The 113942-nt window shown below is 62.4% G+C and carries 103 protein-coding genes and 1 tRNA gene (2 of these 104 cut by a window edge); 53 read left to right on the top strand and 51 right to left on the bottom strand.

Features of this window, described 5'->3' with window-relative positions; translation table 11 throughout:
• The 14 genes from JAO73_RS10440 to JAO73_RS10375 all read left to right on the top strand — a co-directional run.
• On the top strand, positions 1-743 hold the 3' portion of the coding sequence (locus JAO73_RS10440) for an amidoligase family protein (RefSeq protein WP_198976987.1). 241 nt of this gene lie to the left of the window's left edge; the window shows 743 of its 984 coding nt (coding positions 242-984); the start codon falls outside the window, past its left edge; it ends in the stop codon at positions 741-743.
• Positions 744-752: 9 nt separating this feature from the next.
• Complete coding sequence (locus JAO73_RS10435) at positions 753-986, top strand: hypothetical protein (RefSeq protein WP_198976986.1); 234 nt, start codon at positions 753-755, stop codon at positions 984-986.
• A 225-nt stretch (positions 987-1211) separates the two neighbouring features.
• A complete protein-coding gene (locus JAO73_RS10430; protein WP_198976985.1) occupies positions 1212-2042 on the top strand; it encodes a hypothetical protein in 831 nt (276 codons plus the stop codon).
• 12 nt (positions 2043-2054) lie between these two features.
• On the top strand, positions 2055-2237 hold the full coding sequence (locus tag JAO73_RS10425; RefSeq protein WP_198976984.1) for a hypothetical protein: 183 nt from the start codon (positions 2055-2057) through the stop codon (positions 2235-2237).
• Positions 2237-2770, top strand: a complete 534-nt coding sequence (locus tag JAO73_RS10420) for a hypothetical protein (protein WP_198976983.1) — start codon at positions 2237-2239, stop codon at positions 2768-2770. The genes JAO73_RS10425 and JAO73_RS10420 overlap by 1 nt, the downstream gene beginning before the upstream one ends.
• The gene (locus JAO73_RS10415) at positions 2770-4878 is read left to right on the top strand and encodes a hypothetical protein (RefSeq protein WP_198976982.1); all 2109 of its coding nucleotides are present in this window, start codon (positions 2770-2772) and stop codon (positions 4876-4878) included. The genes JAO73_RS10420 and JAO73_RS10415 overlap by 1 nt, the downstream gene beginning before the upstream one ends.
• A gap of 8 nt (positions 4879-4886) precedes the next feature.
• The gene (locus tag JAO73_RS10410; RefSeq protein WP_198976981.1) at positions 4887-6341 is read left to right on the top strand and encodes a hypothetical protein; all 1455 of its coding nucleotides are present in this window, start codon (positions 4887-4889) and stop codon (positions 6339-6341) included.
• Positions 6338-6823, top strand: a complete 486-nt coding sequence (locus tag JAO73_RS10405) for a hypothetical protein (protein WP_198976980.1) — start codon at positions 6338-6340, stop codon at positions 6821-6823. Before JAO73_RS10410 ends, JAO73_RS10405 begins: the two co-directional genes overlap by 4 nt.
• A gap of 436 nt (positions 6824-7259) precedes the next feature.
• Complete coding sequence (locus JAO73_RS10400; RefSeq protein WP_198976979.1) at positions 7260-8675, top strand: SEL1-like repeat protein; 1416 nt, start codon at positions 7260-7262, stop codon at positions 8673-8675.
• 211 nt (positions 8676-8886) lie between these two features.
• Entirely contained in the window at positions 8887-11778 is a 2892-nt protein-coding gene (locus JAO73_RS10395) for a hypothetical protein (RefSeq protein ID WP_198976978.1), read from the top strand.
• A 189-nt stretch (positions 11779-11967) separates the two neighbouring features.
• On the top strand, positions 11968-12774 hold the full coding sequence (locus JAO73_RS10390; RefSeq protein WP_198976977.1) for a hypothetical protein: 807 nt from the start codon (positions 11968-11970) through the stop codon (positions 12772-12774).
• Positions 12775-12776: 2 nt separating this feature from the next.
• Positions 12777-13367, top strand: coding sequence for a recombinase family protein (locus JAO73_RS10385; protein WP_198976976.1), 591 nt, complete (start codon positions 12777-12779; stop codon positions 13365-13367).
• 28 nt (positions 13368-13395) lie between these two features.
• The gene (locus JAO73_RS10380; protein WP_198976975.1) at positions 13396-13620 is read left to right on the top strand and encodes a hypothetical protein; all 225 of its coding nucleotides are present in this window, start codon (positions 13396-13398) and stop codon (positions 13618-13620) included.
• 104 nt (positions 13621-13724) lie between these two features.
• Positions 13725-14084 carry a hypothetical protein gene (locus JAO73_RS10375; protein ID WP_198976974.1) on the top strand — a complete coding sequence of 120 codons (360 nt, stop codon included), beginning with the start codon at positions 13725-13727 and terminating at the stop codon, positions 14082-14084.
• Between the two features lie 116 nt (positions 14085-14200).
• Here the strand turns inward: JAO73_RS10375 and JAO73_RS10370 are convergent, their stop codons facing one another.
• Both JAO73_RS10370 and JAO73_RS10365 read right to left on the bottom strand, forming a co-directional pair.
• Positions 14201-15337, bottom strand: a complete 1137-nt coding sequence (locus JAO73_RS10370; RefSeq protein ID WP_317191217.1) for a DNA/RNA non-specific endonuclease — start codon at positions 15335-15337, stop codon at positions 14201-14203.
• A 154-nt stretch (positions 15338-15491) separates the two neighbouring features.
• A tRNA-Asp gene (locus JAO73_RS10365) sits at positions 15492-15565 on the bottom strand.
• A 299-nt stretch (positions 15566-15864) separates the two neighbouring features.
• Between JAO73_RS10365 and JAO73_RS10360 the strand changes: the two genes are divergently transcribed.
• The 5 genes from JAO73_RS10360 (at position 15865) to JAO73_RS10340 (ending at position 19948) form a co-directional block, all read left to right on the top strand.
• The gene (locus JAO73_RS10360) at positions 15865-16812 is read left to right on the top strand and encodes an acetyl-CoA carboxylase carboxyltransferase subunit alpha (protein ID WP_190922187.1); all 948 of its coding nucleotides are present in this window, start codon (positions 15865-15867) and stop codon (positions 16810-16812) included.
• Between the two features lie 95 nt (positions 16813-16907).
• Positions 16908-17756: an MBL fold metallo-hydrolase gene (locus JAO73_RS10355; protein ID WP_198976973.1), complete on the top strand. Its 849-nt coding sequence runs from the start codon at positions 16908-16910 to the stop codon at positions 17754-17756.
• A gap of 67 nt (positions 17757-17823) precedes the next feature.
• A complete protein-coding gene (locus JAO73_RS10350; RefSeq protein WP_233169096.1) occupies positions 17824-18669 on the top strand; it encodes a patatin-like phospholipase family protein in 846 nt (281 codons plus the stop codon).
• Between the two features lie 145 nt (positions 18670-18814).
• Entirely contained in the window at positions 18815-19351 is a 537-nt protein-coding gene (locus JAO73_RS10345; RefSeq protein ID WP_190922189.1) for a 1-acyl-sn-glycerol-3-phosphate acyltransferase, read from the top strand.
• Positions 19352-19390: 39 nt separating this feature from the next.
• On the top strand, positions 19391-19948 hold the full coding sequence (locus JAO73_RS10340; protein WP_198976972.1) for a flagellar biosynthesis protein FlhF: 558 nt from the start codon (positions 19391-19393) through the stop codon (positions 19946-19948).
• A gap of 80 nt (positions 19949-20028) precedes the next feature.
• Here JAO73_RS10340 and JAO73_RS10335 read toward each other — a convergent pair whose 3' ends face one another.
• Positions 20029-20694: a DUF4159 domain-containing protein gene (locus JAO73_RS10335; protein ID WP_190922191.1), complete on the bottom strand. Its 666-nt coding sequence runs from the start codon at positions 20692-20694 to the stop codon at positions 20029-20031.
• Positions 20695-21005: 311 nt separating this feature from the next.
• On the opposite strand from JAO73_RS10335, the gene JAO73_RS10330 reads away from it, so the two are divergent.
• From JAO73_RS10330 to JAO73_RS10320, 3 genes are all read left to right on the top strand, one after another.
• A complete protein-coding gene (locus JAO73_RS10330; RefSeq protein ID WP_198976971.1) occupies positions 21006-21425 on the top strand; it encodes a hypothetical protein in 420 nt (139 codons plus the stop codon).
• 72 nt (positions 21426-21497) lie between these two features.
• Positions 21498-22367, top strand: coding sequence for a cation diffusion facilitator family transporter (locus JAO73_RS10325; protein ID WP_198976970.1), 870 nt, complete (start codon positions 21498-21500; stop codon positions 22365-22367).
• A 189-nt stretch (positions 22368-22556) separates the two neighbouring features.
• On the top strand, positions 22557-23669 hold the full coding sequence (locus JAO73_RS10320; protein ID WP_198976969.1) for a zinc ribbon domain-containing protein: 1113 nt from the start codon (positions 22557-22559) through the stop codon (positions 23667-23669).
• Between the two features lie 39 nt (positions 23670-23708).
• Here JAO73_RS10320 and JAO73_RS10315 read toward each other — a convergent pair whose 3' ends face one another.
• Positions 23709-24413 (bottom strand): 16S rRNA (uracil(1498)-N(3))-methyltransferase, encoded by a 705-nt coding sequence (locus tag JAO73_RS10315; protein ID WP_198976968.1) that lies wholly within the window; start codon positions 24411-24413, stop codon positions 23709-23711.
• Positions 24414-24536: 123 nt separating this feature from the next.
• Between JAO73_RS10315 and JAO73_RS10310 the strand changes: the two genes are divergently transcribed.
• Together JAO73_RS10310 and JAO73_RS10305 are read left to right on the top strand one after the other, a co-directional pair.
• A complete protein-coding gene (locus JAO73_RS10310) occupies positions 24537-24926 on the top strand; it encodes an SPW repeat domain-containing protein (RefSeq protein ID WP_198976967.1) in 390 nt (129 codons plus the stop codon).
• A gap of 142 nt (positions 24927-25068) precedes the next feature.
• The gene (locus tag JAO73_RS10305) at positions 25069-26109 is read left to right on the top strand and encodes an SDR family oxidoreductase (protein ID WP_198976966.1); all 1041 of its coding nucleotides are present in this window, start codon (positions 25069-25071) and stop codon (positions 26107-26109) included.
• A 116-nt stretch (positions 26110-26225) separates the two neighbouring features.
• On the opposite strand, the gene pckA is transcribed toward JAO73_RS10305, so the two are convergent.
• Positions 26226-27851, bottom strand: a complete 1626-nt coding sequence (gene pckA, locus JAO73_RS10300) for a phosphoenolpyruvate carboxykinase (ATP) (RefSeq protein ID WP_198976965.1) — start codon at positions 27849-27851, stop codon at positions 26226-26228.
• 228 nt (positions 27852-28079) lie between these two features.
• Between pckA and JAO73_RS10295 the strand changes: the two genes are divergently transcribed.
• The 3 genes from JAO73_RS10295 (at position 28080) to JAO73_RS10285 (ending at position 33940) form a co-directional block, all read left to right on the top strand.
• Entirely contained in the window at positions 28080-28997 is a 918-nt protein-coding gene (locus JAO73_RS10295; RefSeq protein WP_190922200.1) for an AraC family transcriptional regulator, read from the top strand.
• 150 nt (positions 28998-29147) lie between these two features.
• Complete coding sequence (locus JAO73_RS10290) at positions 29148-30716, top strand: peptide MFS transporter (RefSeq protein ID WP_190922201.1); 1569 nt, start codon at positions 29148-29150, stop codon at positions 30714-30716.
• 188 nt (positions 30717-30904) lie between these two features.
• Complete coding sequence (locus tag JAO73_RS10285) at positions 30905-33940, top strand: DUF8693 domain-containing protein (RefSeq protein WP_198976964.1); 3036 nt, start codon at positions 30905-30907, stop codon at positions 33938-33940.
• 131 nt (positions 33941-34071) lie between these two features.
• Here JAO73_RS10285 and groL read toward each other — a convergent pair whose 3' ends face one another.
• The 13 genes from groL to JAO73_RS10220 form a co-directional block, all read right to left on the bottom strand.
• Positions 34072-35718: a chaperonin GroEL gene (gene groL / locus JAO73_RS10280; protein WP_198976963.1), complete on the bottom strand. Its 1647-nt coding sequence runs from the start codon at positions 35716-35718 to the stop codon at positions 34072-34074.
• Positions 35719-35784: 66 nt separating this feature from the next.
• On the bottom strand, positions 35785-36075 hold the full coding sequence (groES, locus tag JAO73_RS10275; RefSeq protein WP_068195400.1) for a co-chaperone GroES: 291 nt from the start codon (positions 36073-36075) through the stop codon (positions 35785-35787).
• 254 nt (positions 36076-36329) lie between these two features.
• Entirely contained in the window at positions 36330-36740 is a 411-nt protein-coding gene (gene secG / locus JAO73_RS10270) for a preprotein translocase subunit SecG (RefSeq protein ID WP_198976962.1), read from the bottom strand.
• A 26-nt stretch (positions 36741-36766) separates the two neighbouring features.
• Positions 36767-38284, bottom strand: a complete 1518-nt coding sequence (locus tag JAO73_RS10265; protein ID WP_198976961.1) for a DUF8458 domain-containing protein — start codon at positions 38282-38284, stop codon at positions 36767-36769.
• Between the two features lie 204 nt (positions 38285-38488).
• Complete coding sequence (locus JAO73_RS10260; protein ID WP_317191216.1) at positions 38489-38965, bottom strand: LptE family protein; 477 nt, start codon at positions 38963-38965, stop codon at positions 38489-38491.
• 100 nt (positions 38966-39065) lie between these two features.
• Complete coding sequence (locus JAO73_RS10255; protein ID WP_198976960.1) at positions 39066-40358, bottom strand: sigma-54 interaction domain-containing protein; 1293 nt, start codon at positions 40356-40358, stop codon at positions 39066-39068.
• On the bottom strand, positions 40345-40803 hold the full coding sequence (locus JAO73_RS10250) for a four helix bundle protein (protein WP_198976959.1): 459 nt from the start codon (positions 40801-40803) through the stop codon (positions 40345-40347). Before JAO73_RS10250 ends, JAO73_RS10255 begins: the two co-directional genes overlap by 14 nt.
• Positions 40804-40844: 41 nt before the next feature.
• On the bottom strand, positions 40845-42281 hold the full coding sequence (gene miaB, locus JAO73_RS10245) for a tRNA (N6-isopentenyl adenosine(37)-C2)-methylthiotransferase MiaB (protein WP_198976958.1): 1437 nt from the start codon (positions 42279-42281) through the stop codon (positions 40845-40847).
• 129 nt (positions 42282-42410) lie between these two features.
• Entirely contained in the window at positions 42411-43682 is a 1272-nt protein-coding gene (pabB, locus tag JAO73_RS10240) for an aminodeoxychorismate synthase component I (protein ID WP_198976957.1), read from the bottom strand.
• A gap of 89 nt (positions 43683-43771) precedes the next feature.
• Complete coding sequence (locus JAO73_RS10235) at positions 43772-45340, bottom strand: tetratricopeptide repeat protein (protein ID WP_198976956.1); 1569 nt, start codon at positions 45338-45340, stop codon at positions 43772-43774.
• Between the two features lie 94 nt (positions 45341-45434).
• A complete protein-coding gene (locus JAO73_RS10230) occupies positions 45435-46196 on the bottom strand; it encodes a zinc ribbon domain-containing protein (RefSeq protein WP_190922211.1) in 762 nt (253 codons plus the stop codon).
• Positions 46186-47307 (bottom strand): Nif3-like dinuclear metal center hexameric protein, encoded by a 1122-nt coding sequence (locus JAO73_RS10225; RefSeq protein WP_198976955.1) that lies wholly within the window; start codon positions 47305-47307, stop codon positions 46186-46188. Before JAO73_RS10225 ends, JAO73_RS10230 begins: the two co-directional genes overlap by 11 nt.
• A 60-nt stretch (positions 47308-47367) precedes the next feature.
• Positions 47368-48057, bottom strand: coding sequence for a uracil-DNA glycosylase family protein (locus JAO73_RS10220; protein ID WP_198976954.1), 690 nt, complete (start codon positions 48055-48057; stop codon positions 47368-47370).
• Between the two features lie 54 nt (positions 48058-48111).
• Between JAO73_RS10220 and lpxK the strand changes: the two genes are divergently transcribed.
• The 3 genes from lpxK to JAO73_RS10205 are packed head-to-tail and all read left to right on the top strand — an operon-like array spanning position 48112 to position 51896.
• A complete protein-coding gene (gene lpxK / locus JAO73_RS10215) occupies positions 48112-49179 on the top strand; it encodes a tetraacyldisaccharide 4'-kinase (RefSeq protein WP_198976953.1) in 1068 nt (355 codons plus the stop codon).
• A 1-nt stretch (position 49180) separates the two neighbouring features.
• Positions 49181-51289 carry a putative porin gene (locus JAO73_RS10210; RefSeq protein ID WP_198976952.1) on the top strand — a complete coding sequence of 703 codons (2109 nt, stop codon included), beginning with the start codon at positions 49181-49183 and terminating at the stop codon, positions 51287-51289.
• Between the two features lie 10 nt (positions 51290-51299).
• Positions 51300-51896: a MiaE family protein gene (locus JAO73_RS10205; protein WP_198976951.1), complete on the top strand. Its 597-nt coding sequence runs from the start codon at positions 51300-51302 to the stop codon at positions 51894-51896.
• Positions 51897-52459: 563 nt separating this feature from the next.
• Here JAO73_RS10205 and fahA read toward each other — a convergent pair.
• A complete protein-coding gene (gene fahA, locus JAO73_RS10200) occupies positions 52460-53746 on the bottom strand; it encodes a fumarylacetoacetase (RefSeq protein ID WP_198976950.1) in 1287 nt (428 codons plus the stop codon).
• Between the two features lie 118 nt (positions 53747-53864).
• Here fahA and JAO73_RS10195 point away from each other — a divergent pair, with 118 nt between their 5' ends.
• Positions 53865-54470, top strand: coding sequence for an SET domain-containing protein (locus JAO73_RS10195; RefSeq protein WP_198976949.1), 606 nt, complete (start codon positions 53865-53867; stop codon positions 54468-54470).
• 71 nt (positions 54471-54541) lie between these two features.
• On the opposite strand, the gene JAO73_RS10190 is transcribed toward JAO73_RS10195, so the two are convergent.
• Both JAO73_RS10190 and JAO73_RS10185 read right to left on the bottom strand, forming a co-directional pair.
• Positions 54542-54793 carry a NifU family protein gene (locus JAO73_RS10190; protein WP_198976948.1) on the bottom strand — a complete coding sequence of 84 codons (252 nt, stop codon included), beginning with the start codon at positions 54791-54793 and terminating at the stop codon, positions 54542-54544.
• Positions 54794-54807: 14 nt separating this feature from the next.
• Complete coding sequence (locus tag JAO73_RS10185) at positions 54808-55911, bottom strand: Mrp/NBP35 family ATP-binding protein (protein WP_198976947.1); 1104 nt, start codon at positions 55909-55911, stop codon at positions 54808-54810.
• A 200-nt stretch (positions 55912-56111) separates the two neighbouring features.
• Between JAO73_RS10185 and JAO73_RS10180 the strand changes: the two genes are divergently transcribed.
• Positions 56112-56411, top strand: coding sequence for a hypothetical protein (locus tag JAO73_RS10180; RefSeq protein WP_198976946.1), 300 nt, complete (start codon positions 56112-56114; stop codon positions 56409-56411).
• Positions 56412-56434: 23 nt separating this feature from the next.
• On the opposite strand, the gene JAO73_RS10175 is transcribed toward JAO73_RS10180, so the two are convergent.
• The 3 genes from JAO73_RS10175 to JAO73_RS10165 form a co-directional block, all read right to left on the bottom strand.
• On the bottom strand, positions 56435-58285 hold the full coding sequence (locus tag JAO73_RS10175; protein ID WP_198976945.1) for a glycoside hydrolase family 2 protein: 1851 nt from the start codon (positions 58283-58285) through the stop codon (positions 56435-56437).
• A gap of 147 nt (positions 58286-58432) precedes the next feature.
• Entirely contained in the window at positions 58433-59221 is a 789-nt protein-coding gene (locus JAO73_RS10170) for a phosphatase PAP2 family protein (RefSeq protein WP_198976944.1), read from the bottom strand.
• Between the two features lie 177 nt (positions 59222-59398).
• Positions 59399-60676 carry an asparagine synthetase B gene (locus JAO73_RS10165; protein WP_410504990.1) on the bottom strand — a complete coding sequence of 426 codons (1278 nt, stop codon included), beginning with the start codon at positions 60674-60676 and terminating at the stop codon, positions 59399-59401.
• Between the two features lie 155 nt (positions 60677-60831).
• Between JAO73_RS10165 and JAO73_RS10160 the strand changes: the two genes are divergently transcribed.
• From JAO73_RS10160 to JAO73_RS10150, 3 genes are read left to right on the top strand one after another with little or no spacing between them, the layout of a single operon-like run.
• Positions 60832-62070, top strand: a complete 1239-nt coding sequence (locus JAO73_RS10160; protein ID WP_198976943.1) for an ABC transporter permease — start codon at positions 60832-60834, stop codon at positions 62068-62070.
• Between the two features lie 12 nt (positions 62071-62082).
• Complete coding sequence (locus JAO73_RS10155) at positions 62083-62937, top strand: hypothetical protein (RefSeq protein WP_198976942.1); 855 nt, start codon at positions 62083-62085, stop codon at positions 62935-62937.
• 45 nt (positions 62938-62982) lie between these two features.
• Entirely contained in the window at positions 62983-63771 is a 789-nt protein-coding gene (locus JAO73_RS10150) for a helix-turn-helix transcriptional regulator (RefSeq protein ID WP_198976941.1), read from the top strand.
• Between the two features lie 175 nt (positions 63772-63946).
• Here the strand turns inward: JAO73_RS10150 and mtaB are convergent, their stop codons facing one another.
• On the bottom strand, positions 63947-65281 hold the full coding sequence (gene mtaB / locus JAO73_RS10145; protein WP_198976940.1) for a tRNA (N(6)-L-threonylcarbamoyladenosine(37)-C(2))-methylthiotransferase MtaB: 1335 nt from the start codon (positions 65279-65281) through the stop codon (positions 63947-63949).
• Positions 65282-65329: 48 nt separating this feature from the next.
• Entirely contained in the window at positions 65330-67192 is a 1863-nt protein-coding gene (locus tag JAO73_RS23375; RefSeq protein WP_198976939.1) for an LTA synthase family protein, read from the bottom strand.
• A gap of 244 nt (positions 67193-67436) precedes the next feature.
• On the opposite strand from JAO73_RS23375, the gene JAO73_RS10135 reads away from it, so the two are divergent.
• A complete protein-coding gene (locus JAO73_RS10135) occupies positions 67437-69626 on the top strand; it encodes a glutamine synthetase III family protein (RefSeq protein WP_190922229.1) in 2190 nt (729 codons plus the stop codon).
• Between the two features lie 123 nt (positions 69627-69749).
• Here the strand turns inward: JAO73_RS10135 and JAO73_RS10130 are convergent, their stop codons facing one another.
• Entirely contained in the window at positions 69750-70328 is a 579-nt protein-coding gene (locus tag JAO73_RS10130) for a hypothetical protein (protein ID WP_198976938.1), read from the bottom strand.
• Between the two features lie 193 nt (positions 70329-70521).
• Here JAO73_RS10130 and JAO73_RS10125 point away from each other — a divergent pair, with 193 nt between their 5' ends.
• The 3 genes from JAO73_RS10125 (at position 70522) to JAO73_RS10115 (ending at position 72527) form a co-directional block, all read left to right on the top strand.
• Positions 70522-70887 (top strand): hypothetical protein, encoded by a 366-nt coding sequence (locus tag JAO73_RS10125; protein WP_190922231.1) that lies wholly within the window; start codon positions 70522-70524, stop codon positions 70885-70887.
• Between the two features lie 35 nt (positions 70888-70922).
• Entirely contained in the window at positions 70923-71450 is a 528-nt protein-coding gene (locus JAO73_RS10120) for a PAS domain-containing protein (RefSeq protein ID WP_198976937.1), read from the top strand.
• Positions 71451-71552: 102 nt separating this feature from the next.
• Positions 71553-72527, top strand: a complete 975-nt coding sequence (locus JAO73_RS10115; RefSeq protein WP_198977058.1) for an NAD(P)H-quinone oxidoreductase — start codon at positions 71553-71555, stop codon at positions 72525-72527.
• 66 nt (positions 72528-72593) lie between these two features.
• On the opposite strand, the gene JAO73_RS10110 is transcribed toward JAO73_RS10115, so the two are convergent.
• Positions 72594-73202, bottom strand: coding sequence for a thioredoxin family protein (locus tag JAO73_RS10110; protein ID WP_198976936.1), 609 nt, complete (start codon positions 73200-73202; stop codon positions 72594-72596).
• Positions 73203-73240: 38 nt separating this feature from the next.
• Positions 73241-73720 (bottom strand): TlpA disulfide reductase family protein, encoded by a 480-nt coding sequence (locus tag JAO73_RS10105; protein ID WP_198976935.1) that lies wholly within the window; start codon positions 73718-73720, stop codon positions 73241-73243.
• A 142-nt stretch (positions 73721-73862) separates the two neighbouring features.
• Between JAO73_RS10105 and ispG the strand changes: the two genes are divergently transcribed.
• Together ispG and JAO73_RS10095 are read left to right on the top strand one after the other, a co-directional pair.
• A complete protein-coding gene (gene ispG / locus JAO73_RS10100; RefSeq protein WP_198976934.1) occupies positions 73863-75851 on the top strand; it encodes a (E)-4-hydroxy-3-methylbut-2-enyl-diphosphate synthase in 1989 nt (662 codons plus the stop codon).
• Between the two features lie 24 nt (positions 75852-75875).
• A complete protein-coding gene (locus JAO73_RS10095) occupies positions 75876-76232 on the top strand; it encodes a hypothetical protein (protein ID WP_198976933.1) in 357 nt (118 codons plus the stop codon).
• Between the two features lie 3 nt (positions 76233-76235).
• On the opposite strand, the gene JAO73_RS10090 is transcribed toward JAO73_RS10095, so the two are convergent.
• Positions 76236-76709, bottom strand: a complete 474-nt coding sequence (locus JAO73_RS10090) for a nuclear transport factor 2 family protein (RefSeq protein WP_198976932.1) — start codon at positions 76707-76709, stop codon at positions 76236-76238.
• A 161-nt stretch (positions 76710-76870) separates the two neighbouring features.
• Between JAO73_RS10090 and JAO73_RS10085 the strand changes: the two genes are divergently transcribed.
• Positions 76871-77044, top strand: a complete 174-nt coding sequence (locus JAO73_RS10085; protein WP_190922237.1) for a DUF6728 family protein — start codon at positions 76871-76873, stop codon at positions 77042-77044.
• A gap of 15 nt (positions 77045-77059) precedes the next feature.
• Positions 77060-77410, top strand: a complete 351-nt coding sequence (locus tag JAO73_RS10080; protein WP_198976931.1) for an MmcQ/YjbR family DNA-binding protein — start codon at positions 77060-77062, stop codon at positions 77408-77410.
• Positions 77411-77487: 77 nt separating this feature from the next.
• Here the strand turns inward: JAO73_RS10080 and JAO73_RS10075 are convergent, their stop codons facing one another.
• Together JAO73_RS10075 and JAO73_RS10070 are read right to left on the bottom strand one after the other, a co-directional pair.
• On the bottom strand, positions 77488-80082 hold the full coding sequence (locus JAO73_RS10075) for a M14 family metallopeptidase (RefSeq protein ID WP_198976930.1): 2595 nt from the start codon (positions 80080-80082) through the stop codon (positions 77488-77490).
• 98 nt (positions 80083-80180) lie between these two features.
• Complete coding sequence (locus tag JAO73_RS10070) at positions 80181-83183, bottom strand: leucine--tRNA ligase (RefSeq protein WP_198976929.1); 3003 nt, start codon at positions 83181-83183, stop codon at positions 80181-80183.
• 210 nt (positions 83184-83393) lie between these two features.
• On the opposite strand from JAO73_RS10070, the gene dnaG reads away from it, so the two are divergent.
• The 6 genes from dnaG to JAO73_RS10040 all read left to right on the top strand — a co-directional run bounded on the left by dnaG (position 83394) and on the right by JAO73_RS10040 (position 92258).
• Positions 83394-85487, top strand: a complete 2094-nt coding sequence (gene dnaG / locus JAO73_RS10065) for a DNA primase (protein ID WP_198976928.1) — start codon at positions 83394-83396, stop codon at positions 85485-85487.
• An 86-nt stretch (positions 85488-85573) separates the two neighbouring features.
• Positions 85574-86629 (top strand): potassium channel family protein, encoded by a 1056-nt coding sequence (locus tag JAO73_RS10060; protein WP_198976927.1) that lies wholly within the window; start codon positions 85574-85576, stop codon positions 86627-86629.
• A 56-nt stretch (positions 86630-86685) separates the two neighbouring features.
• Positions 86686-87939 carry a glycosyltransferase family 4 protein gene (locus JAO73_RS10055; RefSeq protein WP_198976926.1) on the top strand — a complete coding sequence of 418 codons (1254 nt, stop codon included), beginning with the start codon at positions 86686-86688 and terminating at the stop codon, positions 87937-87939.
• On the top strand, positions 87936-89105 hold the full coding sequence (locus tag JAO73_RS10050; RefSeq protein WP_198976925.1) for a glycosyltransferase: 1170 nt from the start codon (positions 87936-87938) through the stop codon (positions 89103-89105). Before JAO73_RS10055 ends, JAO73_RS10050 begins: the two co-directional genes overlap by 4 nt.
• A gap of 64 nt (positions 89106-89169) precedes the next feature.
• Positions 89170-90396 carry a bifunctional 3,4-dihydroxy-2-butanone-4-phosphate synthase/GTP cyclohydrolase II gene (locus JAO73_RS10045; RefSeq protein ID WP_198976924.1) on the top strand — a complete coding sequence of 409 codons (1227 nt, stop codon included), beginning with the start codon at positions 89170-89172 and terminating at the stop codon, positions 90394-90396.
• Positions 90397-90608: 212 nt separating this feature from the next.
• Positions 90609-92258 carry a T9SS type A sorting domain-containing protein gene (locus tag JAO73_RS10040; RefSeq protein WP_198976923.1) on the top strand — a complete coding sequence of 550 codons (1650 nt, stop codon included), beginning with the start codon at positions 90609-90611 and terminating at the stop codon, positions 92256-92258.
• Between the two features lie 231 nt (positions 92259-92489).
• On the opposite strand, the gene JAO73_RS10035 is transcribed toward JAO73_RS10040, so the two are convergent.
• Positions 92490-93791, bottom strand: a complete 1302-nt coding sequence (locus JAO73_RS10035) for a competence/damage-inducible protein A (protein WP_198976922.1) — start codon at positions 93789-93791, stop codon at positions 92490-92492.
• A 113-nt stretch (positions 93792-93904) separates the two neighbouring features.
• Here JAO73_RS10035 and JAO73_RS10030 point away from each other — a divergent pair, with 113 nt between their 5' ends.
• Positions 93905-94774, top strand: coding sequence for a DUF4197 domain-containing protein (locus tag JAO73_RS10030; RefSeq protein ID WP_198976921.1), 870 nt, complete (start codon positions 93905-93907; stop codon positions 94772-94774).
• 95 nt (positions 94775-94869) lie between these two features.
• On the opposite strand, the gene JAO73_RS10025 is transcribed toward JAO73_RS10030, so the two are convergent.
• The 3 genes from JAO73_RS10025 to JAO73_RS10015 form a co-directional block, all read right to left on the bottom strand.
• A complete protein-coding gene (locus tag JAO73_RS10025; RefSeq protein ID WP_198976920.1) occupies positions 94870-95235 on the bottom strand; it encodes a hypothetical protein in 366 nt (121 codons plus the stop codon).
• A 187-nt stretch (positions 95236-95422) separates the two neighbouring features.
• Entirely contained in the window at positions 95423-96631 is a 1209-nt protein-coding gene (locus JAO73_RS10020; protein ID WP_198976919.1) for an N-acetyl sugar amidotransferase, read from the bottom strand.
• 130 nt (positions 96632-96761) lie between these two features.
• A complete protein-coding gene (locus JAO73_RS10015; RefSeq protein WP_198976918.1) occupies positions 96762-97694 on the bottom strand; it encodes a carbon-nitrogen hydrolase family protein in 933 nt (310 codons plus the stop codon).
• A gap of 340 nt (positions 97695-98034) precedes the next feature.
• On the opposite strand from JAO73_RS10015, the gene JAO73_RS10010 reads away from it, so the two are divergent.
• The 3 genes from JAO73_RS10010 to JAO73_RS10000 all read left to right on the top strand — a co-directional run bounded on the left by JAO73_RS10010 (position 98035) and on the right by JAO73_RS10000 (position 101714).
• A complete protein-coding gene (locus JAO73_RS10010; RefSeq protein ID WP_198976917.1) occupies positions 98035-100665 on the top strand; it encodes a valine--tRNA ligase in 2631 nt (876 codons plus the stop codon).
• A 158-nt stretch (positions 100666-100823) separates the two neighbouring features.
• Positions 100824-101252, top strand: coding sequence for an Xre family toxin-antitoxin system antitoxin (locus JAO73_RS10005; protein ID WP_190922253.1), 429 nt, complete (start codon positions 100824-100826; stop codon positions 101250-101252).
• Between the two features lie 3 nt (positions 101253-101255).
• On the top strand, positions 101256-101714 hold the full coding sequence (locus tag JAO73_RS10000; RefSeq protein WP_198976916.1) for an RES family NAD+ phosphorylase: 459 nt from the start codon (positions 101256-101258) through the stop codon (positions 101712-101714).
• 11 nt (positions 101715-101725) lie between these two features.
• Here JAO73_RS10000 and JAO73_RS09995 read toward each other — a convergent pair whose 3' ends face one another.
• The 15 genes from JAO73_RS09995 to JAO73_RS09925 form a co-directional block, all read right to left on the bottom strand.
• The gene (locus JAO73_RS09995) at positions 101726-101923 is read right to left on the bottom strand and encodes a hypothetical protein (RefSeq protein WP_190922255.1); all 198 of its coding nucleotides are present in this window, start codon (positions 101921-101923) and stop codon (positions 101726-101728) included.
• 108 nt (positions 101924-102031) lie between these two features.
• Positions 102032-103423 (bottom strand): dihydrolipoamide acetyltransferase family protein, encoded by a 1392-nt coding sequence (locus tag JAO73_RS09990; RefSeq protein WP_198976915.1) that lies wholly within the window; start codon positions 103421-103423, stop codon positions 102032-102034.
• A 163-nt stretch (positions 103424-103586) separates the two neighbouring features.
• Complete coding sequence (locus JAO73_RS09985; RefSeq protein WP_198976914.1) at positions 103587-103805, bottom strand: hypothetical protein; 219 nt, start codon at positions 103803-103805, stop codon at positions 103587-103589.
• Between the two features lie 265 nt (positions 103806-104070).
• Positions 104071-104478 (bottom strand): hypothetical protein, encoded by a 408-nt coding sequence (locus tag JAO73_RS09980; protein ID WP_198976913.1) that lies wholly within the window; start codon positions 104476-104478, stop codon positions 104071-104073.
• 48 nt (positions 104479-104526) lie between these two features.
• Positions 104527-104847 (bottom strand): hypothetical protein, encoded by a 321-nt coding sequence (locus tag JAO73_RS09975; protein WP_198976912.1) that lies wholly within the window; start codon positions 104845-104847, stop codon positions 104527-104529.
• A 138-nt stretch (positions 104848-104985) separates the two neighbouring features.
• Positions 104986-105591, bottom strand: coding sequence for a hypothetical protein (locus JAO73_RS09970; protein WP_198976911.1), 606 nt, complete (start codon positions 105589-105591; stop codon positions 104986-104988).
• A gap of 74 nt (positions 105592-105665) precedes the next feature.
• Complete coding sequence (gene accC, locus JAO73_RS09965) at positions 105666-107009, bottom strand: acetyl-CoA carboxylase biotin carboxylase subunit (RefSeq protein ID WP_190922260.1); 1344 nt, start codon at positions 107007-107009, stop codon at positions 105666-105668.
• 126 nt (positions 107010-107135) lie between these two features.
• The gene (gene accB, locus JAO73_RS09960; RefSeq protein ID WP_198976910.1) at positions 107136-107615 is read right to left on the bottom strand and encodes an acetyl-CoA carboxylase biotin carboxyl carrier protein; all 480 of its coding nucleotides are present in this window, start codon (positions 107613-107615) and stop codon (positions 107136-107138) included.
• 120 nt (positions 107616-107735) lie between these two features.
• Positions 107736-108299: an elongation factor P gene (gene efp / locus JAO73_RS09955; RefSeq protein ID WP_198976909.1), complete on the bottom strand. Its 564-nt coding sequence runs from the start codon at positions 108297-108299 to the stop codon at positions 107736-107738.
• A gap of 143 nt (positions 108300-108442) precedes the next feature.
• Positions 108443-109456, bottom strand: coding sequence for a beta-ketoacyl-ACP synthase III (locus JAO73_RS09950; protein WP_198976908.1), 1014 nt, complete (start codon positions 109454-109456; stop codon positions 108443-108445).
• A gap of 150 nt (positions 109457-109606) precedes the next feature.
• Positions 109607-110548, bottom strand: coding sequence for a phosphate acyltransferase PlsX (plsX, locus tag JAO73_RS09945; RefSeq protein WP_198976907.1), 942 nt, complete (start codon positions 110546-110548; stop codon positions 109607-109609).
• A 113-nt stretch (positions 110549-110661) separates the two neighbouring features.
• Positions 110662-110892 carry a 50S ribosomal protein L32 gene (gene rpmF / locus JAO73_RS09940; RefSeq protein WP_198976906.1) on the bottom strand — a complete coding sequence of 77 codons (231 nt, stop codon included), beginning with the start codon at positions 110890-110892 and terminating at the stop codon, positions 110662-110664.
• Between the two features lie 70 nt (positions 110893-110962).
• Positions 110963-111520 carry a YceD family protein gene (locus JAO73_RS09935; protein WP_233169094.1) on the bottom strand — a complete coding sequence of 186 codons (558 nt, stop codon included), beginning with the start codon at positions 111518-111520 and terminating at the stop codon, positions 110963-110965.
• Between the two features lie 68 nt (positions 111521-111588).
• A complete protein-coding gene (gene pdxA, locus JAO73_RS09930) occupies positions 111589-112623 on the bottom strand; it encodes a 4-hydroxythreonine-4-phosphate dehydrogenase PdxA (RefSeq protein WP_198976905.1) in 1035 nt (344 codons plus the stop codon).
• Positions 112624-112737: 114 nt separating this feature from the next.
• A protein-coding gene (locus JAO73_RS09925; protein WP_198976904.1) for a leucyl aminopeptidase family protein crosses the window boundary here: on the bottom strand, positions 112738-113942 show its 3' portion. Its footprint extends 256 nt past the window's final position; only the last 1205 of its 1461 coding nucleotides appear in the window; the start codon falls outside the window, past its right edge; its stop codon occupies positions 112738-112740.

Genomic DNA, 113942 nt, shown 5'->3' with positions numbered 1-113942 from the left:
CCTTCGGCGTAGAAATCGAAGCCTTCGGCGTAACCCGCGACGCCCTGCTGGCCGAGCTGCGGGCCCAGGGCCTCGAAGCCCAAAGCGAAGGCTACAACCACGACACCCGCCCCCACTGGAAAATCACCAGCGACGCCAGCATCAGCGGCGCCAATGCCTTCGAACTGGTAAGCCCGGTGCTGCAAGGCCTCGAAGGCCTGGCCGACCTGGAGCGCGCCTGCCGGGCCCTGCGGATGTGCGGCGCGCAGGTCAATAGCAGCTGCGGCCTGCACGTACACCTGGGCGCCGCCGACCTGAGCATCGAAAACATGCGCCAGCTGGTGCGCAACTACCTGGTGCTGGAACCCACCATCGACCAGCTGGTGCCCGCCGCCCGCCGCGGCGACGTCGCTACCTACTGCAAGAGCCTGCGCCGCGGCCGCACCCAAGCCCAGGCCGAGCAGGAAATACTGGCCGCCACCACCGCCCAGGCCTTGGGCGCCGCCGCCAACGGCAGCAGCCGCTACTACAAGGTGAACATGCAGAGCTACTTTCGCCAGCGCACCATCGAATTTCGCCAGCACAGCGGCAGCACGGACTTCGAAAAAATCAGCATGTGGGTAAAATTTCTGGCCAACCTGGTGGACTTTTCCAAAACCCGCCTCGTCACCCCGGCGCTGCCCGTAGCCGAATTTGCTACCTTTAACCAGCGCGACATTGCCACCTACTACCAGCGCCGGCGCACGGCGCTGGCCACCCGCTAAACTACCCGCATGAAATACGAAATACTAGGTGGCGGCCGCGTCGAGGCCGCCACCCCTTTGGAAATAGTGGAAGCCCTGCGCGAAATCGACCTGCAATGGATTCACTCCGTGGGCGTCGAGGACTTCATGGAAAACATGGCGGAAGGGTGCAAAATGCAAACCGGCGCCATCGTGCGTACCGACTCGCTGGTGAATTTCCTGCACGATTTGCAAGCCGGCGGGTTCATCACGCCCGTGTCATGAGCTACCGCGAGGATGACGCGAAAATGGGCCTGGTGCTGATTGGGCTGGGCCTGGTGGGCTACGGCCTGTGGATGGGGGTGAAATGGCTGCTGCATTTCTTTTGAGCCGGCCAGCACGATACAAGCTGATAAATTGACGAAAGGCCCGCCCCACCGGCGGACTTTTTCTTGTCCTTTTTTCGCCTGAGGCAGGGGGGGAATTTTGTGTAAACAACTGCCCGGCCCCTTGCACGACGTACTCATCAACGGCCGCCACCGCCCGGTGGCCAGCACCTGGAACGAGCTCACCCGCCCGCTGCTGCTGCAGGTGCTCGACGCGCTTTACCAGCCCAACGACAACGAAACCCAGCTGCGCCTGCGCCTGCTGGCCGTGCTGCTGCAAGTGCCGCTGCTCACCGTGCTGGTGGACTTTACCCCTGAGCAGATAATTCAGATACAGTGGCTCACCGACTTCGTGCTGGCCGACCTCACCCTCACGGCGCAGCGCCTGCCCTGGGTGCGGCGGCCGCGCGCCTGGTCCCACCCGCTGCCGCGGCGGTACTGGGGACCGCGCGAAAACTTCCGCAACCTGCGCTTTCTGGAGTTCATTTTCGCCGATTCCTATTTCGTGGCCTACGCCCAGGACCCCACCGCCACCCGGTGGCTCGACCAGCTGGTGGCCGTGCTCTACCGCCCGCAGCGCCGCCCCTACCGCCCAAAATCGCCGGGCTACGGCGGCGACCGCCGCGAGGACTTCAACCCGGTGCACGTGGCCGCCCGTGTCGCGCAGCTGCGCCACCTGCCGCCGGCCGAGAAGCTGGCCGTGGCAACCTGGTACCGCGGCTGCCGGCAGCAGCTCGAGCGGGACTACCCGCTGGTGTTCACGCCGGCCAACGAGGACGCGGCCGCCCAGGCCAGCGACGGCTGGGCCCACGTGGCCCGCGAAATGAGCGGCGGCATTTTCGGCACGCTGGAGCAAACCGAGCAGCAGCTGCTGCGCGATGTGCTGGCCCGCATGCAGGACGACGCCCGCCGGGCCCAGGAGCTCAAGCGCCTGGCCGAACAGAACCGCCCCTAATTCCTCCTGTCCATGTTGCAAAGAATCGTCAAACCCGTTGCCCTGAAAATCGCCCAACTCGCCGATGGGCACCCAGTGCGCGTGCTGGAGTGGAACCAAACCACTGACAAGATGAAGGTGAAAAGCCTGCGCACCGGCCTCACGTTTTCCAAGAACCCGCTCGAAGTGTTCGAGCTGGATAAGCCCGCCGCCTGATGCGCCTGCAAGCCTACACCGACCTTTTCAAAACCGCCGCCGCGCAGCACGTGGCCATCGGCTACACGCCCGACAACGGCCGTTTTCTGCGCATCCTGGTTTCGTCCGACCCGATTGCCAAGCAGCTCGACCTGACGAACTTTTACGACGCGCTGCGCTCCCGGCTCAAAGCCAAGGAGGGCCAGCCGTTTCTCGTGCTCCAGAACTACGACCTGGACTACGACGACAACGGCGGCGACCACCTCAGCCGCGCGCCCCATGGGGCGTACTACGTGCTGCAGAAAGTGAAGCCCGGCGACTACGACGCCCGCGACGCCGCCGTCGACGCCTGCGAGGAAATTGCCGAAGACCTGCTGGCCTACGTGGTGCACCACCACCGCGAGAACTATAAAATCCGCATGAGCGTGCGCGACTGCTTTGCCGAGCACGTGGGCCCCATCGGCGATAACCACGTGGGCGTGCGCATGAACTTCACCTGGAGCGAAACCGCCACCCAGGACCTGACCTTCAACCCCACCAAATTTACTTCCTGATGGCCGGTGAACGTTTAGCAAGTCAAACCGTCTTCATCCGCCAGTCGGCGCTGGTCGACGGCCACTGGATTGACCTCTGGCTCGACGGCGCGTACCGCCGCATCGTGGGCGTCTTCGGCTCGGGCACGGCCGTGCCCCCGAACACGCCCAACCAGTACACCATCGTGACGACGGCCAACGCCGCGCCGGGCGACCTGCAGCGGCTGACGGTGGCCAACTTCATCTACGGCGTGGAGCAGCTGCTGCTGGGGCTGGGCGTGGGCCCCCGCTACACCGTGGCGCCGCTGCTGGGCACCGGGCTGGCGGCCGCCGAAACGGTGGGCTGCGTGATTCAGGCGACGGAATACGACGCCTACCTGAACTTTCGCGAGCCGGCGCAGCAAAACATCTTCGTGGGCGGCTTCACGGGCTACAGTTGGCCGCTCACCCAGACCGATACCATCCGGCCGGTGCGCGTGGCCGAAACCCACGCCAACACCGGCGCCTTTGGCACGGCCACGGGCACCATCGCCCTGGTGGCCAGCAACGGCACGGTGGGCACCTACACCTATTTGTGGACCGACCCGGGCGCGCCGTTCACGCCCAACCGCAGCGGCCTGGCCGCCGGCAGCTACACCTGCACCGTCACCGACGCCAGCGGCGCCAACACCACGGTGGTGGTGGCCATTGGCTCCGATGCGCGCCTCGACGTGCTGGTGAACCGCTCCGACAACAACGTGGCGCTGGTGCCCAGCGGGGGCGTGGCGCCCTACGCCTTCCTTTGGGCCGACGGCCCCACCACGGCCGCGCGCCTGGCCCTGCCGGTGGGCACCTACACCTGCACCGTGACCGACGCCCGCGGCGCCACCCGTCAGGTGGTAATAAAGGTGGACCCGTACCGCTTTTACTGGAGCAAAAACCCGGTGACGCTGGCCCTCGACGCCGGCGACGCCTACCGCCTCGACCCCACCAGCAAGCCCAACCTGAGCTTCGTGTGCGAGGTGTGGGTGGAGGAGGCGTACCGCAGCAACGCGTTCGTGCAGGTGGGCGCCACGCTGGAGCAGCCGGCCGACCGCTTCGGCCGCACCGTCTTCGACGCCCAGGCCCTGCTCGACGCCTACCTGACGCACCACCTGCCCGACGTGAACCAGGCCGTGCCCAGCCGGGCCGACTGTCTGTTCCGGCGCTTTTATTTCAAGTACGCCGAGAAGTACGGCCCGGTGCCGGTGGCGGCCGCGCTCAGCAGCCAGGCCCAGCACTACGTGGTGTTGGGCGGGCTGGACTTCTTCGAGGCGGCCGCCGGCACCTGGTTCACCTCGTACCAGGCCGGCGCCCAGCCCTTCCTGACCTGGGAGCCCACCGACAAGCCGGTGCTGCCCGACCAGCCCGAGTACCTGTACTTCATGCCCGACTCGTTCACGCTGGCCAGCTTCCAGCTGCAGGTGCTCGTGGCCTACGCCGACGGCACCAGCGGCCGCCTCACGGCCGCGGTGGTGAACAACGCGCACCGCTTCGAGGTGTACTGCTTGCCGGCGGGCTATGAGCAGCTGGGCCTGGGCGGCGACGCGGCCACCTTCGCCAAGCCCGTGGCCAGCTGGGAGGTGTGGGTGAGCGACGCCGCCGGCGTGGCCCAGTCCGAGCGGCGCCGCTACGTGCTCCGCAACGAGTACGTGGCCCGGCCCCGCTATTTCCTCTACACCAACTCGCTGGGCGGGGTGAGCACGCTCTGCTGCACCGGCGACGCCAAAACGGCCCTCGACGTGAAAACCACCGAAGCCGACCGGCCCCAGGGCGTGGGCTACGACCCGCGGCTGGGCGACACGGACGTCGTCGACAAAAGCGGCGTGCCGACGCTGAGCGCGAGCAGCGGCAAGCTCCGGCGGGCCCAGCTCGTGGCCCTGCAGGACTTCCTGCTCAGCCCGCGCGTGACCCTGCAGGCCGGCGGCGTGTACTGGCCCGGCCGGGTGAAGGCCAAGTCGGCGCCGGTGGCCGACGAAACCGGCGAGCTGCCCCAGCTGGAGTTTGACTTTTTGCTGCCCAAGCAGCGCCTGTTCAGCCCGCGCCTGCCCCAGACGGCGGCCGGCCGGGCCGTGGTGCCCGTGCGCGGGGGAGAGGGGGCGCAGCCGTGATTCGCTTTGTGACCCCGCGCGGCGAGCTCACGCTGCCCGCCGGCGACGTGGAGCTGGAAATTGCCAGCCCCTACTTCGAGACCGACGCCATTCCGGGCACCACCACCTACCCGTTCGACGTCGCCGCCACCGGCGACAACCCGCGCGTGCTCAACCACCCGCACTTGTTCCGGGGGCCGGGCGGGCCGCCACCCGAGCCCACCGACTGCTACCTGGAGGGCGTGCTCTGGCGCCGCGGCAGCCTGGTGTTCCGCAGCTTCGACGCCCAGAAAAAGGTGTACCGCTACAACTTCGTGGCCGACGCCACCGACCTGGCCAAGCAGCTGGCCGGCGTCAAGCTGCCCGAGCTGCTGCTGCCGGACCTGGTGCTGGCCGCCCAGTCGGCCACCCCCGAGTACGTGCTGGCGCCGGTGCGCAACACCGAATTCTTCGACGAGAAGAACGGCGCGTTCACGGGCATCCTCAACTGGCCCAGCCCCGCGGGCGTGCTGGGCGCGCCCGGGCCCAACCAGGTGTACGTGCCCATGCTCTACCTCGTGCCCGCCGTGCGCGCCGTGCTGGCCACCATCGGCTACGCCGTGGAGGGCACCTGGGTCGACGACCCGGAGGTGCAGGCGGCCGTCATCTATTCCGACCGGGCGCTGGCCAGCACCGTGGCCTTCGGCGACGCCTTCAACCCGGCCCGCCAGCTGCCCAACCTCACCGTCCCGGAGCTGCTGCTGGCCCTGCAGAATTATTTCTGCCTGGGCCTGCAGTTTCAGCCCGGCGCCAAGGTGCTGCGCCTCGATGCGCTGCGCGACCGCGTGCAGCGCGGCGGCTACGTGGCGCGCCCGGGCGCGGTGCTCACCACCGCCGGCACCAACGACACCCGGGGCTTCCGGCTGGTGCAGCAGGCCGACACCGACGACGAGCTCGACAAAACCCTCGACGTGGGCTGGCAGCAGCTGCAGGTGGGCGCCGGCCAGGAGGAAATCCGGGCCGCCGCCGGCACGCTGCACCAGGTACGCGAAGCCGACCCCAACACGCCCGGCCGCGAGTGGCTCGTGCCGGCCATCAGCGCCAAGGGTGCCTCGGCCGAGTACGGCCTGGGCGACGACTCGCGCACGGGCCTGCGCCTGCTCTTCGACCGGGGTCTGTGCCCCGACAGCCATGGCCACCCGTACCGGCTGCTCAGCAGCGGCACCGTGGACTACGCCGGCGCCTCGGTGGGCGCCTACTCGCTGCACTGGGACGGGCCGCAGGGCCTGTACGCGCAGTGGCACCGGCCTTGGCTCGACTTCCGGAGCCGGGCCGTGCCGCGCGAGTACACCGTGCCGTTTCGCCTCGCCGACCTGCTTACCCTTGACCCCGCCACCCACGAGCTGGTGGACTACCACTTGCTGCTCTGGCAGAAGGTGAGCCTGCGGGTGAGTGCCGGTAGCCCCCTGCGCACGGCCACCATTACCTACCAGGAACTGCTATGAGCCAGCCGCGCCAGGCCGCTGGCCCGGAAATCGCCGAAACCTTCGCCCAAAACGAGCGCGACCTGGCCGAGGCCTGGCTGACGTTCAGCATCGAGAAGTTTCGGGCCAACCTGAAGAAGCTGCGCATCGGCTCGACCCAGGAGCTGTACAACAGCCTGGCCGGCGAGCTCGTGAGCGCCGCCGGCGGCGACGAGCTGCGCCTGCGCCTGAGCTACGCGGTCTACGGCATGTTCGTGGACATGGGCGTGGGCCGCGGCATGGGCGCCGGCGTCACCAAGGCCCAGGGCGAAGACTTCGCCCGCCTGCGCAACGCCCGGGGCCAGCTGCATCGGCACGAGCGCAAGGCCAAGCGCTGGTACAGCCGGCAGATGGGCCGCGAAACCCACCGCCTGAGCGAGCTCGTGAGCGAGTTGTGGGGCAGCGTCATGCTGGCCAGCGTGGGCAGCGCGCTGCCGGCGGAAGGCGTTGGAATGGAGTTTTAAGTAAAGCGTCCGCCTGTACAGTAGGGCTTTTCCGCTTCGTTAAAGTGGAATTGGCCCAAGGCTTTAGGCAATGGCTACAAGGGCTGTAAATGAATCAGGGCGATATAATATTCAGCATTGGACAGCCGTTAAGATATAGAAAGCATTGAATTATATTTACATTGTAAATCAATATTCAGATAAAAAGCGTTGCTTCATGAGACGGTTTCTGTTCATCTGGGCGTGGGCGATGGCGTTGCCTAGCATCCTTCTGGCACAATCAAACCAAGAGAACTGTGGCTACAAGTGGGAGCCTTGGCAAACGGTATACAGCAGCCCCCAAGGCACTATATTATACTCCCGACAGGCATCACGCTGCGCGTCAGGTGGCATGTGCGGAGACCCCATTATTGCTCTCCAACACACCTTTCGGCAACCCACTTCGCTGGAAGTGCGATTGGAAGGCATTCTCTGTGATGGGACAACGATGCAAGATGACTTCTCCACAGAATCTGCCCGCATAAACCCCCAAGTGCAATATAAGAATCCTGGAAATTGGCACTTCTTTACAAAGGTGACTCGTGTCATTAGCATCACTGCTAAATATTACGTGGGAAAAGACCTGTACGAGCTCACCGTTGACCGTGCCTCCCACACTAGCCGCTTGCTCATTAATGGGCAAAGCGAGGCCGAACGAAAGCGACAAAATGCAACTGCACAAGAGGAAGTGGAAGATGAACCAACAAAGTCTTCGCCTAGCTTGAACCGCCCGTCGACTGCGGGAAGCGTTGCGTCGGGTGGCGCCTCGCCAAGCACCGGTTCGGGGGCGCGCGACCTGGAGGAAAGCGCTTACGACCGGCAAGCCCGTGAGCAAAGGGCCGCGCAGCAGCGACGTGAAGAAGAGGCCGCAAAGCATGCCGCCCTCATGGCACAAGTGCAGCAAACACGGCAGGGGGTTGAACGGCAGTTTGCCAGCAATAAAAGCGGAGCGGACTTTGCGACCAATGTATCCAACCTCGTCAAAGCAGCCAATTCCAAGCTGCCTTTGCAACAAGAAATGGAGCGAGAGAATGCCGTTCGGAACGCTCGACTCGACGCCGAGTTTCGGTTGAGGCAACAAGAAGCCGCTAAGGCCAAGGAATTGGCTAAAGAAAGCCGAAGACAAACCCTTATTGCCTATGTGCAAACCCTAACCGATAAAGCCACGTCGGGTGATGATGCTGCCATGCTTCAACTGGGCTTGTATAACAAATTCTACTTGCTAGACGACGCCGCAGCGTTAAAATGGCTGACGTTAGCTGCTGAAAGCGGAAACAGAGTGGCCATGGGCCGCTTAGGCGATTACTATGCTAAAGCAGTGCGAAGCCCCAGGGACCCGCAGTCATTGCAATGGTATGAGAAGGGCGCAGCGAAGTATGACGTGTATTCACTCTTCCATTTGGGTAGATTTTATTTCAACCTGTATGGCGTCGATACCATTGCGATGAAGAAGTCGTTGGGGTACCTCCATGATGTTGCTGCCTTCGAGTATAAAATCTATGATGACGCCGATGAGTTTGTTTTTGAAGCAAATCAAGGGGCGGAAAGAAGATGCTACAGATACAATAATTATTACATTGAGGATGTTCCAGCTGACTGTGACTTCTCTATCGCAAGCAATTATATGTTGTTGGCCGAGCATGGGGCGTCTACTCAAAAAAACGCCAGGCTAGAAAAGGGGAAAGAGTGGTTTGAAAAGTTGCGCAGCTATTGCACGGAAGTGCTGGCGCGTCCAGGATTGGCATCGTATAGAAGAAAATACTTCGAGACGTACAAAAAGTTGGCGGAAACCAAACTTTCAAAAATCGAGAAGTCGTTGCGAAAAGCCAAATAATTGATTTGCCACTCATGCGTGGTGCCAGTACTTATGGAGCTGGTTCATTGGGTGCTCTGGATAATCGATTGAGCCTGATTGATAAAATTGGGGCAGATAGGGGACAGTGCGATTACGGCGTCATTGATGGCTTAATGACGCCGTAATCGCACTGTCCTTTTTGCTGTTGAATGACCACCGCACCTTCGCACTGGATTAGTGCTGAAGGAACATGGCGGAGAATAAAGAAAAGCGGACGATTGAAATCATCGTCAACGGGCAGCAGGCCAACGCGAGCCTGAAGGAAATGAACGCGGCCGCGGCCGTGCTCTATTCCCAGTTTCAGAAAATGTCGAAAGACGACCCCGGGCGGGCCAAACTCGTGGCCGATTACCGGGCGATGAAGGACCGCATCGCGGAGGTCAAAACCGAACTCACCGGCGTGAGCCAGAATGCCGGCATCATGAAGCAGGCCTTCGCCAACGCGTTTGCCCTTTTCACCGGGGGCGGCATCCTGGGCGTGGTGCAGCAGGTGTGGGGCTTCTTCATGGCCTCGAAGGAAGAGGCCCTGGCCAGCGCCAAGTCGTCGGCCGACCTGGAGGCCACGCTGCGCAGCACCGGCCAGGCCGCCGGGCTCACGGCCGACCAGATTCGCAAAATTGGGGAGGAGCGGGCCAAGGTCACGCTCTTCGACGACGACGAAACCAACCGGGCCAGCGCCATGCTGCTCACTTTCACCAACATCAAGAAGGGGGTGTTCGAGGACGCCATTCCGGCCATTCAGGACCTGGCCACCAAGATGGGCGGCGACGGGCCGGCCGACATGAAAGGCGCCTCGATTCAACTGGGCAAGGCCCTGAACGACCCCATCAAGGGCATCACGGCCCTCACGCGGGTGGGCATCACGTTCTCCGAGCAGCAGAAGGAGCAAATCACCCAGATGGTGAAGGCCGGCAACACCGCCGGCGCCCAGAAGCTGATTCTGGCCGAGCTGAACAAGGAGTTCGGGGGCTCAGCGGAAGCCGCGCGCAAAGCCGGCGGGGGCATGGCCACGCTGAGCATGCGCTGGGCCGAGATGAAGGAAACCGTGGGCGGCTTCGTGAACGAGGGCCTGACCACGCTCAGCCAGTGGTTGGGCAAGGTGCTCGATAACTCGGAGCCCATCGTCGACCTCTTCGTCGAACTAGGCGCTGAGGTGGCCAGCTTGTGGCACGACGTGAGCGACCTGGTGGAGGGGCTGGGCCTGTTCGATGAAAAAGGGGGCTCGGCCGCGTTCGTGGCCGGCCTGCTGAAGGGCGCCATCACGCTGCTGGTGGCGCCGCTGCGGGTCTGCGCCGCGGTGATGCACGCCATCATCGACGGCTTCGTCGACTGGTACAACAAGTCGGAGATGCTGCGAGGCGTGCTCGGCGGCCTCGGGGCCATGGTCGTGAGCGTGTTCACCACCATCAAAGACGACGCGCTCAAGATTCTGGGCGGCGTGGGCGACATCCTGATTGGCATCTTCAGCCTCGACAAAAACAAGATTATTGCCGGCTTCCGGTCGGCGCTGGCCGGCACCGCCGACCTGGCGCTGGAGAGCGGACAGAAGGCCGCCAAGGCCTTCCTGGACGGCTACGAGGCCAACAAAGGCAACCACATCACCCGCACCGTGCGCGTGGAAGCCGAGGACAGCAGCGCCGACGCCGGCGGCACGGCTGCCGGCGCCGGCGAGTCGTCGGGTGGGGAATCGGCCAAAGAAAAGGCAGCCCGCGAAGCCAAGGAAAAGAAGCGGCTGGCCGCCCTGGCCAAGCAGCACAAAGCCGAGGTGGAGGCCGCCATCAAACACGAAGAAATGCTGCTCAACCTCGAAGAGGCGGCCCTCATTGCCCGGGGCACGCAGCGGGAGCGGGAACTGGGGGCCATCGACCTCGACGCCAAGCGCAGGGCCCTGAAGGTGACCGGCACCGCCCAGGAGCAGGCAGCCGCCACGCAAATCATCTACCAGGAAGCGCAGCTCAAAAAGCAGGAGCTGCAAGCCAAATTCGACGACGAGGACCGCAAACAAGCCGAGCAGCACCTGGCCGATTTGCTGGCCGACGAAGAGGCGGCCGAGGTGGAGCGCGAAGCCGACCTGCAGGCCAAGTTTGAGGACGCGCTCCTTAGCCAGCAGCAGCGCGACCAGTTGCTGTACGAAGCGAAGCACGCTTCGCTGGAGGCCAAGCTGGCGCTGGAGGAGCAGTATGCCGACAAAACCAGCCAGCTCTACCGCGCCACGTTCAAGGAGCTGGAAAAGCTGGAGCGCGACAAGAACCGAGAGGACCTGGCCGAAGCCAAGCGGATGCAGAAGGCTAAGTGGGACCTGGCCCAGCTCAGCGTGAAGACCGCCGGCGACGTGGTGCAGACCACCATCGACCTGCTGTTTCAGGACGAGGCCGCCCGCAAGAAGCACCACAACGTGTACACGGCCCTGAGCGGGGCCAAAATCATCATGGACGGGGTGCAGGAAGTGGCCGCCATCTGGCGCTACGCGGCCGAGAACCCCGCCAACGGCCTCACCGGCGGCGTGGCCGGCGCCGTCATCGGCGGCATCCAGACGGCGCTGGCCGTGGCGCGCACGGCCTACGGGTTGACGCGCCTGCAGGAGTTCAGCTTCGCCAAGGGCGGCCGCACCGGTGGGGGCGAGGGCCTGGCCGTGTCGCCCATGGGCCAGCTGCTGGAGCTGTCGGGCATGCGCATCGGGGCCAACGGCAAACTCGACGACGGCTCGGGCTTTGCCGTGGCCGGCGTGGTGCACGAGAACGAATACGTCATCCCGGCCTGGCTGCGGCAGGACCCGCAGGTGGCGGCTTTCGAAAATTGGGTGGAGGCCAAGCGCCTGCGCGGCTTCTACGAGGGTGGCCCCACCGGCGGCCCCATGGCCCGGGCCAGCGTCGACGAGGTGTTTGGGGGGCTGGGCTCGGACGGGGCCAGCACCGCGGAGCTGCTCGGCGCCATGCTCGGCGAGCTGCGCACCATGAACGGGCGCCTGGCGGGCGTAGAGAACTGGCAGAGCCGCTTCGAAGTGGTGCTCGACGTGAACGGGCACCAGCGCGTGAGCGAGGAGCGCAAGCAGGTGCAGTTCGAAAACGGCATCCGGGCGTAGCTCGAGGCTAAAACCATATATGAACTCAGCGCCGCGAAATAAACGGGACTAGTAGTGCCCATTTAATGGTGGCGAAAAGCCCCTTCGAAAAGGCCCTTAACGGGGCATTTACGAAGGGGCGTTTTCATGCCCATTAATCATCCGTTTTGTGGGCAGGGTTGTAGCTTTGTTTCAATCTAACGCACTTGTATGAAACTTGAATTGCCTTGTTCTGAATGTTTGTATCCGGGTGGTAAGCCTAACAAGCAAAAACCCCCAATGACCGAGGGATGGGGGTTGATTCCAAATGTGCCATTAGGTAATGACTGCATTTACACCGTGGAAGGGCCTTGTGGTCACACTTCAATGGTCAAGATTCACAATTTCAAATTTGAGATGTTGTTTGAATCCGGAATTCGGGCGATGCACGATGGCTATTACCGGGAAGCCATTACCAGCTTTTATGTGGCCTTAGAGCGGTTCTATGAATTTTCTCTTGGTGTTCTTGCCATGCCGAAGCTGTGGGATGAAAAAGAAGAGGAGCTAGATGAAAAATCGTTGCGTGATTTTGCGAAAGGGCTCGACATACTGAAATCGTCGGAAAAGCGAGTTGGTGCATTTCACGGAATGTATTATGCCGTAAATGGGGTATTTACCAAAGCATTTCCTGAGTCACAGATAAGCGTTAGAAATAAAGCCATCCACCAAGGGGAAATCAAAACCCACGCCGAAACGCTAGCCTTCGGTACTGGTGTCCATGATTATATAAAGGTTCTGCTACGGGAATACAAGGAGAATTTTCCGCTTGGCATTCACCGGATGAAATATGTAGAGGAAGGCCTTGCCTGGATAAAGCTAGGCGGGCAATTAAAGGGCAAAATGAACAGCTTGCCCAGCACCTTAATTTACACGTTTATCAACAGCAACGACGGTAGATACTTTGAAAGCTCGGAAACCATCGAGCACTACATGCAAAACCCGACCATGGGACGTGCTGTGCGGCAAGAAACGATTTAAATATGCGTGTAGCCATCTACGCCCGCGTGTCCACCCGCGACAAAGGCCAGAGCACCGACAACCAGCTGCCGGACTTGCGGCGCTACGCTGAGGTGCAGGGCTGGTCTATATATAAGGAGTATGCCGAGGAAGAGTCCGGCGGCACGGCCAACCGCTCCAAGTTTCAGCAGCTATTCGCAGATGCTCACCAGCGCAAGTTTGACATAGTCCTGTTTTGGAGCCTTGACCGCTTCAGCCGCGAGGGCGTGCTGCCTACGCTGCAGCACTTGAATCTATTGGAGAGTTACGGGGTGGGCTTTAAGTCCTATACCGAGCAGTACTTGGACTCCACAGGTATTTTCAAGGATGCCGTCATTTCCATTCTGGCCGTGGTGGCAAAGCAGGAGCGGGTTCGCCTGAGCGAGCGAACTAAAGCCGGCCTGGCCCGCACCAAAGCAAAGGGCACTATACTAGGTCGTAGGTCGGTGGACGTCGGAGTCATCAGTCAGATTCGTGCCTTGGGCGCAGAAGGGAAAAGTGAACGCGCCATTTCAATTGCCTTGGGAGTGAGCAAAGGGGTAGTGGGCAAATACAAAAATCAAACAGCAGCTTAAAGTCCCTAATTTTTTAAATCAAACACAAATGGACCCTAACGACCCGTACCTAATGAGAAGCAACCCAGAGGAACTGGGTACCATGATATTAGATTCCGAAGCCTGGGTGGCCTTCCGCCAAGAGAAAAAGCAATTGCATTTACACATGAGTTCGGAAGACGCGGTGCTTCTGATTGGCGATTTCTTTGTGGCTCATCCGGAAATTAGGCGAATAGTCATGGATTATGTCCGAGATAAAACCAAGCATAAGTAAAAAAGGCCCCGCTTGCGGGGCTTTTTGTTGTCCTTTTTCTCGGTGTTGCCGGCGGCAAACCTTTGGGTCCAACTTTTTTCAACCCAATCAAAATGCCCAACAGCATGAGAAAACTATTTGCGATGCTGGCCTACAGCATCATGCTCTGCCTGGCCACCATGAGTGGTACCTACGCAAGCACATCCGCCCCCGACCGCAAGGTCCACGCCACCGAGTACGTGATGCACGCGTCCACCATGGCCACGTGCGTCATCGATACGGTGGCCACCGTTCACGCCGTGGTGCTGAAGCCCGCCCTGGGCCCGGTGGCACCGGCCGCGCTGGTGGCCGTCGACGGCGGCATCGAGTACCTGGCGCTGATTCGCGCCATGACGGTGCCCGCCGACCGACAACGAAAGCTGGTCAGCTTGCTCAGCAACATCGAGAAGGAAACAATTATGCCCCACGTCGACCCGGGCCGATAGACCCCTCGTCTGACACGGAAACTGACACGGAACAAATAAAAAAGGCCCTCACGTTATCGTGAGGGCCTTTTTTGTGGTCGCATAAGGAGTCAGCTTTCCAATAATAAGTAAAACTATTAACTAGTTGGCCCATTGTCGACTCGGGACTCGACCACTTGCTGTACGGCGGTGGGTACGGCCGACAACAAGTCCAGCCCCGTGGCCGCCTCAATGGCGTCGACGCTGGTGCGGTAGGTGCCCCAGGTGGTGCTGATGGAGTTGTCGTTGGGCGTGTCAATGGCGATGACGCGGGTGCCGGCACTCACCCGGGCGGCGTCGTTGGTGCCCACCGGCAGGATGACCACGACTTTCCAGCAGCGGGCGGGCACGCGGATGCGGCCCTGGTCGAGGGTGGTGGCGAAGCCGTTGGCGCCGGTGCCGCTCTGCCCGTAGCTGCCGCAGATGACGTACACCTCGTTGCCGGAGGTGAGGAAGGTGCGGCAGTAGTCCTCCAGGTTGGCCCAGGTCTGCTGGTTGTTGCGCGGGGCCTGGGGCATCATGTTGCTCATGAAGAACGTGGCCGAGTTGTCTGCCACGGTAGCGGTGCGGTCGGCCGAGGGGCAGTTGTGGCCGCGGTCAAAGCCCGAGCCGGTATAGCTGGTGGCGCCGGGGGCGTACCAGCCGGCGGGTAGGTCGGGGTCGGCGCGGAAGTCGTCTTGCCGGGCGGCCGAGCCAATCCAGCTTGTGCTCAGGTGCCAACTCACCCAGTTAGGCTTGCCCTGGTCGCGGTTGTAGCTCACGGCATACTGCAGCCGGTCAAGCAGGTAGTTGCTCGGCTGAGTCACGTCGGTAGTCGCGCCGCTGGGGTTGCCCAGGGTCAGGTGCTCGGGCAAGGCCGAACCCGCCGGGCCCACCGTGAGGGGCGGGGCCAGCGTGGTGGCGCCCGCCGTGACCGTCACGGTTTGCGGAGCAGGAGCCGCGTAGCCGACGGCCGGCCCATAAGTGAGCGTATACGTGCCGGGCGGCAGGGCCGCAAAGGAGTAGGCGCCCGTGAGCAAGGTGGCGTTGATAGCCGCACCGCCCGCCGTGGGCGTGGCCGTCACGCTGGTCAGCGCGCCGGCGGGGGAGAAGTTGCCCGTGACGGTGCCCGTCGTTGGGGTAGGCTGCACCGGAGGCTGCGGGGTGGGGTCGCCGTCCTGGTTGGCGCAGCCAGGGGCCCAGAGCAGGGCGCTGGTGAGAAAACAGAGCGCCAGGGCGCGAGCGGAAAGGGTCACGGGTGGGGGGATTGTTTACCTAAAGATAGGACTTCGACCGCCGAGACGCTTGAAAAGTGCGGGAGCGACTGCCACCCTTTTTGCCACCCTTTTTTGTTTGGGCAATAAAAAAGGCCATTTCCGTACTGGAAATGGCCTTTTTGCAAACAATTCGCGGTCTGGACGGGACTCGAACCCGCGACCTCCGCCGTGACAGGGCGGCATTCTAACCAACTGAACTACCAAACCGTTTGCCTTGGTGGAGAAGCCGTGTGCTTTTCCGCTTTGGTGTTACAAAGGTAGGGCAAGAAAACCGCGCCCTGCAAACCTGGGGCCAATATTTCTTCAAAAAGAATTCGATTTTGGGGCTTTGGGGTTGTTTCTCAGGAACATTAATTTTTGCGTGCTGCTGCAACAAAGGATGTTTTACCTTTGCCGCCCGCTCACGTGGCGGCAGTTTGGGGTGGCGTGGGCAGGTATAAGCCCCGTTTTGCCCGCGCCGCCCGTTATTTTCGCCTTCCCACTCCCCGCAATCTTTTTCGCGCCTCATGCTCCTTGACTTTGAACAACCCATTGCTGCCCTCGAAGGCAAGCTCCTCGAAATGCAAAAGCTCGCTGCCGACAGCGACGTGGAAGTAGGCGCAGCCGTGGCGGCGCTGGAAAAGCGCATCAAAGACCTTAAGAAAGAAACGTACGCCAACCTCACCCGCTGGCAGCGCGTGCAGCTCTCGCGGCACCCCGACCGGCCCTACACCCTCGATTATATTGAGGGCATGGCCGAGAAGTTTGTGGAGCTGCACGGCGACCGTACCGTGGGCGACGACAAGGCCATGGTGGGCGGCTTCGGCGAGATTAACGGGCAAACGGTCATGTTCATCGGCCAGCAAAAGGGGCACAACACCAAACAGCGCCAGTACCGCAACTTCGGCATGCCCAACCCCGAGGGCTACCGCAAGGCCCTGCGCCTGATGAAGCTGGCCGAGAAATTCAACGTGCCCGTGGTGACGCTCATCGACACGCCCGGCGCGTTTCCGGGCCTGGAGGCCGAGGAGCGGGGGCAGGGCGAAGCCATTGCCCGCAACCTCAAGGAGATGTTCATGCTGAAAGTGCCGGTGGTGTGCGTCATCATCGGCGAAGGAGCCAGCGGCGGCGCCCTGGGCATTGCCATCGGCGACCGGGTGCTGATGCTGGAAAACACGTGGTATTCGGTGATTTCGCCGGAATCGTGCAGCAGCATTCTGTGGCGTTCCTGGGACTATAAAGAGCAAGCCGCCGAGGCCCTCAAGCTTACGGCTACCGACATGCAGAAAGCCGGCCTGGTCGACGGCATTGTGAAAGAGCCCCTGGGCGGCGCCCACACCGCTCCCGAGCAAATGATTGACACCTTGAAAAACACGCTGCTCAAGACGCTGAAGGAGCTGGCCGCCATCCCGGCCGAAGAGCGCATCTCGCAGCGCATCGACAAGTTTTCGGCCATGGGCGTGGTGGTGGAGTGAAATCAGTAAACAGTTATCAGTGAGCAGTGAACAGTGTCGTTCGGTAATCTCCTGACAACTGCTCACCGCTCACTAATAACTTTTTACTGCATTGTATGAAAATCCATACCCTCGATACCGGCCTGTTCAAACTTGATGGCGGCGCCATGTTTGGCGTGGTGCCCAAAAGCATGTGGCACAAGCTGAACCCCGCCGACGCCAACAACATGTGCACCTGGGCCATGCGCTGCCTGCTGATTGAGGACGGCGGCCGGCTGCTGCTGATTGACAATGGCATCGGCGACAAGCAGGACGAGAAGTTTCGCGGGCATTTTTACCTGCACGGCGACGACACGCTGGAAAAGTCTTTGCGCAAGCTGGGCTTTAGCAGCAGCGACATCACCGATGTCTTTCTGACGCATCTGCATTTCGACCACTGCGGCGGCTCGGTGCTGCGCCGGCCCGACGGCGCCCTGCAGCTGGCCTTTCCGAACGCGACGTATTGGAGCAACGAAGCGCATTGGAATTGGGCCGTGACGCCCAACCCGCGCGAAAAGGCCAGCTTCCTGCGGGAGAACATCCTGCCCATTCAGGAAAGCGGGCATTTGAAGTTTGTCGACCTGGGCGCGGGCGTGCCCGATGCGCTGCCGCAGTTCCGCGAAATCATTCTGGCCGATGGGCACACCGAGAAGATGATGGTGCCGGTGATGGAGTACAAGGGCCGCACGCTGGCTTTCATGGCCGATTTGCTGCCCAGCGCGGGCCACATTCCGCTGCCGTATGTGATGAGCTACGACGTGCGCCCGCTCCTCACCATGCCCGAGAAGGAAGCCGTGCTGCGCCGGGCTGCCGATGAAAACTGGGTGCTGCTGCTGGAGCACGACCCCACCCACGAGGCCTGCACCGTGCAGCACACCGACAAAGGCGTACGCCTGGCCGAAACCCTGCGACTGGCGGACCTGTAAGCCCGGTGGAGCGGCTGGAAGGGGGGAGAAGTAGCGGGTTGTTGTAAAACTCGTACAAGGACAAACCTTGGTACAATCGAACGTGCAGCCCACCCACCACGCCACCACCCCAGCGCCCCAGCACTCCGCCAATCTGCCTGCCCACCAGTTGGGTTTGGCCTTGTCCGGCGGGGGAGCGCGCGGCATTGCGCATCTGGGGGTGCTGGCGGCGCTGGATGAGCTGCAACTGCCGGTGGCGCAGCTGGCGGGTGTGAGCTCGGGGGCCATTGCGAGTGTTTTTTACGCGGCGGGCTTTCCGCCCAGGGAAATACTGCGGCTGCTGCAGGAAACCAACGTGGTGCGGCTGACGCGGCCGGCCTTCAGCCGGTTTGGCCTGTTGCACTTAGATGCCGTGTCGCAGCTGCTGGCCCGGCACCTGGGCGCCACGGCCAACTTCGAGGATTTGCGCCTGCCGCTCACGCTGGTGGCGACGGATTTGATGGCCGGCGAGTCGGTGTATTTCAACTCCGGGCCCTTGCTGCCGCCGCTGCTGGCTTCGTCGGCGGTGCCAATTGTGTACCGGCCGGTAGAATATCAGGGCCGCCAGCTGGTGGACGGCGGCCTGCTCAACAACTTGCCCGTGGAGCCGCTGCTGGGCCAGACGGGCCTGCGGGTGGTGGGCGTCAACTGCAACCCCATCAACTCCGAAGCCCGCATTCCCAACTTCCGCCGGCTCATCGAGCGGACGTTGCACCTGGCCATCAACGCCAACACCACCAGCCGCAAAGCCCAGTGCGACCTGCTGCTGGAGCCGCCCGACCTGCGCCACTACCGCCCCCTGAGCTACAAGCGCGGCACCGAGCTGTTCGACATCGGCTACCGCTACACGCTGGCGCAGGCCGATGCCTTGGCGGCGCTGCTGCAGCGGCCCTAGCCGCGGGCGTGGCGCAGCATTGTGCCCGGCGGCCCATCTTTGCAGCTGTAAACCGTCGGCGGCTTCCGGTATTTCCTGGGCGCCGTTTCTCACCCTTATGTTGCCCCGCATGACTCCCCGCGAAAAATCCCCCTTTTGGTACACCATGGCCACGCTCGTTTTCAAAGTAGCGGGCTGGCACCTGGGCGAGATTCACAACCCGGAAATCAAGAAGAGCATGATGATTGCGGCGCCCCACACCAGCAACTGGGACATCATTCTGGCCCGGGCGGCCTTCTACCTGATGGGCGTGCCCGTGCGCTTCACCGTGAAAAAGGAGTGGACCGACAACTGGGCCCTCGGCTGGCTAGTGAAGGCCATTGGCGGACTGGCCGTGGACCGCAGCAAAAACAACAGCCTCGTCGACGGCATGGTGAAGCTGTTTGATGAGCGCGACGAGCTGGTCATCCTCATCACGCCGGAGGGCACGCGCGCCTACCAGCCGCGCTGGCGCAAGGGCTACTATTTTGCCGCCCTGGGCGCCCACGTGCCCATCCGCCTGGGTTATCTGGACTATAAAAAGAAGGAGGCCGGCATCGGCGAGGCCGTGTGGCCCACCGGCGACTACGAAGCCGATGAAGCCAAAATCAAAGCCTTCTACCGCACCATCACCGGCCGCTTTCCGGAAAAGGGCGTGCGGTAGGCCAATGGCGAATTGGGCTTTCGCCCGTACCTTTTGGCCATGGAAAAGCTGGCAACGCTGCTCTGGATACTCTTCGGCCTCGGCGCCTTCGTGTTTCGGCTGATAAAAAAAGCCCAGGAAACCACCGCCCGCGAAATGCAGGAGCGGCCGCGCCGCGCGCCGCACGACCCGCCCGCGCTGCCCACCGCCACTTTTCAGGAAATGCTGCGGCAAATGCAGGCGCGCAACGCCGCCGAGCCCGACACGCCCCGGCCCGTGGTGGTGCCTCCCGTGCCCCAGCCGGCGGCGCCCCACACGCTGGCCGGGCGGCCCATGCCGCGGGAAGTGGCGCGGCCGGCGCGCTCGCAGGAGCGCACCGCGGTGCCCCAACGCTCGCTGGAGGCCCCGGCCACGGCGCGGCCGCACAATGCGCCCGCGCCGCCGGCCCAACGCTCTTCGGGCCTTCCGCGGGCATCGGCCCGGCAGCCGCTTTTGGCAAAAGCAGAGGCGCCTGCGCCCGTGGCCACCGCCGAAGCCGTGCGCGAAATGCTGCGCCGGCCCGAGAGTGTGCGGGCCGCCTTTGTGCTGAGCGAAATATTTGCCCGCAAATACGAATAGACGCTGAGCCCTGGGGCAAGGATAAAGCCGCCAATGTTGCGTCACGCCCCCGTTAAGCCCTTTTTCTCACCTGCCGCTTATCAGTCTTGCGTCAGGGCGTAGGCCACGAGGTTGGCGCCCATGCGCAGGGCGGCTTCGTGGGTGGCGGGGGAATCTTCGGGGTAAGTGCCCACGTCTTCCCAGCCGTTGCCGAGGTCGCATTCGTAGCTGTAGAAGCACACCAAGCGGCCCTTGTAGAGCAGGCCAAAGCCCTGGGCACGCTTGCCGTCGTGCTCGTGCACCTTGGGCAGGCCCTTCGGGAACTGGTATTTCTGGTGGTAAACCGGGTGGGAGTAAGGCAGCTCGACAAATTCCAGTTCGGGAAATACCTTCTTCATCTCGGGGCGGATGAATTTATCGAGGCCGTAGTTGTCGTCGATGTGCAGGAAGCCGCCGCCGGTGAGGTAGCGGCGCAGGTTGCGGGCCTCGGCGGCCGTGAAGCTCACGTTGCCGTGCCCGGTCATGTGCACGAAGGGGTAGGTGAGGAGCTCGGGCGCGTCGAGCTCCACGGTGGCCTCGTCGGGCGCGATGTTGGTTTTCAGCGTCTGGTTGCAGAAGCTGATGAGGTTGGGCAAAGAGGTTTTGTTGGCGTACCAGTCGCCGCCGCCGCCGTAGTGCAGCTTGGCAATGCGGAAGCTGTAGGACGAAGGGCCGGCCGCGGTGAGCGTGAGCAGCAGCGCAGCGGTGAGCAGCAGGTGTTTCAGCATAGGAGTCGGCGCCAGGCTAGCCCTGACAGCCCTATAAAGTAACGGCCGAATGGGAAAGTTCAGGCTCCGTGGCGCCGAAAAGGCGGGAATTCACGGCAACTGTTGCTCCGGAGGCGTGCGGCTGGCTGCGCCGGTTTGGCCGGTGCCAAACAGCAGAAGCAGTTGAACTGTGGGCTCCATAAAGAGCCGCGTGGTCGAATCGAAGCGGGCCGCAGCAACTTTAACGCGTCCGAATTAGTAAGCGGAATCACGTTGAACTTCACGCTTGGCCCATGCATCGGCACTGTCACTTTCTTCTGCAAACCGCAACCTTGGCCCTTGCGCTGCTGCTCAGCACGGCCGCGTACGCGCAAACCAAAGTGGCCACCTACGCCGCTGGCAAGCCCGGCACCGACCAGTATGAAGAGTTAAGCTTCTGGGTAAAAGCCGGCAAGCGGGGCGATGTGTACTACGTGCGGGGCAAAGAGCGCAGCGAGCAGCAGGCCAACTACTTGCCCAAAACGGGCATGACCAACGGCTCCAGCTTCGCCATCCGCACGGGCGATGACCGCCTGTTCAGCATCATTCCCAGTGGCACCGCGTTGAAAGTGGCCAGCTCGGCCAACGACGCCCCCAAAACCTTCGTCTGGAAATACGAAGGCCCCGTGAACGGCGTCGGGACGTTCTGCCGGGAGTGCGCCGCCAGCCCTAAAGAAGCCATGCAGCTATTGCGCGCGTATTACCTCAAGTAGGCGCGCCCCTTGCCTGAAGTCTCAGGTTGTGGCGGCTGTATTTGCGCTGTGTGGCCGCCCGTCCAGCTAACTATGACCAACGAAGAGACCGCCGTCAAAGCCACGTATTTCAGCATTGCCGGCAACACCGGGCTGGCCTTGCTCAAGGGCCTGGCCGGCTATTTCGGCAATTCCTACGCCCTCGTGGCCGACGCCATCGAATCGACGGCCGACATATTTTCGTCGTTTCTGGTGCTGCTGGGCATCAAATACGCCAACCGGCCCGCCGACGACAACCACCCCTACGGCCACGGCCGCATCGAGCCGCTGGTAACCTTTTTGGTGGTGGGGTTTCTGATGACCTCAGCCACGGTAATTGCCTACGAAAGCATCCAAAACATTGGCACCCCGCACGCCCTGCCCAAGGCGTGGACGCTGCTGGTGCTGGGCGGCATCATTTGCTGGAAAGAACTATCGTTTCGGGCGGTGATGAAAAAGGCGGAGCTAACCAACAGCTCCTCGCTGAAAGCCGACGCCTGGCATCACCGCAGCGACGCCCTCACGTCGGTGGCCGCGTTTCTGGGCATCTCGTTTGCGCTGCTCATGGGCCCGGGCTACGAGGCCGCCGACGACTGGGCCGCCCTGCTGGCCGCCGGGTTGATTTTTTACAACAGCTACCACATTTTTCGCCCCGCTCTCGGCGAAATCCTCGACGAACACGTGCACGACGACCTGGTGGCCGACATCCGCCAGGTGGCCCTGACCGTGGACGGCGTGCTGGGCACCGAAAAATGCTTTGTGCGCAAAGCCGGCATGCAATACCACGTCGACCTCCACGCCACCGTGAGCGGCGACATCACCGTGCGCCAGGGCCACGAAATTGCTCACCGGCTGCAGGATGCGCTGCGCCGCGAGTTGCCACAGCTCGGCCACGTGCTCATTCACATCGAACCACAGGAGTAAGGGTTTTCCAATAAGGTGACGCACGCTGGTTAGCATATCACGTTCTTTCGATTCAGCAAGGTGGCACGCGGTGTTTGCAGAGCAGGCTTCCTTACCGTGCCACGCTGAACGCAATGCGCTTGGGCCGTTCTGCTTAGTATTGTAGCCTGCAATATTTACGCCGCTGCCGGCCGCCACGAAAACAGCCCTATGGAATTCAACAGCAAGAAGTTGGAGCGCACCTCGCGCGTGGTGTATTATGCCATTTCACTCATTCTGTGCGCTTTCCTGATTTTGCTGTCCAATCAGCTCATCGGCGACCTGGACACGGCCACCACCCGCCCGGAGTTCGATGGTTTTCTGAACGCTGACGCCGTGGCGGGCCTGCACCGCCGCCAAGCCAGCCTGCAAGCCGAGGTGCAACGCCTGCGCGACCGCAACGCGGTGGTGGAGCGCACCATGCTCACGGCCCAGCAGAACTACGCCAACGAAAAGCAGTCGTTCGAGAACTGGGTGAAAACCCGGAAAACCCTGGGCTCGCCCGACAAAGACGCGGAAGTGGTGAGCCGGGCCACGCGGCTCGATGAGTTTTATAAGGTGGAGCAAGCGTGGCGGGCGCAACTGGCGGCCCGGCAGGCGGCCATCGACGCCAAAGCGCGCCAACAGGCACGGCTGGAATCGCAGCTGGAGCGGGAAAATGAGCGAGCCGGCGAGAAATATGAGGCCGCGCTGAAGCGCTACGACCTGAAGGTGTTCCTGATTCGGCTGCTGTTTGTGGGGCCGGTGCTGGGCGTGGGCATCTTCTTTTTCATTCGCTACCGGCGGCACAAGTTTTGGCCGCTGTACATGGGGTTCACCCTGTTTTCGCTTTATGCCTTCTTCGTTGGCTTGGTGCCGTATCTGCCCAGCTACGGCGGCTACGTGCGCTCAGCGGTGGGCGTGGCGCTGTCGGTTGGGCTGGGCTACTACGCCATCAAAACCTTCCGGACCTACCTGGAGCGCAAGCAGCAAGAATTGCAAGCGTCCAGCCAGGAGCGGGCCAAGCACGTGCAGCTGGAAGCCGCCGAAAAAGCGTTGGAAAACCATTTTTGCCCGTCCTGCGGCAAAGAATTCATCTTGAAGAAATGGGAGTTTCCCCCGTCGGGCGATGCCAGCGCCACCTACAAGCTGGTGACGGATTTCTGCCGGCACTGCGGGTTGGAGCTGTTCTCAAACTGCCACAATTGCGGCAGCAAAAACTTCAGCCACCTGCCTTTTTGCGCCACCTGCGGCGCGCGGCCCCGCTCGGCCTCGCCTCAAGCCGTGGGCGCAGAAACGGTTTAGCTTGCGTGGCTAAGCAGAAACGCGGCGTGGACTGATGGCTTACGCCTGTGGGCGCTGCAGCTGCGCCGTGAATACCACCGCCAGCGCTGCCGTTTCGGTGCGCAGCCGCGAGGCGCCCAACGTTACCGGCCGGATGCCTTTTTCCTGCGCCAGCGCAATTTCCTGCGGCGTAAAATCTCCCTCCGGCCCGATGAGCACGCAGCAGCCGGGCCCGGTGCCTACCACCTGGGTCAGGGCTGTGCGCTCGCCCTCCTCTAGGTGCGCAATGAAAGTGGTTGCCGGGGCCACCGTTGCCACAAAAGCAGCGAAGTCGGTCAGCTCATCCAGCTGCGGCAGCCAAGCCTGGCCCGACTGTTTCATGGCGCTGACGGCAATTTTCTCCAGCCGCTCCAGTTTCAATGCGCGGCGCTCGGAGCGGGCGCAGCGCAGAAAGCTGATGCGCTCGACGCCCACTTCCACGGCTTTTTCCACGAACCATTCCATGCGGTCGAGGTTCTTGGTGGGGGCCACGGCCACGTGGGTGAAGTAGGGGCGGGGTGGCACCGTTTCGTGGCCGGTGATGCGCAGCTGGCAGCGCTTGGGGTTGGCGTCGGCCACGGCGGCCTGGTAGCGCCCGCCGCGGCCGTCGAGCAGCTCCACGGCGTCGCCGGTGCTCAGGCGCAGCACGCGCACGGCGTGTTTGCTTTCGTCTTCCGGCAGGGTGTAGGTGGGGCCGTCGAGGTCGGGGGCGAAGAAGGTGTGCATGGCCGCAAAGAACGGCAGCCGGTCCCAAAAGCCGATGTGCGGCCTTGGCGAGCAAAGCTCGGCCATAACGCGGCGTTTGGGCTTGGCGTACGCAAAAGCTCCACCTTTCCAGCTCCTTCCAACATGAATACTCCCCTGATTCCCCGCCCCCTGCACGGGGTGGCCGACTACCTCTACGTGCCCACGGTGGCGGCCGCGCCGGCGCTGTTTGGCTTTGCGCACGCCCGCACCCCCGCCCGGCTGGCCCGGCTCATCAGCGGCGGGGTGCTGGCCTCCACGCTCGTTACCCGCGCCGAATGGGGCGTGGTGAAGGCCATGCCCTACAAAACCCATTTGCTTCTGGACTTCGTGTCTGGCCTGGGGGCCATGGCGCTGCCTTGGCTGGCGGGCTTTTCCCGCAACCGTGCAGCTCGCAACACGTTTCTAACCATCGGGGCCATCAGCGTCGCGGCCGGACTGCTCTCGGGCGTTTTGGGCGATGCCGAAGAAATGCCGCTTGCCGCTGAGGAGTAAGGAGGCGTACCTGCGTCTTAGCGTGCGCCGTTCTGGCGGCTTCGTTCTGATTTCTCATAGGCCACCGCCCCCGGTCAACGCCGAGACGTGAGTACGCGACTCTACCCCCGTTTTATTCTGCCTTTCCACCTACAATTGCTTCATGAAAACCAACCTGAAAAAATTAAACGAGCAAGTCATCGTCATCACGGGCGCCACGTCGGGCATCGGCCTGGTGACGGCCCGCATGGCCGCCCGGCAGGGTGCCCGGCTGGTGCTCGCCGCCCGCAGCCAGGACGCGCTGCGCCGCTTATGCGAGGAAATAACCCAAACCGGTGGCCAGGCCATTTACGAAGTGGCCGACGTGAGCCAGCAGGCCGACGTGCAGCGCATTGCCCAGGCCGCCGAGCAGCGCTACGGCGGCTACGACACCTGGGTGAACAACGCCGGCGTGAGCATCTACGGCAAGCTGGAGCAGGTGCCCATTGAGGACATGCGCAAGCTGTTCGAGACCAATTTCTGGGGCGTCGTCTACGGCTCGCTGGAAGCGGCGCAGCACCTCAAGAAAAAAGGCGGGGCCATCATCAACGTGGGCAGCATCTTGTCCGACGTCACCGCCATTCTCCAAACCATCTACTCGGCCAGCAAGCACGCCGTGAAGGGCTTCAACGACGGCCTGCGCATGGAGCTGGAAATGGACGGTGCTCCGGTGGCCGTCACGCTCATCCAGCCCTCGTCCATCGACACGCCCTACACGGTGCACGCCAAAAACTACATGGACCGCGAAGCCAAGCACGGCCCGCCCGCCTACGCCCCCGACACCGTGGCCCGTGCCATTCTGCACGCCGCCGCCACGCCGGAGCGCGACATCGTGGTGGGCGGCGGCGGCCGTGCCTTCATCGGCCTGCAGCGCTGGACGCCCACGCTCTTCGACCAGTACATGGAAAAAGCCTTCGCCAAGCAAGAAAAGGCCGACGACGCCCCGCGCCCCCTGGCCCAAAACGGCCTCGACCGCGCCGCCGGCGCGCTCCGCGAGCGGGGCAACTACCCCGGCTACACCCGCGAAACCAGCTTCTACACCGAAGCCGTGACGGCCGGCAGCCCGGCCCTGCGCACGGCCCTGCTGGCCGGGGCCGGCGTGGCCCTGGCCGCCTGGCTGAACCGCAGCACCATCAAGAAACAACTGGATAAGCGGCGGCAATAGTCGCAGCAGACGCTAAGTGAGAATGTCAAGTAGCGGCTAGAGATACTGGATACATGGCAAAAGCCCCGTCGGCTGCAACCGACGGGGCTTTTTGGTGAGTGAACTACTGCGGAAGCTTACGCCTCTACTGCCACGCGGGGGGCCCCGGCCAGGATTTCCTCGTTGGCAAACTCGGCGTACTTCTTAAAGTTTTCGACGAACTTCTCGGCCAGGTCCGAGGCGGTTTTGTCGTAGGCTTCTTTGTCGGCCCAGGTGTTGCGCGGGTCCAGAATTTCGGAGGGCACGCCGGGCACGGCGCCGGGCACCATCATGCCGAAGACGGGGTGCTTGGTGAACTTCACGTCGTCGAGCTGGCCATTCAGCGCGGCCGTAATCATGGCGCGGGTGTAGGGCAGCTTCATGCGCGAGCCGGTGCCGTAGCTGCCGCCGGTCCAGCCGGTGTTGATGAGCCACACGTTGATGTCGGGGTTTTCGTCCATTTTCTGGCCCAGCATCTCGGCGTACTTGGTGGGATGCAGCGGCAGGAACACGGCGCCGAAGCAGGCCGAGAACGTAGTCTGCGGCTCGGTCACGCCCATTTCGGTGCCGGCCACCTTGGCCGTGTAGCCGCTCATGAACAGGTACATGGCGTGGCTCTTATCGAGCTTGCTGATGGGCGGAATCACGCCGAAGGCATCGGCCGTGAGGAAGAAAATGTTCTTCGGGGCATCGGCCACGCCGGGCTCGATGGCGTTCGGGATGAAGTTGATGGGGTAGGCGGTGCGCGTGTTTTCGGTCACCGACTTGTTGGCGTAATCCACGGTGTGGGTGCCGGGGATGAAGCGCGTGTTCTCCACGATGGCGCCGAAGCGGATGGCGTCGTAAATCTCGGGCTCCTTCTCCTTGCTCAGGTCGATTACTTTGGCGTAGCAGCCGCCTTCGAAGTTGAAGATGCCTTCGTCGGGCGTCCAGCCGTGCTCGTCGTCGCCGATGAGGCCGCGGTTGGGGTCGGCCGAGAGCGTCGTTTTGCCCGTGCCCGACAGACCGAAGAAGATGGCCGTGTCGCCGTCCTTGCCCACGTTGGCCGAGCAGTGCATGCTCAGCGTGTTGTGCTCGTGGGGCAGCAGGTAGTTCAGCACGCCGAAGATGCCTTTTTTCATCTCGCCGGCGTAGCCCGTGCCGCCAATCAGAATCATCTTCTTGGTGAAGTTGATGATGGCGAAGTTGGGCTGGCGGGTGCCGTCCACAGCCGGGTCGGCCTCGAACCCGGGCGCGCAGATGATGCTGAAATCAGGCGTCCAGGAGGTGTCAGCGCCTTCTTCAGGGCGTAGGAACATGTTATAGCAAAACAGGTTGTGCCAGGCCTGCTCGTTCACCACGCGCAGCTTGAGCTGGTAGTCGGGGTTGGCGCCGGCGTAAGCTTCGCGCACGTAAAGCTCTTTGTCGGCCAGGTAGGCCACCATTTTCTGGTGCAGCTGGTCGAATTTCTCGGGGGCGAAGGGGATGTTGATGTCGCCCCACCACACGCTCTCGGCGGTGTTTTCGTCTTTCACCACAAACCGGTCTTTGGGCGAGCGGCCGGTGAACTTGCCGGTGTCGGCCATCAGCGCGCCGGTATCGGTGAGGTGGCCTTCGCCGTTGCGCAGGGCGTGCTCCACGAGCGCAGCGGGCGTCAAATTGAGGTGAACGGTGGCGGTTTCGGTGAAGCCCAGAGGCTGCAAACGATTGTGGGCCGTGGCGGCAAGGGTGGGAGCTTGTTGCATGGCTATAAAGGGGTTAGGGGGAGGTTCTTGCGAAAGAGGATACAAAGGTAGAATTGCCGGGCCCAAGGGCACTGAAACAATTCATTTCTTTAACGGGACAAATTAAACCATGCCATCGGTGGGCCTTACATTTGTGCACCACATACGGCTAAACGGGGCCGTAGGGATGGGAATAATTTAACGCCTTGCTCGCCTAAGGTTTTCTTTGTCCCTGTTTTTTGTCGCGTCATGGCCACGGAAATTGCCCGCTACAACGGAATCTACGGTGACCACAAGGCCCAGATTTCGCACGATTACCTGCAGAGCCAGCTCATTGTGCCCCGCCAGCGCGTCACCGACTGGGGCCTGAAGCCGCACCTGCACGAAAATCTCTTTCAATTATTCTTTCTGGAGGCCGGGCGGGCTTCTTTTGGCGCGCCCGAGCCGGTGGAGCTGCGCACGCCGTGCCTGGTCATCATCCCGGCCAATACGGTGCACGGCTTCACGTTCAGCCCGCAGGTGAAGGGCCGCACCCTCACCTTATCGGAGGCCTTGCTCGACACCATTCTGCAAGCCACGCCGGGCGTGCTGGTCGAGCTAAACTCGGTGCACATCCTGTCCGATTTCAACTCCGAAGTCCGCTTTGCCGACTTGCAAGACCTGGAGCAGCAGATTCACGAAGAAATCAACTCCGACCTGCCCGGCAAGCAACTGGCCCTGAACGGCTATTTCAAGCTGCTTTTTGTGAAGATTTACCGCCTGCTGCAGCACAACCGCCGCCAGCAGGAGAGCCCCAACCGCGCGTTGCACTACTTCCGCGAGTTTCAGAAGGCCGTGGAGCGCACCGCGCCCTTCGAGAAAAAAATATCTGAGTTTGCCCGCGAGCTGAAGATTACGCAAGTGCACCTGAACCGCATTTGCCAGGCCGTGAAAGGCAAAACGGCCCAGCAGATAGTGCAGGCGCACACCATTCGGCGGGCGCACAACTACCTGCTCTACACCTCGCTTTCGGTGGCCGAAATTGCCTACGAGCTGCAGTTTGTCGACCCGGGGTATTTCACCCGTTTTTTCCGCAAGCAAACCGGGCTGGCGCCGGCCGCCTACCGGGCCAAAGCCTACCGGAGCGATGCCGCCAAGCCCGGCAAGGCCGAGCTGAGCGAAGGGTAGCCGGGCAATCAGGCCGCCGCCTTGCCGGGCCGGGCCAGCCCCATTAATGCCGAAACTTTCCTAGATTTACCGTGCCCGCATTGCACTACTGTTGCAATGATTGAGGTTCTGGCCTTTTCGCATCTCATTTCTCACCCCTTGTTTCCCCCTATGCAAACCATCCCCGCTCAGACCGAGCAGCCGCTCGCCGCGGAATCAACGAGCCACCCCAAGGGCCTGTACCTGCTGTTCGCCACCGAAATGTGGGAGCGGTTCAGCTACTACGGCATGCGCGCCGTGCTCGTGCTGTTCCTCACCAAGGCCATGATGATGGACAAGGCCTTTGCGTCCAAGTTCTACGGCGGCTACACCAGTTTGGTGTACCTCACGCCGCTCATCGGCGGCTTCATCTCGGACCGGTACTGGGGCAACCGGCGTTCCATCCTCACGGGTGGTTTGCTGATGGCGCTGGGGCAGTTTACGCTGTTTTTCTCGGCTTCCAACTATGGCGCGGCCGAAAGCCACGCCCTCAGCCACTGGCTGCTGTACCTGGGCCTGGGCGTGATGATTGTGGGAAACGGCTTCTTCAAGCCCAATATTTCTTCGATGGTGGGCTCGCTCTACGCGCCGGCCGACAAGCGCAAGGACGCCGCCTACACCATCTTCTACATGGGCATCAACCTGGGCTCGTTCATCGGCAACACCATCACCAGCCTCATCGGCGACACCGGCAACCCCGCCGATTTCCGCTGGGCGTTCCTGGCCTGCGGCGTCGCCATGCTGCTGGGCACGGTGATTTTCAACTGGGGCAAGGAGAAGTACCTGCACACGCCGGATGGCACCCAAGTGGGCCAGACGCCCGCCATTTCGGGCGGCGTGATGGGCGTGTACGCTTTGCTGCCCGTGCTGCTGGCCATCATCCTGGGCATTCTGTGGCTCGATTCGGCCAAATTCCCCACCATTGCGCCGCTGCTGGGCGTGGCCGTGCTGGGCATCGCCTTCATGATTTTCAGCGACAAATCCCTGAGCGGGGCCGATGTCAAGGGCATCATGGTGATTTTCATCGTGTCGTTTTTTGTAGTGTTCTTCTGGGCGGCGTTCGAGCAGGCTCCGGCCTCGCTCACGTTCTTCGCCGATGAGCAGATGAACCGCACCATCTTCGGCTACACCCTGCCGGCCAGCATTTTCCAGAACCTCAACGCCATTTTCGTAGTGGTGGGAGCCCCCATCATGGCCGCCGTCTGGACGGCCCTGGGCCGCCGCGGCGCCGAGCCGCCGTCCCCCCTCAAAATGGCCATTGGCCTGGCCCTGTTGGCCGCCGGCTACTTGGTGATGTGCTTTGGCGTGCACAACCTGCAGCCCGGCGTGAAGGTGAGCATGTTCTTCCTGGTGGCGCTGTATTTCCTGCACTCGGTGGGCGAGCTGTGCTTGTCGCCCATCGGCCTCTCGCTGGTGAACAAGCTGGCCCCGGTGAAATTTGCCTCGCTGCTGATGGCCGTGTGGTTCCTGGCCAACGCTGCCGCCAACTACCTGGCCGGCTACATGAGCAGCCTCTACCCGGACCCGAAATCGAACGCCACGCCGGAAATCCTCGGCTACCACATCACCAACCTCTACGACTTCTTCATGGTCTTCGTGGTTTCGGCCGCGGTGGCCGCTGGCATTTTGTTCCTCATCAGCGGCAAGCTGGCCAAGATGATGGACGCCCGCAACTACCCTGCGCCCGCTGCACAGGCGTAAGGCAGCGTTGTTTTCAATTTTCCACCAAGAAGCCCCCGGCCCTGCTGCGTCGGGGGCTTCTTGTTTGGGGTGGGGCGTTCATATTGGCGAGACTCGTGGCTTTGGATGGGCAACGTTTATGAGCAGGCCGTGAGAGGAATACTGCCGATTTTTTATTTTGCAGGGCCTTTCAACTGACCTCTTTTTCTATGAAACAATTTCTATTCTACTGCCTGTGGCTGAGCGTGCTGTGCGCCCAAGGCCAAGCGCCACGCTTCTGGGACCCCGCCAGTACCAACTCCCATTACGAAGCCCTCAAGCGTCAGCTAAGCACTCCGGCTACTACCCCAGCGGCGCTGCCTTCCGCGGGCATACAACAAAGCGCCGCGTCCACCGTGGCCCGCCCGGCTTGCTTTGAGCCTTTCGACACCACGGCCGCCGGGGGCTGGAGCAGCCTGGGCCGCAACGACGACACTTCTTTTGGGCCCGTTTCCTTAGGCTGGAATTTCTCGCTTTTCGGCGCTTTGTACAGCGAGGTGTACATCAACAACAACGGCAACATCACCTTCGATGCGCCATACGGTTCCTTCAACGCCCAGGACTTTCCTTTAGCTAGGCCCATGATTGCGCCGTTTTGGGCGGATGTGGATACCCAAAACCCCGCCAGCGGCACCGTGTGGTACAAGGTATTTCCGGACCGGCTGGTGGTGGTATGGAACAAGGTGGGCTACTTCAATCGCAAAGCCGATAAGAAAAACACCTTCCAACTGGTCATGAAGGCCAACACGGCGCCCAGCTTTTCCGGCAACGACGTGCTGTTTGCCTACGACGACATGCAGTGGACCACCAGCGATGCCTCAAGCGGCACGGGCGGTTTCGGTGGCATTCCGGCGTCTGTGGGCGTCAACAAAGGCAATAGCGTCGACTACATCCAGACCGGGAGATTTAACCTTAGCGGCAGCTTGGCACCGAACACTTCTTTTTCGGGCAATCCCGGCGGCGTCGACTGGCTGGACGGGCAATGCCTGGGCTACCGCGTGCGCGACGCCGGCAACGTGCCGCCCGCCGTGGCCGGGTTGCCGGCTGGCAACCTGCTCACCGTGAACCAGGGGCAGACCGTGGTGCTGCCCCTCCAGTTTTCGGGCCCGGAGACCGACGAGACGGTTTCCGTGTCGTCCAATTTCAACAGCGCGACGTTTTGCAACGCTACGGTGGGCGTGGCGGGCAACGGCGGCACCAACCCCACGCTGACGTTCTCAGTAACCGGCGCGCCCTGCAACGTGGGCACCCGCACCATCAATTTTACGGCCACCGACAACGGCCTGCCCGCGCCCGCGCAGGCCACCTTTGCCCTCACCGTGGTGGTGAACCCGGCCAACGGGCAATGGACTGGCGCCGCAAACACCGCCTACACCAACCCGGCGAACTGGAACAACAACACCGTGCCCGCCGCCACCGACAACGTGACCATCCCGGCCGGCGTGCCCAACATGCCCGTGCTGAGTACCAGCGCCGCCGTGGGCAGCCTGACCGTGGCCACCGGGGCCTCGCTCACGGTGGCCAGCGGCGGCGCCCTCAGCCTGAGCGGTGCCCTCACCAACAACGGCACCATCGGCGGGGCGGGCACCTTGCTCACCGCCGGCAGCGCCGCCCAGAGCTTTGGGGGCTCCAATGGCCTGCGCATTGCCAACCTAACAGTGGGCACCGCGGGCGTGCAGCTTGGCCGCCCGCTGGTCGTGACGCGCCTGCTGACGCTGAACGGCAACCTGACGTCCAACGGTAACCTGACCTTGGCGGCCGACGCCAGCGGCACGGCCATGGCGGTAAACAACGGCGCGGCCGCGGTGCTGGGCACCGCCACGGTACAGTGCTACCTCGACCCTGCGCTAAACCCGGGCCTGGGCTATCGCCACCTGGCCGCGCCCGTGGCCAATACCACGCTGGCCGACCTGACCACTGCCGGCTTCGCGCCCGTGGTAAACCCGGCCTACAACGGCGCCGCGAACCCCGGCCAGGTGACGCCCTTCCCCAATATTTTCTCCTATAACCAAGCCCTGGTGGCCGCCACCGGCAACGGTGCCACGGCCGACTTCGACAAGGGCTGGGTGTCGCCGGCCGCCACCACCGAGGCCCTGACGCCCGGCCGGGGCTACACCGTAAACCTAGCCGCCGGCCAAACCATCGATTTCGTGGGCACCCTGGGCAACGGGTCCGTTACGATTGGCGCCCTCGGCCGCGGCGTGCCGGCCCAGGCCGGTTGGCACTTGCTTGGCAACCCGTACCCGGCGCCCATCAACTGGACGCAGGCCTTTGCCGGGGCCTCGGGGCTCGATAATGCCGTGCACGTCTACAAATCGAGCGGGCCATACGCCGGTACCTACGCCAGCTACGTCAACGGCGTGGGCACCAACGGGGGCACTAACATTATCGGCTTGGGGCAGGGCTTCTTCGTGCGCGCCAGCACGCCCGGCGCCACCGCCAGCCTCAACCTGAGCAACGCTGCCCGCCTCAGCACCTACACCTCAGCCGCCCCGCAGCGTGGTACCGTCGAAACCCGCCTGCTGCTCCAGCTAAGCCTAAGCGGGGCCGGGGCCACCGACCAAGCCGCCCTATACTTCGAAACCGGTGCTACTGCGGGTTTCGATGCCGCTTTCGATGCGCCCAAGCTCACGGCCGGCCACCCCGTGCAGCTGGCCCTCGACGATGTGGCCGGCCCCCTGGCCATCAGCGGCCGGCCGCTGCTCGGCAACGCGCCGCTGACGGTGCCGCTGGCCGTGCGCGTAGCCCAGGCCGGCATCTACACGCTACGCGCCGACGAGCTGCTGAACCTGCCCGCCGGCGCCACCGTGCAGCTGCGCGACGCCCTGACTGGCACCGTCACGCCGCTGACGCTCCAGGCCACCTACACCTTCACCGCCGATGCCTCGCTGGCCGGGCCGCGTTTCTCGCTCATTTTCCAGCGCGGCCCGGCCCTGGCCACTGCCTCGGCCCAGCTGAGCGCCCAGGTTTCGGTGTTCCCCAACCCGGCCCATCAGCAGCTGTGGCTGGTCGTGCCCGGCAGCGCGCAGGCCGTCAGTGTAAGATTGGTCAATGCGCTGGGCCAGCTGGTGCTGCGCCAGGAACTGCCCGTAGCGCGTGGTGCCGGTGCGCAAGCCCTGGCCGTGGGCCATGCGGCGCCCGGCGTGTACACCCTCCACGTGGCCCTGCCCGAAGGCGTGGTGACGAAGCGCGTCGTTATTGAGTAGCGGGAGTTAGCGTAGTTAATGGCCCCACTCGCGCCGTGCCACTCCGTGCTCCAAACCAACAAAAAAGCCCCGCCGGCAATGCCAGCGGGGCTTTTCTATTCCTAACAGCGGGAGGCTGCCAGCGGCTCGACTTACATCATGCCGCCCATACCACCCATGCCGCCCATGCCGCCATCGCCGTGGCTATGGCCGCTTTCTTTGGGCTCGGGCTCATCCGAAATCACGGCTTCGGTCGTCAGCAGCAGGCCGGCGATGGAAGCAGCGTTTTCGAGGGCCAGACGGGTCACCTTGGTGGGGTCGATGATGCCAGCGGCCACCAGGTTTTCGTACCGGTCTTCGCGGGCGTTGTAGCCGTAGTCGCCTTTGCCTTCGATAACCTTCTGCACCACTACCGAGCCTTCGCCACCGGCGTTCTGCACGATGGTGCGCAGGGGAGCCTCCAGGGCCGTGCGGATGATGTTCACACCGGTCCGCTCGTCGGCGTTGATGGTGTCGACACCGGCCAGCGCCTCCAGGGCGCGCACCAGGGCCACGCCGCCGCCGGGCACCACGCCTTCCTCAACGGCGGCGCGGGTGGCATGCAGGGCGTCGTCCACCCGGTCTTTCTTCTCTTTCATTTCCACCTCGGTGCTGGCACCGATGTAGAGAATGGCCACACCGCCGCTCAGTTTGGCCAGGCGCTCTTGCAGCTTCTCCTTGTCGTAGTCCGACGTGGTGGTTTCCATCTGGGCCTTAATCTGGGCCACGCGGCCGCTGATGGCGTCTTTCGAGCCCTTGCCGTTCACGATGGTCGTGTTGTCCTTGTCGATGATGATTTTCTCCGCCGTACCGAGGTATTCCAGGGTGGCGTTTTCGAGCTTGTAGCCCTGCTCTTCGCTGATAACGGTACCGCCCGTGAGGGTGGCAATGTCTTCGAGCATGGCCTTGCGGCGGTCGCCGAAGCCAGGAGCCTTCACGGCGGCAATTTTCAGCGAGCCGCGCAGCTTGTTCACCACCAGGGTGGCGAGGGCTTCGCCGTCCACGTCTTCCGAAATAATGACGAGGGGCTTGCCGGTTTGCAGCACTTGCTCCAACACGGGCAGCAGCTCCTTCATGGTGCTCACCTTCTTGTCGTAGATGAGGACGAAGGGCGAGTCGAACTCAACCTCCATTTTCTCGGGGTTGGTTACGAAGTAGGGGGAGAGGTAGCCGCGGTCGAACTGCATGCCTTCCACCGTTTTTACTTCGGTTTCGGTGCCACGGGCTTCTTCCACGGTGATGACGCCTTCCTTGCCCACTTTCTCCATGGCGTCGGCAATCATCTTCCCGATTTCGGCGTCGTTGTTGGCCGAAATGGTGCCCACCTGGGCAATTTCCGCCGAGTTTTCAATCTTCTTCGACTGCGACTTCAGGTTGGCCACCACGGCCAGCACGGCCTTGTCGATGCCGCGCTTCAAGTCCATGGGGTTGGCACCGGCGGCCACGTTTTTCGAGCCGGCCGTGTAGATGGCCTGGGCCAGTACCGTAGCCGTCGTGGTGCCGTCACCGGCCTGGTCGGCCGTTTTCGAGGCCACTTCTTTCACGAGCTGGGCGCCCATGTTCTCGATGGGGTCGCGCAGCTCAATCTCCTTGGCCACGGTCACGCCGTCCTTGGTGATGGAGGGGGCGCCGAATTTCTTGTCAATGATGACGTTGCGGCCTTTCGGACCGAGGGTCACTTTCACGGCGTTGGCGAGTTTATTCACGCCGGCTTGTAGGCGGGCGCGGCCCTCCACGTCAAATTGGATGTTCTTAGCCATTTCTGGGAACTGAAGTAAGTAAGGTTAATAGGTGTTTTGGAATCTTCGCGGGCTAGGCCTGACGGCTTAGAGCACGGCGAAAATGTCCGACTCGCGCATGATGAGCAGGTCTTCGCCGTCGACGGTGATTTCGGTGCCGGCGTATTTGCCGTACAGCACCTGGTCGCCCACCTTCACCTGGGGCTTGATGAGCGAGCCGCTGTCAGCGGTTTTGCCTTCGCCTACGGCCACCACTTCACCGCGCTGGGGCTTCTCCTTGGCCGTATCGGGGATGATGATGCCGGATTTGGTTTTTTCCTCGGCGGCGGCGGCGCGAACAATGACGCGGTCGGCCAGCGGTTTCATGCTAAGTGCCATTCTGTGTGTGTTTGGGTTAGGTAAGATGTAAAATCAGGGTCTAGGCCCCCTCGTCATTTCCCGTGCCAGCCCCGGAAACCTGACAAAATGGGCAGTTTTTAGGAACTTTCGTGGCAGGGCCCCAGGACAAACACGCCTTGCGTGAAGCAAACTTGACAAGAATGCGACAGCTTAGCCAAGCCGCAAACGAAAAAGCCGGCGCTCCGCGGGGGAAGCACCGGCTTTTGCATCGGAAGCGCGAAGTGCGCGCTGGCTTATTGCTGGTTGGCCGGAGCCGGCGTGGCGGGCTGAGCCGGAGCCGTTGTGGGCGCGGTCGTGGTGCCGGCCGGAGCCTGCGCACCTGCGGGGGCCGGGGCGCCGGGAGCGGGGGCTGAAGGCGCCGGCAGCTTGGTTTCGAGGGCACGCTGCTGGTTGATGCTGCGAGCGGGGCCGCCGCCGGTCGACGTCAGCATGTGCGAGCCGAGCGACAGCACCACCAAACCAATGGCAAAGCCCCAAGTCAGTTTCTCCAGCAGGTCGCCGGTGCGCTTCACGCCCATCATGCTGGCGGCGCCGCCGGCGCTAAACTGGCTCGAAATTCCGCCTCCTTTGGGGTTTTGGGCCAGCACCACCAAGGCCAGCAGGAAGCACACGAGAAGAATGAGAACGATGAGTGCGATGTACATGTAGAGAAATAAAACAAAGAGGCGATTTACGCCGAAGGTTGCAAAGATTGTATTTGGGCCGCAAAGTACGCCATTTTTTCCGGCTGTTTCACCATCAGCTTCTCATAAATCTCAATGGCTCGAGCGGTTTTGCCCTGGCGCACAAAGATGCGGGCGAGGCTTTCAGACACCAGGTCGGGCTCGGCGCGGGTACTGCGCACGCTCAGGTCGGCCTGCGTGGTGGGCGAGGGCGGCAGCATGGCCGGCCGCGTGAGGCGCGGCTGGCGCTTCAGGAAGTTGTTGATGAGGTCGAGCGACGAGGGCAGCGCCGGGGTCGGCGGACGGTGCGTCGCCCAATGGTCGAGTAGCAGCGGGTCGGGTTCGAAGAAGGCCCCGGCGGGCGGTAGCGGCGTCGCCGGGGGCTGGCCGTCGGCCCCGGCGGGCGAGGTATTCTCGTTGGCCCCGACTTTGTCAGTCAGCAGGTTGAGTAGTTGCAAGGAGAAGCCCAGGCGGCTGCTTTCGCCGTAGCCGTAGCCAACGGCCTCGTCGCCGGTGAAGGCGGCCGGGGTGAGTGCAGGGGCCTCTGGGGTAGCCCCGCTGCCCACCGACAGGAAGTCGGCCGGAGCAGCCGGGCCGGCCAGGCTCAGGGTGACGGCAGCGGCGGCCCATTCGTCTACCAGGCCCGGCAGCTCATAGGCCGGCGGGGGCGGGGGCGGCTCGGCCAGCCCGAATTCAAAGCGGGCCTCGCCTACTTCGACCGGGGGCCGAATGGCGGGAGCCTGCGCGGGCAGGTCGGGCTCTTCGGCTAGCTCGGTGGGAGTTTCCATCTCCGGCGTTGGCGAGGCAGCCGAAATATCTACGCCTTCCTGGTCAACCAGAACCGGCGTCAGGGCGGCCTCAACAGCCACAGAAGGCGTGGGGTTTTCCTCTGGCGCAGCATCCGGCTCAGGCTCGGCCAGTGCCTCTGCAACGGGCGGCGAGGCAGGTTCCTCGGCAATCGGAACGTCGGCAATGAGCTCCGGGACTGACTCCGTCACCGGTTCCAGCACCGGTTCTGGAGCAACCTTAGCGGGCTCGGCTGCCGGTACCGTCGGGGTAGCCTCCGCGGGCTGCGCTTCGGCAGCAGGTGCTACCTCTGCAGCAGGGGCGGTAATTGGAATGGGCGCGGCCGGCGTCTCAATAGCAGCAGTTTCGACGACTGGCAGCGGCGCGATGGCAACGGGTGCGGCCGTAACCCGCTCGGCCGGCTCCTGGGCAACGGGCGGCTCGGCGGTGACTGGTTCGGTAGTGGGCACCGCTATTTCCGGCATTGTTTCCGGCGCGGGGGCCGGCTCTACTTCCTCAATCAGGCGGCGGAGCAAGGCCCGGTCGGCGGCGTAGGTAGCGGCGCGGCGCAGGCGCTGGCCGGCCAGCATGGTGCCCTGGTCGTGCGCGGCTTTGGCCAGCAGCAGGTGGGCCGTTTGGCAATACGGAAACGCCTGGGCCAGCTGCTCCAACTCGCGCACTTCCGCCTGGCCGAGGGCCGTGGGACGGGCAAGAACTTGCAAAAGCGTGGCGCGGGTCACGGGGCTAAACGGGCGTTAATAGAGCAGAAGCGAACAGGCAAATTCCTGAAATTCGCTGTATCGGCGCAAGAATGGGGCCGCAACATTACGTCAATTTACGCAAATACCCGCGCGCTTGCGCCACAACAAAATGGGGACGAGCCAACCTCGCCTGTGGCAATTGCCTCACCGGTTGAGGCTTATCGAACCGCGGCTTGCATCTGCCTACCAGTTGGCCACCGATTTATTGAAAATATCGGTGATGATTTTGTTCGTCGTGGTGCGCACGGCGTTGGGGTCGTTGTTAATCGTGGCGATGTTGCGGTCGGCCGCAAAGTCATCGAAGTTCTGAAACACCTGCTCGAAGCTCTGCTTGTCGTCTTTAGAATTGGTGAAGCGAATCTTGACCTGGATGGTGAGGCGGTTGGAGCCGGCCTGGCTCACGCCGCCCACTTGCTGAATGGCTGCCGGAGCAAAATCATAGGCAATGATGTTGCCGTCGAACTGCAGGTCGCCGTCGCGCGGCACCAGCTTGAGGTTGGTGTTGCGCTGGAAATAGTCCTTCAAATCCTCGGTGAAGCGCTGCGTCAGAAAGGCCGGGCCCATCGGCGCGTTGTTCTGAATGGTGGAGATGGAGATGGTGCGCACCGCTGGGTCGATGTTGGTGCCATTGAATGAGTAGATGCCGCAGCTGGTCAGCACGCTGCAAACTACCAGCCACAAGCCGCAAGCCAGTACGCGACACCAGTTGTTCAACTTGCTAAAAGCAAGTGACTTGTGACTAATAGCTTGCAGTGCCGATTCAAACTTGCTCCAGGTCATATTGCTTCAGTTTGCGGTACAGCGTGCGCTCCGAGATGCCCAAGTCGTGAGCAGCGTACTTGCGCTTGTTGTTGTGCTTTTTCAACGCCTTGAGTATCATCTCGCGTTCCTTCACGTCGAGAGACAGGGTTTCTTCCTCGGTTTCGTGCGGAATATCCTCTACCGGAGCCTCGTCGTCGTAGCCGGTGGTAGGCTCGGTGTTGTAGGTGTTCGGCGCAGGCGGCAGGAAGTATTCGGCCCCGGCGTTGCCGTCAAACGCGCCGGCGGCGCCGGTATTGCTGAAGAGGTGACTGTTTTGCCGCAGCAATTCCTGGGCCTCGTGGGGGCGTTGGCCGGTGGCCAGCTCCAGCACCATTTTCTTGAGGTCCGTCATGTCGCGGCGCATGTCGAACAGGATTTTGTAGAGCAGGTCCCGCTCCGAATAGCCGGCCGCCGACCCTTCGGGGGCGCCGGGGCCCAGCAGCATGGGCAGGCGGCTGGTCTGGTCCTGCGGCAGGTAGGGCGCCAGCCGCCGGGCGTCGAGCTCGCGCTCGGTTTCCAGCACCGAAATCTGCTCGGCAATATTCTTGAGCTGGCGGATGTTGCCAGGGAAGCGGAAGCGAGTCAGCGCCTGCACCGCATCGGGCGTCAGGGTGATGGGGCGGGTGCGGTACCGTTCGGCCGAATCGGAAGCAAACTTGCGGAAAAGCAGGTAGATGTCCTCGCCCCGCTCACGCAACGGTGGGACCGTGATGGGCACCGTGTTCAGGCGGTAGTATAGGTCTTCGCGGAAGGTGCCGGCCTGCACGCGGTCAAGCAGGTTGACGTTGGTGGCGGCCACCACGCGCACGTCGGTTTTCTGCACCTTGCTGGAGCCCACGCGAATAAACTCACCATTTTCCAGCACGCGCAGCAGGCGGGCCTGCGTGCCGAGCGGCATCTCGCCGATTTCGTCCAGGAAGATGGTGCCGCCGTTGGTAACCTCGAAATAGCCTTTGCGGGCCTCATTGGCGCCGGTGAAGGAGCCTTTTTCGTGGCCGAACAGCTCGGAGTCGATGGTGCCTTCGGGAATGGCGCCGCAGTTAATGGCGATGAACTGCCCGTGCTTGCGCGGCGACAAGGCGTGGATAATCTTGGAAAACGACTCCTTGCCCGACCCGCTTTCGCCGGTGATGAGCACCGTCATATCGGTGGGCGCCACCTGGGCGGCCACCTGAATGGCGTAGTTCAGCGCCGGCGCGTTGCCGATGATGCCGAACCGGAGCTTAATGGATTGGATTTCAGAAGGTGTCAAAGCTAGCTAGTTGTCCGTTGTCAGTTGTTAGTTGTCCGTTGTCAGAGAAGTACCTGGGGGCATCTTCGGCAACTTGTGATGCTGGTAGCAGGGAGCGGTAGTAGCGGATAAAGCCCTGCAGTAGCTTTTTGCAATCCGTCACTGCAGCCAGCAATTCCTGAAGTTCTATTTCAGCTAAATAGGCTAAATCGCGAGCTAGATAGGATTGGGTCTCTACTTCAAACAAGGAGCCCCTGGCAACAAACAGAAACTGCAGTGTGTCGCGGGTATGCTGCCGTCCGCAGCCTTCGGCGATGTTCGAAGGAGTAGAAACCGCTGCCCGGCGCATTTGATTGGTCAAGCCAAACAGCTCTTCCTTCGGAAACTGTTTGGTCAATTCATAAACTCGTTTAATCAGTTGCCGACTTTGCAGCCAAACACTCAATTCGGTATAAGACCTTTCCATCCGATAGAACAATCTAACAACTGACAACGAGCAACTGACAACTAAACAGCCTCGCCAAGCAAAGCCGCGCCGGTGGTGCTCGTGGCCAGTACGTTCACGTAGTCGCCTTTCTGAAAGTTTTGCTTTGGGAAGATGACGACTTGGTTCTGGCTGTTGCGGCCGCTCAGGTGCTCGGCCGAGCGTTTGGACGGGCCTTCTACCAGCACCTGGTGCACTTTGCCCACCATGCGGGCGTAGCGGGCGCGGGCGTGCACCTGCTGCCGGTCGATGACCTCCTGCAGGCGGCGCTTCTTCACTTCCAGCGGAATGTCGTCTTCCAGCTTGCGGGCGGCCAGCGTGCCGGGGCGCTCCGAGTAGAAGAAGTTGTAGCCCATGTCGTACTGCGCGAAGTCGATGAGGCTCAGCGTGTCCTGGTGCTCTTCCTCGGTTTCGGAGCAGAAGCCCGAAATCATGTCCGTCGAGATGGCGCAGTCGTCGCCCAAAATGCGGCGGATGGCTTGTACCCGCTCCTCGTACCAGGGCCGGTCGTAGGTGCGGTTCATCAGGGCGAGCACGCGGGAGTTGCCGCTCTGGGCGGGCAGGTGGATGTACTTGCAGATGTTGTCATGGCGCGCCATGGTGTGCAGCACCTCGTCGGTGATGTCCTTGGGGTGCGAGGTGGAGAAGCGCACGCGCAACGCAGGGCTGATGAGGGCCACGCGTTCCAGCAGCTGGGCAAAGTTGACGTGCTCCAAGCCGTCGGCGCTGGCCCATTTGTAGGAGTCCACGTTCTGGCCCAGCAGCGTCACTTCCTTGTAGCCGGCGGCCACCAGGGCCTGGGCTTCCTGCACAATGCTGTGCGCGTCGCGGCTGCGCTCACGGCCGCGGGTGAAAGGCACCACGCAGAAGGAGCACATGTTGTCGCAGCCGCGCATGATGCTGATGAAGGCCGTGATGCCGTTCGAGTTCAGGCGCACCGGCGTGATGTCGGCGTAGGTTTCTTCGCGGCTCAGCAACACGTTCACGCCTTTTTGGCCGCCGTCGACCTGGCTGATGAGGCCGGGTAGGTCGCGGTAGGCGTCGGGGCCCACCACGAGGTCCACTATCTTTTCTTCTTCCAGAAACTTGCTTTTCAGGCGCTCGGCCATGCAGCCGAGCACGCCTACCAGCATGCCGGGCTTGCGCTTTTTGTGCGAGTTGATTTGCTTGAGGCGCATGCGCACCGTTTGCTCGGCCTTCTCCCGAATGGAGCAGGTGTTGAGCAACACCAAGTCGGCGTTGGCGAGGTCGTCGGTAGTATCGAAGCCTTCATCGAAGAGGATGCTCGACACGATTTCGGAATCCGAGAAATTCATCTGGCAGCCGTAGCTCTCGATGTAGAGCTTGCGCTGCCGACCCGTGCGGGTAGCGGCCGTGATGCGCACCTCGCCGCTGGGCGTAGCCTCGGCAGCGGGGGCGGCAGTATCTAAAAAATCAAGAGTTAAGAGGGGCTGGGGCATAATTATAGCGCGTTTCGGCGGACGACAAAGATACAGCTTCGCTTGGTAAAATGACAGAATGGCAGAGACGGAAGCCGGGAACAGTTAGCAGAAATCGTTACAAATTGTTCACTGCTAACCGTTCACTGTTTATTGCTCATTGATAGTTGCGCCCAGCACCTCCAGCAGGGCTTTTGCCTTCAACAGGCACTCTTCGTACTCCCGCTCGGGGTCCGAGTCGAACGTAATGGCGGAGCCGACCTGGAAGCTGAGGTAGCCCGTGTCCTGCCGGTATTGCAGCGAGCGAATGACGACGTTGAAATCACAGTCGCCGTTGGGCCACACGTAGCCGATGCTGCCGCTGTAGAGGCCGCGCCGGGCGTTTTCGTAGTGCTCGATGAGCTGCATGGCCCGGATTTTGGGCGCGCCCGTCATTGAGCCCATGGGGAAGGCGGCGCGCAGCACGTCGACCAGCGTGGCGTCGGGCCTGGCGGTGGCTTCCACGGTCGAAATCATTTGCCAGAGGTGGCGGAAGGGGTAGAGGCCGAAGAGCTCGGGCACGCGCACGGTGCCGGTTTGGGCCACGCGGGCGAGGTCGTTGCGCACCAAGTCCACTATCATCAGGTTTTCGGCGCGCTCTTTTTCGTCGTGTAATAAGGCATTGCGCTGCTGCTCGTCTTCCGCCGGCGTGGCCCCGCGCCGGATGGTGCCCTTGATGGGCTGCGACAAAAGGCGCTGGCCCCGCCGGGCCACAAACCGTTCGGGCGAGGCGCACAGCAAAAACCGGTCGTGCCAGCGCACGAAGCCCGCGAAGGGAGCGGGCGACGCCGCCATCAGCCGCCAAAACACGTCGACGGGATTCAGCGAGACTTGCTCGGCGTAGAATTCCTGGCACAGATTCAACTCGTAAACCTCGCCATTCAGAATATCCGTTCTAATGGCTTCCACGGCGCGCAGGTATTCCGCCCTGGGCAGGCGGGGCCGTAGCACGGGCACGTGCGGTGCGGGAGTGGCGGGCAGCAGCTGGGCCAGAATTTGGGCTAGCACCCCGGCGGTTGCGCCGTGGACTTCCACGGCGTCTTCTCGCCAGCACAGCCAGGTTTCCGGCGCGAAGAAATGCAGCCGCGGCCAGCCCATGCCGTCGGCGTTGTGGCTGGAAAGGGCTTCGATATTGTTTTTGACGTCGTAGGTGATGAACCCGCACCGAAATACGGCCGGGGAGGTATCTGCTTCAAGTGCCGCCAACGACTCTACTGCCTGCGCCTGCGCCTGCGCCGACGCCACGGCCAGGATGCGGCGAAAAGGCCCTTCCGGGTAAGCCGCGTCGTTGGATTCAAAGTAGGCGCAATGCGGAAACTGCGCGGCCCACTGCACGGCCCGCCACCGAAAATCGGCGGGCAAATCGGCCAAAGAAACAAGCACAGGAGCAGCCGCGGAAACAGACACGGGAAAGCGGTTCAAGTAGGAGCCAGAGGGACAGCGCCATGCCAACAAGCCCCCAGCGGCCGGGGTTATTTCAGCTCGCGCAGCGCCAGCGTGGCTTTGGCGTCGGTGCTGTTTTTGTATTCGTGCCAGGGGTAGCGCAGGGCCTTCTCAAAATAAAAGCGGGCCTGGGCTTTTTTGCCGGCGTCTTTGGCCATGTAGCCTTGTTGGAGCGCGGCCTGGGGCGCAAAATAATACGGCGCTTTCGGGCCGGCCACCGTTTGCGTGCGCTCAAAGTAAAACCAGGCCGAATCGAGCCGGCCCAGGCCCTGAAAGGCGCGGGCCCGACGGTAGGGCTCCTCGATGCGGTCGCGCCAGAGCGTGGCGGGCGTCACGCGGAAGGAGCGCAGCGTGGCCAGGGCCTGCTGGTTGTAGCCGCCGTCGGTTTGCAGGCGAGCGCGGGTCAGTATGGGGTTCAGGGCTTGGGCCTCGTGGTAGTAGTGCTGGGCGTAGTTGTCCTCCTCCACGTCGGTAGGGCCGGGCTCGTTGATTTGGGCGCGGTAGCGGGCCACCGCAGCCGGCGGCGCCCCGCCCAGCCACGCCGCCAGGTAGAGCTTAAAGGCCGCATCCTTGCGGTAATGCACGCCCTTGTATTCCCGCAAAAACGTCAGGTTCTCGCGTTCCGAAGCCGCGTAGTCGCCCTGGTACAGCAGCAGGTCGGCGGCCATGTGGCGCAGGTAGGGCACCGGCTGGTAGCCCGGGCCGGTAGGCCGGGCGCGGTAGGCGGCCAGCGCCGCCTCGCCGTGGTGCTGGCGCTTGTTGATGCTGATGAGTAGGTAAGAAAACAGCAGGTTGTCGGGCTGCTGGGCGTGCAGGCGCTCGGCCAGGCGCAAGGCTTCCTCGGGCTTTTTGTAGTAGCCTTCCCGAATTAAGCTCAGGTAAATCTGGCTTTCCGTCTGAAAGTCGTGGGCCTGGGTGGCAGCCAGCGCCAAGTTGCGGAGGCCTTCGTTCGAGTCGGCCGTCAGGCCCAGCAAACTCAGCAGCCAGTGGTAGCCCTCGGGCAGGGAGCCCACGGCAAACTGCGAAATGCCCAGCGTCTTGCGCGCCGGCAGAAAACTTGGGTAATGCTTCACTACGTCCTGCATCTGGCGGTAGCCGCTGCGTAGGTGGTAGCCGCCCATCACCACGTGCTTGAACAGCAGCTGGCTCAGCCCCAGGTGCAGCGTGATTTCGGCCCGGGCGTAGTCGCGCAGGGCGCTGGCCGGTTGTTTATCGAGCACCTCCAAACGGGCTTCCTGCGCCTCTTCCGATGCATCGAAGCGGCTGGGGTCCTGGCTTAGAATAAGTTCGGCAAAGTCGATGCAGTTGGCCACCAGCAGGGGCGAGGCCGCCTTGGGGGCACCGGCCAGCTCGGACCGGAGCAGTTCGCGGGCGGGCCCCAGGCGCAGTTTCAGCACCTCGGCATAGGCCCGGCGGCTGGCGGGCGTGAGTTCGCCAGCCGCCGCGGCAGTGCTGGGCTGTTCGGCGGGCGTACTGGCCTGCGGTGGCATCGCAAAGCCTGAAACCAGCAGCCAGCCCGCCACCCCGCCCAGCCGCCGCACGCCCACCCAGCGCCGGAAAAAAGCAGCGCATACAGAAATACCGGCCAACAATGCCATAGGGTAACTTAACAAAAAAAGGAACGACGCGCGGCCGTTCCTTTTTACGATTTCAATCAGCAAGTCAGATTCGTGAGTTGCTCATTAGTCGAGCTTAAACCGCGCGGGCTTCCACGTCGGCCAGAATGCGGCCGCAGTGCTCGCACACGATGATTTTCTTGTGCGAGATGATGTCGGCCTGGCGCTGGGGCGGCACCGTGTTGAAGCAGCCGCCGCAGGCGTCGCGGCGCACCAACACCACGGCCAGGCCGTTGCGCACGTTGCCGCGGATGCGGGTGTAGGCCGTCAGCAGGCGGTCTTCCACCGGCTTGGTGGCTTCCTCGCGCTGGGCCATGATGGTGCGCTCCTCTTCCTCGTTCTCGCCCACGATGGTGTCGAGCTCCGATTTCTTGTTGTCGAGGTCCTTGCGGCGCTCGTCCAGCTTCGACTTGGTGCCGCTGATTTCGGCATTCTTCACGTCAATCTGGTACTGCGCCTCTTTGATTTTCTTGTCGGCAATCTGGATTTCCAGGCGCTGCAGCTCAATTTCCTTGGCAATGGCTTCGAACTCGCGGTTGTTGCGCACGTTCTGCTGCTGCTCGTCGTACTTCTTGATGAGGCTTTCGGCGTCTTTGCTGGCTTGCTTGCGGCTCTTGATGAAGTCGTTCAGACCCTGAATTTCTTCGTCAAATTTCTTCACGCGCACTTCGTAGCCCGCAATTTCGTCTTCCAAATCCCGCACTTCTTCGGGCAAATCGCCCCGCACGCGCCGGATTTCGTCGAGCTGCGAGTCGAGGTGCTGCAGGGTGAGCAGGGCTTCGAGCTTGGCGGCTACGGGAACGTCGGCGGGAGCCACGGCGGCACTTTTAGCAGTCATATTGAACGGGGTTCGTAGGGGTTTCAGCGATTAAGACCGCAAAAGTACGTCCAAATCCGGCCGTTAGCAAATCCCGAAACACCTCGCCGGTGAACTGTTCGCTCTCGAAATGGCCCACGTCGCAGAGCATGAGCCGGCCTTCCGCCCCGAAAAACTCGTGGTATTTCACGTCGCCGGTCACGTAGGCATCGGCCCCCGCCGCCCGCGCCGCGCCGATGAGGAACGCGCCCGCCCCGCCGCATAGCGCCACGGTTTTAATCGGTTTCTCGAACGCCGTGTGGCGCACCACCGGCACCAGCAGCTGCCGCTTCAGCAGCTGCCGGAATGCGGCCGGCGCCAGCGGCTCGGCCAATTCGCCCACCAGGCCAGCGCCTACGTCCTGGTGCACGTTTTCCAGCTTAATGAGCTCGTAGGCCACTTCCTCGTAGGGGTGCGCGGCACGCAAAGCGCGCAGCACCGCCGCCTGCCGGTGCAGCGGCAGCAGCACTTCCAGGCGCTTTTCGGCCACGGTTTCGGGCTGATTTGCAGCCCCGATGGCGGGCTGGGTGCCCGCGCCAGGCGTGAACGTGCCGGTGCCTTCGGTCTGGAAGCTACAAGCTGCATAACGGCCGACCTGGCCCGCGCCGGCGGCGTACAGCGCGGCCAGCACGCGGCCGGCCACGTCGGCTTGCTGGTCGTCGGGCCGGTTGGGCACGTAGGTGATGAGACGGGCCAGGATACCGCTCTGCGGGGCCAAAATACGGGTTTTCAACAGGCCCAGCTTCTCGGCCAGCTTGTCGTTGACGCCGCCGCGCACGTTGTCGAGGTTGGTGTGGGCGGCGTAAATGGCCACGTCGTTTTTAAGCGCGGCAATGATGGTTTGCTCCACTTCATTAGCTCCGGTGAGCCGCTTGAGGGGCCGAAAAATGACCGGGTGGTGCGCCACCACCACGTTGCAGCCCCGCCGCACGGCCTCGGCCACCACGGCGGGCGTGCAATCGAGGGTGATGAGCACGCCGGTGATTTCGGCCTGCGGGTTGCCGCATTGCAGGCCGGCGTTGTCGTAGCTTTCCTGATAGGCGAGGGGCGCGGCGGCTTCGAGCAGGCGGGCGAGGTCTTGAACGGTGGGCATTTTTCAAAAAGAGAAAGAGGGAATGACGAGGAGGATGGCGAGAGCAGTTGAGGCGTGCCCTTATTCTTCATTAATCAAGTTGCCCAGCGTGGCCACGTAGTTCGCCACGTTGGCGGCTTCGTTACGACTTTTATACTGCATGAGGTAGCGCGGGTGGTCGAGCACGATGACTTCTTTGAACAGGTCCAGCTCCGCGTTCAGGCGCTTAAAAAAGTCGCCATTGCGCTTGCCCAGGCTCACGGCCACATCGCGGCGCAGGCCCAGTTCCTCCACCTGCTGGCGCAGCGAAAGCCGGATGTCCGGCCACAGGGCTTTGACGAGCGCCGGAGCGTCGTAGTAATTGTAGTTCAGTCCGTTTTTCAGCAGCACCAGCGGGTAGAGGGAACTCACGTAGAAATGCTGGTAGAACTCCGCTGGCCCGCCCATGGCCGAAACGACTTTGTAGACGAACTGCGTGGAGGTCTCGGGGCGGCCGCGCGGCAGGTCGTTGGCAATGCCGCAGTGCTCGGCCAGGGCGGTGGGGTCGGTGAAAGCCACGCCGGTGCGGCCCATGCCCAGCCGGCCGGGGTTGATGCCCAGCAGGGCCACGCGGGGCTGGTTGTCGGCGTAAAATTTCTGGGCAAACCGGCTGAGCAGTTCCCGCACCGACGCTTCCCTAAAAGGACTCTGGGCTTCGACGCCCGCGGGCAAGGCCTGGGGCAGCGGAAATGTGGTGAGAAAGTGCAGCAAACGGTCGGCCAGCGTGGTCATGGCCCAAAAGTACGCGCCGGGTGCCGGCCAAACCCGCCGTACTTTTGAGGGCGTATGGCCCGTTTGCTGCTGTTGTTGCTGCTGCCGTTTTCCTGGCTTTATGCCGGCGTCATGGCCGTGCGCAACTGGCTGTACGACGCGGGCTGGAAGAAATCGGAAGCTTTTGCGGTGCCGCTGCTGGGCGTGGGCAACCTGCGGGTGGGCGGCACCGGCAAAACGCCCCACGTCATCTGGCTGGTCGAAGAGCTGTTGCGCCAGGGCCACCGCCCGGCCATTCTCAGCCGGGGCTACGGCCGCCAAACCACCGGCCCCCGCCTGGCCGGGGCCGCCGATTCGGCCCTTACCGTCGGCGACGAGCCCTGGCAGTACCACACGCAGTTTGCGGCGCAGGCAGTGCCCGTGGCCGTGGCCGAAAAGCGCGGCCTGGGCGTGGCGCTGTTGCTGGAAGCGCACCCCGAAGTCACGGTCATTGTGCTCGACGACGCCTACCAGCACCGCGCCGTGCGCCCGGCCCTGAACGTGCTGCTCACCGAATACGCCCGCCCTTTCTACGAAGACCATGTGCTGCCCGCCGGCCGCCTGCGCGAAAGCCGCCGCGGTGCCGCGCGGGCCGATGTGGTCATCGTCACGAAATGCCCGCCCGATTTGAGCGAAGCCGCACAGGCCGCGGTGGCGCAGCGCATCCGGCCGTATGCGCGGCCGGCGGTGCCGGTGCTGTTTTCGGCGTACGCGTATGGCGCGCCCCGGCCGCTGAGCCACGCGGAGAAGCTGGCGGCCCCGGCCGCGGGCCCGGCGCTACTGCTCACGGGCATTGCGCAGCCACAGCCGCTGCAGGAGCATCTTGAAGGTCAGGGGTATATCATTGCTCACCACGCGAACTTGCCGGACCACCACGCTTTCCAGCCGGCCGACCTCGACGCGCTGCAAGCGCATTGGCAGCTGGGCTGGCCTATTTTTACCACCGAAAAGGACGCGACGCGCCTGCAGCGCCCCGAATTGTGGGCCGGCCGGCCGGCGCTGGCCCTTCACACCTATACCATTCCGGTGCAGGTAGCGTTTTTGGGCAACGGCGCCGACGTGTTGCGGGCGCTGCTGCCCGGCCGAAGCGCTTCGCCCTGCTGAAATGATTTTAACCCTGCCGGGCTCCGGCGCATCCGATACCTGTTTGAAGGCCCCGCAACGAGGATTTTTGATTAATTGGCCGCGGTCGATGGGCGCGCTGCTGGTGCTGCTGGTGCGGCTGGCCGCGCCCGCCGCCCGCGCCCAAGTGCTCGACGACTCCACCAAGGTGGTGTATGGCCCCAAAACCACCCGCGTCATTTACGAGGCCGAGGTGCTGCGCGACTCCACCGCCGGCACGCTGCTCGACACCACGCTCACGCACTTTCCGCAGGAGCGGTTCTGGACCCACGACACCACGTTTCAGCAGGACCTGGGTGCCGTGGGCACCGCCACGCGGCCGCTGCTCTACCAGCCCAACCTGCAGCTGGGGGCCCGCCTGGGCCGCAACGTGTTCGACAAATACGCCCGCGACGCCAGCAAGGTGCCGTACTACGACTCCCGCTCGCCGTATTCGTTTTTCCGCTACATCCAGTCGGGCGCCGGCGAGCAGGTGTTTGAGTTCAGCTACAGCCGCAGCCTGAGGAAAAACTTCAGCGTGGGCATTGCCTACGAACGCATTGCCTCGAACAAGATTCTGGCCACTACTAGCCCGCGGGCCGGCTTGGTGGAACATTCCAACCTGCTGTTTTTCGGCCGTTACCAAACCGAAGACGAGCGTTACCACCTGCTGTTCAATTTCAGCAACGCCCGCCACCGCGCCGCTGAGCAGGGCGGCGTCTGGCCGCTAAAAACGCGCATACGTCCGGAGGGAGCGGGCATCAACGACAGCATTCCCGGCCCGGGCAGCGAAGAAACACCTGCCGACCTGTTCAAATACGCCCAACAGCGCGTGTACCTCACCCAAGCTGCCAACAACGAGGACCGCGACGAATTCTACTTCACGCACACCTACCGGCTGCTGGGCCGCGGCCTCACCGTGTACCACACCTTCGACGCCAAGCGCCAGTACAACAGCTTTTCCGATTTGGCCCTCCAGCGGCTTAACACCGCCGAAAACTTCTACCCCCGCGTGCTGTACTACCCCCGGGTGCTGCGCAACACGGCCGCCATTCTCGACCGCGTGGAATTTGCGCAGGTGGAAAACACGGCCGGCGTGCTGGGCCGCACCAAGGCGGTGGAGTACCGCCTCTACGGCCGCTACCGCACCGCCAGCCTAGTGTCGCGGGCGCTGGTCAACAACCAGGACTTCGGCGGGGCAATCAATACCGGGCTGCGCCTGGAGCAGGCCGCGCCGCGCCGCACGTTCAACGAGGTGTTTTTTGGGGGCACGGCGGCTTTCAACTACCGCACCATCTACGCCGTGGAGGCGGCGGGCGAGCTGCACCCCGTGTCCTTCGGGCCTGCCCAGAACGGGCCTGAGTATTGGGCCCGGGCCTCGGTGCGCACCGGGCCGCTGTCGGCTGAAGCCTTAAGCACGTCGTACGCGCCCACGCTCACGCAGCAGGAGCTGGTGGGCAACAACTACGAGTGGCACCACCTGCCCGGCTCGGCCACCGAATTCAGCAACACCAACACCACCCAGCTCACCGGCCGCCTGCGGGTGAAACTGCCCGACCTCGGCCTGCTCAACCAGCAGCACTTCGAAGCCAGCGCCAGCCTGGTCAACATCGGCAATCTGGTGTATTACGACACCACCGCCATGCCCACGCAGGAAACCACCGCCCGCAACCTGCAGGTGCTGGCGGCCCGGCACCAAGTGCACCTGGGCCGGGTGGCCTTCGACAACCAGGCCACCTACACCCGCGGCGGCGACGTGAACGGCCTGCGCATTCCCGCGCTGGTGAGCAACTCGCGGGTGTACTACGAAAGCTACATTTTCCGCCGGGCGCTGTTCAGCCAGATTGGCGCCGAGGTGTACTATCAGTCGCGCTACCGGGCCTTCGACTACAGCCCCAGCACGCAGCAGTTCTACCAGCAAAACACGTTCACCATCCGCAACTACGCCGTGGCCAACGTGTTTCTTACCGCCGACATCAAAGCCGTGTCGGTGTTCCTCAAAATGGCCTACATCAACCAGGGCCTGTTGGGCGACGGCTATTTCACCACCCCGTACTACACCGGGTACCCGCGCCGCTTTCAGTTCGGCGTGAAATGGAATTTCTTTAACTAGGAATCAGGAAATGAAAGAGAAAACCATCCTGAAATTGAAACTGAACACCGACCCGCGCTGGGTCGATATCGCCGAGAAAAACATCGAGGACATCCTGGTAGACCACGCCTGGTGCGAGCAAAAAGCCGCCAGCACCGGCATCAGCATGATTATCCACTACCCCGAGAAAACGCGGCTGGTGGACGAGCTGACCGACCTCGTGGCCGAGGAGTGGAGCCACTTCGAGCGGGTGCTGCTGGAGCTGCGCAAGCGCGGCTACGCCCTGGGCCGCCCCCGCAAAGACGAATACGTGGTGCAGCTGCTGGCCCACGTGCGCAAAGGCGGCGCCCGCGAGCGTCAGCTCATGGACCAACTTCTGGTGTCGGCCCTCATCGAAGCGCGCAGCTGCGAGCGGTTTAAGCTGCTCTGGCAAAACATCGCCGACCAGGAGCTTAGTAAATTCTACTACGAGCTGATGGTGTCCGAAGCCGCGCACTTCGTGAGCTATGTAGACTTGGCCAAGGAATACTGCGACCCGAAACAGGTGGACGAACGGCTACAGGAATTGCTGAAAATCGAAGGCGAAATCATCACCAATCTGCCCGTGCGCGATGACCGGATGCACTAGGCATTACAATAGAATCGACACCGGCTTACAGCTTAATTATTAGTTAGTTTGATTCCTGGTAGTTGAGAAATGCCTTAGCTGCACCGTGTCAGTTGCCTCTTGAGGGCTTTAATAAATCTATTCTTGTAATAAGAGCTAATGCCGAAAAAGAAAGGCAGTCTGCCGGTGCGAGACGTAGAACGATACTGAAAATTTAGAAAAATAATATTGGGTTGGGAAATGATTTCCGGACTCAGAAATTTAAAGAGATACTGGTTTAAAGTAGGCTCTTTAATTGTTGTATTGGAATTGTAGCCCCAATTCACGGAGTCAAGGGCTGTGCTGATTAATTGGTTGTTTTCCTCGCTCGTAAGCCCTGTTGTAACAGAACAGAAGTTGTCGTCTTTCCACTGATAATATGCCACAATTAGTGTGGCTATTATTGCAGCAGGCAGTGGGGTAAATCCGAAGCCCAGTGAAGCGCAGAAAACTATGATGAGGAGGGTTAGTACGATTGCGGCCTGAAAGCCGCCCATCAGGACATCATACCAATACCCGTCTTTTCTTCGCCGTTTCATTTTGCACTATAGTGCCGGCAGCACGGTCCCGCGCACCTCGCCAAAGCCAATTCGCACGCCATCCTTTTCAGCAAAGCCACGCATGGTCACCGTGTCGCCGTCGAGCAGGAATTTGCGCTCTGAGCCATTGGCCAGGGGCACGGGGCGGGTGCCGCGCCAGGCCAGCTCCAGCATCGAGCCCAGCGAGTCGGGCGTGGGGCCCGAGATGGTGCCGGAGGCGTAGAGGTCGCCGGCTTCGAGGTTACAGCCGTTGGAGGCGTGGTGGGCGAGCTGCTGGGCCATGCTCCAGTACATGAGGCCAAAATTGGTGCGGCTGATGGTGGTTTCGGGCCCGCCAGCGGGCGTGAGGGCCACTTCGAGGTGCACGTCGAAGTTGTGCGCGCCGCTTTGCTGCAGGTAGGGCAGGGGCGTGGGCTCCTGCACCGGGCCGGGCGTGCGGAAGGGCTCCAGCGCATCCAGCGTCACCACCCAAGGCGCCACGCTGCTGCCAAAGTTTTTGCCCAGAAACGGGCCCAGCGGCACGTATTCCCAGCTTTGCAGGTCGCGGGCGCTCCAGTCGTTGAACAGGCACAGGCCGAAGATGTGCTCTTCGGCTTCGGCCAGCGGCACGGTGCTGCCCAGTTCGGTGCCGGTGCCCACCACGAAGGCCATTTCGAGCTCAAAGTCGAGCTGGCGGCTGGGGCCGAAGGTGGGCGCGGCTTCGTCGGGGGCTTTGCGCTGGCCGTTGGGCCGGCGGATATTAGTGCCCGACACCACGATGCTGCTGGTGCGGCCGTGGTAGCCGATGGGCAGGTGGCGCCAGTTGGGCAGCAGGGCATTGGCCGGGTCCCGAAACATGGTGCCCACGTTGGTGGCGTGCTCGATGCTGCTGTAAAAGTCGGTGTAGTTGCTGGGCTTCACCGGGCGCAGCATGCGCACCTCGGACTGGCGCAGCAGGCAGGCGCGCACGGCCTCTTCGTGGTCGCGCAGGCGGGGCTCATCGTGGCGCAGCAGCTCGCTCACGCGCTGGCGCACGGCCCGCCACGCCGGCCGGCCCAGCTTCAGAAACCCGTTGAGTGAACGGCGGCGAAACACCTTGGGCTGGGCGTCGCCCAATTCGGTCAGGTCCTCAAAAAAGCCGTGCTGGCTGGCCGCGTACAAATCGAGCACGTAGCGCCCGATGGCCACGGCCAGGCGCGTGCCCCGCTCCTCGGTTTCGAACACGCCAAAAGGCAGGTTTTGAATGGGAAAATCGGAGCCGGGGGCAATGTCAATCCAGGAGCGGAGGGCAGGCGAGTTGGGCGAAGTGGCCATGACGGGAGAAAGGGTACGGCGCAAAAGTAGGGCAAGGCCGTGCTTTCGGGCTGTTCAGCTTGATTGGCTGCCGTTTTTTGCAAACATTGCGTCTCCTCCTTTTCCCGCTGCTTCCTGCATGATTCACCCCGATACCGAACTGCGTTTCATCAGCCCCGAAGTTGGCTTCGGCGTGGTGGCCACCGCGCTGATTCCCAAAGGCACCATCACCTGGGTGTTCGATTCCCTTGACCAGATTATCTCACCCGCGGCCCTGGCCCTGATGCACCCGCTGCAGCAGGCCTTTCTGGAAAAATACTGCTACCGCGACCATCACGGCGATTACGTGCTGTGCGGCGACCATTCGCGCTTCGTCAACCACAGCTTTCGGTCTAGCTGCATCAGCACGGCCTACAACTGCGAACTGGCCGTGCGCGACATCCATCCCGGCGAGGAACTCACCGACGATTACGGCTACCTCAACCTCACCGAGCCCTTCGACTGCCTGCCCGAGCCCGGCAGCCCGCGCACCCAAGCCCTGCCCGACGACTTGCTCCGTTTCCACGCCGACTGGGACGCGCAGCTGCTCTCGGCCTTTACGGCATTCAACGGGGTAGCCCAGCCGCTTTTGGCGCTTTTAGCGCCAGAGCAGCGGCGTGAGGTGCTGGCCGTGGCCAACGGCCAGCGCCCAATGGCGTCCATATTGAACTGCTATTACCAGGAAAAAGCAGCGCGGCCGTCGTAGCCCGCGTCCCCGCACGTGCTACACGGCGTGAGGACGCGGGCTACAACGGCCGCGTTGCGTAAGCAGTTGGCTTATTTGGCCTCGACGGCGGTGATTTCGGGCACGGCTTTTTTCACCGTGTCTTCCAGGCCGGCGCGGGTCATTGGCGACATGGGGCAGGCGCCACAAGCGCCCTGCCACTCCAGCTGGAGCACGCCGTCGGGCGTGATGTTGGCCACGCGCACGTTGCCGCCGTCGGTGGCCAGGTAGGGGCGCAGGGTGTCCAGAGCCGCTTCAATCCGGGGCATGAGGGGGTGCTCGAAAGCTGGGGCGACGGTTGACATTTCCACGGACATTATTAGGAATTCATCTGCACGACGGCCGTTTTGGGGGCCACGTTGTTGCGGATACTTACTTGTCGGGCCACGGCTTCGGCCAACTCGGCAAAGCGCTGGCCAACTTCGGATTTGGGGTCGAGCACGGCGGGCTGGCCCTGGTCGCCGTTTTCGCGGATGGTTTGCACCAGCGGCAGCTGGCCCAGCAGCGGGATGTCGTGCTGCGCGGCGAGACGCTGGCCGCCGCCTTCGCCAAAAATAAAGTACTTGTTCTCGGGCAGCTCGGCCGGCGTGAACCACGCCATGTTTTCCACCACGCCCAGCACGGGCACGTTGATTTGCGGCTGGCGGAACATCTGCAGGCCTTTCTGGGCATCGGCCAGGGCCACTTTCTGCGGCGTGGTCACGATGACGGCGCCCGTCACGGGCACGGTTTGCACCAGCGTGAGGTGAATGTCGGAGGTGCCGGGCGGCAGGTCGAGCAGCAGGTAGTCGAGCTCGCCCCAATCCACTTCGGTGATGAACTGCTTGAGCGCCGACGAGGCCATGGGCCCGCGCCACACAATGGCGCTTTCGGCCGGGGCCAGGAAGCCGATGCTCATCAGCTTCACGCCGTACTTGATGATGGGCTGAATGAGGTTTTTGCCGTTGGGGCCTTGGAACACGTGCGGGGCTTCGTTCTCCACCCCAAACATGACCGGCATGCTGGGGCCCGAAATGTCGGCGTCGACCAAGCCCACCTTGGCGCCGGTGGCGGCCAGGGCCACGGCCAGGTTGGCCGTCACGGTGCTTTTGCCCACGCCGCCCTTGCCGGAGGCGATGGCAATAATATTTTTCACGCCGGGCAGCAGGTCGCCGCGGTTGTGGCGGCCGGTGGTCACGCGCGAGGTCATCGTAATCACCACGTTGGCGTCTTTGGCCACCATGGTGTGGATGGCGCGCTCGCAGGCGTCGTGAATGAGCTGCTTGAGGGGGCAGGCGGGCGTGGTAAGCACCACGGTGAAGGCGACGGTAAGGCCGTCAATCTCAATGTTCTCAATCATGTTGAGCGTCACGAGGTCCTGGCCCAGGTCGGGCTCTTCCACGTAGCTCAGGGCTTTGAGAACGGCTTCTTTGGTAATCATCATGGGGGTGGGCTAGGCGCCGGAAGGGCGGGCCGCAAAGATAACCCCGGAAGCGCCGGAGCGGTTCGGAAGATGCAAAAATGCAGGTCTAACTATCAAAAAATCTGCTTTTTCGGCTTGCAATTATTCGACATTTTTCCCACATATTTACAGGCATGCCCCTGGCAGTAATCTAAAGATTTTACACTGTTTACCTTATCTATATGCAAAACCTCGACTCTGCGAACCGTTCACTCCTTGCCGATGCCCGGGCGTTTCCCGACGGCCAGCCCGAGGCCGAGGAGGTAGTCGTGTTTGAGCTCTTGGTGCCGGGCGCCGCCAAAGTGCCGCCCCAGCGCCAGTACCTCGAAGTTGCCTCGCTGGTGGTGTTGCCGTCGTCGGTGAGCAGCACCGTGCCCAGCACCATCGTCACCGATTTGCGCGTGAGCGACACCGCCCGCCGCCTCACCTGGAAAGTGACGGCCACGCTGACGGCGCCCCCCGCGCAGGCCCGGCGCCACTAGCGGCTCCGGGCGGCCGTAGCTGCTTATTGCAAAAACTCCAGCTGGCGCGAGGCCAGCAAGCCTTCGGGCACGCTGAGCGCGCCGGTGTGTGGGTCGATGAGGCCGTTGCGCTCGTCTTCGATGTTGGTGGCCTGGGTGTACACGTCGCCCGCAATGGGGCGGGTGCGCAGCTCCTGCTTAAAGGCCTTGATGCTGTTGGTGCGGGATTCGGCGTCGGCCGGGCCGCCGTAATCCGAAAAGCCAAAGCCGCCCCACTCGCTCACAATCAGCGGCACCTGGCGGCGGTAGAAGAACGGGTCGCCCACCACCAGGGGGAAAGCGGCCGTGCCGTCCATCTGGCCGCCCACCAAGCGGTCGAGCAGCTCCTGCCAGCGGGCCAGGTCGGGGGTGTAGAGGTGGGCCGTGAGCAGGTCCGATTTCAGGCGGCCGGTGTAGGAAATGTGGTGCCAGCCGTCGTTGTCGACCACCAGAAACTGCGGATAGGCAATCTGCATGAAGTGGTAGGTGTCGACGATGTACTCGCGCGTTTCGGGGTTGGTGGCAATGTCCTGGGCGCCCCAGTCCTCGTTGTAGAGGCTCCAGATGATGATGCTGGGGTGGGTTTCGCTCAGCGTGACGAGGCGCAGCAGCTCGGCGCGGTGGTTTTCGCGGCTGCGCGGGGTGGAGCTGTGCGGGCTGGGCACTTCCACCCACAGCAGCAGGCCCAGCTCATCGGCCAGATTGTAGATGCGCGGGTCGATGCCGGCGATGTGCACACGGACCAGGTTGCAGCCCAGGGCTTTCATGGCGTGCATGTGGCGTTGCATTTCTTCCAGCGTGGCCTGGCCGGGCTGGTAGAGAATGCCGTCGAGGTAGGTGGGCTGGTTGTTGAGGTACACGTAGCGGCCGCGCGCCTCAATCTTGCGCAGCCCAAACAGCGTTTCAATCTGGGCGGCGTAGCCATCGGCGTCGATTAGGCAGGCCACCAAGCGGTAGCGGTTGGGCGCCTCGGGGCTCCAGAGCTCGGCGCCGGGCACCTCCAGCACCACGCGCTGCTGCCACTGCCCGGGTTCTAGGTGCAGCGGAAAGTCGGAGGAGGCGAGCGGGGCCGTGCGGTCGGACGTGAGCGGGTCGAAGACCTGCAGGCGGATGAGGTAGTCGCCGGCATCGTGAATGCGCAGCGTCAGGTTGAAGCGCACCAGCTGGTCTTCCACCACGCTCACCACGCCCACGCGCGAGCGCAGGCGGTTGCGCTCCACGGTTTCGAGCCACACGCTGCGCACGGCGCCGGTATACGTTTGGTACCAAATGCCGCCGCGCTTGTACACGTGCGATTCCTGCTTACCGCGGGGCGTCTCGGCGTCCATCGTGTCCACGATGCGCACGGTGAGGCGGTTCACGAGGTGCAGGTTTTCCTCATTCAGCTCGTAGCTGAAGGAAGTGTACTCGCCGTAGTGCACGTCTTCGCCCTCAATGGTGCTCAGAGGCTGGCCGTTGAGCCACACCCGCGTTTCGTAGCCGCAGGCCCCAAACGTGAGTTGAATGAGGGAGCGCGCCTGGGGTTCGGCTACTTCGGGCAGGTTGAACTCGCGCTCGTACCACACCACAATTTTGTCGTGCCAGGCGGCGCCGTCCTGCTGGCCCCGCACTTCGGCCAAATGAGCTTCGACCGAGCCGGGCCACTGGGCCAGGTGCTCGTAGTTGTGGCCCAGGGCCCAGTCGTCGCGCAGGCCCACGTCTTCCGCATCGTGGGCAAATTTCCATTGGCCGTCGAGCAGCACGTGGCTGCTCATGCGCAGCACGGCGCGGGGTAGGGGATTGGTAAAATCCTCGGGTGTTTCCTCTTCGGGCCGGCTGGCCGAGAGTGAATAGTTGGATGGGTTCAGGTCCTCCATGCGGGCAAGGGTAGGGGCGCAGCGAGATAAGCTGTGCCTGACATACCCCTGCTAACGGGCATACTCATCAGAATGATGCACACCAACCCATCGAATGACAAACCGCCTGCGGCATTGGCGGCTTGCAAGTCGGCCGTCGCGCTGCGGCTACAGCTGCACGCCCATGGCCAGCCCGGCCCCGCCGCCGGGGGCGTAGGTGGGCACCAGCAGCAGCTTGTGGGCCAGCCGCTGCGGCAGCAGTTTGGTGAGCGCCGGGTAGGCGTGCCACACCGTTTCGGCCGAGAGGAAGCCGATGGCGGCGCCGGCCAGCACGTCGGTGGCCCAGTGCTTGTTGCCGAGCACGCGCATGGTGCCGGTAGCAGTGGCCACGGCGTAGCCGGTCACGCTCACCCAGGGGTATTGGCGGCCGTATTGCTCGTGCAGCAGCGTGGCCGTGAGGAAGGCCTGCGAGGTGTGCGACGACGGAAACGAACTCAGGTCCTGGGCGTTGTAGGGCCGGGGCTCGGCGGTGATGCGCTTGAGGTGGTTGACCACGCCCTGGTCCAGCTCGTGCGCCACCAGGTAGATGAGCGTGAAGCCCAGCGGCGTGCGCACGCCTTGGTGGCCGGTGGCCATCAGCCCGTAGGCCAGAGCCAGGGGCGCGTGGCGCGTGTAGTCGTCGAGGCCATGCGCGTCGAAGCCGCTGAAAACCTCCTGCGTTTCTTCCTGCAGGTCCTGCTTGGCCTTGCACAGGGTTTGGTTGAAGGTGGGCTTGTGGGCCAGCACGCCCACGCCAATGGCCACCGACGGCACGGCCACGCGCAACAGAGCCGCGCGCAGGTGCCCGGCGGGCCGGGCCGTTACCGAATCGGGCAATGGGCGGGTGGGAGCCTGGGCGGCGACCTGGATGCACGGCCACCCGGCCAGCAGCAAAAGCAAGCGCAACCGAATCAACATAAAAGCAGGACCTGGATGTGGATTTTAAATCTACACACGGCCGCGCCCGAAACGAAACAAAAACCGGTGAGTGGAAGGCTTTTCCCCTTGAGCAGCCGGTCTGACGCGGCCACCCGCCGGGCACAAAAAAGCCTCTGCCTGACGGGGCAGAGGCTTTGGACTGCTTTCGGGCGCGGCTCAGGTCTTTTGCTTCTTTTTCTTGGCCGCCGGGAAAAGGATGTTGTTCAGGATGAGGCGGTAGCCGGGGGAGTTGGGGTGCAGGGCCAGGTCGGTGGGCTCCTCGCCCACCAGGTGCTGGTAGTCTTCGGGGTCGTGGCCGCCGTAGAACGTCCAGGTGCCTTTGCCGAGCGAGCCGTGCACGTAGCGCGCCTCGCCGGTTTGTTTGGTGTCGCCCATTATCACCACATCGGGTTTCACGAGGCTTTTGCGGAAGGCCGTGGTCTGGCCCATGAAGCCGTGAATGGTTTTTTCGTGGTTCTGGCACAGCATGGTGGGCACCGGGTCGTACTTGGCCGAGAAGGTGAAGAGCTGGAAATAGTCGTTCTGCTCGCCCAAGCCCCGCTCGCCGGGCTGCATGTCGATGTTGGAGTACTCGTACTCAAACGGGTTGGTTTTGAGCTGGAAGTTCTGGAAAGCCAGGCAGCGGTTAAAGTTGAGCTTGGATTGGGCGCTGGGGTCGGCGGGGTCGCCGTCGTACATGCTTTCCACCATGTCGATGCCCAGGCCGGCCAAGGCGATGTCGTAGCTGTCGGTGGCCGAGCACATGGCAAACAAAAAGCCGCCGCCGGCAATGAATTCCTGCATTTTGGTGGCCACGGCGCCCTTCATCACGCTCACCTTGGCAAAGCCGTTGCGCTTGGCGGCGGCTTCGGCGTCGCGCACCTGCTGCTGGTACCAGGGGTAATTGCGGTAGGTGGCGTAGAACTTGCCGTATTCGCCCGTGAAGTCTTCGTGGTGCAGGTGCAGCCAGTCGTACTTGGGCAGCTCGCCCTTCAGCACTTCGTCGTCGTAAATCTGGGTGTAAGGAATTTCGGCGTAGGTGAGCACCATGGTCACGGCGTCGTCCCAGGGCTGCTTGCCTTTGGGCGTGTACACCGCAATTTTGGGCACCTTCTCCAGCTTCATCACGTCCATGTTGGCGTTGGGGTCGGCTATTTCCTGCAGGATGCCGGTGTACTGCGCTTCGCTGATGACCTGAAACGTGACGCCGCGCACGGCCAGCTCATTCTCAGCCGCCGAGCTGGTTTCGAAGGCAAACGAGCCGCCGCGGTAGTTGAGCAGCCAGTCGACGGGCACCTCGCGCTGCAGCAGCCAAAACGCCACCCCGTAGGCCTTGAGGGCCTCTTTTTGGGTGTTGTCCATGGGGATGAACACGTGGTTGGCGCGCGCGGCCAGCGGGGCGGCCACGCCGGCCGCCGCCATCAGCCAAAACAAGAAAAAACGCTTGAGCAGCATAAGATTTTAGCAAAAGAAACGCATGTCCGCAACGAGGTTGCGGCGCCTGTGGTTCAAGTTAGGCGCCGGCCGCCGAACTTTGGGCTTGCAGCGCATGCTTTCGCTTGCGCTTGAAGAAAGGCACAAGCCGAAGCATGTGCTACAACACCCTTGCCATGAGCCCTTTCGAAAACGTTCGCGAAGCTTTCCGTTCCATCCGCGCCAATCTGCTGCGCACCGTCCTCACGGCCCTCATCCTCAGCATCGGGCTGTTTGCGCTGGTGGGCATCCTCACCAGCATCGACGCCATGAAAAGCTCGCTGTCCGAAACCTTCGCCAGCCTGGGTGCCAATTCCTTTGAGCTGCACGCCAAGGGCTACACCAACCGCTCCCGGCGTGGCGGCGTGCAGGGCAAGCAGTACCCGCCCATCGACTTTTTGCAAGCCAAACTCTACAAAAAAGCCATGGGCGACGAGGCCCAGGTGGGCGTGTCGGCCTTCATCTCCGGTGCCGCCGAAATGAAGGCCAACGGCGTGAAGACCAACCCCAACATGCAGGTGACCGCCGGCGACGAAAACTACCTCAAAATTCAGGGCTACAACCTCGCCGAAGGGCGCACCTTCTCCCAAACCGAGCTCAACACCGGCGCCAACGTGCTGATTGTGGGCGACGAAATCAAGCAAAAGCTGTTTCCCAAGCAAAGCCCCATCGGCCAGTACGTGTCGGCCCTGGGCCGGCGCTTCCTGATAGTGGGCCTGCTCGAAAAAAGCGGCGGCAGCATGGGCGGGGGCGGCGCCGACCGCCTGGCCCTGCTGCCCCTCGAAACCGGCAACCAGATGCCGCGCCAGCGCGCCCTTACATACGACATCAAAACCGCCACCGACAAGCCCGGCACGCTGTCCTTCCTCATGGGCCAGGCCACCGGCAAGATGCGCGCCGTGCGCCACGACAAGCTGGGCCAGGAAGACAGCTTCACGGTGGAAAGCAGCGAGTCGCTGGCGTCTACGCTTGATTCCATTTCGGGCAAGGTGAAGGTGGGGGGCAGCATCATGGCTTTCATCACGCTGCTGGGGGCCAGCATTGCCCTCATGAACATCATGCTGGTGTCGGTGACGGAGCGCACGCGCGAAATCGGCATCCGCAAAGCGCTGGGGGCCACCGCTGTGCAGATTCGGCAGCAATTCCTCATCGAAGCCATTGTGATATGCCTGCTGGGCGGCACGCTGGGCATCATCCTGGGGGTGCTGGGCGGCAACGGCGTGGCCAAGCTCATCGGGGCCGGCTCGTTCTTCGTGCCGTGGTTCTGGATGTTTCTGGGCCTGGTTATCTGCGTGGGCGTGGGGCTGGCCTCGGGCTATTACCCCGCCAGCAAAGCCGCGGCGCTCGACCCCATCGATTCGCTGCGCTACGAATAGGGCAGGGGCAACATGCTGAAGAAATGGCTGCTAGTCGCGTGGCTTTGGGCCGTGGCCGCTCCCGGCTGGGCGCAAGCCGTGGCGGGGGCCGCGCAGGCACGCATTGCCACGGTCACGGAAGGCCGGCCGGCCAACCGGTTCAACGTGCCGCAGGTGCAGCTGGGCGATGCCGCGGTGGCCGCGCGCATCAACCGCCGCTTGGTGGCGTTGGTGCTGGGCGGCGAAACCAACCCCGCGCTGAGCGTGCGCCAGCAGCTGCGGCAAGCCGAGCGGACCTGTTGCTACGACGGCGAGAACGGGCTGGGCTGGAACACGGCCGGGCAGGGCCTCACGGGCTGCGACTACACCGTGTTGCTGAATCAGCAGGGCTTGCTGTCCATCGAGTATTCGCAGGAATTCACGGGCGCCTATACCTGGGAGCAGGCCCGGCACGCCACCTTCGACTTGCGCACGGGCCGCCAGCTGGCCCTGGCCGACCTGGTGGCCGACCCGCCCGCGCAATTGACGCGCCGCATGCACGGAGCCATCAGCCGCCGCTTGGGCGAAACCATGGCCGAACTGCGCGATGCAGGGGACTCCACTGATTTCGAAATCGTGGCCGAAAATTTCCATTGGGATGAGACGGCGAAGCGCGTGCGGTTCCAGTCCGACCCCGGACCCGCCGAAGAAGCCCGGGCCTCCGAGCCCGATTTGGAAAGCTTCGCCCTCACCCCGACCGAATTGCGGCTCTACTACGAGCGCATGCTACCGCACGTCCTCCTGAACTTAGAGGCCGACAATACCTACCGCTTTCCCTATTCGAGGGTGCAACCGCGAGGAGCGCTGCTGCCCGTGGCTGCCAGGGCCCGGCCGCCGAAAGCGAAGTGAGGTTGGGTGAATGTTATACATTTGCACAAACCTCATTTGTGCAACATGGTGGCCATTCCCGCTTCCGAAACCATTGACCAGCGCTTCGCCCAGCTCATTCAGCAGTTCGGGCTCACCAAAAACAGCTTTGCCATCTCGCTGGGCAAAACCGCCAGCGTGGTGCAGCACCTCATCGACGGCCGCAACAAACCCGGCTACGACCTGCTGTGCAAGGTATTCGAGGTCTACCCAAATGTCTCAAGAGACTGGCTCCTGCTGGGCCGCGGCCCCATGCTGGTGGGCGGCGAGCCCATTCCAAAGCCGACCCCCCAGGCCGTATCTCCCACGGTCGAAGCGCCCCTTGAGCCCATCGACCTGACCGACATTGAAGCACCGGCCAGCCGCCGCGCTGGGCCCGGCGTGGCCGGCAGCCGCCTGCAGCCCGCCGAAATTGCCGCCACCCTGGCGCTGGCGTCGGCAGCCCAGCAGCCCGTCCGTGTCGCCGCGCCGGCCCTGAACGAGGCAATTCACTCTCACCAGAATGCACCCGCAGCAGCTGCCGAGCATCCGGCCGCACCAGCTCCCCAGGCAGCCCCCGCAGCCGAAATCAGTTCCCAACCGGAGCGGCGGGCCGCAAGCGCCTCCCCGCAACCCATCGCGGAGCCGCAAGTCAATCCGGTTGCGGCCCCCGCGGCTGCTCCCGCTACCAATCCCGAGGCTTTCGTTGCGGCGGCCCTGCACGCCCAGCACCTGCAGCACCAACTGGCAATGGCCGAGATGCGCAACCAGCACCTGCTGGAGCAGCAGCAAATGCTACGCGAGATGCTGGCCATGGCAAGGCAGGCCATGGTCTGAACCACGAATTCGGGCGGATTTGTCGGATTGCACGGATTTTGTGCACGGAGCTATACCCAAGCAAAAGGCCACTCATTCGAGTGGCCTTTTGCTTTTTCGTTAACACGAATTGCTCCAAGAAAATGTGCCGTCCACAAAATCCGCGCAATCCGATAAATCCGCCCGAATCCGTGGTTCAGACGAGAATGCCTACTTCCTCGGCTTCCATCAGCCCCAAGGCATTTACCGCCGTGAGGCGTAGCTTCTTCATTTCGCCCACCAGCAGAGGGTCGTATTTGGCCGCCACGCGGATGTAGTTGGGCGTAAAGCCTTCCATGCGGCCATCGGTCACGTCGTCTTCAAACAGCACGTCGGTTTCGAGGCCCAGGTGCTGCTCGTAGAAGTGGCGCTTTTTCTTTTCCGACAGGCTGCGCAGCTGCGTGGTGCGCTCGTGGCGCACCCGGTCCTGCACGCGGCCGGGCAGGGAAGGCGCCAGCGTATCGGGCCGTTCCGAGTAAGGAAACACGTGCAGGTAGCTGATGGGCAGCTCGTTCAGGAACTGGTAGGTATCGAGGAAGTCGGCATCGGTTTCGCCCGGAAAGCCCACAATCACGTCGACACCAATGCAGGCGTGCGGCATCAGTTCCTTGATGCGGGCCACGCGGCCGGCGTAGAGGGCCCGGCGGTAGCGGCGGCGCATCAGGCCCAGAATCTTGTCCGAGCCGCTTTGCAGCGGGATGTGGAAGTGCGGCATGAACCGCTCCGACGCCGCCACCGTGGTCAAAATGTCGTCGGTAAGCAGGTTGGGCTCGCAGCTGCTGATGCGGAAGCGGCGGATGCCGGTTACCCCGTCAAGGGCCTTCACCAGCTGGGTAAAGTCTTCGCGGCGCTCGCGCTCGGGGCCTTGCAGGCCAAAATCGCCGAGATTCACGCCGGTGAGCACGATTTCCTTTACGCCGGTTTCAGCCAATTTTTCCACGCGTTCCACCACGCTGGCCACGCTGCCCGAGCGGCTGCCGCCCCGCGCCAGCGGAATGGTGCAAAACGAGCAGGAGTAGTCGCAGCCGTCCTGCACTTTGAGAAACGTGCGGGTGCGGTCGCCAAACGAATGCGCGGCCACGAATTCGGTGGCTTCCGAAATGGGGGAGGCGTGCACCGCGCCCGGCTGGCCAGCGGCAGGCTTCTTGAAATCGGCCAGGATGTCGACGAGCTGAAACTTCTCGGCGGCGCCCAGCACGGCGCTTACGCCGGGAATCTCCGAAATCTCCTGGGGCTTGAGCTGCGCGTAGCAGCCCACGATGGCCACGAAGGCTTCCGGATTGTGCTTGAGGGCCTGCTGCACCACTTTCCGGCACTTGCGGTCGGCGTGGTCCGTGACGGAGCAGGTGTTGATAACGTATAAGTCAGCCCCGGTCTCAAAGGCTACTTTTTGGAAGCCCTTCTCTTCAAACTGCCGGCCGATGGCCGACGTTTCGGAGAAGTTCAGCTTGCAGCCGAGGGTATAAAAGGCAACGGATTGGGGGGTAGGCATAGCGCCGCAAAGGTACGGCCGGGGGCCAGAATGCGCCGCCGGCCGTGGCTAGCGGCGGGCAAAGTCTTCGAGCGACACTTGTTCAAGGGCCTGGCCCAGTTTTACCTGCGCGTCGGTCACGTTTACGTCGCGCTCCCAGGTGTGCCGGCTCACGTTGTCGAACGTGACCGCACCGGCCGGCGAAACCGCGCCAAATCCGTTGTTAAACGTGTAGAAGGCAAACGGCGTGGGACGCACCGCCAGCAGGTTACGGCTCCATACATACGGAGTGGCCGGCAGCCCAAGCTGCTGCAACAGCGTGGCCGCCACATCGGTCTGCGAGCCCAGGGTGGTGATAACCTGCCCGCGGCTTTCGGGCCGGAGGGCGCCCCCGGCCAGCAGCAGCGGAATATGAAACTTGGCCGGGCTTTGGTTGGCGGAGTGGCCGGGCAGCGGGTGGCCGTGGTCGGCCACGAGCACCAGCAGGGTGTGGGCGTACCAGGGCTGCTGCCGGGCCGCGCGCAGGAACTGCCCAAGGGTGTAATCGGTGTAGTACACCGAATTGCGAAACAGGTCCGTTTCGGACGCGCCCGGAAACGTGGGTTTCATGGGCACGTCGAACGGCTCGTGGCTGCTCAGGGTGAAGGCGGTGACGAAAAACGGCTGCGGCAGCGTGGGCAGGTCGCCCAGCATGCGGTCGAACAGCGCGCCGTCGTGGGCGCCCCATTTGGAGTTCTGCTGCGCGGCGGCAAAGTCGGCCCGCTCGGTGAGGTGCTCGTAGCCGGCCGTTTGCAGGTAGCTTTTCATGTTGGCAAACGCCAGCTCGCCGCCGTAGTAATAGCTGGAGTGGTAGCCGGCCGCCATGAGTGAGCGGCAGAGGTGGGGCAGGTGCTCGGTTTTGCGCGGAAACTTGATGATGCTGGTGGTGGGCTGGTTGGGATAGCCCGACAGCAGCGACACCAAGCCCTTCTGGCTGCGGTCGCCGGCCGCGAAAATATTGTTGAACAGTACCCCCGTGCGGGCCAGGCTGTCGAGGGTCGGCGTCACGCCCTTTTCGCCGCCCACGCTGCCCACCAGCTTACCGGTAAAGCTTTCGAGGATGATGAACAACACATTGGGCCGCGGCTCCTGTAAAATGGAAGCCGTCGAATCGGCGGGCACTGGCTGGCCCACCGCAGCCGGGTACAGCCCGGCCACCAGCCGGCGCGCCGTGCTGTCGGGCATAAACGGGGCCAGCGGCTTTTCCTCGGCCCGCAGCACCAGCGCGCTCATCAGGTTCCAGGGCGCGTTCAGGGCGGCGTGGTTGGCAAACGGGATGCGCGAGAAGTACACGTCGCTCTGGTTAACGGGAATTTGCTGGGTGCCGCCGCGCAGGGGCACCACCAGCAGCGCAGCGTAAAGTAGGCTGGCCAGCACCGCTCGCCCGCGCCCAAACCACGCCGGCTGCGGCGCCACCGGCCCCACCACCTTCTTATACAACCACCGCCCGCCTACCAGCAGCAGCGCCAGCAGCGCCAGCAGCAGCGCCAGGGGTGCGCTGCCCGCCGAGGCCGCCATTTCGCCGGGCGAGTTCAGGTATTGCAAGGGCGTGTCGTCGAGTCGAAAGCCCCAGGCGCGGTACAGTTCCAGGTCGGCCACCATCAAAAAGGCCAGAAACGCGCCAATCGCCATCGAATAAGCCCCGATAATGCGCCCAATGGGCAGTTGCGGCAGCACACTTGCCATCACAAATAGCAAAAAGGGCAGCACCGACACATAGGCCGCCGCCGAAGCATCAAGCCGCAGGCCGTACCCAAACGTGGCCAGCAGCGTGCCGATGGACAACTGCGCTGTCGCCCCATGTTGGTAGCCCAAAAACAAGGCCCGACCCACCCCAAAAAACAGCAGCCAAAACAAAAAGTAGCGCGGCTGAAACGCAAAGCGGTTTTTCACCCCGCAAAGATAGCCCAGCCGCTAAAGGGATGCAGAACGGTTGCAGATTGACAGCTCGAGCACATCAAGTGGATAAATGAGTAAATAGGTGTGAAAAAACAGGGTCTAAAAATAAAAATCAGTGCAATTTTAGAAAAGGTGTCTCAAAAATTAGGGGGTAAGTAGCCAAGAAAAGGTTTCATGTTTTACCTTTGACTTCAGATTCGTTACTAACCTTTCAATTCTCCCGTCGGTACTTTCGCATATGGCCACCCTTCGCTTTAAAGCCCTCGAACTCGTTAACCAGCGCCGCCCCATCACGGTGGTGCCCGCTGCCGCCCGTCGCTCCGACAGCTACGGCCAGAACGTGTTCAACCTGGAGGCCATGCGCGCCACCATGCCGGGCGACTATTTCAAAAAGCTGCAGGCGGCCATCAAGCAGGGCGCTACTGTGGAGCGCAACGTGGCCGACGCCGTGGCTTCGGCCATGAAAACCTGGGCCATGGCCAAGGGCGCTACCCACTACACCCACTGGTTTCAGCCCCTCACCGGCGCCACCGCCGAAAAGCATGATTCGTTTTTCGACCTGAATTCCGACGGTCGTCCGATTGAAAACTTCAAGGGTTCGGCCCTTGTGCAGCAGGAGCCCGATGCTTCGTCGTTCCCCAACGGCGGCATCCGCAACACCTTCGAGGCCCGCGGCTACACCGCCTGGGACCCCACCTCGCCCGCTTTCATCATCGAAACGGTAGGCGCCAAGACGCTGTGCATCCCCACCATTTTCGTGGCGTACACCGGCGAGGCACTCGACTTTAAAGCACCGCTGCTGAAGTCGCTAGGCGTGCTGGAAAAGGCCGCCGTGGAGGTTTGCCAGTACTTCGACAAAGACGTGAGCCGCGTGAACACCACGCTCGGCATCGAGCAGGAATACTTCCTGGTTGACAAGGCGCTGTACGACGCCCGCCCCGACCTCGTGATGACCGGCCGCACGCTGTTTGGCCACACCCCGGCCAAAGGTCAGCAGCTCGACGACCATTACTTCGGCTCGATTCCGGCCCGCGTGCACGGCTTCATGCTGGAGTTTGAAGAGGAGGCCAACCTGCTCGGCATTCCGCTGCGCACGCGCCACAACGAAGTAGCCCCCAACCAGTTTGAGTGCGCCCCCACCTTTGAGGACGCCAACCTGGCTGTGGACCACAACCAGCTGCTAATGGACGTGATGGACCGCGTGGCCGAGCGGCACAACTTCAAAGTGCTGCTGCACGAGAAGCCCTTCGCCGGCGTGAACGGCAGCGGCAAGCACAACAACTGGGCAATGAGCACCGACACCGGCGTGAACCTGCTCGCCCCCGGCCGCCGTCCCAAGGAGAACCTGCAATTCCTGGCCTTCTTCATCACCACCATCAAGGCCGTGCACCGCCATGCCGACTTGCTGCGCGCCAGCATTGCCTCGGCTTCGAACGACCACCGCCTGGGCGCCAACGAGGCCCCGCCGGCCATCATGTCGGTGTTTGTGGGGTCGATGCTGGACTCGGTGCTTGACGAGCTGGAACGCACCGCCAAACTGCCGCTCGACAAAGGCGACAACATTTACCTGAAGCTGGGCATCGACAAGATTCCGGCCATCCTGCTCGACAACACCGACCGCAACCGCACCTCGCCGTTTGCCTTCACCGGCAACAAGTTTGAGCTGCGCGCCGTGGGCTCGTCGGCCAACTGCTCGTCGGCCATGACGGTGCTCAACACCATCGTTGCCGACCAACTCATCGACTTTAAGGAATCGGTAGATGCGCTGATTGACCAGGGCAAGAAAAAGGAAGTGGCCATTGTGGAAGTGCTGCGCGAATACGTCATTTCCTCCAAAAACATTCGTTTCGAGGGCAATGGCTACTCCGACGAATGGAAGGCAGAAGCCGCCCGCCGCGGCCTCAACAACATTGCCACCACCCCGCAAGCGCTTGATGCCTTCATTCGCGAAGACGCGGAGGAACTTTTTGCCCGCCACGGCATCTTCTCCCAAGTCGAACTTCATGCCCGCCACGAAATCCTGCTGGAGGAGTACATGAAGAAAATTCAGATTGAAAGCCGCGTGTTGGGCGACTTGGCCATCAACCATATCATCCCGACTGCGTTACAATACCAGACCAAACTCATCAACAACGTGCGCGGCCTGCGCGAGCTGGGCCTCGACGACGAGCACAGCCAAGTAACCGTAGAGATGATTAAAGCCATCTCGCGCCACGTGGCCACCATCAAAACCACGGCCGACGCCATGACGGAGGCCCGCAAACAAGCCAATAAAATCGCAGACGCCCGCGAGCTAGCCGTGGCGTACTGCGAAGAAGTAAAACCGAAATTCGACCCCATTCGCCGCGCCGTAGACAAGCTCGAGCAAATGGTGGCCGACGAGGACTGGCCCTTGGTGAAGTACCGCGAACTGTTGTTCAGCCGGTAATTCAGCTCGGGACGGAATCGGGTCCGGTGTTGGGTGGGAATTCTCGCCGCGCCCCGATTGGGAAAGAGGTACCTCCGTGGGGTGCCTTTTTTTGGGAACTCGCCGCAAACGATTGCGGTAAAGTCAGGCTTCTTTTTGAGCCTTGTTCGTGGATTTCCGAACTGATTTGGCGCTTGTTGGTTCGTTGGCCGGGGCGGCCAGCAGGAGGGGGAGCCGGGGCGCCAAGGCGTCTGCTTCTTCGTCGAGCACTTCGGCGCTGCTGCCGGGGTCGGGCACGAGCATTTTCCAGGTGGCGCGGCGCAGCTCATCGAGCTTGTCCACCGCCTCGCTCACGGTAGCGTTGGCCAGCAGCTTGTCGAACAGGCCGCTGCTGCGGCCCACGGCAATCAGTTTCTCAATCACGAAGGGCAGCACCCAGCCCACCACATTCGACGCCAGGGCGCCGCGCAGGCCCAGGCGCACGAGCAGGCGCACGGTCATCTGCTCCAGCAGCAGCACGCGGGCAGCAGGCAGGGCCTTATCGGCCAGGAAATCGGCCACCAGTTTGAGGTTGCCTTTTTCGACTTCGGCGCGCAGCACGTCCTGCACGCTGTCGAGGGCGCGGGCGGCGAGCTGGCGAAACAGGCGACCGGTTTGCCAGGCGGCCAGGCCGGTGAAACGAGCGGCGCCCAGCAGCGCCGGCAGAAAACGGGGTTTTAACATGGTTGAGTGCGAAACGAGACCGGTCCGGAATAGTTGCTTGGGTAAGGAACGCTGGCCCGCAAATTGTGGTTAAGCCGCACAGTAAGCAAAAGTGCGCGCAGGTGAAATAATCCCAGGCTTCGCAGCCGGCAGTTAAAACCTCGACACTAGTTGCTTGTTAGACTACGGCCCAGGGCCGCGTTTTCTCTCTTGTATGTCTGATTTGCTGCTGGATATAAACTTACAACAACTACCCGACGACTATTTCGGAGGGGAATGGCAGGTTGCCAACCGCGTGCTGAACCACAACGACCCGCGCAGTCCCCTGGCGCAGGCCGTGCGCCTGGTGCTGGCCCCTGGGCAACTGGAAGCCAAGCCCATACCGCCCGGTGAGCCGCAAACCGGCCATTGGGCCGTGATGCGCGATGAAATTCTGAACCGGCCCTATCTGAGCTTTGAGCTGCCCGAAGAGGCCACCCGGGCCCTGGTGACGCGCTTGCGTCGCTCGGCCGACGGCCTGCGCAGCCAGTTGAACCTATACTTCGCGTCGGGCATGGAAATGCAGCTCGACCGCGCTTGATTGCTTCCCTTTTCGAACCCTCATTTCTCTCGTTCGTGAGTACTTCGCCCGCTGCTTCCTCTTCTGCTGCCGCCGCCCAAGGGTTGGTGGGGCCCGAACAGTTCACGTTTCTGGCCGATATGATTCCGCAACTGGTGTGGATTACCGATAATACCGGCTTTCATACCTATTTCAACCAGCGTTGGATTGATTTCACTGGTTACGACTTGGCCGACAGCGTGGGCCCCGACATGTGGAACAACCTGCTGCACCCCGACGACCGCGCCCGCGCCCGTGAGGTGTGGGGCCATTCGCTGGCCACCGGCGACTACTACCGCATCGAATACCGCTTCAAGGCCAAAGACGGCTCGTACCGGTGGTTTTTGGGCCAGGCCTTGCCGCGTCGCGGGGCCGATGGCGAAATCGTCGCTTGGTTCGGTACCTGCACCGACATCCAGGAGCAGCGCCAGATGCGCGAGCAACTGGAAGCCGCTTATTCCGACCTCGAAGCCAAAGTGATGTTCCGCACGCTGGACCTGGAGCGCGAAGTGCAGTCGTTGCGCCAGCAGCTAGGCCAAAAATAGGTCACTCAAGCATTGACCTTCTTCAAAACGGCTCTTCGGAGCCGTTTTGCGTTTATGTCAGGACTAGCCTCCTTGTTTCACCACCAGTTCTTTGCCCTTTTGATGAATGCCATTGTGATTCAGCAGCCCGGCGGCCCGGAAGTGCTTGCCATGCGGCAGCAGCCTCAGCCGCAACCAGCCGCGCACGAAGTGCTGGTGCGCGTGCACGCCGCCGGCGTAAACCGGCCCGATGTGCTCATGCGCCAAGGCAAATACGCCGGCAGCGGCGACGTAAGCGGCCTCGTGCCCGGCCTGGAAATAGCCGGCGTCGTGGAAGCGTGCGGCGCGCACGTCACGCGCTGGCAGCCCGGCGATGCCGTGTGCGCGCTGCTGCCCGCCGGTGGCTACGCCGAATGCGCGGCCGTAGACGCCCGCCACTGCTTGCCCGTGCCTGCCGGCCTGAGCATGGCCGAGGCCGCCGCCTTGCCCGAAACCGTGTTCACGGTGTGGCACAACGTATTTCAGCGGGGCCAGCTGCAGCCCGGCGAAACGCTGCTGGTACACGGCGGCAGCAGTGGCATTGGCACCACGGCCATTCAGCTGGCGCGGGCGCTGGGCAGCCACGTGGCCGCCACGGCCGGCGACGAAGCCAAGTGCAGCGCCTGCCGCGAGCTGGGCGCCGACTGGGCCATTAATTACAAGGTCGAAGATTTCGAGCAGGTGCTCAACGATGAGGGCGTGGACGTGATTCTCGACATGATAGGCGGCGACTACACGGCCAAGAACCTGCGGCTGCTGAACGACGACGGCCGGCTGGTGTTCATCAATGCCATGCAGGGCGGCAAGGGCGAGTTCAGCGCGCTGGATGTGATGCGCCGAAGGCTGACCATCACCGGCAGCACCCTGCGGCCTCGTTCGGCCGATTTCAAAGCCGCGCTGGCCGCGGAGGTAGAAAAACACGTGTGGCCGCTAATCGCCGCGGGGAAGTTCCGGCCGGTTATTTACGCCACTTTCCCGCTGGCCGAAGCCGCAGCGGCCCACCGGCTGATGGAAAGCAGCGCGCACATTGGGAAAATACTGTTGGAAACGGGCCACTAGCCGAAAAGCAAAAAGCCTGTTCCGCACAATGCGGAACGGGCTTTTTAGCGCGATGGGAAGCAAGAATTACGCCCGGCGCCACTTAATGGTGCAGCCAATGGCTTTGGTGGAATTGGTGGTGGCGGGCTTGCCGGCCAGGATTTCGGTCATGGCGTTTTCCACGTATTTCGTTTTCACCAGCCTGGGGTCTTCGGAGTTGTCGTCGATGGCGCCGATGTAGGACACCACAAAATCGGCCCCCTTGCGGGTGAGGACGTAGAGGTGCGGCGTGCGGGTGGCGCCGTAAGTTTTGGCCACTTGCTGCGACTCATCCACGAGGTAGGGGAAGGCGTATTTCTTCTTCTGCATGTCGGCGTAGGAATCGCCGGGGGCCACGGCCGGGTCGTTGGGGTTGATGGCTACCACGGGATAGCCTTTGGGCGCGTACTTGGCGTTCAGGTCGATAATGCGGCTTTCGTAGGCTTTGGCAAAAGGGCAGGTGTTGCAGGTAAACACCACGATGTAACCCTTGGCGGCTTTGTTGTCGGCCAGCGACACCATTTTGCCGTCGATGTTTTTCAGCTTGAAGTCGGCGGCTTTGTCGCCCACTTGGTAGCCGTCGGCGGCGGGGCGGCTCACGAAGCCGCTGAGCAGCAACGCGAAGCAGAGGGTGAGGAAAGGCAGGAGCTTTTTCATGGCGGTTGAGCAGGTAAAAAGTGAGAAATGGGAACGAATTATTGCTGGACTTTCTGCAAGGCGGCCGTGAGCTCGGCTTGCGACAGCTCTTTTTCAAATGTAAGGCGCCGCTTGGTTTTGTTGTTGACAATGAGCGTGAAAGGCAGCGCGCCCGACCATTTGGCGTCCACTTTGTCGATGAAACTATTCGGGTCTGATTCGTTCAGCAGCACCACTTCTGACTTGAGCCCGCGCTGCTTCACGAAGGGCTTCACCTTTTTATCAAGCTGCGAGGCATAGTCCATGCTCACCAGCAGCACTTTCACTTTGCGGCCCGTGTTGGCGGCGCGCAGCTGCTCGAAGTGGGGCAGTTCTTTCACGCAGGGCGCGCACCAGGTGGCCCAGAAATTGACCACGTACGTGGTGTCGGTGGGCCGCGCCAGCCGCTTCTGCAGGTCCGGAAACTTGATGACGGCTACCTGCTGGGCGAAGCCGGGGGCGGCGGTGAGCAGGGCAAAAGCAAGGAGAAGAGCTTTCAAAGCAAACGGCGGTGTAATGATTCCTGTGATTGGTTGATAGACAGCAAACCCTGGCGCGAAGTTGCGGCAGCCTAAGGCGCGCGGCCGGCTTTACCTTTGTGCGACGGCGCAACTTTCGCCTTCTGACCGTAGTTTTTGCTTCATGAACAAAACGTATTGCCCCAGCCTGACCGAGTACAAGCGCCGCGTGTCCCGCGTAGTCAACATCGGCGGCCTGCCCATGGGCGGCGACTATCCCATTCGGGTGCAGAGCATGACCACCGTCGACACCATGGACACCCTGGGCTCGGTGGAGCAAACGCTGCGCATGGTGGAGGCCGGCTGCGAGTACGTGCGCATCACGGCGCCCAGCATGAAAGAGGCCCAAAACCTGCTGGAAATCAAGAAGGAGCTGCGCAAGCGCGGCTGCAACGTGCCCCTCATCGCCGACATTCACTTCACGCCCAACGCGGCCGAGCTGGCCGCCCGCATCGTGGAGAAAGTGCGCGTGAACCCCGGAAACTACGCCGACAAAAAGAAATTTGAGGAGATTGAATACACCGACGCCACGTACGCGGCCGAGGTGGAGCGCATCCGCGAGCGGTTTCGGCCGCTGGTGAAGATTTGCAAGCAGCATGGCACGGCCATGCGCATCGGCACCAACCACGGCTCGCTGAGTGACCGGATTTTGAGCCGCTACGGCGACACGCCGCTGGGCATGGTGGAATCGGCGCTGGAGTTTTTGCGCCTGTGCGAGGAAGAAAACTACTACGACGTGGTGCTGAGCATGAAGGCCAGCAACACCCAGGTGATGGTGCAGGCCTACCGCCTGCTGGTGCAAAAGCTGGACGAAGAAGGCCTGCAGCCCTACCCGCTGCACCTGGGCGTGACCGAGGCCGGCGAGGCCGAAGACGGCCGCATCAAGAGCGCCGTGGGCATCGGCACGCTGCTCGAGGACGGCCTGGGCGATACCGTGCGCGTGAGCCTGACCGAGGCGCCCGAGGCCGAGGCACCGGTGGCCAAAGCGCTGATTGACCGCTACACCGGCCGGGCGGCGTTGGCCAGGCCCATTGCGCCGCTAGTGGGCGAGGAGCCCATCAATCCCTTCCAATATTTCCGCCGCGTGACGCGCGAGGTGGCCAACCTCGGCGGCCAGAACGTGCCGCGCGTCATCACCGATGTGTCGCGCCTGCCCAACCTGGAGTATGCCGACTTGCGCGCCGCCGGGCATTTGTATTCGGCGTTTCTCGACAAGTTTCAGATGTCGGACCTGGGGGCGGACTATGTGTACACCGGCCAGCGGCCGGCGCCCTTTATGCTGCCCAACGGCCTGAAGGAAATAGTGGACTACACCGCCTGGCGCGACGCCGGCCAGCGCGCCGACCATTTTCCGGTCTTCACGCCGGCCGAATTCGCCGGGGCACCCACCCGCCACCCGGAGCTGAACTTTGTGTTTCAAACCCTGGCTTCGCTGACCCAGCCGGTGCTCGACCAACTGCGCGCCGACAGCACCGCCGTGGTGATTCTGCACACCGACAACGCCCACGCCATGCCGGAAATCCGGCGCGCGTTCTTCGAGTTGATGAATGCCGGCGTGACCTGCCCCGTCATCATCAACCGCCAGTTTCCGGCCCTCACGCCCGAAGAAACGCAACTGTATGCCGCCACCGACGGCGGCGGGCTGCTGCTCGATGGCCTCGGCGACGGCCTCGTGCTGAGCACTGAGCTGCTGCCCGAACGCAGCAAAACCGAATGGCTCACCACCATCGAGGGCCTGAATCAGCTGTCGTTTGGCATCCTGCAGGCGGCGCGCACGCGCATGAGCAAGACCGAATACATCAGCTGCCCCAGTTGCGGCCGCACGCTGTTCGACCTGCAGGAAACCACGGCCATGATTCGCAAGCGCACCGACCACCTCAAGGGCATCAAAATCGGCATCATGGGCTGCATCGTGAACGGCCCCGGCGAAATGGCCGACGCCGACTACGGCTACGTGGGCGTGGGCAAGGGCAAAATCTCCCTCTACCGCGGCCAGGAAGTCATCAAGAAATCGGTGCCCGAAGAAGCCGCAGTAGATGAGCTCATCGAACTCATGCGCGAGGACGGCCGCTGGATTGAGAAGGAGGTAGTTGAGGAGCCCGTGGGGGCGTAGGTGAATGCTTCTTGGAGTGAATCAATGAAAAAGGTCATTTTGCCTACTCTACACGACGCTTGGGTGAATGACTTCTCCTTTGTCAGGGATACTGCTAGATTGGTAGTTTGCCTTACGAAGGGCGCTATTGACAGTAAGCCTGAAATCCACTATAAGTTGATATTTTCCGGCATTATGAATGCCGAAACCGTATGGCGCATGGACCAACGCATTCGCAAAATCCTGCAGAAAGAGCGTCGGAGCAACCTTAATTATCGAATAGACAATTTTAACGATTGTGATTTATTGCCAAGTGAAACTGGCTTGGCCTTTTGCCTTGAAATTGACCATTTAGAAGCACTGCGTATCAATTGCAGGAAATTGTCCATTCAAGAAGTCTAGTTCTTACCTACACTTCTCCTTCCGCCGCGTGTCGATAATGTGCGCGATTTTCCAACCGTCGGCCAGCTTCACCAATTGGAACGAGTCATAGCCGCAGTGGCTGAATTTGCTGCCGATGTAAAACTCGTAGGGCGTCCACACGCTGGCCAGGTTGGCGTCAATCAGCACCTGCTCGAATTTTATCCGCTCGTCCCAGACTTCGGCGTGCGGCGTGCCCACAGCTTTCAGAAAGCCGTTGATGTTTTCGGTTTGCAGCGCCACGGGCTGGCCGGGCCGGCCGCCGATGCCGTGAAATACCGCACCAGGCGCCAGCGTGCGGCGTACCAGGGTGCTGTCGCCGCGCCGCATGCCGTCGAAAAAGGTGGTGACGGTTTGCTTCACGGCCTCCGTTTCGGAAGGCGCTTGTTGGGCCTGGGCGACGAGGGCTGGCACTGAAAGCACAGCGGCGAGCAGGAGGGAGGTAGCGAATCGGGTCATAATGGCTGGGGTTGCGGGAGTATAGGCGATGAGCCCGGGCGCAGGTTGCACGCCAGCGCAGTGGGTTGATGTTTAATGTGTTTTACCTGGCAAATCCGAACTTGCCGCAAATCATTCTGGCCCGCCCGGTGTTATCTTTCCGAACCCAAACTTGCCCCGCTATGAACGGTAAAAACCTCTTCAACTTCGGTCCTGCCCTCGGTTATTTCTTCCGCGGCAACGACCCGAACCGCAAAACCAATTTCAACCTGAAGACCATGCACTTCATCAATAAGCTCAGCTTGGCGATGTTTCTGGTGTGTTTGGTGGTGATGCTGTTCCGCTACGTGCTCTAACTCGCGGACGGCCCGATGAACATTGAAGACTTCCGCGATTACTGCCTGCTGAAAGCGGGCGTGACCGAGGAAACCCCATTCGGCCCCGAAACACTGGTGTTCAAAGTAGGAGGCAAAGTGTTTGCCCTCACCGACATCGACACTTTCGGCAGCATCAACTTGAAGTGCGACCCCGAGCGGGCCGAGGAGTTGCGTGAGGCGCACGACTACGTGCTGCCCGGCTACCACATGAACAAGAAGCACTGGAATACGGTGCTCATCGGCACCGGCGCTCCGGAAAGCCAGTTGCGCGAGCTGATTGACCATTCGTATGAGCTGGTCAGGGCCTCCCTTCCCAAGGCGGTTAAGGCGGCTTTGGAAATGTAGAGACGCATATTTGCGTCTTTACAGCCCACGAAAAAGCCCCGCCGGCAATCCGGCGGGGCTTTTTCGTGGGCTGTAGACTACTGTCCTACTAAGAACACGGCGTTGCCGAACATCAGCTTGCCGCCTTGCCAGAAGGCGCGGAAAAGCGGGTTGTCGCCCAAGTACACCACGGAGCCGCGGCCCAGGTCCTGGGTGCCCACCACGAAGGTGTCGGTGAGTTCCTTGCGGGCTTTGGTGCCGGCGAAACCGGCCGAGTAGCTGTCCTTCTTGATGACGCCCACATTCCAGCCGCCTTTATCGAGGAAGCGGTAGCCCAAGGGGTTGCGGATGAGGGCGAAGTAGTTGCTGCCGTAGCCGAAGGCCAGCGGGTGGGTGTTGTCGAGCTGCACGCGGTACACGCTGCCCTGCACGGCTTCTTCGGCTTCCTCGCGCTCCGAATCGCCGTAGCGGCGCAGCAGGCGGTAGGGGTTTTGCTGGTTGGCTTTGCGCACGGCCACCGAGTCGACGGCTTTGGTTTTCAGCAGGAAGTCCTTCTTGTTGGCCAGGAATTTGGCAGCGCCTTCCAGGGCAATGAGGCGGCCGCCGTCGCGCACCCAGGCCTTGAGGCCTTCGAGGGCGCGGTCTGAGTAGATGTCGCTGTAGTTGCCGTTGGGCAGAATCAGCACGTCGTACTTCTGCAGCGACACGCGGCTGAGGTAGTCGGCGCCCAGCACCGTGAGCGGGTAGCCGAGCTGCTGCTCAAAGAAGTGCCACACCTCGCCAAACGCGGTGGGGTCGACGCCGGGGCCGGCCACCACGGCCACGTTGGGCTGCTTCACGAAGTGCACCGTGCTGGAGCCCAGGTCGCGGCCCGTGGTGGAGAACCCCGATTTCACGGCCACGACGGCGGTGCCCGCCGAGTCGGCCTGGGCGCGCACCAGCTGGTCGAAGCGGGCGCCGAGGCCTTCGTTGCCGGTGCGGGTGATGATAAGGGTGCCGGGCGCGTACTGCTGGCCTTCCGACTCAAATGCTTTTTCGGCGTAGCGCACCTTCACTTTTTGCTGCAGCAGGCGGCTCAGGAAACGAATGTCTTGCAAGCTGTTCCAGCGGGCCAGGTAAGCGTAAGGGCGGTCGGCGGAGGCAGCGCTGCCCTTCACCATGGCCTGGCTGGGGGCGGCGCCCGAGGCGTCGAGGCGGCCGGGCAGGGCGTAGGCCTTCAGATTGAAGGCGTAGGGCAGGGCCCAAGAGGTAATGTCGTAGGTGAGCGAGTCTTCTAGCTGCGACGTGGGCTCGAACAGCACTTTCACCAGCGTCGACTTGGGCTGGTACATGCTGATGACCACGTCGCGTGGCTCCACCTGCACGTTGTCGGTTTTGCCGGTGGCGTAGTTGTAGCCCTTGGCTTTGCTGCGCTTGCTGGCGAAACCGTACTGAATCTGGTTGCGGTCGAGGTATTGGGTGAAGGCGCGGAGCTGGCCGGGGTCGTTGCCGGCCGACAGCACGTAGGTTTTGTAGTCGCCCTGCGGCTTACTCCGGGCCGTGGCGAAGTAGCTCTGGAACTCGCGCAGCAAGTCGTCGTGCCGCTCAGCGGTGGCTTGGATAGTGGCGCGGCTGGCAGCGTGGTGGTGGGCAATGCGCTGGGTCAGCGTCAGCGTGTCGCCGTCGAGGCGGGCGAAAGCCAGGCCACCGGCGGGGCCGCCGCCCTGCTCGTAGGTCATGCCGATGGCACCGTTGAAGCTGGGCCACGTGTCGCCATAGGTGGGCGCGTAGAGGTCGTACACCTCGCGGGTGAAATACAGCCAGTTGTTCTTGTCAAAGGCCACTTTGTTGTAGTCGCCCAGGATGCCCTGAAACTTGCGCTGCCACGGCGTGATGTCGGCGTGGTAGGGCTTGGCCGCGGGCGAGAAATAATACGTGTTGTTGGGGCCCATCTCGTGGAAATCGGCGTGCACGGCCGGCAGCCACTGGTTGTAGAGGGCGATGCGCTGGCGGGTTTCCTGCTGGGTTTGCCAGGCCCAGTCGCGGTTCAGGTCGAAATAGTAGTGATTGAAGCGGCCGCCGGGCCAGGGTTCGCGGTGCTCCCAGGAATCGGGATTGGCGTTGGGGCTCTGGTTGCGCACGCGGTTGTACCAGTTCACGTACCGGTCGTGGCCGTCGGGGTTGATGCAGGGGTCGACGATGACGACGGTGTTTTTCAGCCAGTCCTGCACTTGTTGGTCCTGCGGGTTGGCCAGGTCGAAGAGCACCTGCATCACGGCTTCGGAGCTCACGGCCTCATTGCCGTGCACGTTGTAGCTCAGCCAGCACACGGCTGGCTGCTGGCGCTGGGCGCTGCCGCTTTCCAGGCCGGCCAGGCGCAAGTTGTTGCGGCGCACATCTTCCAGCTTGCCGAAGTTGTCGGCGTTGGCAATCTGCACCACTTCCAGCGGGCGGTTTTCGTAGGTTTTGCCGTAGGGCACCAGCTTCATGCGGCCGGGCGAGTGGGCCACCACGTGGGCCACGTAGCGCAGCATCTCGGCGTGCGGCGTGAACTGCGAACCGAGCTTATAGCCGAGGAACTGGTCGGGCGACAGGAGCGGGCCGGCGGCATCGGATGTTTGGGCGCGGCTGCTCAGGCCGATGCTCAGCAGCAAACCCAGTAAGCACCACCGGTGGCGCAGAGCTGCCGCTGGGTGGGTTAGAAATGAAATCATCAATAAAAAGAAAATAGGAGAGCAAAAAAGCGCGCCGCGAAGCGACACCTCAAAAGTATCACTCCGCGGCGCGCCGCGTATGGCCAGTTAAGCCGCTGCTACACCACCACGTTTACCATGCGGCCGGGCACCACAATGACCTTTTTGGCGGCTTTGCCCTCGCCGTGCTTAGCCAGAAAATCTGACGCCAGCACGGCGGCTTCGATGTCGGCGGCGGTGGCGGCGGCGGCAAACTGCATCTGCTCGCGCACTTTGCCGTTGATGGCCAGCGGGTAGGTCACGGTGTCTTCCACCAGGAATTCTTCGCGAAACTCGGGGTAGCTGGCCGTGGAGATGCTGCCGGCCGCGTGGCCCAGCTCCTGCCACAGCTCTTCGGCCAGGTGCGGGGCAAACGGGCTCACCAGCAGCACCAGCGGCTCCAGAATGGCGCGCTTGTGGCACTTGAGGGCCGTGAGCTCGTTCACCGTAATCATGAACAAGCTCACGGAGGTGTTGAAGCTAAACTTCTCGATGTCTTCCTGCGCCTTTTGGATGGCGCGGTGCAGCACCTTCAGCTCGGCCGGGGTGGCGGGCTCGTCGGTCACGGCCAGGGGCCCGTCTTCGGGGTGGAAGAGGCGCCAGAACTTCTTGAGGAAGCCGCCCACGCCGCTGATGCCGTTGGTGTTCCAGGGCTTGTACTGCTCCAGCGGGCCGAGGAACATCTCGTAGAGGCGCAGCGCGTCGGCGCCGTAGCGGCCAATCAGCACGTCGGGGTTCACGACGTTGTATTTGGACTTTGACATTTTCTCGATTTCCACGCCACACACATAGGTGCCGTTGTCTTCGAGAATAAATTCTGCATTTTCATACTCGTCGCGCAACTTCTTAAAGGCATCAATGTCAAGTATATCATTGTCGACAATGCTTACATCCACATGAAGTGCTGTGTAAGGATTGTTAGCTACAATGCCCGTAGATGTGCCCGACGAACCTGCCGATACTGGCTGGTACTTAGCCGTGAGCTCTTTGAGTCTGCAAGCGAAAATACCCGACTTGTCCTTCAAAAGGGCAAGCATAGTGTCAGAGTCGTTGAGCTTGTCCAACCAGCTTTTGGATACAAAAATTGGTGGCAGCTTTACAGCTGTTCTAGCCGTTTCCTCAACAGAAGCGTTTTCATCAGCAGGCTCGCTCAACCCAACGTGTTCCGAGCTCAGGTTCAGGCGATACACAAAATTCGACCGCCCCAGAATCATACCCTGGTTAATCAGTTTCTGAAAGGGCTCATTGCCGCTCACGAGGCCCAGGTCCTTCAGGAACAGGTACCAGAAGCGGGCGTAGAGCAAGTGGCCGGTGGCGTGCTCAGCCCCGCCCATGTAGAGGTCCACGGTGCCCCAGTACTGCTCGGCTTCTTCGCCCACGAAGCGGGCGTCGTTGGTGGGGTCCATGTAGCGCAGGTAGTACCAGGAGGAGCCGGCCCAGCCGGGCATGGTGCTCAGCTCGTAGGGGTACTGGCCGCGGTAGAGCCAGTTTTGGGCGCGGCCGAGGGGCGGCTCGCCGGTTTCGGTGGGCTTGTACTCGTCGATTTCGGGCAGCACCAGCGGCAAGTCGCTTTCGGCGATGCCGTAGGCCGTGCCGTCCTTGTAGTAAATCGGAATGGGCTCGCCCCAGTAGCGCTGGCGGCCGAAAATGGCGTCGCGCAGGCGGTAGTTCACCTTGCCGCGGCCCAGGCCTTTCTCTTCCAGATAGGCAATGAGCTTGGCGGTGGCTTCTTGGTAGCCCAGGCCGTTGATGATGCCGGAGTTGATGTAGCGGCCTTCCTTGGTGGGGTCGGCTTGCTGGTCGAGGTCCTTTTGCGCGTCGGAGATGGCCGGGATGGGCAGGCCGAAGTGCTTGGCAAACACGTAGTCGCGCTGGTCGCCGCTGGGCACGGCCATCACGGCGCCGGTGCCGTAGCCGGCCAGCACGTAGTCGGCCAGCCAGATTTGCACGGGCTCGTTGTTCACCGGGTTCAGGGCATACGCGCCCGTGAACACGCCCGACACGGTTTTGGTGTCGGCCATGCGGTCGCGCTCCGAGCGGCGCTTGGTGGCGGCAATGTACTCGTCGACGGCGGCGCGCTGCTCGGGCGTGGTGAGGGTGTCTACCAATTCGTGCTCCGGCGCCAGCACCAGGAAGGTGGCCCCGTAAATGGTGTCGACACGGGTGGTGTAAACCTTGATGTGCGCGTTGTCGTGGCCCTGCACCGGGAACGTCACCTCGGCCCCGATGCTCTTGCCAATCCAGTTGCGCTGCATCTCCTTCACCGCGTCGGGCCAGTCGATGGTGTCGAGGCCCTGCAGCAGGCGGTCGGCGTAGGCCGTGATGCGCAGGTTCCACTGGGGCATGAGGCGGCGCTCCACGGGGAAGCCGCCGCGCTCCGAGAGGCCGTCTTTCACCTCGTCGTTGCTCAGCACGGTGCCCAGGCCGGCGCACCAGTTCACGTAGGTGTCTTGCTGGTAGGCGAGGCGGTAGGGGTGCACAGCAGCCAGCTTTTGCTGCTCCGAAAACAGCGCCCACTGCCCAGCCGTGAACACCTGGCGCTCATCGGCGTCGCCGGCGGCGTTGATGCCTTCGCTGCCGCTCTCGGCAAAGCGGGCGGTGAGGGCCGTCAGCGGCTCGGCGCGGTCAGTATCGAGGTTATACCAGGAGTTGAACAGCTTGAGGAAAATCCACTGCGTCCACTTGTAGTAGCCGGGCTCGGAGGTGCGCACCTCGCGGCTCCAGTCGTAGCTAAACCCCAGGCTGTTGAGCTGCTTGATGTAGGTGTCGATGTTTTTCTCCGTCGTGATGGCCGGGTGCTGGCCGGTCTGGATGGCGTACTGCTCGGCGGGCAGGCCGAAGGAGTCGAAACCCATGGGGTGCAGCACGTTGAAGCCCTGCAGGCGCTTGAAGCGCGACACGATGTCGGAGGCAATGTAGCCCAGCGGGTGCCCCACGTGCAGGCCCGCCCCGGAGGGGTAGGGGAACATGTCGAGCACGTAGTATTTGGGCTTGTCGGAGTGGTTCTGGGCCCGGAAAGTGCCGTTGGCTTTCCAGTGGGCCTGCCACTTCTTTTCGATTTCTTCGGGGCGGTATGCGGGCATCTTGCGCGGAGTTTATTCCGGGCAAAGGTAGGACGTAGGAGAAAGTAGGGCGAAATTTGTTGAACTGTGCCGCACGACCGTTTCATCCAAGCCGTCATGCAGAGCGCAGCGAAGCATCTCGCGTGCTTCAACTAATTACTGGTGTCCCGCGAGATGCTTCGCTGCGCTCTGCATGACGTTCCAGAACAAAAAGCTGATATACTGCCCCCGATGGCCCGCATTCCCAAAGAATTAGTTGACCACATCATCCAGACCGCCGACATCGTGGAAGTCGTCGGCGACTTTGTGCAGCTCAAGCGCAAGGGGCAGAATCTGTGGGCCCCATGCCCGTTTCACAACGAAAAGTCCCCCTCGTTCTCGGTAAATCCGGCCAAGTCGCTTTACAAGTGCTTCGGCTGCGGCAAGGCCGGCGGCGTGGTGCAGTTTGTGATGGACGTGGAGGGCACCAGCTACGTGGAGGCCCTCAAATACCTGGCTAAGAAGTACGCCATTGAAATACAGGAGGAGGAAAAAACGCCCCAGCAGCAGCTAGAGCAGAACGAGCGGGACTCGCAGTTCATCGTTTCGGACTTCGCCAAAAACCACTACCACCGTCTGCTGCTCAACTCCGAGGAAGGAATGAGCATCGGTTACGGCTACCTCAAGGAGCGCGGCCTCAACCTGAGCACCATCCAAACCTTCGAGCTCGGCTACTCGCTCGACGCCTGGGACGACCTGATGAAAGCCGCCGAAGCGGCTGGTTACGACAAAAAATACCTGGAAAAAACCGGCCTGACGGTCATTAGAACCGACGACCAGGGCAAGGACACCGGCCGGCGCTACGACCGGTTCCGGGGCCGCGTGATGTTCCCGATTCACAACATCAGTGGTCGGGTGGTGGGCTTCGGGGCGCGCACCCTGAAGCGCGACGACAAGATGGCGAAGTACCTCAACTCGCCGGAATCCGAGATTTACCACAAGTCCGACGTGTTGTACGGGCTATTTCAGGCCCGGCAGGCCATTCGCACGCAGGAAGTTTGCTATTTGGTGGAAGGCTACCTCGACGTGCTTTCGCTCTACCAGGGCGGGATTAAAAACGTGGTGGCCTCGTCGGGCACCTCGCTCACCGAAGGCCAGATTCGCCTCATCAAGCGGTATTCCGATAACGTGACGGTGCTGTATGACGGCGACGCGGCCGGCATCAAGGCGTCGTTGCGCGGCACCGATTTGCTGCTCGAAGGCGGCCTGAACGTGCGCGTGGTGCTCTTCCCCGACGGCGACGACCCCGACTCCTACATCCGCAAAGTGGGCGACCAGCGCTTCACGGAGTACATCGAAACCAAGAGCCAGGACTTCATCAGCTTCAAAACCACGCTGGTGGCCCGCGAGGCCAGCAACGACCCGGTGAAGAAGGCCGAGGCCATCCGCGACGTGCTGCACAGCATCGCCAAAGTGCCCGACGCCATCAAGCGCCAAGTGTTTTTGCAGCAAACCTCGGCCACGTTCGGCATCGACGAGCAGGTGCTCATCACCGAGTACAACAAGCTCGTCAAAACCGCTTCGCAGAAGGCGCCCGGCGGCAGCGGCAACGCCGGCAGCTACGGCCAGGGCGCCGGCAGCGCCAACACCGGCTTTCCGCCCAGCAACAACCCGCGTTCGGCCCCGGCCCCGCGCCCGATGACCGACGAGGAAGAGGCCGAAATGCTCATGTACGGCGGCCACGAAGCCACCGTGGAAATCCTGGGCGCGGGCGCCAGCTTCCAGCCCTCGGCTGCCAAAGCCGCGGCCGACGACGACACGCCCGACATGCTGCAGGTGTGCGAGCGCGAGGTGCTGCGCCTGCTGGTGCTCTACGCCGGGCGCGAGGTGGAAGAGGAAATCAGCGTGGCGGCCTACCTCATGGGCCAGCTCGGCGAAAACCCGCTGCAGAAGCCGCTCTACGCCGAAATGTGGGAAATCTGCCGCCAGGAATTGCTGGCCGGCCGCTTCCCCGATGCCCGCCTGCTGGCCCAGAACGAGCGCGAAGACATCCGCCAGCTCATCACCGACCTGGCCACCGAGCGCTACGAAATCAGCCCCAACTGGCGCACCAAGGAAATCTACGTCTTCAACGAAGTGGACCTGCCCAAGCTGGCCTGCGACAACGCCGTGCTGCGCCTCAACAAGGTGCACGTGCAGCGCGAACTCGACCAGTGCCTCGAAAAGCTGCGCCACCCGCTGGATGACGTGGAGATGTTCGAAATCCTCGGCGACATCAAGCGGCTCAAGGAGTTGGACAACGAGCTGGCCGGGCTGCTGGGCACCGTGGTGGGCCGCACGGCGTAGGGGTTGGCCGTCCATAATTGGCAATAATTGAACGTGATGCCGAGCTTGTCGAAGCATGACGTTCCTTTGATGTCTCAACCAACCCCATGCTCCGACAACTCAACATCAACCGGCTGCTCTTGGCCATTGTCCTCACCGGACTGAGCCTGATTTTTGGCATGACGGGCTTCATGGTCATCGAGCATTATCACCCGGTTGATGCCTTTTACATGACCGTGACCACCATTGCCACGGTGGGCTTTGGCGAAATCCACCCGTTTTCGCACGCGGGGCGGCTGTTTGTCTCCTTTTACATCCTTTACAACCTCGTCGTGGTGGCCTACCTCGTGTCGGTCATGTCCTCGTTTATCTTTGACGGCGAGCTGCGCAAGATTTACAACATGATTCGGACCGACCAGGAAATCAAGCGCTTTAGCGGGCACGTCATCGTATGCGGGTTTGGGCGCAACGGGCGCCGGGCCTACCAGGAGCTGCGCGCCAACGGCGCCCGCGTGGTGGTCATCGAATCGGACCAGGAGCTGATGAAAAGCATCACCAGCGGCAGCACCGGCGAGGACTACGACGGCGACGGCCTGCCCGGCGGCGGCATCTACACCGTGTTTGGCGACGCCACCACCGACCTCGTGCTGAAGCAGGCCGGCGTGGAGCGCGCCTCGGCCCTCATCACCTCGCTGCCCAAGGACGCCGACAACGTGTTTGTGGCCCTTTCGGCCCGCGCCCTCAACCCGCGCCTGAAAATCATCGCCCGCGCCTCGCTCAAAACCTCGGAAAGCAAGCTGCTCTCGGCCGGCGCCGACTCGGTGGTGATGCCCGACGAAATCGGGGGCTCGCACATGGCCAAGCTGGTGGTGCGCCCCGAGGTCATCCGCTTCCTCGACCTCATTTCCGGCCTCAGCGCCGACAAGCTGCGACTGGAGGAAATGAGCTTTGAGCAGCTCCGGCGCGATTTACACGGCCGCAGCATCCGCGAGCTCGACGTGCGCTCCATCACCGGCGCCACCATCATCGGCATGCGCACGGCCGCGGGCTCCCTCATGGTGAGCCCGCCCGTGGACTACGTGCCCGCGCCCGGCGACGTGCTGCTGGTGCTGGGCAGCGAAGAGCAGATAGAAACCTTCGAGGTGCGCTTTCGGCAGCTGTAAAAGCTTGCGGCGTGATTCCGGCGAAAGCGCGGCCTCCTTCTACCTTTGCCGGCGCTATGCACATTCTGCAACTTTGTCCGCGCGTGCCATTTCCGCCTCATGACGGCGGCGCCATTGCCATGTACGACGTGGCGGCGGGCCTCGTGCGCGCCGGGCACCGGGTCACGCTGCTGGCCATCAACACGCCCAAGCACCGCCAGCCGGCCGACGCCCTGGCCCACCTGGGGCCCAATTTGCGGCTGGTGCTGGTGGATGTTGATACTGATATTTCGGCATTTGGCGCGCTGAAGAACCTCCTGTTAAGCCGAAAGCCCTATAATGTGGCCCGTTTCATTGAGCGCGAGGTCTGTGACGTACTAGGCCGTTTACTAGCGAGTGAGGAATTTGACATCATCCAGTGCGAAGGGACATTTGTGGCATGGTACAATGAATGGCTTGATTACGAAGAATTTCGCCCTGAACGCACCAAAACGGTGTTGCGCGCCCACAATGTGGAGTATACTATCTGGCATATGCTGGCAAAGCGGGAGGCGAATCCGCTGAAGCAATTTATGCTTCGCGTTATGGCCAACCGCCTGGAAAAATTTGAGCGAGAGTATCTGACTTATTTCGACGCCGTAGCCGCCATTACCGAAGACGACGCGCAACGTCTGAGGGCCTTGGGTTGCCCCGAGCCTGTCGTCTTCATCCCAGCCGGGGCCGACCTAGAGCGTCTGCAACCCGACCCCAGCCTTCGGGCCAAGCCGCGCACCTTATTTATGATTGGCTCACTCGACTGGCTGCCGAATCAGGAAGGGGTGGAGTGGCTGCTGCGCGAGGTGTGGCCCACGTTTCACGCCGAATTTCCGGACGTGGAGCTGCACCTTGCCGGACGCAACGCCCCCGCGCACTTGCTCAATCGGAAAGCCGAAAATGTCATCATGCACGGCTTTGTGGAATCAGCCCCCGCCTTCATGCAGCAGTACGAGCTGATGCTGGTGCCCTTGCTAAGTGGTGGCGGCATGCGGGTGAAAATTGTGGAGGGCATGGCCCTGGGCAAAGCCATTTTGAGCACCACGCTGGGCGCCGAGGGCATTGTGGCCCACAACGACGAGAACCTGTTGGTGCGCGATGGCGCGGCCGCCTGGCTCGACGCCCTGCGCGCCTGGTACCGCGGCGAAATCGACGTGCGCGGCATTGGGGCCGCGGCCGCCCGCACCGCCACCGACGTCTACGACAACGGCCGCGTGGTGCAGCGCTTCATTGACTTGTACGAGCGCCTGCTTCTGCCTGCGCCGGCCGGCACGCCCGCCCATTCGCCGCCCGCATGAAGCTGCTTGTGCTCCTCTCGCGCTTCCCGTACCCCTTGGACAAGGGCGACAAGCTGCGCGCCTACCACCAATTGCGCTACCTGGCCGAGCGCCACGAAATCTGCCTCTTTGCCCTCAGCGACGAGGCCGTGACGGCCGAAGCCGACGCGGCGGTGCGGCCCCTGTGCTGGGGCGGCCTCACGGTGCACCGGCTGCACAAGCCCGGCATCGCGGCCAACATGGCGCGGGCCCTGGCCACGGGCCGGCCGCTGCAAGTTGGCTATTTCTACGACGCCCAGGCCCAGCGCAAAGTCGATGAGCTGCTGCGCACCTTCCGGCCCGACCACGTGTACTGCCAGCTCATTCGCATGGCCGAATACCTGCGGCCCCACGCCGGCGCTGTGCCCATGACGCTCGACTACATGGACGTTTTTTCGGCTGGTATGGCGCGCCGGGCCACGCAGGCACCCCTATGGCAGCGGCCAGTGTTTGCCCTCGAAGCCCGTCGGCTGACGGCCTACGAAGCCGAGGCCTTTGGCTGGTTCCGCCACCACACCATCATCAGCGACCAGGACCGGCAGCTCATTCAGCACCCGCGCCGCAACGACATTCGGGTGGTGCTCAACGGCATCGATACCGAGAATTTCCAGCCCATGCCGGAGGTGGCCAAGGAGTACGAGGTGCTGTTTTGCGGCAACATGAGCTACCATCCCAACGTGGACGCGGCCGTTTTCCTGGCCGAGGAAATCATGCCGTTGGTGCGCGCGCAGCACCCCGGGGCGCGCCTGTTGGTGGCCGGCACCACGCCCGCGCCCCGGGTGCTGGCGCTGGCCTCGGCGCATGTGGAGGTGAGCGGCTGGGTGCCCGACATCCGGGCGGCCTATGCATCGGCGCGGGTGTTTGTGGCGCCCATGCGCGTGGGCACGGGCCTGCAAAACAAGCTGCTCGAAGCCATGGCCATGCAGCTGCCGTGCGTGACCACGCCGCTGGCCAACAACGCCCTGAACGGCACCGACGGCCAGGAATTGCGCGTGGCCGAGTCGGCGGCAGCCCTTGCTCAGGTCGTCTCGGAGCTGCTGGCCGACCCGGCTTCGGCCAGTGCTCTGGCCAGCCGCGGGCAGGCGTTTGTGAAAGCCCGCTACACCTGGGCCGGGGCCACGGCGCAGCTGGAAGCACTGTTCGGCTAGGGCGCCGCGCTGCGGGCTAACTTTGCGGGCGCTGCCGCTGTTATGGCCCGAAATACCCCATCCCATGCTTGATACCATCGAATCCGCCATCGAAGACATTCGCGCTGGCAAAGTTGTCATCGTAGTCGACGACGAAGACCGTGAAAACGAAGGCGACTTCATTTGCGCCGCCCGGTCGGCCACGCCCGAAGTCATCAATTTTATGGCCACGCACGGCCGCGGCCTGGTGTGCGCTTCGCTGCCCGAGCAGCGCTGCGAAGAGCTGGGCCTCGACCTGATGGTGGGCCACAACACGGCCCTGCACGCCACGCCCTTCACCGTATCGGTCGACCTGTTGAAGAACGGCGTGACCACCGGCATTTCGGCCTCCGACCGCAGCAAGACCATCCTGGCCCTCATCGACCCCGCCACCAAGCCCGAAGAACTGGGCAAGCCCGGCCACATTTTCCCCCTCAAAGCCCGCAAAGAAGGCGTGCTGCGCCGCGCCGGCCACACCGAAGCCGCCGTGGACCTGGCTCGCCTGGCCGGGTTTGAGCCGGCCGGGGTCCTGGTCGAAATCCTGAAGGAAGACGGCGAGATGGCCCGCCTGCCCGACCTCGAAATCGTGGCCAAGAAATGGGGCCTGAAGCTGATTTCGGTGCAAGACCTCATCAAGTACCGACTTGCTACGGAAAGCCTCATCACCCGCGAAATCTCGGTGAAGATGCCCACCGAGCACGGCGATTTCGACCTCTACGCCTTCACCCAAAACTCCAACGGCGCCAAGCACCTGGCCCTGGTGAAGGGTGATATCAGCGGCCCCGAGCCGGTGCTGGTGCGCGTGCACAGCTCCTGCGTGACCGGCGACATCTTCGGCTCGTGCCGCTGCGACTGCGGCCCCCAGCTGCACCAGGCCATGCGCCAGATTGAGCGCGAAGGCCGCGGCGTCATCGTGTACATGAACCAGGAGGGCCGCGGCATTGGCTTGCTCAACAAGCTGAAAGCCTACAAGCTGCAGGAGCAGGGCCGCGACACCGTGCAGGCCAACGAAGAGCTGGGCTTCAAGAGCGACGAGCGCGACTACGGCGTGGGCGCCAGCATCCTGCGCGACCTGGGCGTGCGCCAGATGCGCCTTCTCACCAACAACCCCCGCAAGCGCACCGGCCTCATCGGCTACGGCCTGGAAATCGTGGACACGCTGCCCATCGAAATCAGCGCCAACCCGCACAACGAAGCCTACCTCACCACCAAGCGCGATAAACTGGGCCACGACATCATGCGCGTGGCTCCGGCCGAGACGCCGGCGGCGTAAGCTTAATTGCCTCGTGTGAGGAAAAGGCCCGCTGTTCAGCGGGCCTTTTTTGTTGGTGGCGTACGGGAAATGCCTTTGGCTTATAGGATGCGAAAAGGCAGGGGAGATGGGTTTCTATCAGCTGGTTAGGCAGCATCGGTGCGCGTCAGCAAATCATTGCCAGTGATTTCAATTACACTGCCTATTTTCACCCATCTATCATTCCTACTTCCATGAAAACAAACCTACTTACTTCGTTCGGGCTCACCTTGCGCTTGGGTGCGGGGCTGGCCCTGCTCTGCCCGTTGCCCGAAGCCGCCGCCCAACTACCCACGGCGCCCACCAAGGTGTGGGACCGGCGCTTTGGCGGCACTTCCACCACCTGCAGCGGGGAAGATGCCCTGTTTACCCTGGCCGCCACACCCGACGGGGGCTGCCTGCTGGGCGGGCGCTCCAGCTCCGACGCCGTGGGCGACGTGTCGCAGCCGAACTGGGCGTTTGGGGCCGATTTCTGGGCCGTGAAGGTAGATGCCCAGGGCAACAAGCAATGGGATGCCCGTTTTGGCGGCACCCAAATAGAAACCCTGCAAGCCATCTTGCCCACCGCCGACGGGGGCTACCTGCTCGGCGGCAGTTCAGATTCGGGGCAGGACGGCGACAAGTCGCAGCCCAGCCAGGGCGGCAACGACTTCTGGCTGGTGAAGGTGAACGCGCAGGGCGTCAAGCAATGGGACAAGCGGTACGGCGGGCCCGGCAGCGACTACCTCGCGGCCATCCAACCCACCCCCGACGGCGGCTACCTGCTCGGGGGCAGTTCGCAGTCGGGCAGCGGCGGCGATAAAACCGAAGCCAGCCGGGGCAGCAGTGACCTGTGGGTGGTGAAGATTGACGCGCAGGGCGCCAAGCTCTGGGACCACCGTTTTGGCGGCAGCGCCGAAGAATATTTTGCCGGCATGAAAGCCACGCCCGACGGAGGCTGCATTTTGGGCGGTTCCTCTCTCTCTGGGCTGGGCGGCGATAAATCGGAGCCAAGCCACGGGTCAGTGGATATTTGGCTGGTGAAGCTGGACGCCACCGGCACCAAACAATGGGACAAGGCCCTGGGCGGCGCGGGCTTCGATGGCCTCGGGGCCATTCAGGTGCTGCCGGGGGGCGGCTATCTGCTCGGTGGTAATTCGCAATCAGACATTGGCGACGACAAGTCGGAGCCCCACAAGGGCGGTGGCGATATGTGGCTGCTGCGGGTCGACGCCCAAGGCACCAAGCTATGGGACCGCACCTACGGCGGCGCAATGGGCGAAAGCATTACAAGCTTAGCGCTGATGCCCGACGGCGGCTACCTGCTGGCGGGCAGCTCCAGCTCCGGCGTGGGCGGCGACAAAACCGAGCCCAGCCAGGGCGACGGCGACTACTGGGCCGTGAAGACCGACGCAGCCGGCGTGAAGCAGTGGGACAAGCGTTTTGGCGGTACCCTCAACGATAACCTCCTCGCCATGCAACTGGCCGTGGGCGGCGATGTTTTGCTGGGGGGATTCACGGCCTCGCCCATTGGCGGCGACAAAACGCAAGGGTGCTGGGGCAACGTTGACTATTGGGTGGTGAAGATGACTGCGGGTGCGCCGCTGGCCACGCAGCCGGCCGTGGCCGCCCAGGTGGGGCTGTACCCCAACCCGGCCCGGCACCAGGTAATGGTGGGCTTGCCTGCCGCTTACGCCCAACAACCGGTGGCTGTCACCGTCCACAATGCCCTCGGCCAACTGCTGCGCCGTACCGCCCTCACGCCCACCGGCTCAGTGCCCCTGGATGGTCTTGCGCCGGGCGTATACGAGGTGCGCTTCGCTTTACGGGAGGGCGTCGTTTCCAAGAAGCTGGTGATAGAATAGCGTTTTGAGCTGAATAGTATTGCCCAACCTGCTGCCGGTTGCGCTGGCTATAACCAGAAGGCTTGTCCCGCTAATCGATACTCGTTTGGTGCCCTCCCAAGCGGTGATGTTATCTCGGTCTGCGGGCTTCGGCGATAAGCCGAGGGGAAGGTAAAACAGAACAAGCCCCAGCGGAGCGACACTCATTGCATGTCGCCCCGCTGGGGCTTGTTCTGCTATACGGCTACCTTGCTACACGCCCGCCAACTGCTGCCGCAGCATCGTGAGCAGCGACTGGGCCGCGTATTCCACGTTCAAGGCGCGGCCGCGGTCCAGTACGTATTCGCGGCTGATGGTGTGGGTGGCGTCGGCGTAGGCCAGGCACACGGTGCCTACCTTTTTGGTGGCCGTGGCGCCGGTGGGGCCGGCAATGCCGCTGGTGGCCACGGCCACGTCCACGCCCAAGCGGCGGCGGGCGCCCTCGGCCATCTCGCGCACGGTGGCTTCGCTCACGGCGCCGTATTGGGCCAGGGTTTCGGTTTTTACGCCCAGCTCTTCCTGCTTGATGTCATTATGGTACGCCACGATGGCGCCCCGGAAATACCCCGAGCTGCCCGACACGCTGGTGAGGCGCTGCGCTACGAGGCCGCCGGTGCAGCTTTCGGCCGTGCCCACGGTGAGGCCCTTGGCCAGTAGTAATTGGCCGATGGCGGCTTCAATGGTGGTTTCTTCCTCGGCAAAAATGTACTCGCCGATGCGCTCGCGCAGGGCGGGCAGCAAGGCCAGCATGCGGCCGCGCAGGTCGGGTTGGCCATCGGCGGTGCCGGTGAGGCGCAGGCGCACGGCCCCGAAGCTGGGCAGGTAGGCCAGCTTGATGTTGGCGGGCAGGGCATCTTCCCAATCGGCTATTTTCTGGGCCAGAAAGCTTTCGCCCAGGCCGGCCGTCATCACCACGACGTGCTCGATGGGGGCGAGGTGAAACTGGCTTTGCAGGCGCGGCAGCACGTGGTCGGTCATCAGGCGCTTCATCTCGAAGGGCACGCCGGGCATGCTCACAAACACGGTGCCCTGGTCGTTGAACCACATGCCAGGGGCCGTGCCCACGGCGTTGTGCAGCACTTCGCAGTTGGCCGGCACCAAGGCCTGCTGGCGGTTCACGTCGAGCATGGGGCGTTGGAAGCGCTGGAAAATTTCTTCCACGTGGCGCAGCGTGGGCTCGTGCAGCACCAGCTCGGAGCCGAAGTAGCGGGCCAGCACGTGCTTGGTGAGGTCGTCTTTGGTGGGGCCGAGGCCGCCGGTGATGAGCACCACCTGCGCCCGCCGCCGGGCTTGGTCGAGGGCCGTCACTATCTCGTCGGCGCGGTCCGATACCGACGAAATCTGCCGCACGCGCAGCCCTATTTTACCCAGCTCCTGGCCCATGAAGGCCGAATTGGTGTCGATGACCTGCCCGTATAGCAGCTCGTCGCCAATGGTCATGATTTCGACGTCGGGCGGCGCAGCGGGACTGGCGGAGGAAACCGAGGGGGCGAGGAGATGGTCGGGAGAGGGCATGGGTTTGTCGAAGAAAATAGGTTTGGCCGCAAAATTGTCTTCAATTTGCAAGCGCGACGGTCCAAGGACAGCCATAGGGGCTTTCCGGTTTTCCCGTTTCGTCAGTTTATTCCATGTTTACGCGCATTGCCGGTCCGTTGCTGGTAGCTGGTTTGCTGGTAGCGGCTACGCCCGCCGCTCAGGCCCAAACCAAAACCACTACCAAGAAGACCACCACCACCAAAACCACTACGCAAACCGCCGCCCAAAAGGCCGCCGCCGCCAAAGCCACTGCGGCCAAAGCGGCCGCTGCCAAAGCCGCCGCCGACAAGGCCGCCGCCGAGAAAGCAGCTGCCGCGGCCAAAGCCGCCGCAACCCCGCCGCCCGCGCCGCTCACCGAAGCCCAGGCCAGCGCCGGCGTCAAGGAAGCCCTCAACAAAGGCATCGTGAAGGCCGTGCAGTTTGCCTCGGAGCCCGACGGCTTCAACCTGAACGACGACATCCACATTCCCTTCCCGGAAGATGCCATTCTGATGAAAACGACCCTGAGCAAGTTTCCGGGCATGAACACGGTCATCGGCACCTTCGAAACCCAGCTCAACCGCGCCGCCGAGGCCGCCGCGCCCAAAGCCAAGGACATTTTCCTCAACGCCCTCTCCAACATCAGCATCACCGATGCTCTCACGCTGGTGACCAGCGGCTCGACCGATGCCGCCACGCAGTTCCTGCGCAAGTCGACGGAGGCCCAGCTCATTGCCGCCTTCAAGCCCGACATCACCGCCGCCATCGACCAAGTGGGCGCCGGCGCCGCCTACAGCAAAATGACCAGCCAGTACAACCGCATCCCGCTGATGACGCCCGTGCAAACCGACCTCTCGGCCTACACCACCCAGAAAGCCGTCGATGGCCTGTTCATCCTGCTGGCTCAGGAAGAAGCTAAAATTCGCAAGAACCCCGCCGCCCGCACTTCCGACATCCTCAAGCAGGTATTCGGGCGGAAGTAAGGCTCAGGCCCCGGCCCGCCAATCACCAAAAAGCCCCGGCTGGTTATCCAGCCGGGGCTTTTTGGTGATTGGCGGGCCGCGCAAAGCGGGTTCGTTTAGTAGTCGTCGCTGTCGAAGCTGCTGCCGCGGCGGCTGCCGCGCCCGCTGCTGTAGCCTTCGTCGTCGTCGTCATCGTCGTCGGCGAAGTCGTCATCGTCTTCATCGTCGAGGCTGGTGAAGCCGCCACGGTCCGAATTTTCGGCCCGCTCCGCCTCCACAAACTCTTCTTCGGTCATGTTGGCCAAGTCCAGGGCTTCATCGTGCGACGAGCCGGTGTCCGTCCACATCAGGTAATCAGCGTATTTGGCCGAAAGGCGGTCTTCGGAGTTGCCTAAAGCAGCGGCGCCGCCTTTTTTGGCGTAGGTGTCCAGGGAATCGTCGTCGTCGAGCAAGTCGTCGTCCAGGTCGTCGTCATCTATCATGGCCGGGGCGGTAAGTTGGTGAGGTGAAAAATTTGCCTGAGGTGGTCGCGAAGATACGGAGCAGGCCCATTTTCAGTTGGCCTCCGGCGCTACTTTATTGGGCAAAATAGTTGCCTTATAGCAGCCAGGGCCTGTTTTGCAACCACTTATTGTCTCACCCCGCTGGCCAGCAAAAGGCCGTGGCGGCTCAGGTGCCGCAGTTGAAATATTTGTCGTAGGCCGACTCCGGAATCAGGTTCAGCCGGCTCAGCACCTTGATGGGCAGGCGCAGCAGCTTCAGCAAGCTATAGCTGTTGGGGTAGTCGTGAAAGGTTTTCGGGGGGGCGGCCACTATCTGCTCGAATTCGGCCCGCGTCAGGCCGAGGCGCTTGATGCAAAGCGCAATCACGTTTTCGTCCTCAATTGCATTCACGTGCGAAATGCGGTCCAGGGCCACCTCGCGGCTCATCTGGCCCGAGCGCACCAGGGCGGAATAGTTGAACAGGCGCCGGTCGATGTTGAACTTGACGCGGTTGAGGTAATAAATCAGGCTCTGGTACAGGTCGTCGGCGTAGTGCGCGCCGGGGCTTTTCCAGCCCAGCTCATTCGTGATGATGTCGTCCACTTCGGTGCGCACGTAGTCGAGGTGGTAGAGCAGGGTCACGGTTTTGATGCGCCGCACAAACGCGTAGTAAAACATCTCCTTCAGGCCCAGGTTGAAGCCAGGGTCGGCGGGGCGCCACGGGCGCAGCGGCACCGTGCCAAACTGCTTATGCACCGCCCGCAGGTACTTGCCATCGAGGAAGTTCCAGCTCAGCGGGGCAATGCCTTCGGTGCGAAACGACTGCCCGATGACGAGGTGTTGCACGTTCTCCTTAGCCGCCACGCCGTAGAGGGCGGTGGCAATGCCCAGGTCGGTGCCCTCCTCCATGTCGGGCACAGAAGCTTTCAAAAACGCAATTTTGAGGTCTTTCGACTCGCGCCAGTCCGAGGTAATGGTGCGCAGCTCCACGCCCAAGCGCTGGCAGGCGCGCACCATGTTTTCGCCGGCCACGGGGTTGCCGAAGCCGTCGTTGAAATGCACCGCCAGGGGGCGCAGCTTGAGTTGCGTGACGCAATACCACAGGGTGTAGGTGCTGTCGCGGCCGCCGCTCACGCCCAGCACGCAGTCGTAGCGACGGCCGCGGCCGGCCCGACGCATTTCGTCGGCCAGGCGGCGCACGGTGCGCAGGCCCGCTTCGCCATTTGGAAAGGCCTGCTCCATGCGGTCGTGCACGTCGCAAAAAGAGCAGGTGCCGGCCTCGTTAAAGGTAATGCCCGGCACGGTGGTGTCCATCAGGCACCGGGTGCAGCGTTGGTGGTCGTCGCTGGGAAGGGCCGAAACGTACTGTTCGGCGGGATGTACCTGGGTAAGCAAGGGGCGGAGAGTAAAAGTGGGGGCTGCGTAAAAAAACGGGTGGGTGGCAGCCTATATGACCGGAAGAGAGCGAATTAGTCAAGTAGAAATAGGATAAGAGCGGGGTATCGGAGCCTAGTACGCAGAACACTCACGGCAGTTCGTCGAAGCGGTAGCCTTTGCGCTGGAGCATCAGGCCGATGTCGGTGCCGCGTTCGGGGCGGTGGGGACGGGCCAGGTCAGCCACGACCAACTGGCCGGCAAACTCGTTGAACGCACCCTGTGCCCGCACGCCGTTGGCGTCGACGGCCAGGGAGCAGCCCACGCTTTTTTTGCCCTCGTAGGGCCCGCCCACGATGTAGCCCACCGAGGTGGTGCTCACCACCACCACGTTGTAGAGCTTGGCCAGGATGGAAAACGGCTTCACCCATTTTTCCTGATAGGGGTCGTGCTCCTCGGTGATGGAGTAGTCCACCGTCCACGACGCCGGGGCAATGATAAACTCGGCGCCCATGCGGGCCAGCGTGTGCCCGATGGGCAGGCCGTCGAGGTAGTTGTCGGCGCACACGTTCACGCCGATTTTACCCAAGGGCGTGTCCACCACGTTCAGCGTCTGGCCCACGGCGTAGAACGGCTGCTCCACGGCCAGCAGGTTGATTTTGTGGTATTTGACGATGATTTCGCCCTGCGGGTTGATGAGAATGGCCGCGTTGTAGTTGCGGCCGTCGGGGGCACGCTCCGTGAGGCCGGCGCACACGTAGAGGCCGTGCTCGGCCGCAGCACGGCACAGCACGTCGCTGAAGGGGCCCGGAATGGGCTGGGCTTCGTAGAGGGCGCTGGGGTGCGTCCAGGCAAAGTCGAGGGTTTCGGGCAGTAGCACCAGGTCGCACTGCTGGGCCGCGGCCTGGGCAATCTGCTCCACGGCGCGGGCCAGGTTGCGGGCCGGCTCGCCGCCTTCTACCAGCAACTGGCCCATGCCCACTCGCACGGTGCCCAGCGCTGGTGCCGGCGGCTCGGGTGCCGGCGCAGCTACTGGTACCGATTTGCGAAAGGAGAAAAGCGCGGCCATAAGCGGAGCGGACACATCATTATTCGTGGAAAAGTAAGTAAGGTACAAAGTCGGAATTAAACTTTGTCGCTCAATTTATGTCGCCAAGCAAAGATAGAAAAGCGCCGAAGGGCAGAAATTAAAGCTGGGTTAAAACGGAATATTCGATAGTCATCTGATGTTCAGGGCTCCTTATTCTTAACGGTCAGGGGCTACTGCAAAGAAATAGGCGTAGCCAACCACTGCCGGGATAGGCTACTAAGCGGGCGCCCCGGGCACCATTCCCCAGCGCCCGCCTGGCGCTCTGGTGGCCCGGGTGCGCGGTGCCCCCGGTTCCAATGCCTATTTTTGCCTTTCTGCTTACTGCTTAATTCCTATGTCCCTCGCCACCACCTACTCGCCCACCGACGTTGAAGCCAAATGGTACCAGCGCTGGCAGGAGCAAGGTTTCTTCAAGGCTTCGCCAAACCCCAAGAAGGTCCCCTATACCGTTGTGATTCCGCCGCCCAACGTGACGGGCGTGCTCCACATGGGGCACATGCTGAACAACACCATTCAGGACGTGCTGGTGCGCCGTGCCCGCATGCAGGGCAAAGAAGCCTGCTGGGTGCCCGGCACCGACCACGCCAGCATCGCCACCGAAGCCAAGGTAGTGGCCTTGCTGAAAGAGCAGGGCATCAACAAAACCGACCTCACCCGCGAGCAATTCCTGGCCCACGCCTTCGAGTGGAAGGACAAGTACGGCGGCATCATCCTGGAGCAGCTCAAGCAGCTGGGCGCCTCCTGCGACTGGGACCGCACGCGCTTCACCATGGAGCCCGACCTGACCGAGGCCGTGCTGCGCGTGTTCGTCGACCTGTATAACAAAGGCCTGATTTACCGCGGCGTGCGCATGGTGAACTGGGACCCCGAGGGCCGCACGGCCATTTCCGACGAGGAGGTGATTGCCAAGGACGTGCAGGCCAAGATGTACTACCTCAATTACGCCGTGGTAGGGCAGGAGGGCCAGTTTCTAACCGTGGCCACGTCGCGGCCCGAAACCATCATGGCCGACGTGGCCGTGGCCGTGAACCCCAACGACCCGCGCTTTGCGCACCTGGCCGGCCAGAAAGTGCGCATCCCGCTGCTGGGCCGCGAAATCCCGGTAATTTTTGACGAGTACGTGTCGATGGATTTCGGCACGGGCGCGCTGAAAGTGACGCCGGCGCACGACCTGAACGACTACGAGCTGGGCGTGAAGCACAACCTGCCGGTTATCGACATCCTGGCCGACAACGGCACGCTGAACGAGAAGGCCGTGCTCTACGTGGGCCAAGACCGATTTGCCGTGCGCAAGCAGATTGCCAAAGACTTGCAGGAAGCCGGCTTGCTGGAAAAAATCGAGGAATATGCCAGCATCGTGCAGACGTCGGAGCGCACCAAGGCCGTGATTGAGCCCAAGCTCAGCCTGCAGTGGTTCTTGAAAATGGAGCACTTGGCCAAGCCCGCGCTGGAAGTGGTGGAGAACGACACCATCAAGCTGCACCCGCCCAAGTTCAAGAACATGTACCGGGCCTGGATGGAGAACGTGCACGACTGGTGCATCTCGCGCCAGCTCTGGTGGGGCCAGCAGATTCCGGCGTACTACCTGCCCAACGGCACGTTCGTGGTGGCCCTCACCGCCGAGGACGCCTTGCAGCAAGCCATTGCCCAAACCGGCCAGGCCGACCTGCAGCTGAGCGACCTGCGCCAAGACGAGGACGTGCTCGATACCTGGTTTTCGTCGTGGCTGTGGCCCATTTCAGTGTTCGACGGCTTCAAAGACCCCGACAACGCCGACATCAACTATTTCTACCCCACCAACGACTTGGTGACGGGGCCGGACATCCTGTTTTTCTGGGTGGCCCGCATGATTATGGCCGGGCTGGAATACCGCCAGGAAGTGCCTTTCAAAAACGTATACCTCACCGGCATTGTGCGCGACGCGCAAGGCCGCAAAATGAGCAAGCAGCTCGGCAACTCGCCCGACCCGCTCGACCTCATCGCCCAGTACGGCGCCGACGGCGTGCGCACCGGCATGCTGTTCTCGGCCCCGGCCGGCAACGACCTGCTGTTCGATACCAAGCTGGTGGAGCAAGGCCGCAACTTCTCCAACAAGCTCTGGAACGCCTTCCGCCTCGTGAAAGGCTGGGAAGCCGATGCCTCGCTGCCCTTCGCCAATGCCAAGCCGGTGGAGTGGTTCAACGCCAAGTTGCAGGCCGCCATCGTGGAGATGGACGACCATTTCGAGAAGTTCCGGATGAGCGACGCGCTGATGACCATCTACAAGCTGACCTGGGACGACTTCTGCGCCCAGTACCTGGAGATGGTGAAGCCCGCCTACCAGCACCCGGTCGACGCCGAAACCCTGCGCCACACCACGGCCTACCTCGAAACGCTGCTCAAGCTGCTGCACCCCTTCATGCCCTTCATCACCGAAGAGCTGTGGCACGAGCTGGCCGAGCGCGGCCCCCGCGACTACGTGACCGTGGCCCCCTGGCCCCGCGCCACTACCCCCGCCCACAGCGCCGAAACCCTGGCCAACATGGACAAGGCCCTGGCCATCGTGGCCGGCATCCGCTCGGTGCGCAACCAGAAAAACCTCGGCCCCAATAAGCCCCTCGCGCTGGTGGCCAAAACCGACGACCCGCAGCTGCTGGCCGACTACGACGGCATCATCCGCAAGCTGGGCAGCATTTCGGACGTGACGCTGGCCGACGCCGGCCCCGCCGCCTCGGTGAGCTTCGTGCTGGGCGGCAGCGAGTTCTTCATCCCGCTCGAAGGCCACATCGACCTGGCCGCCGAGCGCACCCGCCTTGAGAAAGAGCTGGAATACGCCCAGGGCTTCCGCGACTCGGTGCTGAAGAAGCTCGGCAACGAGAAATTCGCCCAGAACGCCAAGCCCGAAGTGCTGGAAAAAGAGCGCCAGAAGCTGGCCGACGCCGAAGCCAAAATTGCCGCCTTGGAGCAAGCGCTGAAAGGGTTGTAAAAAAGGATTGTCAGTAAAAAAGCCGCTTCCGAATCTCGGAAGCGGCTTTTTGCTTGTAGGAGAGTAAACGCCGAAATCATTCTGACGACAACTGTCGTTATATTTACGACAAGTGTCGCAACGCGGGGCTTTATCCGTTCCATTCTAGCTGCAATATCATGACCCCGTATGCTTTTGTTGATGTGTTGGGCGGCCCCTCGGTGGTGGGCGAGCCGATTGCCAGCGACTTGCAGCTGGTGGACGTGATTCAGCGGGGATTGCGGCGGCAGGCGCTCGACCACCTGGCGCGGCGCTCCCACTTGCCGCTGCCCGTGCTGGCGGCGGCCGTCGATTTATCGGTGCGCACGCTGCAACGCTACACGCCGGCCCAGCGCCTCAAGGCCGATGCCACCGACCGGCTGGTGCAGTTGGCCACGCTCTACGCCGAGGGCTTCGACTTGTTTGGGGAAGACAAATTCCGCCACTGGATGGAGTCATCGATTCCGGCCCTGGGCGGCCGCAAGCCCGTGGAGCTCATCAACACCACCGTGGGCATTCGGATGCTGCGCGACATCCTCGGGCGCATCGAGCACGGCGTTTTTGGGTAGGGCATGGAAGTATTCCGCCTGGCCCGCTACGCCCGCCGCCACGACCTGAGCGGCTACGGCGCCTACCTCTACGGTGGCCGCTGGAACCTGCCCGGCCTGGCCCTGCTCTACACCGCCGAGCAGCGCGCCATGGCCCTGCTCGAAACGCTGGTGCACCTGCCCGTAGAAGACCTGCCCGACGACATGTACCTGCTGACGCTGGACGTGCCCGACGACGCCAGCCGCGAGGCCCTCACGCCCGCCGACCTGCCGCCCGACTGGCAGCGCCTGTCCATGCCGCAGCCCACGGCCACCATCGGGCACCAGTGGCTGCAGTCGGGCCGCAGCCTGGCGTTGCAGGTGCCCTCCGCGGTGGTGCCGCAGGAGCGCAACCTGCTGCTCAACCCCGCGCACCCCGAGTTCATCCGCGTGCGGCTGCTCGACGCCCAGCCGTTTCACTTCGACGAGCGGCTCCGGAAATAGCGGCTGGGTTGTTATTGCGGAATGCCGCCCGGCTGCTTCTTCTGCAGCGGTGCCAACTGATTCTGCAGCTGAAAGGTTACTTTCTGGCAATCAGCAAAGCGCTGCTCCGATGCCTGTAGGGCTTTTTGGGTAGCATCGAGCTGTTGGTAGAGGTAGCCAATGAGGCCCAGTGCCAGTACCAAGGCGCCGAGGTAAATGATGTTCTTCATGAATGAGTAAAAAACTGTCATCCTGAGCACAGCGAAGGACCTTATCGCGCTGGAACATCCTGGCGTGATAAGGTCCTTCGCTGTGCTCAGGATGACAAATTAGGTGGCTTAAATCGCCGTGTTCGGGTCGAACTGCTCCAAGTAGTCGGCCACCCGGCGCACGAACATGCCGCCGAGCGAACCGTCGACCACGCGGTGGTCGTAGCTGTGGCTCAGGAACATGAAGTGACGAATGCCGATGAGGTCGCCCTGCGGCGTCTCAATCACGGCCGGCTTCTTCTTGATGGCGCCCACGGCCATGATGGCCACCTGCGGCTGCATGATGATGGGCGTGCCCATCACGTTGCCGAACGAACCCACGTTGCTCAGCGTGTAGGTGCCGCCTTCGAGGTCGGCGGGCGTGAGCTTGTTGATGCGGGCGCGGTTGGCCAGGTCGTTCACCTTCTTGGTCAGGCCGTTGAGGTTGAGTTGGTCGGCGTTGTGAATGACGGGCACAATCAGGTTGCCCGAGGGCAGGGCCACGGCCACACCAATGTTGATGTCGCGCTTCTTCACGATATAGTCGCCGTCCACCGACACGTTGATGTTCGGGAAGTCCTGAATGGCGCGGGCCACGGCCTGAATGAAGATGGGCGTGAAGGTGAGGTTTTCGCCCTCGCGCTTCTTATAGGCGTCCTTGTGCTTGTTGCGCCAGTTCACGATGTCCGTCACGTCGGCCTCTACGAAGCTGGTGACGTGCGGCGAAATGCGCTTCGAGTCCACCATGCGCTGCGCAATCATCTTGCGCATGCGGTCCATCTCAATCAGCTCCTGGCCGCCGCTCACGCTGGGCGCGGGTTTGGACGCGGCGGCGGGCGCCGCGGCCACGGGCGCGGCCGGCGGCTGCGGCGCCGACACGGCGGCCGGCGCAGGAGCGGCGGGCGCCGCAGCCGGTGCCGAAGCAGCCGCCGTAAACGACGGTTTGCCGGCGGCCACGTAGTCCAGAATGTCTTTCTTGGTCACGCGGCCTTCCTTGCCGGTGCCGGGCAGGTATTCGAGGTCGGTCATGCTCACGCCTTCTTCGCGGGCAATGCTCAGCACCAGGGGCGAAAGGAAGCGGCCGGGCTGGTGCTCGGCACCGGCGACGGACGCAGCCTGTTGGGCTGCCTGCGGGTCGTGGGGCTCGGGCAGGTACGGCACGGCAACTGCGGCGGCCTCGGCGTGCTGGCCGTTGCTGGAAGGAGCAGCGGCGGCAGGAGCAGCGGCCCCGGCGCTAGCGGCATCGGTTTCCACCACGGCAATGGGGGCGCCCACGGCCACTACTTGGCCTTCCTGCACCAGAATTTCCTGCAGCACCCCGGCGTGGATGGCCGGCACTTCGGTGTCCACTTTGTCGGTGGCCACTTCCAGCACCGATTCGTCCTGCTCAATCGTGTCGCCAACTTGTTTCAGCCATTTCAGGACGGTGCCTTCCATGATGGATTCGCCCATCTTGGGCATCGTCATTTCCACTCGTGCCATAGGTAAGGAGGAGTATTTTGGTAATAGGGTGGGGTGGGAGTTTAGAGCCGCAAAGGTAGCCAGAAAGCGCAACGCCTCCGGTGCGCACGGCACCGGAGGCGTTGGCGAACTTCAGCATCGCCCCACTGGCGGCTAAGCGCGAGCTAAGCGGCTGGCTGCCACTTCATCTCACGGTGATGGTGAACGTGTAGTAGCCGGTGGTCTGGCCCGGCGACGTCCCCGTTCGCTCGAAAGCTACCTTCAGCAACGCCTCCCGGCACAGCTCCTCTTGCCGTTTCGAGACGGAGCTGCTGACGGGCACCACGCTTTCAATGTGCCCGTTTTTATCCACCACAATCCGGAAGCGAACGGCCCCGGAAGCGTCATCGACGACTGCCGGCATCGGGGAACTGGCGAAGCGCCAGCCCGACGCTCGGTTCGCACTGTCCAGCAGCAATGCGCCTGGCCTTTGGCCAATGGGGGCATTATCAAGCGTGCGCGGTGCTCCGGCCGGTACCGCCGTTTGGGCCCGGGCCCCGTGCATAGAGGCAGCAAGCGCCATCAGAAGCAGAGCTTTCGTCATAAATTGAGCTGCAGAGCGCAAGTAGGTCCGCCATCAAGTAGAAAACAAACGGTGCTGCTGAAAGCCGGACAGGGCATCTGTGAGATTATGGCCGTGTAGTTGTAAGGTCTTGTGCCGTGTGGTGGAAATGCCGGCGCCGCAGTTTGCGCCGGACATCGCGCGGCAAGCCCCAGCCCTCGCCATAGAGCTTCAGCACTTCCGCTTCACGGGCCGGGCTGTAGCGTCCCATCTGCAGCAGGCCCACTGCAAAGGGCACCCCGCCCATCACGGCGGCCGACGCCACGTCGCTGCCATTGGGCTGCGGTGGCGCGTAAAGCGGATTGCCGACGGCTGCGCCGGCGGTGGTCGCCAGGCCCGTAGCCGCCCAGCCTTCGCCGCTGCCGCGTTTCTCCCGAAATAGCTTGTGCACGGCAAATACCGTGTCGCGTCCCTGGGCCGCCCCCGGCAAGCTTGTTGCCATAAGCAGGCCGAGCAGTACAAAACCACGTTTCATGTGCACAGTTGGGTTGGTAAACGGGCACTCGGTTGGCCGGAGGCTGTCTTATTCCGTCACGGTTATTCTCGGAATTCCAGTCTCGGCCAGGTCGCCATCCTTTTCGGCCGGCGCTGCCTGAAACTTCGAGAAACAAATGCGGCGGTTGGATGCGTATCGGCTGGCTGGGTCGTTGATGATAACTACGTGCCCAAAGGTGCCAAATTCCTTGCCCTCGTACAACAGCGTTTGCTTGACCCCCAAATCGGGCTTGTTGACCACGTCCACGTAGATGTTGCGCCCGCCTGCCGGCGCAGGTCTCGCATACAACACCGTGGTTTCGATGCTGCCAGTGCATTTATCGTCGCATCCCACCGCTAGGACCACCACTAGAGCAATAGAAAAACCCCGCAAAAGAGGGGCGTAGCAACCAGAGATAAACAAGCGAGAGTTCACGTGTAAAAATGGATTTGAATGGTCTGGGACCGAAATGCAAGAACTAGCTTACGTACATCGGTCAGGTAAATATCACCAAGTCTGACCTTGTTGCGCTCGATTCTCCTGCACCAAGCGCAACAGGACAGGGTTGCTCATGGTATCCACGCGATTTTGGTTTTGTCCAATGAGATTCAACACCCTGGGCCGGTTACCTAAATAGAAGCCGACTGCTTGCTGAAACACCCCGATGTCATAAACGTAACCGTTTACCACCCCTCCTGGAACCTTGAATGACCTGGGAGATTTGTCGATGGGAAGGTATTGCTGCGAGTAGTAAACTTTGTTATTCACCACGGGCATCTCGCCCTCATTGGCCGCGCCAAGAACCAAAAATCGGTTGTGTGCTCCGCTACTTTTCAGGAAGAAAACCGCGCGCTGGCCCGGTTGGTAAACTGCGTACCGAGAAGCGCACGTCCAGTTTTTAAACTTCTCAATGGTGATGGACCCAATAGCAAAATTCCCTTTAAGAACCCGTAAGGGCTTCGCAAGTACCGTTGTGCTGTGGAGAGTGGTTAGCTCCCCGTACATTATCAAATCGGCCTTGTCGACAAGTTCTGCCAAAAGGGTGGGCTCATAATCAGCATAAGCGGTAAAATGCCAAAATGTAGCCGTCAGCAACAGGAGAAGCTTTTTCATAGCGGGCAATGTCCGGAAACAATAACGCCTAACCGTTGGGGGCTAGGCGTTATTGCTTGATTAAGCCGGAAGCGTTAAACCACCGAGAAGTCAAACGTCTCCAGGAATTTCGTGGTGAAATTGCCCGCTTTAAAATCCTGGTCGTCCATCAGCGCCAAGTGGAAGGGGATGGTCGTTTTCACGCCTTCCACCACGAACTCACTCAGGGCGCGCTTCATTTTCACGATGCACTCTTCGCGGGTCTGGGCCACGGTGATGAGCTTGGCAATCATCGAGTCGTAGTTCGGCGGGATGGTGTAGCCCGCGTACACGTGCGTATCGACGCGCACGCCGTGGCCGCCGGGAATGTGCAGCGTGGTAATCTTGCCCGGGGTGGGGCGGAAGCCGTGGCGCGGGTCCTCGGCGTTGATGCGGCACTCCATGGCGTGCAACTGCGGGAAGTAGTTCTTGCCCGAAATCGGGATGCCCGCGGCTACTTTAATCTGCTCCTTGATGAGGTCGTAGCTCACCACTTCCTCCGTCACGGGGTGCTCCACCTGGATGCGGGTGTTCATCTCCATGAAGTAGAAGTCGCGGTTTTTGTCCACCAGAAACTCGATGGTGCCCACGCCCTCGTAGCCGATGCTGCTGGCGCCCTTGATGGCCGCCGCGCCCATTTTCTCGCGCAGGGCGTCGGTCATGAACGGCGACGGCGACTCTTCCACCAGCTTCTGGTGGCGGCGCTGGATGCTGCAGTCGCGCTCCGACAAGTGGCACACGTGGCCGAACTGGTCGCCCACAATCTGGATTTCGATGTGGCGGGGTTCCTCCACAAACTTCTCCAGGTACATGCCGTCGTTGCCGAAGGCTGCCTTCGATTCGGTCCGCGCGTCGTCCCAGGCCTTCTGGAATTCGTCTTCCGAATTGATGACCCGCATGCCGCGCCCGCCGCCGCCGGCCGTGGCCTTCAGCATCACGGGGTATTTGATTTTGGCGGCGATTTTCTTGCCTTGCTCGGCGCTTTCCAGCAGGCCATCGGAGCCGGGCACGCAGGGCACGCCGGCTTTTTTCATGGTGTCCTTGGCCGTGGCCTTGTCGCCCATCTGGTTAATCATCTCGGGCGAGGCCCCGATGAACTTGATGCCGTTTTCGGCGCAGATGCGCGAAAATTCTGCGTTTTCGCTCAGGAAGCCGTAGCCGGGGTGAATGGCGTCGGCGTTGGTGATTTCGCAGGCCGCAATCAGGTTGGGCATGCTCAGGTAGCTGTCTTTCGACGCGGGCGGGCCAATGCACACCGCCTCATCGGCAAACTTCACGTGCAGGCTTTCCTTGTCGGCAGTCGAGTAAACGGCCACCGTTTTGATGCCCATTTCCTTGCAGGTGCGGATGATGCGCAGGGCAATTTCGCCCCGGTTGGCGATGAGTATTTTCTTGAACATGTGGGTGGGATGTCAGGTGTAAAAACTGTCATCCTGAGCGGAACGAAGGACCTTATCAAGTGAGAACGTTTTCCGCTCGTCGGTGATAAGGTCCTTCGCTCCGCTCAGGATGACAAATTGGGGCAACTATTCAATCAAAAACAGCGGCTGGTCGTACTCCACCGGCGAAGCGTTTTCCACCAAGGCCTTCACAATGCGGCCGCTTTCCTCGGCCTCAATCTCGTTGAACAGCTTCATGGCCTCGATGATGCAGATAACCTGGCCTTTCTCCACCATGTCGCCCACCTGCACAAACGCCGGCGCATCGGGGCCGCTGCTACGGTAGAACGTGCCAATCATAGGCGCTTTGAGGGGCTTGAAGTTACCGCCAGCGGCTTCGGTGGGGGCAACAGCCGGTGCGGCAGCCGGAGCGGCGGCAGGGGCAGGAGCGGCCGCTACCGGAGCCGGGGCAGGGGCGTGCACAGCGGCCGGGGCGGCGCTCATCACGTGCTTGGTATTGGGCTCCCGCTGCACCGAAATCTTGAATTCTTCGGTCTCAATGTTCACCTTGTTCAGGCCCGACTTGGCGATAAAATCAAGCAGCTCTTGCAGTTCTTTAGCTTTCATGGAGGCGTCCTTTTTGGGCGAGTTTGACATTTTTAGCTGTTAGCTTATATGTTAGAGCGTCGGCCAATGGCCCGGGCCGCATGCAGGTCCCGGCCACTAGCCGACGGCTTAGAAAAAAGTCTACTTCACGCGCTCAACGTAGCTGTAGTCGCTGGTCTTGATGCGGATTTTGGTGTCCACGTCGATGAACAGCGGCACCTGGATGCGGGCGCCGGTTTCCACCGTGGCGGGCTTCAGGGTGTTGGTGGCGGTGTCGCCGCGCAGGCCGGGCTCGGTGTAAGTCACCACCAAGTCCACGGTGGTGGGCAGCTCGGCGGTGAGGGGCTGCTCGGTTTCGGCGTGCATGAGGATGGTTACGTCCTGGCCTTCCTTCATCAGGTCGGCAAAGGGCACCATCTCCTCGGGCAGCACCACCTGCTCGAAGTCTTCCTTGTTCATGAAGGTGTAACCGTAGTCGTCCTTGTAGAGGAACTGGTGGGGGCGCTGCTCCACGCGGGCCGTTTCCACTTTCACCCCGGCGTTGAAGGTGTTATCGATGGTGCGGCCGGTTTTGATGTTGCGCATTTTGGTGCGCACGAAGGCGGGGCCTTTGCCGGGCTTCACGTGCTGAAACTCGGTGATGACGTGCAGCTCGTTGTTGTAGTTGAGAACGAGCCCGTTGCGGAAGTCGGCGGTTGATGCCATGGGGTTGAGCTTTTAAGCAAATGGCCGGAAGCCACTGGCTTGTTGGTGGGGAATTCTGTTTAGCCGAAGTCGAAAAACTGTCAGCGTCCTGATTGATTTAAAAGGGAAAAGCCGTCAGCAGCTACAAAGCTAACGGCTTTCAATTACTTACCAGTGGCAACTTTGTCGCCGTCGTAGGCCCATTTGAGGTAGATGGAGCCCCAGGTGAAGCCGCCCCCGAACGCCGCCAGCACCAGGTTGTCGCCGCGGCGCAGCTGGCTTTCGTAGTCCGCCAGGCACAGCGGGATGGTGCCGTTGGTGGTGTTGCCGTAGCGGTCGATGTTGAGCATCACCTTCTCCGGGCCCACGCCCATGCGGTTGGCGGTGGCGTCGATGATGCGCTTGTTGGCCTGGTGGGGCACCAGCCAGGCCACGTCGTGCTTGCTGAGGTGGTTGCGCTCCATCACCTGGGCGGCCACGTCGGCCATGCTCTTCACGGCAAACTTGAATACGGTGGCGCCTTCCTGGTAGATGTAGTGCTCCTTGGCGTCCACGGTTTCGTGGGAAGGCGGGCGGCGGCTGCCGCCGGCTTTCTGGTGCAGGTAGGCCTCGCCGCTGCCGTCGGTGCGCAGCACCTGGTCGAGGATGCCGAAGCCGTCGGTACTGGGTTCGAGCAGCACGGCGGCGGCGCCGTCGCCGAACAGGATGCAGTTGGCGCGGTCGGTGTAGTCCACGATGGACGACATCTTATCGGCCCCCACCACAATCACCTTCTTGTAGGTGCCAGCCTGAATGAACTGGGCGCCGGTGGCCAGCGCAAACAGGAACGTGGAGCAAGCCGCGTTCATGTCGTAGCTGAAGGCCTTGGTGATGCCCACTTTGTTGGAAATGATGTTGGCCGTGGCCGGAAACAACATATCGGGGGTGGTGGTGGCGCAAATCAGCAGCTCCACGTCGTCGGGGTGGGTGCCGGTTTTGTCGAGCAGGTTTTGCACGGCCTTGATGCCCATCACGGAAGTGCCCTGGTTGTCGCCCTTCAAAATCCGGCGCTCCCGGATGCCGGTGCGCGACATTATCCATTCGTCGTTGGTATCCACCAGCTTCTCCAGCTCGGCATTCGTCAGCACATAATCGGGCACGTAGGCGCCCACGCCGGTGATGGCAGCAGTAATCTTCATACGGGCAAAAGTAGGCGGGGCAAGCGAGAGTTAGGTATTGGGGCCGAAAATGGCCCCCGGCCTTGGCGGCAGGCGCGGACGCGGGGCCGGCCGGCAGGTAAAAAAAATCCGGCCGAAGCCGGAGGTTTTTTCACCACCGCGGGGCACGGTTCAGGTTTTAAAAGTAGCCTTTATTTGGTCAACAATGCCCGATTCGGCCATGTTGAAGCCCTGTACCAGCATGTTGCAGATGGCCAGCGGGGTGCTGCGGCCGTGCCCGATGATGGCGTTGTCGTTGATGCCCAGGATGGGCGAACCGCCCACGGCCTCGTAGTTAAACTTGTCGAAAAACGGGTCGTGAATGTGCTTTTCCTCCATCATTTCATAGATGGATTCGGCCATTTTCAGCAGGATGTTGCCCGTGAAGCCGTCGCACACAATCACGTCGGCGCGGTCGTTGAACATGTCGCGCCCTTCCAGATTGCCCACAAACTGCACGTGCGGATTGGCTTTCAGCAACTGGTATGCGGCTTGGGTGAGGGGCGTGCCTTTGCCCTCTTCCTCGCCCAAGTTCACTAGGCCTACTTTGGGCTGCGCGATTCCCAGCACGTACTGCGCGTACAGCGAGCCCAACTCGCCAAACTGCTCCAGCATTTCGGGCTTGCATTCGGCGTTGGCGCCCACGTCGAGCAGGATGCCGAAGCTGTCCTTGAGCTTGGGAACGAAGTTGGCAATGGCTGGACGAATGACGCCGGGCACGGCTTTCACCGTGAGCATGGCGCCCACGAGCATGGCGCCCGTGTTGCCGGCCGAGCAGAATGCGTCGACCTCGCCAGCCAGCAGCATTTTGTAGCCCACGGCAATGCTGGAGTCCTGCTTTTGCTGGAAAGCCCGGGCGGGGTGCTCGCCCATGTCGATAATCTGCGACGCGGGCACAAACTCGAGGGCGGCACCGGCCGGGCCGGCGGCATCCAGCAGGGGCCGCACGGCATCTTCCTGACCAATGAGGACGATGGTGGCCCGGCCGGCCAGCTGCTCGGCCGCCTGCAGGGCACCCGCCACGGCGGCTTGGGGGGCGAAGTCGCCGCCCATTGCGTCGAGGGCTATTTTCATGTACTAGGTGTTTGGATGGTCAGCGGAAAGAGTAGTTACCAAAAGTCCGGCCCCGCTGGCTTATAAAAAGAGCGAAGCCGGACCGTGGGGCCGCGAAGTAACAACCAAACGCGCTATTCGTCGTCGCCGGAAGCGTCAACAGCCGGAGCTGCGTTCGTTTTCGTGTAGTTTTTGATGGCCAGCTGGCCGTTGTGGTACAGGTCGCCGTCGACCACGTAGGCCTTGTGGCGCAGGTGCAGCTCGCCCGTGTTGGGGCACAACGTCACGGCCTTAGGGGTCAGCTTGTAGTGCGTGCGACGCTTGTCGCGAACGGCGGAAGAGGTGCGGCGCTTAGGATGAGCCATTGTAAGGGGAAATTTAGAGGATTAAGTTTTTGAGTGATGAGTTGGGAAGCGACTCGGGGCGCTGACGGATTCAGTTCAGGTTTTTGAGGGCGGCCCAGCGCGGGTCGGCCGGCTCGTCGTCGTCGGGGCCCTCGTTTTCGTCGCGGGTCGTGAAGATGAGCTTGGTTTCGGCGTCGGGGTTATCGTCCTCCTCGTTTTGGAAGCGCGGGTGCAGCTTCTTCATGGGCAGGGCCAGGCCGATGTAGTCGTAGAGGTGCTGGGCCAGCGGCAAGGTCTGCGTGTCGGGGGTGATTTGCAGCACGTTGTCGTCCAGCTCCTTGTTCTCGTCGCCGAAGCGCACCAACAACTGCTCGTCAATGTCCAGCGGCTGGTCGAACTCGTCGAGGCTGCGGTCGCACACGAGACGCACCGTGCCGGTGATGTGGAAGTTGAGCGTGATGAGGCGCTCGGTTTTGATAAGCTCCACGTCGGCGTGCAGGTGGCCTTGCTCTACCAGCGGCTCCTCAAACAGGGCGAAAAAGTCGGGACCCAGCTCGAACTCAAAGTGGTGCGTTTTCAGCGCCAGTTTGACGAGATTGATGTCGTATTTGCTTTCTTTTTTCACGGTCGGCTGGATAGCAGGGGGCAAAAGTAGTGAAAATCCGCCTTTTTGCCAAAAAACACGGCCAACTTTCTCTCCAACAACCCTTCCCTACGCTAGCGCGCGGAGCGGGGTTGGGCCGCCTCCCAGCGTTGTTTCCACACGTCGCAAGCCAGGTACACCGCCGCTCGGAACGAGGACTCATCGGCCTTGTATTGCCCGGCCAGACCGTAGGCGGTGCCATGGTCGGGGGAGGTGCGCACCACCGGCAGCCCCGCCGTGAAGTTCACGCCGCGCTCGAAGGCCATGAGCTTGAATGGGATAAGGCCTTGGTCGTGGTACAGCGCCAGGGTGGCGTCGAACTGCCGGAACTGTTGGGTGCCGAAATAGCCATCGGCCGGAAAGGGGCCCACCACAAGGTGGCCTTCCTGCACAAACTGCTGAATGACGGGCACCACCAGGTCGCCTTCTTCGCGGCCCAGCAAGCCGTTTTCGCCGGCGTGGGGGTTGAGGCCGAGCACGGCAATGCGGGGTTTGAGGATGCCAAAATCCTGCTTCAACGACTTCAGCAGTAGGGTGATTTTGGTGCGCAGCAGTTCGGCGGTGAGCTTGGCGGGTACGTCCTTAAGCGGCACGTGGCCGGTGACGGTGGCAATGCGCAGGCCCGCGTCCTCGTCCACTAAGAACATGAGGCTCTCGGGCGCGCCGAAGAAGCTGGTCAGAAACTCGGTGTGGCCGGGGTAGCGGAAATTGTCGGCCTGGGTGTTGTCTTTGCTGATGGGCGCCGTGACGAGGGCATCGAGCTTGCCGGCTTTCAGGTCGCGGCTGGCGGCGAGCAGGCTTTCGCGGGCGGCAGCGCCGGTAGCGGCCGAGGGCTGGCCGGGGGCCAGCACGAAATCCTCTTCCCAGCAGGTCACGGCGTTGAGGCGACCGGGGGCAATGTCGGCCGCGTCGCGCAGCTGGCGCATGGTGAGGTGTTCCGCGTCGGCCGGAGTGGGGAAATCATCAAACAGCGCCGTGGCCGTGCCGTAGATGACGGGCGTGCAGATTTTCAGCAGGCGCTCGTCGAGCAACGTTTTGTAGATGACTTCGGGGCCGATTCCGGCAAGGTCGCCCACGGAAAAGCCGAGGCGGGGGAGTTGGTGGGGCATTGTTATCGGAGAAACGTCATGCAGAGCGCAGCGCAGCATCTCGCGTGCTTTAGTGACTCAATTAATTGGTTTACTGCTGCACGCGAGATGCTTCGCTGCGCTCTGCATGACGTTCTATTTCGACAGTTGACGGGTCAGAAACTCGTACAGCAGGCGCACGCCCACGCCGGTGCCGCCCTTGCCGCGGTAGCTTTCGGCGGCCGTGAGGTAGGCGGGGCCGGCAATGTCGAGGTGAATCCAGGGGTAGCCTTCGATGAAGCGCTCCAGAAACTTGGCGGCGGAGATGTGGCCGGCTTCGCCTTTGCCCAGGTTGCTGAGGTCGGCGATGTCGGACTTAATGTGGTCGGCGTACTCGTCCCAGAGCGGAAACTCCACCAGTCGCTCGTGCACGGCGTAGCCGGCCTCGCTGAGTTGCTGCATGGTGGCCAGTTCGGCGGTGCCCATCGAAGCCGAGGCCTCGGTGGCCAGGGCGCGCACGGCGGCGCCGGTGAGGGTGGCTAGGTCGATGACCAGTGCGGGGTCGTATTTCTTGGCGAAGCTGAGGGCGTCGGCCAGGAGCAGGCGGCCTTCGGCGTCGGTGTTTTTCACTTCCACCGTGAGGCCGCTGTGCATGGTGAGGACGTCGCCGGGGGCGTAGGCCAGGCCGCCGGGACGGTTGTCGGTGGCGGGCACCAGGCCGATGACGTGCAGCGGCACCTGGTTTTTGGCCAAGGCGAAGAGGGTGCCGGCCACGGCCGCGCCGCCGGCCATGTCGCACTTCATCATGTCCATGCTGTTGGGCGTGGGCTTGAGGCTGAGGCCGCCGGTGTCGAACACCACGCCTTTGCCCACCAGCACGTAGGGCTTTTCGTTTTTGGCGCCTTCGGGCTTCCATTCGAGGATGCTGAAGGTGGGCGGCTCGGGCGAGCCCAGGTTGACGGCGAGCAGGCCGCCCATGCGCAGGGCTTCAATTTTGGGCAGGTCGAGGATGTCGGTGGTGTAGCCAGCCTGGTCGCCGGCTTCGGCAATGCGCTCGGCCAGCTGCACGGCGTTGAGCTTGTTGAGCGGGGCGTTGACGAGGTCGCGGGCCAGCATCACGCCCTGCAGCAGGCCGTCGAGCTCGGCGATTTGGGCGGCGGTGGCGGCTTCGCCTACCAACGTGACCTTGGTCAAGGCCGGGGCCTGGCGCGACTTTTCATCCGTTTTATAGCCGTCGAAGCGGTAGGCTGTCAGGGCGAGGCCCTCGGCCAGGAGCAGGCCGGCGTTGGGAACGTCGCTGAGGTTGTGCACAAACACCTCGGCCACTTTTTCGGCCTTGAGCTGGGCGTGCAGGGCGTGGC

Source organism: Hymenobacter miniatus, assembly GCF_016427455.1.
Classification (GTDB): Bacteria; Bacteroidota; Bacteroidia; order Cytophagales; family Hymenobacteraceae; genus Hymenobacter; species Hymenobacter armeniacus.
The sequence above is the reverse complement of the archived record's forward strand: the minus strand, read 5'-3'. Positions and strand labels throughout refer to the sequence as shown.

Bases quoted from the DNA above. Each gene is read 5' to 3' on its own strand.
- JAO73_RS10435 (WP_198976986.1), top strand. From the start codon at position 753: ATGAAATACGAAATACTAGGTGGCGGCCGCGTCGAGGCCGCCACCCCT.
- JAO73_RS10425 (WP_198976984.1), top strand. From the start codon at position 2,055: ATGTTGCAAAGAATCGTCAAACCCGTTGCCCTGAAAATCGCCCAACTC.
- JAO73_RS10420 (WP_198976983.1), top strand. From the start codon at position 2,237: ATGCGCCTGCAAGCCTACACCGACCTTTTCAAAACCGCCGCCGCGCAG.
- JAO73_RS10415 (WP_198976982.1), top strand. From the start codon at position 2,770: ATGGCCGGTGAACGTTTAGCAAGTCAAACCGTCTTCATCCGCCAGTCG.
- JAO73_RS10405 (WP_198976980.1), top strand. From the start codon at position 6,338: ATGAGCCAGCCGCGCCAGGCCGCTGGCCCGGAAATCGCCGAAACCTTC.
- JAO73_RS10395 (WP_198976978.1), top strand. From the start codon at position 8,887: ATGGCGGAGAATAAAGAAAAGCGGACGATTGAAATCATCGTCAACGGG.
- JAO73_RS10390 (WP_198976977.1), top strand. From the start codon at position 11,968: ATGAAACTTGAATTGCCTTGTTCTGAATGTTTGTATCCGGGTGGTAAG.
- JAO73_RS10385 (WP_198976976.1), top strand. From the start codon at position 12,777: ATGCGTGTAGCCATCTACGCCCGCGTGTCCACCCGCGACAAAGGCCAG.
- JAO73_RS10380 (WP_198976975.1), top strand. From the start codon at position 13,396: ATGGACCCTAACGACCCGTACCTAATGAGAAGCAACCCAGAGGAACTG.
- JAO73_RS10375 (WP_198976974.1), top strand. From the start codon at position 13,725: ATGAGAAAACTATTTGCGATGCTGGCCTACAGCATCATGCTCTGCCTG.
- JAO73_RS10360 (WP_190922187.1), top strand. From the start codon at position 15,865: ATGCTCCTTGACTTTGAACAACCCATTGCTGCCCTCGAAGGCAAGCTC.
- JAO73_RS10355 (WP_198976973.1), top strand. From the start codon at position 16,908: ATGAAAATCCATACCCTCGATACCGGCCTGTTCAAACTTGATGGCGGC.
- JAO73_RS10345 (WP_190922189.1), top strand. From the start codon at position 18,815: ATGGCCACGCTCGTTTTCAAAGTAGCGGGCTGGCACCTGGGCGAGATT.
- JAO73_RS10340 (WP_198976972.1), top strand. From the start codon at position 19,391: ATGGAAAAGCTGGCAACGCTGCTCTGGATACTCTTCGGCCTCGGCGCC.
- JAO73_RS10335 (WP_190922191.1), bottom strand. From the start codon at position 20,694: ATGCTGAAACACCTGCTGCTCACCGCTGCGCTGCTGCTCACGCTCACC.
- JAO73_RS10325 (WP_198976970.1), top strand. From the start codon at position 21,498: ATGACCAACGAAGAGACCGCCGTCAAAGCCACGTATTTCAGCATTGCC.
- JAO73_RS10320 (WP_198976969.1), top strand. From the start codon at position 22,557: ATGGAATTCAACAGCAAGAAGTTGGAGCGCACCTCGCGCGTGGTGTAT.
- JAO73_RS10315 (WP_198976968.1), bottom strand. From the start codon at position 24,413: ATGCACACCTTCTTCGCCCCCGACCTCGACGGCCCCACCTACACCCTG.
- JAO73_RS10310 (WP_198976967.1), top strand. From the start codon at position 24,537: ATGAATACTCCCCTGATTCCCCGCCCCCTGCACGGGGTGGCCGACTAC.
- JAO73_RS10305 (WP_198976966.1), top strand. From the start codon at position 25,069: ATGAAAACCAACCTGAAAAAATTAAACGAGCAAGTCATCGTCATCACG.
- pckA (WP_198976965.1), bottom strand. From the start codon at position 27,851: ATGCAACAAGCTCCCACCCTTGCCGCCACGGCCCACAATCGTTTGCAG.
- JAO73_RS10295 (WP_190922200.1), top strand. From the start codon at position 28,080: ATGGCCACGGAAATTGCCCGCTACAACGGAATCTACGGTGACCACAAG.
- JAO73_RS10290 (WP_190922201.1), top strand. From the start codon at position 29,148: ATGCAAACCATCCCCGCTCAGACCGAGCAGCCGCTCGCCGCGGAATCA.
- JAO73_RS10285 (WP_198976964.1), top strand. From the start codon at position 30,905: ATGAAACAATTTCTATTCTACTGCCTGTGGCTGAGCGTGCTGTGCGCC.
- groL (WP_198976963.1), bottom strand. From the start codon at position 35,718: ATGGCTAAGAACATCCAATTTGACGTGGAGGGCCGCGCCCGCCTACAA.
- groES (WP_068195400.1), bottom strand. From the start codon at position 36,075: ATGGCACTTAGCATGAAACCGCTGGCCGACCGCGTCATTGTTCGCGCC.
- secG (WP_198976962.1), bottom strand. From the start codon at position 36,740: ATGTACATCGCACTCATCGTTCTCATTCTTCTCGTGTGCTTCCTGCTG.
- JAO73_RS10250 (WP_198976959.1), bottom strand. From the start codon at position 40,803: ATGGAAAGGTCTTATACCGAATTGAGTGTTTGGCTGCAAAGTCGGCAA.
- miaB (WP_198976958.1), bottom strand. From the start codon at position 42,281: ATGCCCCAGCCCCTCTTAACTCTTGATTTTTTAGATACTGCCGCCCCC.
- JAO73_RS10235 (WP_198976956.1), bottom strand. From the start codon at position 45,340: ATGGCATTGTTGGCCGGTATTTCTGTATGCGCTGCTTTTTTCCGGCGC.
- JAO73_RS10230 (WP_190922211.1), bottom strand. From the start codon at position 46,196: ATGACTGCTAAAAGTGCCGCCGTGGCTCCCGCCGACGTTCCCGTAGCC.
- JAO73_RS10225 (WP_198976955.1), bottom strand. From the start codon at position 47,307: ATGCCCACCGTTCAAGACCTCGCCCGCCTGCTCGAAGCCGCCGCGCCC.
- JAO73_RS10220 (WP_198976954.1), bottom strand. From the start codon at position 48,057: ATGACCACGCTGGCCGACCGTTTGCTGCACTTTCTCACCACATTTCCG.
- lpxK (WP_198976953.1), top strand. From the start codon at position 48,112: ATGGCCCGTTTGCTGCTGTTGTTGCTGCTGCCGTTTTCCTGGCTTTAT.
- JAO73_RS10210 (WP_198976952.1), top strand. From the start codon at position 49,181: ATGATTTTAACCCTGCCGGGCTCCGGCGCATCCGATACCTGTTTGAAG.
- JAO73_RS10205 (WP_198976951.1), top strand. From the start codon at position 51,300: ATGAAAGAGAAAACCATCCTGAAATTGAAACTGAACACCGACCCGCGC.
- fahA (WP_198976950.1), bottom strand. From the start codon at position 53,746: ATGGCCACTTCGCCCAACTCGCCTGCCCTCCGCTCCTGGATTGACATT.
- JAO73_RS10195 (WP_198976949.1), top strand. From the start codon at position 53,865: ATGATTCACCCCGATACCGAACTGCGTTTCATCAGCCCCGAAGTTGGC.
- JAO73_RS10190 (WP_198976948.1), bottom strand. From the start codon at position 54,793: ATGTCAACCGTCGCCCCAGCTTTCGAGCACCCCCTCATGCCCCGGATT.
- JAO73_RS10185 (WP_198976947.1), bottom strand. From the start codon at position 55,911: ATGATGATTACCAAAGAAGCCGTTCTCAAAGCCCTGAGCTACGTGGAA.
- JAO73_RS10180 (WP_198976946.1), top strand. From the start codon at position 56,112: ATGCAAAACCTCGACTCTGCGAACCGTTCACTCCTTGCCGATGCCCGG.
- JAO73_RS10175 (WP_198976945.1), bottom strand. From the start codon at position 58,285: ATGGAGGACCTGAACCCATCCAACTATTCACTCTCGGCCAGCCGGCCC.
- JAO73_RS10170 (WP_198976944.1), bottom strand. From the start codon at position 59,221: ATGTTGATTCGGTTGCGCTTGCTTTTGCTGCTGGCCGGGTGGCCGTGC.
- JAO73_RS10165 (WP_410504990.1), bottom strand. From the start codon at position 60,676: ATGCTGCTCAAGCGTTTTTTCTTGTTTTGGCTGATGGCGGCGGCCGGC.
- JAO73_RS10160 (WP_198976943.1), top strand. From the start codon at position 60,832: ATGAGCCCTTTCGAAAACGTTCGCGAAGCTTTCCGTTCCATCCGCGCC.
- JAO73_RS10155 (WP_198976942.1), top strand. From the start codon at position 62,083: ATGCTGAAGAAATGGCTGCTAGTCGCGTGGCTTTGGGCCGTGGCCGCT.
- JAO73_RS10150 (WP_198976941.1), top strand. From the start codon at position 62,983: ATGGTGGCCATTCCCGCTTCCGAAACCATTGACCAGCGCTTCGCCCAG.
- mtaB (WP_198976940.1), bottom strand. From the start codon at position 65,281: ATGCCTACCCCCCAATCCGTTGCCTTTTATACCCTCGGCTGCAAGCTG.
- JAO73_RS10135 (WP_190922229.1), top strand. From the start codon at position 67,437: ATGGCCACCCTTCGCTTTAAAGCCCTCGAACTCGTTAACCAGCGCCGC.
- JAO73_RS10130 (WP_198976938.1), bottom strand. From the start codon at position 70,328: ATGTTAAAACCCCGTTTTCTGCCGGCGCTGCTGGGCGCCGCTCGTTTC.
- JAO73_RS10125 (WP_190922231.1), top strand. From the start codon at position 70,522: ATGTCTGATTTGCTGCTGGATATAAACTTACAACAACTACCCGACGAC.
- JAO73_RS10115 (WP_198977058.1), top strand. From the start codon at position 71,553: ATGAATGCCATTGTGATTCAGCAGCCCGGCGGCCCGGAAGTGCTTGCC.
- JAO73_RS10110 (WP_198976936.1), bottom strand. From the start codon at position 73,202: ATGAAAAAGCTCCTGCCTTTCCTCACCCTCTGCTTCGCGTTGCTGCTC.
- ispG (WP_198976934.1), top strand. From the start codon at position 73,863: ATGAACAAAACGTATTGCCCCAGCCTGACCGAGTACAAGCGCCGCGTG.
- JAO73_RS10095 (WP_198976933.1), top strand. From the start codon at position 75,876: ATGAAAAAGGTCATTTTGCCTACTCTACACGACGCTTGGGTGAATGAC.
- JAO73_RS10090 (WP_198976932.1), bottom strand. From the start codon at position 76,709: ATGACCCGATTCGCTACCTCCCTCCTGCTCGCCGCTGTGCTTTCAGTG.
- JAO73_RS10085 (WP_190922237.1), top strand. From the start codon at position 76,871: ATGAACGGTAAAAACCTCTTCAACTTCGGTCCTGCCCTCGGTTATTTC.
- JAO73_RS10080 (WP_198976931.1), top strand. From the start codon at position 77,060: ATGAACATTGAAGACTTCCGCGATTACTGCCTGCTGAAAGCGGGCGTG.
- JAO73_RS10075 (WP_198976930.1), bottom strand. From the start codon at position 80,082: ATGATTTCATTTCTAACCCACCCAGCGGCAGCTCTGCGCCACCGGTGG.
- JAO73_RS10070 (WP_198976929.1), bottom strand. From the start codon at position 83,183: ATGCCCGCATACCGCCCCGAAGAAATCGAAAAGAAGTGGCAGGCCCAC.
- dnaG (WP_198976928.1), top strand. From the start codon at position 83,394: ATGGCCCGCATTCCCAAAGAATTAGTTGACCACATCATCCAGACCGCC.
- JAO73_RS10060 (WP_198976927.1), top strand. From the start codon at position 85,574: ATGCTCCGACAACTCAACATCAACCGGCTGCTCTTGGCCATTGTCCTC.
- JAO73_RS10055 (WP_198976926.1), top strand. From the start codon at position 86,686: ATGCACATTCTGCAACTTTGTCCGCGCGTGCCATTTCCGCCTCATGAC.
- JAO73_RS10050 (WP_198976925.1), top strand. From the start codon at position 87,936: ATGAAGCTGCTTGTGCTCCTCTCGCGCTTCCCGTACCCCTTGGACAAG.
- JAO73_RS10045 (WP_198976924.1), top strand. From the start codon at position 89,170: ATGCTTGATACCATCGAATCCGCCATCGAAGACATTCGCGCTGGCAAA.
- JAO73_RS10040 (WP_198976923.1), top strand. From the start codon at position 90,609: ATGAAAACAAACCTACTTACTTCGTTCGGGCTCACCTTGCGCTTGGGT.
- JAO73_RS10035 (WP_198976922.1), bottom strand. From the start codon at position 93,791: ATGCCCTCTCCCGACCATCTCCTCGCCCCCTCGGTTTCCTCCGCCAGT.
- JAO73_RS10030 (WP_198976921.1), top strand. From the start codon at position 93,905: ATGTTTACGCGCATTGCCGGTCCGTTGCTGGTAGCTGGTTTGCTGGTA.
- JAO73_RS10025 (WP_198976920.1), bottom strand. From the start codon at position 95,235: ATGATAGATGACGACGACCTGGACGACGACTTGCTCGACGACGACGAT.
- JAO73_RS10010 (WP_198976917.1), top strand. From the start codon at position 98,035: ATGTCCCTCGCCACCACCTACTCGCCCACCGACGTTGAAGCCAAATGG.
- JAO73_RS10005 (WP_190922253.1), top strand. From the start codon at position 100,824: ATGACCCCGTATGCTTTTGTTGATGTGTTGGGCGGCCCCTCGGTGGTG.
- JAO73_RS10000 (WP_198976916.1), top strand. From the start codon at position 101,256: ATGGAAGTATTCCGCCTGGCCCGCTACGCCCGCCGCCACGACCTGAGC.
- JAO73_RS09995 (WP_190922255.1), bottom strand. From the start codon at position 101,923: ATGAAGAACATCATTTACCTCGGCGCCTTGGTACTGGCACTGGGCCTC.
- JAO73_RS09990 (WP_198976915.1), bottom strand. From the start codon at position 103,423: ATGGCACGAGTGGAAATGACGATGCCCAAGATGGGCGAATCCATCATG.
- JAO73_RS09985 (WP_198976914.1), bottom strand. From the start codon at position 103,805: ATGCCGGCAGTCGTCGATGACGCTTCCGGGGCCGTTCGCTTCCGGATT.
- JAO73_RS09980 (WP_198976913.1), bottom strand. From the start codon at position 104,478: ATGAAACGTGGTTTTGTACTGCTCGGCCTGCTTATGGCAACAAGCTTG.
- JAO73_RS09970 (WP_198976911.1), bottom strand. From the start codon at position 105,591: ATGAAAAAGCTTCTCCTGTTGCTGACGGCTACATTTTGGCATTTTACC.
- accC (WP_190922260.1), bottom strand. From the start codon at position 107,009: ATGTTCAAGAAAATACTCATCGCCAACCGGGGCGAAATTGCCCTGCGC.
- accB (WP_198976910.1), bottom strand. From the start codon at position 107,615: ATGAAAGCTAAAGAACTGCAAGAGCTGCTTGATTTTATCGCCAAGTCG.
- efp (WP_198976909.1), bottom strand. From the start codon at position 108,299: ATGGCATCAACCGCCGACTTCCGCAACGGGCTCGTTCTCAACTACAAC.
- JAO73_RS09950 (WP_198976908.1), bottom strand. From the start codon at position 109,456: ATGAAGATTACTGCTGCCATCACCGGCGTGGGCGCCTACGTGCCCGAT.
- plsX (WP_198976907.1), bottom strand. From the start codon at position 110,548: ATGAAAATAGCCCTCGACGCAATGGGCGGCGACTTCGCCCCCCAAGCC.
- rpmF (WP_198976906.1), bottom strand. From the start codon at position 110,892: ATGGCTCATCCTAAGCGCCGCACCTCTTCCGCCGTTCGCGACAAGCGT.
- pdxA (WP_198976905.1), bottom strand. From the start codon at position 112,623: ATGCCCCACCAACTCCCCCGCCTCGGCTTTTCCGTGGGCGACCTTGCC.